The sequence below is a fragment of the Methylomarinum sp. Ch1-1 genome (assembly GCF_030717995.2).
In the GTDB taxonomy this organism is placed as follows: domain Bacteria; phylum Pseudomonadota; class Gammaproteobacteria; order Methylococcales; family Methylomonadaceae; genus Methylomarinum; species Methylomarinum roseum.
Genome location: NZ_CP157743.1, coordinates 3,975,660 through 4,091,002, shown reverse-complemented (window position 1 = coordinate 4,091,002; position 115,343 = coordinate 3,975,660). Strand labels below are relative to the sequence as shown.

Below are 115,343 nucleotides of genomic sequence, written 5' to 3'. Positions count from 1 at the left end.
AGTTCGGATCTGGCGATCATGGTGGGGGTCGTGTCTAGTCTGAAAGACAGGGTGATTCCTTATGATGCGGTTTTTTTCGGTGAAGTCGGGCTGAATGGTGAAATCAGACCGGTGGCGAACGGTCATGCGAGGTTGAACGAAGCGGCGAAGCATGGCTTTAAGCGGGCGGTGATTCCTAAGGCCAATAAACCGAAACACGCCGTCTCCGGTCTTGACATCAGCGCGGTGGCCAACATCCAGGATGCATTGGACGTACTGGCCGATCTTTATCAGTGAGTGTTGACTTCGGACAGAGACAATAAATCTCTCTCCAGCAGGGCGCTGTCACCGATATTGAGCTCAAGTAGTCGACGCAGTTCGGTGATGCTGTCCACGTCGATATGCTCACATTTAAAGCCGACTTCGTTGCCGATGACATGACTGACGCTGAGTTCCATGCTGATGCTGATGCTATCGGACAATTGCAGCGTCAACGTATGTAGTTGACCCAGTTCTTCGCTCCAGGGTCGATCAAAACTCAACAGACAGCCTTTTAGCGAAAGGTCCAGGGTCTTGCAGTGATAACTGCCTTGACTGCCGCTCAAGTTTGCGTCTGCGTCATATAAAATACGGTGAAAGCGGCGTTTATCTTCGTTTTTATCGAGATTCATCGTTACGTTTCGTTGGTAAAGAACTGCATTGAGATTTTATCGATGGTGATGACATCGTTATCATTGAGGCGGACCGAGTTGTCCGCGAGTGGCTGATTGTTGACTGCCAGGTTCTTGCTGCTTTCCAGTGCCGCGATGAAGTAACCTTCCTTGCGCCTAGAAATGACGACGACTCCCGATTCGTTGTTGCCGATCCGGGTCATGGTTTTTTTTAATGACAAAATTCTGCCGATATGCGGGCCGTTCATGACCTGTAAGTTTGCTTCCGCCGTTTTGATGTTATCCTCGAGCTTCTCATTCAGATAGTTGATATCCTTATCGCTGGCCTTGGTCGGCATGGTGATCGATTCGGTGTCGCTATAGACAATGGAATGCTTGCCGATATTGATGCGGTCATTATGTTGTAGAACGGCCTCTTTGGTCGGCGCGTTGTTGATGATTAACGGAAAATCGTCATTCAGCTGTTTAATGATGCAGCCATGGTCTTTAATGATGACAGCGGCATGAGCAGGGGCAACGGCGAGGCTATCAACGGTCACATCGTTGGTTTCATCGCGGCCTATATGTACAACCCCAGAATCAAAGATATCCGAGTTTATTGCTTTATCTTTAAAATAAACGGTAAATTTTGCCATTGTATTGGTGAAGTTATTCCTACTCAGGCTTTTAGTATAGACGTAAATTTTAAGCTTGCTAAGGAAATAGCGATCGAATCAGAATTTCCGAAAGCATAGTCTATGCGAGCGCAAGCAATCATAATCATGGATTGATTTTTAACGCAAATTGGTAATTACTCAGCAGTAATTCCCATATATGGAGTATTTTTGCGGTGTTTAGGGCATGGGGAGCGCCTGTCGAGGAGCGGCGTTCACCCAGCACCTAAATTATCCTGGAGTGTAAAATGTACTCCAAAAGCCGTGGAATTTAGGTGCTGGGGGCTAGACGGCGGACTCCCTGCCGCCGACATCCCGGCCAAACACACCCCAAATTCTCTTTGTTATCCATATATGGGAATTGCGGTGTAGAGATGCGCCCGGCTTTGTCGAGTCATTCTGAGGTTGGCGGCTCGGCGCAGCGATAACAGCAATTACAACGATTAAAAGCAGTAAAACCGGCGCGTGGCGACTTATTCAAACGGATGGAACTTAACCAGTTTGATCGTGTTTTCATCACGTTTGATAATTTCCAAGCGATAGCCATACAGGTTCACGCTGGTTCCGGGTTCCGGTATCGTTTCCATGAAGTCGATGATCAAGCCGTTCAGTGTCTTGGGACCTTCAATAGGCAGGTCCCAATGAGTGATGCGGTTCAATTCGCGCACCGTCACACTGGCGTCGACCAGGTAACTGCCATCCTTCTGAGGAGTCACATCGGCCTCTTCAATAATCAGTTCGCCGATCACCTCCTGTAATAAGTCGTCCAGCGTCACCAGTCCTTGCACATCGCCATATTCATCCACCACCAGGCCGATGCGCAATTTTTCCGCCTTAAAACACTGTATCTGCTTATGAAGCGGGGTGTTGACGGGGATGAAGAACGGTTTGCTCATCCGATCGGTGATGCATTGCTTGTCGAAGTCCTCGTGACTGGTTAACGATAACACATTGCGCAGATGTAAAAAACCGATGACACGGTCGATACTCTTCTTATAAACCGGTAACCGGGTATGGGGGCTGTTTTGCAACTGCTCGATAATTTTCTCAATCGATTCTTCCAAGTCGATGCCGACAATTTCATTTCTCGGCGTCATAATGTCTTCCACCGAGGCGGTTTCCATGTCGAGTATGCCCAGCAGCATGTTGCGGTATCGGGCCGGCATCAAATCTTCCGCATCGGAGACGATGCTTTTTAGTTCTTCTTTGTTCAGCGACTCCTCTTTGCTCTTGGCGACATTGATGCCGACGATTCTCAGCAACAGATTGGCGACCAGGTTGACCAACCAGACGACTGGATAAAAAATTTTCAGCAGCGGGGTATAAATCCATGCGGCCGGAAAGGCCATGATTTCGGGTTTGATGGCCGCCAGCGTCTTCGGCGTTACCTCGGAAAATATAAGCACCGCCAGGGTCAGCAGCGCCGCGGCGGCGGCAATCGCTTGTTCGCCGCCAATCCGGATAGCGATCAACGTCGCCAATGATGACGCGAGGATATTGACAAAGTTATTGCCTAAAAGAATTAGCCCGATCAAACGATCGGGCCTTTTCAATAAGCGACTTGCTTTCATTGCACCGCGATGCCTTTGCTTAACAAGGTGTTGTAAGCGGTAACGGTTGAGAGTCATCAAAGCGGTTTCAGAACCGGAAAAGAAAGCTGAAAGTATTAACAGGGCTGCCAAGATACCAAATAGTACGCCCAGGGATATGTCGTTCAAAGAAATGAAGCTCTAATTTTGTTAAACAGGTCTCTAGTTTCTATGCTAAGAAAAATTTGTCAAGTGCTCTAGGCTATAATGATTGAGGTCAAATCGAGGCTCTTTCTTTAAACGACATGAGCTAATTTTCGCAAGAGTTTAAATAAATTGGTGTTTTGACAATATCGGGTTTCGGTGCTTAACTTAATTGGCTGTACCAGTTCGTTGTATGGGAACGAAAATGCATGGGGTCGAACGCAGGGATTAAGGGGCAATCTTGACTTTGCGGTAAAGCGAGTCGGTTAGTATCGATACATGAACGGGTTTAATGATTAATGAGTGAAAACGGATGGCTTTGCCTAGTATTTTGTTAATTGATGATAATCAGCTGAGAAAACAGCAGTTTGAAGTCATTCTAAATTTTTTGCAGTATGACGTGGCAACGGTTGCGGCGATCGAATGCGAAGCATCTTTGAGCAATTTGCCGGGGGTGAGAGCGATTTTCATCGGCGGAGGCGACAAGCAGGGGGCGCTGGTTAAGTCGGTGACCGACCGTGTGACCGATATCCCGGTTTTTTTGCTGGTAGAAAGAGGCGCCTTGTTGCAGGTTTCCAGCGCCATTCATAAGCGGGTCGGTCAGGTATTGGAATGGCCGTCGACGTATCCGCTATTAAGTGAATTGTTGGCGACGTTGCCGCCGCCGAAAAAGCTTGCCGGAAGTTCAACTAAAAAAAGAGCCGATAAGGGTCTGGCGGGTAATAGCCGGGCGGTTCGACAGACCCGTGATTTGATTGATCAGGTCGCCGGCTCGGAAGCGACGGTATTGATTCTGGGGGAATCGGGAACCGGTAAGGAAGTGGTGGCTCAGGCCCTGCATCGACATTCTCATCGTAAAGATAAACCCTTTGTGCCAGTCAATTGCGGCGCGATCCCCGGCGAACTGCTGGAAAGCGAATTATTCGGTCATGAAAAAGGCGCATTTACCGGGGCTTTAACTTCCAGGCAAGGGCGCTTTGAAATGGCCGAAGGCGGCACGCTGTTTCTCGATGAAATCGGCGATATGCCTATGCCGATGCAGGTCAAATTGTTGAGAGTGTTGCAGGAAAGAACCTTCGAGCGTGTGGGTAGTAATAAAACCATGCATTGCGATGTCCGCGTGATTGCCGCGACGCATCGCCAATTAGAAGAGGAAATTAAAGAAAAACGCTTTCGTGAGGATCTGTTTTACCGTCTTAATGTCTTTCCGATTGAAGTGCCTTCTTTACGCGAGCGGGCGGAAGACATTCCTTTGCTGGTCCATGATTTAATTAACCGCATGGAGGCAGCCAATCGAGGAGGAGTGCAGTTGACCAATGCTGCGTTGGCGATGTTGATGCAGCACAATTGGCCCGGTAATGTTCGGGAGTTGTCCAATCTGATCGAAAGATTGGCGATCATTTATCCGAATAATCTGGTCGACGTCGCCGATCTGCCGGAAAAATTTCAAGGTTATCGGGTGCCGGAAGGCTGCGAGATCGAAAACTTGGTGCCGGAGCAGTCGCAAGCGACTGAGCAGGTGAAGGACGATGGCGGCGTTGAAGCATTGCTATCGGTATCTTCTCAGTTGCCGGAGCAGGGCATGGATTTGAAAGAATATTTAAGCGACTTGGAAAGCGGCCTGATTAAACAGGCCTTGCAAGAATGCAATGGCGTGGTCGCTCATGCCGCCAAATTATTGAATATGCGTCGTACCACGCTGGTGGAAAAGTTACGTAAATACGACCTGTCATGATCGCGTCGAAAAATTGACTCTTCCCGGTTTGAGCGTTTTTGCGGTGTTTAGGGCATGGGGTGTGTCTGTCGAGGAGCGCCGTTCACCCAGCACCTAAATTATCCTGGAATGTAAAATATAGTCCTGTAGCCATGGAATTTAGGTGCTGGGTAAACCCATCCATGGGGGCTTGACGGCAGCATCCTTGCTGCCGACATCCTCGCCAAACACACCCCATACCCTTTTTGAACGCCAAAGTGGGAATTGCTGCGATGAGCGCCGTAAATCACCTGGAATGGTAACTACTTATCCACCCTACATGCTGACCGCCATGGATGGCGGAAATGCCGATTTTGCCATAATGCCAAGGATGGCATGTAGTAGAGCAATGCAGGAGCAATTGCCGATAACGCCATGGAGGGCGTGTAGTAGAGCAATGCAGGAGCAATTGCCGAGGAGCAAAAATCGGCCCTGCCGCGTTCGATAAGTGGGCGAGCAGTTACCTGGAATGTAAAATATAGTCCAGTAGCCATGGAATTTAGGTGCTGGGAGAATATATCCCTATAGGCTTGGATGCGACATCCCTGTCGCATACACTTCTTCCGCAAGCAATTGAGAGTAAAAGAAATATTTTCTCAGTATCAAGCTGAATAGCTAGCTGTTTTGTAACTATTCAGTATCTTTCAGGGTTTAGGGAGTAGACCATTGATTTCTCGGGACGCGTTCACCCAGCACCTAAATAAACGACGATTATAAATCATTGCCAATAGTCTATGGTATTTAGGTGCTGGGTGAATACATCCATGGCAGCTAACAGCATCCTGCTTCGCGCGGCACTTGCACTTCCCTGTGCGGCGTAAGCTCTGACTGCAACGTCCTGTTGCAGACAGCCCGATAAATCAATAGCCTACTCCCTCTGATAAAAATACGCTGAATAATTACGCTGTTTTTTAGGTCATTAAATAATTGGTTTGATTTTTGCTTGACTGTTTTTGTCAGCTAAAAACTATGAGCGGAAATGACTACAGCCAATAAGCAACAAGCACAAAAAGCGGAGCGTCTGACCGATGCTTTCCGGCTCTTCAATCAGCTTTCCCAGAACCTGAGCGATTCCTACCAGGGTTTGGAAACTCAGGTGGCCAAATTGACTCAGGAATTGGCCGCGGCGCGCAGTGAACGTCTTAAGACATTGGTTGAAAAAGAGAAAATCGCGGCGCGACTGCAACAGATTCTGGCGGCTCTGCCGGCTGCCGTCGTCGTGCTCGATGCTGCCGAGCAGGTGATTGACTGTAACATGCTTGCCATCGATCTCCTTGGTGAACCGCTGTTGGGACAGGGTTGGGGAGGTGTCGTTCAGCGCAGATTGCTGCCGGTATTCGATACTCCGCATGAGCGTCAGTTATCTGACGGCAGGCGCGTCAATATCACCCGTAATGCTCTCGATAATGACAACGGACAGATCGTCTTGCTGTCCGATGTCAGCGAACTGCGTTCCCTGCAAGATATGCTGGCTCAGCAAAAACAGCTGTCGGCGATGGGGGAGATGGTCGCCAGCATGGCGCATCAGGTCAGGACGCCTTTGGCGACGGCGATACTCTATGCGTCGCAAATGAATAAGCCTGCCGTAACCGATGACAAGCGGCAGCGCTTCTCGCAAAAAATTCTGGAAAGACTGCATCATCTAGAGAGGCAGGTCAACGACATGTTGATTTTCGCTAAACAGGGCAGATTGACGATGGAGGTTTTTTCATTGCGTCATCTATTGGCGCGAATCGCCGAAAACATGGCTGAAATGGACATTGTATTTGATCTCGAAAATCGCTTGCCGGTGGATGACATGCTGGGTAATGAAGACGCCTTGCGCGGGGCATTGATGAATGTTCTCAATAATGCGGTCGAAGCTTGCGATCCTCGCGGTCGAGTCGAGATGACGGTTTCTCGACAGGATGAAGGCAGTTTGCAAATCAAGATTACCGATAACGGCGAAGGCATGTCGGCGCAACAGCAGCAACGTCTTTTTGAGCCATTTTTCACTACTAAGCTGAATGGCACCGGTTTGGGGTTGGCCGTTGTCGACAGCGTCGTTAAGGCGCATAGCGGCGCCATTCGCTGTTCTTCCACTCCTGGGCAGGGGACGACCTTTACCTTGGTCTTGCCTTGCATCAATCAATATTCATTCGCTTTGTCTAGCGCGACAGCTGTTGTTGAAAGAGAGGTAACAAATGATGAAACAGTATGATGTGCTGATCGTCGAGGATGATTCGGCTTTATCCGAGGCGTTATGCGACACCCTGGAAATCGAGGGTTATCGGGTGATGGCCGCGAACAATGGCACCGAAGCTTTAAGCAAGTTGGCAAAACACCGATTCAAACTGGTGGTCAGCGACGTGCAGATGCCGGTGATGGACGGTTTCCAATTGTTGCACAATATTCAAAGCCAGTATTCGGATGTTCCGGTATTGTTGATGACCGCCTTCGGCACGATACCGAAAGCGGTCGAAGCGATGCGTTCAGGCGCTGTCGATTATCTGATCAAGCCCTTTGAGGCGGCAACGCTGGTCGATAGGGTTGCCGGTTTCATGGCCCGGACGACTGAGTCGGTCAATGATGCTGTTATCGCCGACAACAAGATGAAGCAGTTATATGGGGTCACTGCCAAGGTGGCCAGAACCGATGTGACGGTCTTACTGCAAGGGGAAAGCGGCACCGGCAAGGAGGTTTTGGCCAGGTATATACATCAGCATTCGCCGCAGAGCGAGGGGCCGTTTGTCGCAATAAATTGTGCTGCAATTCCGGAAAACATGTTGGAGGCGATGTTGTTCGGCTATGAAAAAGGCGCTTTTACCGGCGCGGTGCAGTCGGCTGCCGGTAAGTTTGAACAGGCCCAGGGTGGCACCTTGCTGTTGGACGAGATTTCGGAAATGGAGTTGTCGTTGCAGGCTAAGCTGCTCAGGGTATTACAGGAAAAAGAAGTCGAGCGACTCGGTAGTCAAAAAAAGATCGCGCTGAATGTCAGGATTTTGGCGACGACTAACCGGAAATTAAAGGATTATGTCGAACAAGGGCGTTTCCGCGAGGATTTATATTATCGCCTTAGCGTTTTTCCACTTAAAATTCCACCGTTACGGGAGCGAGTTGGCGATATCCTGCCGCTGGCCATGGCGCTGTTGCATAAGCATGGCGGAGCCGGCAAGACTTTACCGGTGTTCACGCAGGAGGCCGTCGATAAAATGCAGCGTTATCGCTGGCCGGGCAATGTTCGGGAGTTGGAGAATGTCGTGCAGCGGGCCTTGATATTACAACAGCTGGGGCAAATCGGCGAAAATGAGCTGATCTTCGAGGAGCCGCACAACATGGACGAGCTCGTTGTGGTCGAATCCGTCGACGAGACTGAGCAAGACGATGAAACAAAAGAGGCGTATGCGCTGAACAGCTTGGGAGACGGGATCAGGTCGGCCGAGGAAAAGATTATTCTGAAAACGCTGAGCGAGGTGAACGGCAGTCGAAAGATGACCGCGGAAAAACTAGGCATCAGTCCTCGGACACTTCGCTATAAGCTCGCTCGAATGAAGGAATCGGGGGTTGCGGTTCCATGCTAAACTATTGGCACTGAAAAGTGCTTCGCCAATTGGCAGTAAAAGCTTTAATGAGTAAATGACATGACTGATATGAATGTTAATGAAGTATTGGCGCAGATGCGCGCCATGTCGATTGAAGCGGGCAGTAAGCCTCAACAAAACGATTCCGATTTTGCGGCGATATTGAAGCAGTCGATCGATACGGTCAATGAGACGCAAAAGGCTTCGGGGGAGTTGTCCAAGGCTTTTGAAACGGGAGATTCCGATGTCAGTTTAGCGGAAGTGATGATCGCATCGCAAAAGGCCAGCGTCTCGTTTCAGGCCATGGTGCAGGTGCGCAACAAGTTGGTCGAGGCCTATCAAGACGTCATGAATATGCCTATGTAAGGTGTAACTATTCAGCTTGATACTGAGAAAATATTTCTTTTCCTATCAATTGCTTGTGGAAGAAGTGTATGCGACAGGGTTGTCGCACCTGTCAATCGAGCCACCGATTCCTCTTCCGACATTTGGAGAAGTTATTTCATACTCGTTCCTTAGATTTTCTGCAAATAACGCTGAATGTGTCAGGGTCGCCGAGACGTGTCGTCGGTTTTCCGTTTAGCCAAAAATTGATTAGCCCATGAGTGAGCAAAATAATAACAGCACAGCCGATATTGAACCGGCTAACCAGTTGACGACGACGGAGGACAAGCTGCACCCGGCGATTAAGGGGATGGCCGATCTTTCTGTTGTCAGGCAGGTGGGCTTGATGCTGGGGCTGGCGCTCAGTGTAGCGATAGGCGTAGCGGTCGTGTTGTGGTCTCAAGAGCCTTCCTATGATTTACTTTTTTCCAATATTGCCGAACAGGATAGTGCTGAAATTATCGATGCGTTGGACAAGCTGGGTAGTGAATATCATGTCGACTCCGGTACCGGGGCGATTATGGTCCCGGCCGGCGATGTGCGTGAGTTAAAACTGAAATTGGCGGCGCAAGGCTTGCCGCGCAGCACCAGTATCGGTTACGAGCTGCTGGATAAGGAAACCAGCTTCGGCACCAGCAAAAATGTTGAATTAATGCGTTTTAAGCGCGCACTGGAAGGCGAAATCGCGCGCACGGTCATGACCATACAGAATGTCAAGTCGGCGAGGGTGTTGTTGGCCCTGCCCAAGCAGTCGGTATTTGTCCGCAAACAGAAAAAACCCAGCGCCTCCGTGGTCGTCAGTTTGTATCAAGGCAGGACACTGGAAAAAGAACAGATCGAAGCGATTGTGCATCTGGTGTCCTCCAGCGTACCGATGCTGGAGTCGAGTCAGGTGACGGTGGTCGACCAGAAAGGCCGTTTGTTGAACAGCCAGGATCGTTCGGCGGATATTTATCTGACATCGAAGCAATTCGACTACAAGAAAAACATCGAAGAACATCTGATGGCGCGGATTGAGAATATACTGACGCCACTGGTCGGCAGCGATGGATTACGCACCCAGCTTTCCGCCGATGTCGATTTCACCGTGACCGAACGCACCCAAGAGATGTTCAATCCGGATCTGCCGGCTCTGCGCAGCGAGCAGACCGTGGAAGAAGAAAATTCGTTGGCGGCGGTGCAGGGGGTTCCGGGCGCCTTATCCAATCAACCTCCTCCCACCGGGGTGGCGCCGGAACTGGCAAGTGGCGCCGAAGCCTCTGCAGGCGAGGCGTCTTCTCCATCATCGGTCAGCAAGAGCGCGACACGAAATTTCGAACTGGATAAAACCATTACTCATACACGGCTGGCTACCGGCGTATTGCGACGTTTGTCGGTAGCGGTCGTGGTGGACAACAAGAAAGTCGTTCAGGCCGATGGTTCCATGATTAGTCAACCGTATTCCCGGGAGGATGTGAATCAGCTGCGGGAATTGGTTAAGCAGGCCGTCGGTTTTGATAGTGGCCGCGGGGATCAGGTTACCGTCACCAATGTCGCCTTCAAGGCCGTCGATGAGATGGAGCCTTTGCCCGAACTGCCGTTGTGGGATCAAAGCTGGTTTCACGATGCGATGAAGCAGTTGGCGGCCTTGGCGGTAGTGTTGTTTCTGGTGTTTGGCGTGTTGCGGCCTACGATGAGAGGGCTGGTTTCCAGGCAGGAAGACGAGGCATTGGCCGACGAGTTAGCTAGGGTGCAGGCCGAAGCCGAAGCGATGGGCGGGGTGGTTAAGATCGACGCCAACGGCAAGCCCGTGGCGGTGCCGGTTGACGGGGGCGATGAGGCCGATCAATTGGGTCTCACTTCCGGCGCGGAAGATTTGCTGTTGCTTGATGCGCCGCAAAATTATGAAAAGCGGCTGGAATACGTGCGCAAGCTGATCGATGAGGATCCTAAGCTGGTTTCTCAAGTATTGAAAGGGTGGCTGAAAGACGATGGCTGAGGAAAATATTAAATTAACCCGGGCCGAGCGGGCGTCATTGTTGTTGTTGGCGATTGGTCAGGATAGGGCGGCTACGGTATTGAAAAACATGGGGCCTAAGGAAGTGCAGCTGGTAGGTTCGACGATGGCCAGGATAGGTCCTATTAGTTCGGACATGGTGGACAACGTGCTGGAAGAGTTTATTTCAGAAGTAAAAAACGAAACCGGCCTGGGTATGGATTCCGACGAATATATACGCAGCATGCTGACCAATGCCCTGGGCGCGGATAAAGCCGGCAGCATCATCGATCGAATTTTGTTGGGCGCGAATAGTAAAGGCATAGAGCAACTGAAATGGATGGATACACGATCGATTGCCGATTTGATCCGCCTGGAACATCCGCAGATTATCGCGATCATTCTTTCGTTGTTGGACGCCGATCAGTCTGCAGAAATTTTGGCGTTATTGCCACAAAACATGCGTTCCGATATTCTGATGCGGATCGCGACGATGGAAGGGGTGCAGCCTGCGGCCCTGCGGGAACTCGATGATATCATGGAAAAACAGCTGACCGGCAGCGACAGCGTCAAGTCCTCCGCGGTCGGGGGCGTCGATGCGGCGGCCAATATCCTGAACTTCAGCGATGGCTCGATCAGCGAAATGATGATGGAGGATATTAATGAAAGCAATCCGGATCTGGGGCAACAGATTCAGGATAAAATGTTCATTTTTGATGACTTGATCGTCATCGATGATCGCGGCATACAAACCTTGTTGAGGGAGATCTCCACCGATCAGTTGCTGGTGGCGTTGCGCGGAGTCGATGATGAGCTCAAGAATAAAATTTTCGGAAACATGTCAAAAAGGGCTGCGGAAATGTTGCGTGATGATTTGGAAGCCTCGCCGCCGACTAAACTGAGCGAAGTCGAAGCGGCTCAGAAAGATATACTGGCCATAGCCAAAAAACTGGCAGACTCCGGCGAAATTTCTCTAGGCGGCGGTGGTGATGAACTGGTCTAAACATGCCAATTTCTCTGAGGACGAGCTAGATGCGCTCGATACCTGGACCGATCTGGAAACTTTCGGTGAAGGTCGGTCGGAGCCGGTGGCCGACGAGGAAACTCGGATCCTGACAGTCGATGAAATCGAGGCGATGCAAAAGCAGGCCTATGATGAAGCCTTCGAGCAAGGCCGACAGGAAGGGGTCGAGCAAGGTCGCAAAGAGGGAATACAGGAAGGTAAGGAGTCTGGGTTCAAACAAGGATTTGATGAAGGCGCCAAAAAAGGCTATCAAGACAATGTGCACCTATTGCGTAAACAAACGGCGGAATTTGTCAGTCTGTTGGAATCTCTGGCCGAGCCTTTCAAGTATTTGGATGATCGAGTCGAGCAGGAGTTGGTCGAACTTTCCATCGGCATCGCCAGTCAATTGGTGAGGCGGGAAATCAAGGTCGATCCCGGCCAGATTGTCGCCGTTGTCAAGGAAGCGGTGGGAGCACTGCCGCTGGCCAATCAGAAAATCACGCTGACCTTGCATCCCGAAGATGCGGAGTTGGTTCGTTCCGCGCTGGTCCTGGATGAGATGTCGCCGCCGTGGGGAATCCAGGAAGATCCGTTGCTGACGCGTGGCGGCTGCCGCGTCGAAACCGGCGCCTCCCATGTCGATGCGACGGTGGAGAATCGATTGGCGGCCATCGTCGCCAAGGTATTGGGCGGGGAAAGACGAGAGGATAGGACAGCATGATTCCGGCCGCCAATCGAACCGAACAATGGCTGCAGCGCTTGAAACCTTATAGGGCCAGATTAGATGAGACGCCGGAGATGATTGTTGAAGGCCGTTTATCGCGTATGGTTGGATTGACGCTAGAGGCGGAAGGTTGCCGGGCGGCCATCGGCTCCTTATGTTGGGTGGAAAACAAAAACGGCAAAAAAATTTCCGCGGAAGTGGTCGGTTTTGCCGGCAGTCGGATTTTTTTAATGCCGACCGGCGATACCCATGGCTTGGAGCCGGGTTGCCGAGTGATACCCTTAGGCACTAACAGCCTGGCCAAGGTGGGTTTCGGCTTGTTGGGGCGGGTGCTGAGTGGATCCGGTGAGGCGCTGGACAACAAAGGGCCCTTGCAGACCGATGCCAAGGTAATGCTGTCCGGCGTGGCGATCAATCCGTTGGCTAGAAAGCCGATACGAGAGCCGCTCGATGTGGGTGTTAGGTCCATCAATGCGCTGTTCAGCGTAGGGCGTGGGCAACGCATGGGCTTGTTTGCCGGGACCGGGGTCGGTAAAAGCGTGCTGCTCGGCATGATGACTCGGTTTACCACCGCCGACGTCGTTGTCGTCGGCTTGATTGGGGAAAGAGGGCGCGAGGTTAATGAGTTCGTGTTGAAGATACTCGGCGAAGAGGGCATGAAGCGGGCCGTGGTGGTGGCTTCCCCGGCCGACGATTCACCGTTGATGCGGGTGCATGGCGCGATGCTTGCGACCTGTTTAGCGGAATATTTTCGTGACCAGGGCCTCGATGTGTTGCTGTTGATGGATTCGCTCACCCGCTATGCGCAAGCTTACCGGGAGATTGCGCTGGCCATCGATGAGCCGCCGGCGACCAAGGGCTATCCGCCGTCGGTATTCGCCAAATTACCGGCGCTGGTGGAAAGAGCCGGCAACGGCGATGTCGACGGCGGTTCGATTACCGCCTTTTATACCGTGTTGGCTGAGGGGGATGATACCAACGACCCGATAGCCGATGCCGCGCGAGGGGTGTTGGACGGACATGTCGTGTTGTCCAGGAATCTCGCCGAGGCAGGACATTTTCCGGCGATCGATATCGAGGCATCGATCAGCCGGGTGATGCCCGATATCGTTGAGAGCGAACATTTGCAAATGGCCAGGGAATTGCGGCGATTATATTCGACTTATCAGCAGAACAAGGACTTGATCAGCGTCGGCGCTTATCAGTCGGGTTCGGATCCGCGCATCGACCAGGCTATCGCCAAGAATCAATCGATCATGGAGTTTTTGCAGCAGGATATGAATGAGGCGGTTGATATCAGCAGAAGTCTCAGCGAGTTGGGGGCGGTATTGGGGGTGCGCCCGAATATTAATACGGCGGCAAACGGAGAACGGACATGAAGAAATCACAGCGGCTAAACATTATCATTGATCTCCAATCTCAACAGGAAAGTCAGGCTTTGCAGATGCTGGGCGCCTGTCAGCGGCAGCGCCAAGAAATGGAAGCTCAGTTACAGAATCTTAAGAATTATCGACAAGAGTACAGGGAAAAATACGACGCCTTAAAGAACCGAGGCCTTTCCATCTCTCAATTGCTGGAATTTCGTGCGTTTATCGATAAGCTCGATAAGGCGATTGAAGCGCAAGGGCAGACGGTCGAGGCAAAAGGCAGAGAGCTCGTTCAGTTCCGTAAAAATTGGGAACAGAAGCACCAAAAAACCAAGAGCATGCAGAAAATGAGTGCACAGGCTGCTAGCGATGAAGCGAAACTGGTCAATAAGCGCGAGCAGGCGGAGCAGGATGAAAGAGCCAGCCGGTTTCCTAGAAAAAATGGCATGAGATCTGCTTGAGCATGAGGGGGATTTTCGGAGAACGAGCATGAGTATCGAGGCTTCTGGTTTATTACAATTATTTTCCGGTCTGCAGGGGCTGGAATATCTGCAGCGAACAGGGCTGCAGGACGGCGTCTCGCCGGAACAGTTTTCGGCGGCGCTGGCCGAGCAGATCGAATTACTGAGGCAGGCTCAGGACCGGCCGGCGCCGGCCGAACAAGCGAGCCAGGTCGCTGTGTTGCAAGGGCTTGCCGCATTCGACGGCAAACAATTGCCGCCCGCGATCAAGAAGGAGGTCGATATTGATCTGGATGCGACGTTGCAGGCGCTGGCTGAGGTGCTGAAAAACCTCGAGGATGTACAGTCGATCGCCGAGCCGTTAGCGAACTCAGAATTGACCGCCGATGCGCAGAGTGAAGCGGCTGTGACTACGGATTTCTTGGTGTCGACGCTCGCTCAGGGTGGGGAGAGCCTTCCAATCAGTCCGGCGCTTTCCGCCGCAGCGGAAGTGGCGCAACAACAGTCATCCGATCGACGGGTTCCTGAATGGCTCAATGAGAAGACGACGAATTTATCGGTATCGTTGCTACATAAAACTCAGCCGATGCCCGATGAGACGGTGGCTAGCGGGGTGCTGGCGTCGCCTAAAGACGGCGTCGATGAGACCGTTACGGCGAGCCGTGCGGAAAAAAACGATATTTTATCGATGCCGAAAAACGAGGCCTTCGAGACCGAACGACAGGATTTCGGTGACGGCGCGGAAAAGCGTTCGGCACGAGAGCCGATTGAGACTGAAGCGATCGATGACGGACAAGAAAAAAACTTGCCGAAGATGAGCGCTGAACTGGCGATGCTCAATCGTGGTCTCGGCAGGGAAATCGCGACCGAGGTCGCGCCGATGAACCGTCATTTCGCGCATCCGCAATGGGGGCAGGAGTTATCCGAAAAGCTGGTTTGGATGCATAAACAGGCGGTGCCGGCAGCCGAGTTGAATTTGAATCCCAGGCATCTAGGACCGATATCGATTCGGGTCGATGTTAATCAAGATCAAACTTCCATCGTCTTCACCACTCAACATGCGGTCGTTAAGGATGCGATAGAGGCGGCGATTCCCAAATTAAGGGAGATGTTAGGAGCCCAGCAATTGAACTTGGTCAATGTCGACGTTTCCCAGCAACAGTCGGAACAAAAGCAGTCGAACGGTTTTTGGCAAACGTCCGCCGACCAACGCGGCGGGGATGGTCATGAGCGCGGTCAGGAGTCGGAAGCAAGTCCGGAGCCGGTCTCGGCGGTTGCCGACGAGATAGAGGCGGGTCGCGCTGTCGCCAGCAAGGGTATACTCAGCATCTTTGCCTGATTAGGCTGGCGAGGCGCCGTGACCCCCTCTTCCTGCGGCCACAGACTCGCTTGCTCCCTCCTTCATTAGCGCGGGTCTGCCAGAATAGCTGGGAATCGGAGAAAGAGAGTTGTCTCTTTGCAAAATATCCGGGTTAAGCTCGTAAAATTAAAAACGTTTTTGCATGATTGCCGATATGTTTCTATAATAGTCGGTTTTATCGAGCATTACGCTCAATCCTTGCTTCATCACTAGCTAAAGACCTGGTGGGAGGCATCACCGAAAGGAGAAAACATGCGACATTATGAAATTGTCTTTTTAGTACACCCTGATCAAAGTTCTCAGGTCCCAGCGATGGTAGATCGTTATAAGGCGACCATCGAGGAGGCTTCCGGCACTATCCACCGTCTGGAAGATTGGGGGCGTAGACAGCTGGCGTATCCAATTAAAAAAATTCATAAGGCCCATTATGTGCTGATGAATATTGAATGTGATCAACCCACCCTGGATGAATTGGAAAGCGGTTTTCGCTTCAACGATGCTATTTTGCGTAGCATGACCTTGGTGAAAAATGAAGCCGTCACAGAACCTTCAGCGATCGTTTCTGCAGAAAGTGGGGCTACTGAGGTCAAATCTAAGGAAGCGGATTCAGCTAATGAACCTAAACCAGATTCGAATCAGGAAAAAGCAGCGGAAAAATCTGCGGACGCTGAATAACTAATTAATTGGATTACGAGGATAATTATGGCACGTAACATGAGACGCAAAAAATTCTGTCGCTTCAGTGGTGAAGAGGCAGTGGCGATTGATTACAAAGACTTGGATCTGTTGAGTGAATATGTCACCGAAACAGGTAAAATTGTTCCAAGTCGTATTACCGGAACCAGTGCGAAGTATCAAAGGCAATTAGCTAAGGCAATCAAGCAGGCTCGCTATATCGCCTTACTGCCTTATTGCGACGCACATAAATAAACTTTAGCGGAGTTAAAGGTGAAGTTTCTGGCGGGCTATATCATGAAGGGGCGGATTCAAGCGATGACGGTCGCTTCCACTCTGGCCTTGCTGTCTTTGCTTTTTCCTCCGGTCAGTATCGTAAGTTCGGCCACCGTTGCCTTGGTCACGTTGAGACGTGGCGCCAATGAGGGTTTGTATGTACTGATTATTTCCTGCCTGGCAACCGCCGCGCTGGGGATGTTGCTATTAGGCAGTTATCAGTTTGCCTTGCTATACGGCTTGGTATTGTGGTTGCCCATCTGGCTGATTTCCATCGTTCTGCGAGAAGGACGTTATTTGTCGGTGACGATCGAGGTTGCCGTGATCCTGGGGATAGTCGGAATCGTCGGTTTCTACCTTTATCATCCTGACCCCGCGGCGTTGTGGAATAGTCTGCTGACTCAGATGTTTCAGCCGGTCATGGACGGTTCGGTCGATGTGCCTAGCGAGGAAATCAGTCTCTCGCTAGCCAGATTTTCCCGAATCATGACCGGCGCCATCGCCGCCGGAATCGTTTACGGCTTGATTTTCGGGCTGTTCTTAGCTAGATGGTGGCAGTCGGCGCTTTATAATCCGGGCGGCTTCAGGGCCGAGTTTCTGGGGCTTAGAATTCATCCTCAGTTAGCCTACCTGACGCTGGTGGTGTTGGTGATGGCGCTGACCTTGTCTGGTGCGGTCGCCGAAGTATGCAGAAACATCATCGTGCTGCTGTTCGTGCTTTACACGTTGACCGGCACCGCGGCATTGCACGCTTCTTTCGCCGAGATGAAAAGCGGCCGTTTTATGGTGCCTTTTTTGTACATCACATTGGTGATGATTCCCCATGTCGCTATTGCGGTCGCCCTCTTCGGTTTAGGGGATACATGGTTGAACTTGCGTAATAAAATTTCAAATCAATCGGATGAGTAAATGCATCCGGAAAATTCGACACACTGTCGATTAAATGAGGTATTGAACGATGGAAGTCATTCTTCTGGAAAAGATAGCAAACCTGGGTGGTCTGGGTGATAAAGTAACGATTAAGCCGGGGTATGGTCGAAATTACCTGGTTCCGCAAGGTAAAGCGGTAGCCGCGACGCCGGAAAAAATCAAGGAATTTGAGGCGCGTCGCGCGGAATTGGAGAAAATCGCCGCCGAAAAACTAGCCTCCGCTCAGGCGCGCGCCGAGGCGATCGGCCAATTGAAGGTGGTCATTACCCATAAAGCCGGCGATGAAGGCAAACTGTTCGGTTCTGTCGGTACGCAAACGATCGCCGAGGCCATTACCGCGGCCGGCGCTAAGGTTGAAAAACAAGAAGTTCGTCTGCCTGAAGGCGTGATTCGTCAAATCGGCGATTATGATATCGATATCAACCTGCATAGCGATGTCGTCGTGACGGTTCCTGTCACGGTCGCAGCCGAGTAAGCAGCATGATCATCGTAACCGGCGGAGCGGGCTTCATAGGTAGTAACCTGGTGTTGGGCCTGAATCAGCGCGGTTACGATGATATTTTAGTCGTCGATCACCTGGCTAACGGTGTCAAGTATAAAAACTTGGTGGATTGCCGGATCGCCGATTACTTGGATCGCGACACGTTTTTACAGAAACTGCAACAAGGTTTTTTTCAACCAGAAACGATAGAGGCCATTTTTCATCAAGGCGCCTGTTCGACGACCACCGAGTGGGATGGTCGTTATATGATGGAAAATAATTATGAATACAGCAAGGTGCTGTTTCATTATTGTCAGCAGCATAAGATTCCCTTCATCTACGCCTCCAGCGCCGCCGTCTATGGTGACGACAATCATTTCAAGGAAGAATTGGCCTATGAAGGGCCGTTGAATGTCTACGGTTATTCAAAATTTCAGTTTGATCAATATGTGCGTCGGTTCGAAAGCAAGCTGACGGCGCAGGTGGTCGGTTTGAGATATTTCAATGTTTACGGACCTCGTGAAGAGCACAAAGGCAGCATGGCCAGCGTCGCTTTTCATTTGAACAATCAGATCAAGGAATCCGATTACATACGCTTGTTTGAAGGCTGTGACGGTTATGCCGACGGCGAACAACGTCGGGATTTTATCTATGTCGGCGATGTCGTCGATATCAACTTATGGTTTCTGGACAACCCGCAGGTTTCCGGCGTCTTTAATACCGGCACGGGACGCAGTCAGACCTTCAATGACGTCGCCAATGCGGTGATCGCTTATCACCAGCGCGGCAGTATCGAATACATTCCCTTCCCGGAGCACCTGAAGGGCTGTTATCAGAGTTTCACCGAGGCCAATCTGGATAAGTTACGCGCCGCCGGTTGTCATCATCAGTTCAAAACGGTCGAGCAGGGCGTCCGTTTATATATGGAGTGGTTAAATCGGTAAAGACAATCCAGTAGAATAGTTTCGCCTGTTCAAGGAGGTTTTGTTTTTATGCGTTTCATTTACACCGCCCTTTTCCATCTGTTATTGCCGTTCGTGTTAGTGCGCCTGTATTGGCGCGGCATGAAGGCGCCCGAGTATCGAAAACGCTGGTTGGAACGCCTAGCCGTTTACAACAAGCCCTATCCGCAACAGGTCATCTGGTTTCATGCTGTTTCCGTCGGCGAGGCGGAAGCCGTCTTTCCATTGGTCAGGCTGATGCAGCAGCGACATCGACAAGCGCATTTTCTGGTCACGACCACGACCCCGACCGGCTCGTCCCGCGTCAAAGCGGTGTTAGGAGACAGGGTCGAACATGTCTATCTGCCCTATGATCTGCCGTCTGTCGTCAGGCGATTTCTCGACACGTTTCAACCGAAGCTGGCCGTGATCATGGAAAAAGAAATTTGGCCCAATCTGTTTGCTCAATGCGGTGAAAATAACATTCCTTTGTTCATCATCAATGCCCGCCTCTCGGCTAATTCCGCCAAAGGATACCGAAAAATTCCGTCGCTGGTGATCCCGGCTTTGGGCAATGTGACTTCGATTGCCACGCAAACCGAGGAGGATAGGCGGCGGTTTGTCGAGATCGGCGCGCCGGAAGATAGGACTTTGGCGCTCGGCAATATCAAATTCGATGTGGTGGTCGATGAGAAGCTGGTCGGTGAGGGCAGGGAGCTAAAAAGACGATTATTTGCAGGGCGTTTTGTCTGGATCATCGCCAGCACCCATAAGGGGGAGGATGAAATCTTCATGATGCTTTATCGGCAATTGAAAGTCGATATTCCGGAATTGTTGTTGTTGATCGTCCCCCGACACCCAGAGCGCTTTCAGGAGGTCAAACGTCTGGCCGAAGAAAGAGAACTCAACACGGTGATGCGCAGTGTCAATGACGCTTGCAGCAGCGATACCGATGTCTATATTGCCGATACGATGGGCGAGCTGAAAATGCTTTATGCCGCCGCCGATATCGCTTTCGTCGGCGGCAGCATGGTGCCGGTGGGCGGGCACAACATCTTGGAGCCGTTAGCGGTGGGTCTGCCGGTCATGTTCGGTCCACACATGATTAATTTTAAGGAAATTGCCGACAAAGTCCTGGCGATGCAGGCGGCGCTGCAATGCCTGGACGAGCAGCACATCATCGGCACGGCGAAACGTTTGCATGCCGATGCCGCGTTTAGAGAGCGTTTGACTGAAAAGGGTGGGGAGTTTCTGCGTCGCAACCAGGGAGCGACCGGGCGAGTCTGCTCTATATTGGAGCAATCTTTGTAAATGTGTTTCTATGCAGGAAGATAGGAAACAATAAGGGTTAAGACGGTATCAGGTCGCTCTGGAAAGCAGTGTGCGCGGCATTTCCACCTTCCCTGGCGGTCAGATTCCGCGTTCAAGCCTACATGCACATATTCTGGAGGAGCTATCTGATACAGGCTGGTTTCTTGATCCGAACACAGGTTAAACACAGCAAAAATGCGCAAACTGGGAATTGCTGTCAGCTAACAGCTCCTACTCCCTAAACCCTGAAAGATACTGAATAGTTACGTGTCCGTTAGCTTAAAGTCGGCAAACAGGCCGGGAGTTCGGTAATTGAGGGCAGGGTTAGGTCGGGAATGATCGGGCTGCTGTCGGCATAGTCTTGGCGATATTTGCCGGTTTTCACGAGAATGCCGGTTAAACCGGCGTCTTGCCCTCCGCCGATATCGGTGTCGATATCGTCGCCGATGATGGCGACTTGTTGCGGCGACAATTCCAGGTCGGTCAATGCCGACTGAAAAAATTCCCGCGAAGGCTTGCCGATGATCGTCGCTTGTTTTTGACTGGCGTATTCGAGTGCGCCGACAAAGCCGCCGATATCCATTTGCAGTCCGTCTTCGGTTTGCCAGAAGCGGTTCTTGTGGATGGCGATCAGCTGCGCGCCGTTAATCAATTCCTTGAATACTGTGTTCAATAGCTTATATGACCAGGCATCGCCTATGTCGCCAACGATGACGAAGTCGGCTTTTTTGCTCGATTGCCTGAACTGACGGAAATCTTGTTTAACGTCATCGGACAGCAATAGGTGGCAGGATGGGTCGACAAATTGTTGCAGATAAATTAGTGCGGCGCGGGTGGCGCTGATGATTTCGTGCTCGTCGATGTCAAATCCCAGGTTAAGCAGTTTTTTATGTAGCGAAGCGCTGGATAGGGTGCTGGTGTTGGTGATGAAGCGTCGACTGTAGCCTTTTTGTTTTATTTCGGCGAGGGCGTCGATGGCGCCTTCGATGATGGAGGGGCCGACATACAATACGCCGTCGAGATCAAACAGTATGCCACGGATGGCCGATAAATCTTTCATGCTAGAACCTCTTCATCCCGGTGTGCCGGTTAAAGATATGCTTGTCGTGAATCAAAATTCGGGCAGCGGGGTGGCTGACAAAGGACGCAGTGCTCCGTCTGGCGGACTTGACGCCAGTATATCATTGCGGCCAACACCTTTCCCAAATATCTGGCCGATCCCAACAATTCATCAGTTTGAGCATTCTTGCTGTGTTTAGGGCATGGGGTGTGTCTGTCGAGGAGCAAAGTTCACCCAGCACCTAAATAAACGAAAATGATTTATCGCGGCCATTAGCCTATGGAATTTAGGTGCTGGGTGGCGGCTAACAGCTCCTGCTTACCGCTGCACTTGCACATCCTTGTGCGGCGGCCGCTTCCAATTTCCTATCTCACGCGGCACTTGCACATCCTTGTGCGGCGGCCGCTTCCGATTTCCTATCTCACGCGGCACTTGCACATCCTTGTGCGGCGTAGGATTGACGGCGGCAATCGATCGCCAAGGGATGGCGTGAATGCAGATTTTTCAGGCAGAAAATTGCTCCTGCATTTTCTGCATACATTTGCGGTAGCTATAGTCCGCAATAGATGTCGCAATACTTCATCGGCACGGAAGTTGTTACCAACAATTTAATGAAAGCGCTAAGTTTCCGCAAGCAATTGTTCGATCATCGTTTCCGCCTGATGCCGATAAGCGCTTCCGAACAGATTCAAATGATTGAGGATATGATAAAGATTATAGAGGATTTTGCGGGTTTTATAACCGGAATCCAATGGGTAGCTTTCCTGATAGGCCCGATAGAAATCGGCGCCGAAGCCGCCAAATAATTCGGTCATCGCGATGTCGGCCTCGCGGTCGCCGTAATAGCAGGCAGGGTCGTAAATGACCGGGCGTCCTTGACGGTCGGCGGCGGCATTGCCCCCCCAAAGATCGCCATGCAATAAGGCCGGTTGCGGTTGATAAGTTTCGAAAAATACATCGAGTTTTTCGGCCAGCTTTTCCCCCTGGCTCAGCAGTTTGCCGGCGTGGCCGTTGTCGGCGGCGAATTGCAACTGTTTTAATAAGCGCTGCGCACGCCAGAATTCCACCCAGTCTTTATGGCGTTCGTTATGCTGAGCGGTGCTGCCGATCGTGTTGTCGCAATGCCAGCCGAAAAAAGCCTGGCGGTGCTTATGCAATGCGGCCAATTGTTCACCTAAGAGCGCAGCTGAGTCACTGCGGAGTCCGCCCAGTTCGATATGTTCCAACACCAGGAAACTGTATTGTTCGCTTTGGCCGTAAGTTATGACCGTTGGGACCCTAATGCTCTTTAGCTTGGCCAGTTCGTTAAGGCCTTGCGCTTCGGCCTCGAACATGAAGGCGAGTGTCGGACGGTTGACCTTGATGAACCAGGAAACCTCGGTGCTTTGGAGATGATAGGCCGAGTTGATGTCGCCCCCTCCCAGCGGCGAGAGTCGGCAGTCATTTAGCGTTCGGCCGGTTGTTTCTTCGAGTAAGGGGATTAAGGGGTCGATACTCATGTTATGTTCCCGCTATTCAAGTCAGAGTAACAAGATCTCGTGGGGCCAGTCCCGCCCGTTAGGGTAGGGACTGGTCGGCGTAGCCTGACTATCTCGCCCAGGTATCTCGCAGCGTCACGGTGCGGTTGAATACCGGTTTTCCGGGCTTGCTGTCGATCGAATCGACGCAAAAATAACCGGTCCGCTCGAACTGAAAGCGGCTTTGCGGTTCGGCATCGGCCAGGCTGGCTTCGATGCGGCAGTCGGTCAAGACTTCCAGTGAATCCGGGTTCAAGGCGTCGAGAAAATGGGCTTCCGCATCCGGATTCGGCGCCTTGAACAAGCGGTCATAGAGCCGTACTTCGGCCGGGACCGAATGTTCCGCCGAAACCCAATGGATGACGCCCTTGACCTTGCGGCCTTCCGGATTCTTGCCCAAGGTGTCGGGGTCATAGCTGCATCGTAATTCGATGATATTGCCGGATTCGTCCTTGATCATGCGTTCGCATTTGATCACATAGGAGCCGCGCAGCCTGACTTCACCGCCTTCAACTAGGCGTTTGAATTTTTTCGGCGGCACTTCGGCAAAATCGTCCTGTTCGATATAGAGAACCTTGCCGAAAGAAACCTTGCGCGCGCCCATTTCCGGTTTTTGCGGATGATTGGCAATCTGATAATCTTCCGTCGCTCCATCGGCATAGTTTTCGATCACGACGCGCAACGGATTCAACACCGCCATTCGGCGCGGGGCATTTTCGTTCAGGTCTTCACGGATACAGCTTTCCAGCACCCCCATCTTGATCCAGGAATCTTTCTTGGTGACGCCGATGCGCTCACAGAAGTCACGGATCGATGCCGGCGTGTAGCCGGCCCTACGCAGGCCGGCGATGGTCGGCATGCGCGGATCATCCCAGCCGCTGACATGTTTTTCGATCACCAATTGATTCAATTTGCGCTTGCTCATCACCGCATATTCGAGTTGCAGCCTGGCGAATTCGATTTGTTGAGGATGGCAGGGCGTCTGCAACTTGTCCAGTACCCAGTCATACAAGGGTCTGTGATCTTCGAACTCCAACGTGCACAAAGAATGAGTAATGCCTTCGATGGCATCGGAAATGCAGTGCGTGTAGTCGTACATCGGATAGATACACCAGTCATCGCCGGTGCGTTGGTGATGGACGCGGCGGATACGGTAAATCGTTGGATCTCGCATGTTGATGTTGGGCGAGGCCATATCGATCTTGGCGCGCAATACATAGTGACCATCGGCGAATTCACCGTCGCGCATGCGTTGGAACAGGTCCAGGTTTTCTTCAATCGAGCGTTTTCTGTCCGGACTTTCCCGACCTGGCTCGGTCAGCGTGCCACGGTCTAGTCGGATTTGTTCGGCGCTGGAACTGTCGACATAGGCATCGCCGGATTTAATCAGCTGTATCGCGTATTGATAAAGCTGTTCGAAATAATCGGAGGCATGGTATTTTCCGGCCCATTGAAATCCCAGCCAGTGCACATCTCGTTCGATCGCTTCCATAAACTCTACGCTTTCTTTTTCCGGATTGGTGTCGTCGAAGCGCAGGTTGCAAGTGCCGTTATTTTCCTCGGCAATGGTGAAGTTCAGGCAAATCGATTTGGCGTGACCGATATGGAGAAAACCATTGGGTTCCGGAGGGAAACGCGTGGCGACTTTGCCGTTATGTTTGTTGCTTGCTAGGTCGGCGGCAACGATCTGTCTGATAAAGTTTGATTGAACGGGGTTTTCAGTTGTCGACATTGAGTTATATGCGTGGAAGGGTTAATGATCAAAGAGGTTTTGACCGCTGCGGTGTCGGTCCCATAAAAGCCGTTATTTTACTTGATTGATCGATGTCCGCAAAGCGACCGCCATTTTAGCAGCAATTCACTGTTTGAGCATTTTCGCCGTGTTAGACCAGTAATCAGGTTGAGTATTTTTGCGGTGTTTAGGGCCTGTTGGGGGCTTAGCGGCAGCATCCTCGCCAAAACACCCCCAAACCCTCTTTATTATCCAAATGGGAATTGCTGCTGATTTAGCCTATTGCCGGCAGCGGAGGCTGACGGGCGCCGGTGCTGATGATTTGCATGGAATCGCCGACAGTCAACTCGCCTGGGCCGTCATGGAGTGCGTTTTGACCGAAGTAGATCTGATTGTTCCATCGACGCAGATGCTTCAGTGTTAACAAGGGTTCCTTGCCGGTTTCGGCCGTGTCCTGGTCTATCGCAGGCACATTGCAGCGGGAGCAGGGTTTCGGTAATCTGAAATGGATGCCGTTGATGGCGATTTCACGCCAGCAGTCTTCGGCGTATGCCGAACAGCCGCCGATCACCAGGTTGGGACGAAAACGCGTCATCGGCAACTCATGCTCCATGGCCTCGTTCAATGAGTGCAAGGAAGCTGACGACGTAATCAGGAAGGGAAAGCCATCGGCAAAGCGGGTCTGATCGCTAGGTTCGGCATACTTAGGGTCTACCCGGCGGACGCCGTCTTCAGGTTGGTAGACCAGTCGACAGGGCGCGTCAAGAAAGTCGGTGAGCCAGCGGTCCGCCTCGCGGCTGACGGCTCTGGCAAGGCAGCGATCGTGCCAAATGTCGACTTCCAGTGGGTCGCCGGCGTCCGGTTGCAGCGGCAGTGCGAACTGTTGTTGCTCAGGCGTCGATAAGATCAACTCATCGGCGCTGATTCGAGTTTTGATCAGCGCCATATTCGGCAGACGGCGCTGACTCAGAAAGCGGTTGTTTTCATCGACCAGCATCCATTTTCTGTCATAGAGCAATCCTTTGCCGTCGACAGGCCAATGTTGGACGCTGATACCGCCTAGCGATTTGACGGGATAGAGATAAATCTGGGTTAAGCTCAACGCTGCCATGATTCGAGTTAGCCCAACAGCGATCTGACCGCGTCCGACGTGATATTCGCTTGACTCTGCGCCAGATCTGCCGGGCTGCTTGTGGCGCTTTGTCGAACCGCTTGCACAGCTTGCTTGGCCTGGTCTCGCGTGGCGATGTCGTTATTGTCGTTTTCATTGGCGGCGGCCAGGGCGGTTGCCGTGCCGGAGAATTCAACCGAATCACGACCAGGCGAATCGAGGTCATCGCGTAAAGCATCGGTGCGAAGGCTTTGTGGTTCCAGATTGCTTGTTTGGGAACCAGGGGGAAGCGTTGTGATGTGGTGGTTGATTTCCATAACTTGTCCCTTGATCAAGGTTTTAGATTAACATTTACGGCAAGGCCTTTATTTAAAAGGGCTGTGTAACTATTCAGTATAAAAATGCTTTTACTATCAGTTGCTTGCTCCAGGAGACGCCGTTCACCCAGCACCTAAATAAACGAAGATGATTTATCGCAGCCATTAGCCTATGGAATTTAGGTGCTGGGTGAATACCTCCGTGGCAGCTAACAGCTCCTGCTTACCGCTGCACTTACACGTCCTTGTTGCGGCGTAGGCTTGACGGCGGCATCCCTGCTGTCGATAATCTCGAAAACCCTGGGCGGGGCGGGTTATTTAATCCGCCCCAAACGTTTAACTTACTCCAGTCACGGTTGAATCGTTCAGGACCTCGTTGACCTGCATTTTGCATAGCGGCATGCGGCTACTTGCGCCGCGGCTCCGCCGTCTGCCCGTAGGAGGCCCGCCCTCGGGGCCGAATGGCTCTTTTCGCGCCGAGAGCGGCGCTCCTACGCAAAGCACCGTCTTGCCTTCGGATGTTGAACAGCGTGAAGCGCATCAAAAACCGGTGCGCTTCCTATCGTCAGCACACCCTACCGCATCGTAGGGCGGCTTCGCGAAGCAAGCCGCCAAAAAACCGCCACCGGAGGCAAAATTGGTCATTGTGGTATCCAGGCGGATTGCCTGGCGGCGAATCCACCCTACGGTTGCATGCCAATGTAGCCTTGCCTTCGGATGTGTCGAACAGCGTGAAGCGCATCGAAACAAGGTGCGCTTGCTCCGCCAAAGTCTGCCCGTAGGAGGCCCGCCCTCGGGCCGAATGGCTCTTTTCGCGCCGAGAGCGGCGCTCCTACGCAAAGCATCGTGTTGCCTTCGGATGTTGAACAGCGTGAAGCGCATCAAAAAACGGTGCGCTTCCTATCGTCAGCACACCCTACCCACATCCGTGAGATGGATCACGGCGCAGAGGATCGGCGAAAAACATTCAATGCACGCGGGGCGGGTTATTTAACACACCCTAAAAGTTTAACTTACTTTAGGCGTATTTGTTGTTAATTTTCTGTTTTGCCCAGCAATTCCCACTTTGGCGTTCAAAAAGGGCATGGGGTGTGTTTGGCGAGGATGTCGGCAGCAAGGATGCTGCCGTCAAGCCCCCATGGATGGGTTTACCCAGCACCTAAATTCCATGGCTACTGGACTATATTTTACATTCCAGCATAATTTAGGTGCTGGGTGAACGGCGCTCCTCGACAGACACACCCCATGCCCTAAACCCCGCAAAAATACTCAAATTGGGAATTGCTGCTGTTTTGCCACTCATTCATTTAATGTGGTAACCCTGTGAATACCTCCCTGTAGCCTTATCGAAAACATCCCGGCTGTCGGCAATCTCGAAAACTTAACAGGAGCAGCCTCTGTTTCAGGCAACCTGGGATTTATAATAGCCATTTTATTTAAAGATCAAATCACTTTGTGAGGACAGTAAATGTTCGCCGAGTTCGTTATTGTAACGGGAAAATTTCAGGCCGTATTGTTTTTCTGGAGCATTCCTCGCATGGATGACCGATGCCGCGATGACAAATTCCTTGCCGTCATTGAAGCTTAGGCGCAGTGTCACTTTTTTGTTGATCGCCAGCTTTTGGGGGCAGGCGACCAACGCTCCTTTGCTGCTGATGTCGATCAATTGGACGCTGAACTCGCTAGTCTTGAGCATGCTTTTTTTCGCTAACGCGGCCGCAATATCATCCCGGACATAACGAACGGCGGTGCGCTTGTTGTTTTCTATGGAAGCGGACATATCGACGGCAAATAAGTCGTTGTCCGTCGCCAAGTCGTCTATCTCTTCGGACATCATGGTCATTATCGAATGGGCGGCATGTTAAGTATTGTGCCTAAAACGCAAAAATGCAATAGATCGGAGCCGTTTGTCTGAAATCTCATCTTGAGCATTTTAGGATCGTATCGAGCGCCGCTGTTCCGCAGTTACTGTGTGCCTACATTGGCAGCTTTGTAGTCGAACCGCTGTCAGCATATAATGACCCGCTATTCCGATAATCAGACATAAGAGCGAGTAAAGTATTGACCGTACAGACTAGAGCGGTTTTGTCTGGGGTGCCGGCGGATTTCTTTGAGGCTCCATTCCATTGATGAAATAGCCGGGTTAGCTTTGTCCCGCATCGAGCAGTGTCACCGAGAAAATTGAAGAGCCTATTTAAAATTATCGCCTTATCGTCGCTAGGTTGCGCCTTTGCTCAAGCGGCTGAGTCATTATCGTGTCAGCAAGTGGCGGCGCCCAATATCGTCAAATTGGACTTATCCGATCTCGCCAAGGTGCCTGTCGTGTTATCGGCGAACCAAAAAGCGACTTGCGCCAAACAGGCGGCCGGAATCGTCACGGTGATTACCGGCGAACAGATACAGAACATGGGGGCGCGGGACCTGATCGATGTATTGCAACTGGTGCCCGGTTTCAGTTTCGGTGTCGACGTGTCCAATGTCGTCGGACTCGGCATTCGCGGCATCCAGGCCCATGAAGGGAAGGTGGCGGTTTTCGTCGACGGCATTAGTTTAAACGAGCATCGTTTCGGCACCACCCAGTTCGGCAACCATTTTCCGCTTGAGCAAATCGATCGTATCGAGATTGTTCGCGGTCCGGGCTCCATCGTGCACGGCAACTTTGCCGAAATGGGAGTCATCAATATCATCAGCAAAACGGCGAAACAAATGGACGGCGTCAAACTGAGCGGAAATTACGGTCGTTTTTCCCGAGGGGAGGCGCGCAAGAATCTGGAGTGGACGGCCGGCAAGCAATGGGGTGACCTGGAAGTCAGTTTTTCCGGCAAACGCGGCGAGGCCCATCGCAGCGATCAGATCTATCAGGACGCCGTGGGCCGCAGTTTCGATATGACCGGCAACAATGAGCTCGATGCGACGATGGTCAACCTAGGCGTCAAGTATCAAGGATTGAATCTGCGTCTGCTGGTTGATCAGTACAACGTTAATAGTCGTGACGGTTTTGGCGAAGAGATGAGCAAGCCGGGCCGTTATCTGGTCAACAAATTCAATACCTATGCCGCCGACCTCGGTTTTCAGCATCATTTCAGTCCTTCGGTGAAACTGGAAACCAATGCCTCCTTCTCCCATCAGAATCCCTGGGAGCGCACCCGTAAATACCTAGATGGCAGAGCCGCGCTGTTACGGGAGAAAGTTTATGTCGATTATTATAAATTCAACGCCAAGGCCACTTTCGCCTCCGAGCAAGGCAATTATCTGGTCGTCGGCAACAGTTTTTCGTCGAATAAATTTGATATTCGGGAAGGGGGGCTAGGGGAAACTCTGCCGACTTTCAGTAACTACACGGCCTATACCGAGGCCCGCTACGCGTTCCCTTGGATCAATGTGTTGGCCGGACTGCGTTTCGATGCCTATAACGAGTACGGCACCAATTTTGCGCCCCGGGTGGCATTGACCAAAGATTTCGGTCGATTTCATGTCAAGGCCTTATACAGCCACGCTTTCCGGATTCCGACCGGGGGCAATTATCAGAAAAACGCCGAATACAACATCGGTAAGGCGCCGGATGAGCAAATCGACCAGGTCGGTCCGGAGCGGACTCGGACGGTCGAGCTGGAATTCGGCTTTCAGCCTTTCAACAATCTGGATCTGACCGTCAATTTATTCCATATCCAAAGCGACGATATCATTCTTTACCAGGTTGACGATCAGCTTGACGATTTTTATATCAATGCCAGCGGACAAAACACTCAGGGCGTCGAGTGGGGGCTGGAGTATCGTGTTCCACGTTTGGGTTACCTGGCGATGGATTATTCTTTTTACGAATCGACGCGAAACACCGCCGACAAATACAAGATTCTCGGTTCCGATGGACAAATCCATCAAGGTCTGAATGTCGGCTTTCCCACGCACAAGGTGTCGTTGAACGGTCATATCGATTTGACCCCCTCGTTATCGTTGAATCAGACTCTGATTTTCATTAGCGATCGTTACGGCTATGAAGGCGACAGCCTGGTAAGACATGGCTCTTCCTGGGTTTACAATTTTTATTGGCGCTATAAGAACCTGTTCACTAAAGGACTGAACGTCGGTCTAGGCGTTTACGATCTATTCAACGAGAAACAAGAATATGTCCAGCCTTATCATGGCGGACACCCTGCCTTACCCGGCCGCACTCGGGAAGTCATGTTCAAGCTCTCTTATCAGTTTTGATTCATGTCCTTTTTTTCCCCTTATGTATGGATTAAGGCGATCGCGGAGGTGAAGAGATTGACGTTGCTGCCGTTTCTGATGTGGCCGCTGGTCGCAGGTGGCAGTCTCGCCGTGGATACTCGCGAGCTGACCATCAAGGCTGCTTATCTTTTTCGTTTATCGCTATTCGTCGATTGGCCCGCTGACAAGCTGACGCCGAGCGGCAAGGACAGCGTCCGTTTTTGTATCGCCGGCGATAGGCGGATTCATGAAGCGATAAAGAATGTTTTAACCGATAAGTCTATTAATCGACACCAGATAAGAATAGATAGCGTCGAGACACAGTCTGATTTGACGACTTGTCATTTGCTGTTCATCGCCGCAAAATCAACCGCCGAGAGTTCGATGCTTAAAGCCGTCGCAAATTATCCGGTGCTGACAATCGGGGAAAGCGCGGAGTTTTATCGGCGCGGCGGCATGATTTTGTTGTTTAACAAAGACAATAGAATGCGCTTTGCGATTAATCAGCGGGCGGCTGATCGCGCCGGCGTCAAACTCGGCGCGCAATTGTTGAATTTAGCCGAGCAGTACCGATGAACAAGCGTTCCATCAAAAATAAACTGTTTACCATTATCCTTTCGACTAGCTTGATTGCCTTGGTGGTCGCAGGAGGTCTGTTTATCGCCTTTCAGGCGTTGACATTGAAGCATGAAATGCGCGCCAGCCTGGCGCTACAATGCGATGTGCTTGCCGATAACGCCAAGGCCATCATTTTGTTTGAAGACAAGCGTGAAGCGGCGCAGTTATTAGATTCGTTGAAACATGATCCGCAAATTATCGGCGCATTGTTGTTGAACGGTGAAAAACGAGAGATCGGTCGTTATCAACGTTCCAACATTGCCAGTTTAGACGATATCGCTGCGCTAAAGAAGCTGGAAATTGACCAGATTGTTTATCATGAGACCGAAGCATACGCGTTCTACGCCAAGCCAGTTTATTCGCGCGGCAATAAAATCGGCTATGTCATGTTATATGCCGGCTATTCTCGTTACTGGAGCATGTTGACTCACTTTGCAGGACTAGTCGGCATCGTCATGTTTATTGCCTTGTTGGTCGCGCTGTTATTATCCTGGCTGTTGCAGCGGGTAATTTCCAGGCCCATCGAGTCGTTGGCATTGTTTGTAAGCAAAGTCGCGAGGGATGAAGACTATTCGTTACGCATAGCCGATAAGAGTTATGTGGAAATCGAACAGCTCGGTTCTGCCTTCAACAGCTTGTTGAATCAGATCGGTCATGCGATTTCGGCGCGTGATCAGGCGCAACGGGATTTGCAGCGGCATAGCCTGAATTTACAGGATTTAGTCCATGAACGCACCCGTGAATTGGAGTGGGCCAAAGAAGCCGCAGAGGCGTCTTCGAAGGCGAAATCGGCGTTCTTGGCCAATATGAGCCATGAAATCCGTACGCCGATGAACGCCATCGTTTGTTTTACCGAATTGGCCGTCGCCAATTCCGCATCGGCGCATCAGAAACAACAGTTGGAACGAGTGCTCGAGGCCGCCGATTTGCTGCTTTCCTTGATCAACGACCTGTTGGATATCTCGAGAATCGATGCGGGAAAAATGAATCTGGATGTTATGGACTGCGACCTGTTTGTATTGGTCGAAGAAATCAGTCAAATGCTGATGCCTAGAATCGAGGAAAAAGGCCTGGAATTTATTATCGATATCGCCGAAACGGTCCCTCGTAGCGTAGTTGCCGATCCGTTGCGTCTGAAACAAATCCTGATCAATTTATTGACCAATGCCATCAAATTCACCCCATCAGGGCAGATCAGGCTCGTCATTGCCGCGCCTGCGGCGAGTGGCGACGGTCTCGTCGACGTCACCTTCAGCGTCCAGGATACCGGCATCGGCATGGACGGCGATACGATGACGAAAGTCTTTGAGGTCTTTACCCAAGGCGACGTGTCGACGACACGCCAATACGGCGGCACCGGCCTTGGCCTCAGTATCAGCAAAAAACTGTTATCGTTGATGAACAGTCGATTGACGGTTGACAGTGCGCCGGGAAAAGGCAGCACCTTTAGTTTTTCATTATCGTTAGATCGTCCGCCTCAGACCGACATCCAGGCCGCTGTTCCGCTCAGCTCGATTTCAGTGTTGCTGGTCGAGCCAAGACCGCAGTCCTGCGAGCATTTACGCGCGCTGTTGCGATCGTTGGGCTGCAAGGTAACGGCCTGCGCCAGCGCTCAGGCTGCGTTGCAATTGCTTGAGCAGGATCACTTCGGGATCGCATTGATCAGTCTTGAGCTGAGCGATATCGACGGCTTTAAATTGGTCGAGACGATCAGACGCGATAGTCGCCAGGCCGAGATTACGATCATCGTCATGGCCAGTGTGTTGGCCGAACAGCGCGTCCAGGCTTTTGCCAGCAAACAAGCGGTGAGATTTCTCGCCAGGCCCGTTTACGATCGTCAGCGGCTGCGTCGGTTATTGATGACGGGGCAGCATGCTCGTGAACTCGACCGATCATCGACAGAGCCGGCTCTGGCGAAAAAGGTTAAATTTTCCACGGTGTTGGTTGTCGATGATTTCGATATCAATCGCATACTGATTAAGGAAATACTCGGCAATGAGGTCGGGCGCTTTCTGGAGGCGGCCAATGGCCGAGAAGCGATAGAATGCTTAGAGCAAGAGCGTGTCGATTTGATTTTAATGGATATTCAGATGCCGGTCATGGATGGTTATCAGGCCAGCGAGACAATCCGGCACAGGCTTAAATTAACGGATATCCCGATTATCGGCATGACCGCCTTCGCTGCGGAGAGCGAATGTCGGCGCTGTTTTGAGGCGGGCATGGACGACGTATTGACAAAGCCGATCGACATCGACAGGTTTAAAACCGTTCTAGGCGGCATCAGCGAACGACCTCGCCGTCTTGAAGCGCCTTCGGAAAACGAGCCAGCCGGATTATGCGGCTATACTCTACCCGGTGTCGAGGTCGCTAAGGCCCTGCAAAATTTGCACGATGACGTCGACAAATATCGGGAGTTGCTGTTGTTGTTTCATAAGACCTATAAGGATGCATTTGCAGAACTTGCAGGCCATATAGAATCAGGGCGCTGGGAAGAGGCCGAACAATGGATACATGCCTTTAAGGGGGTCTGTGCGAATCTGTATATCAGCGATCTGGCCGAAACATGCGGTAGGGTCGAACAGTTAATCAAAAATCGAGCCATCGATGAAGACAATCTGCGTTGCTTCAAACGCCAGTTTGATCAACTGATCGCCAATTTGGCGCGATTAATGGCTTGACGCGGGATGAGTATTTTGCCGCGTTATACGCTAAAATGTCCTATCGCCATTGAACGAGTAGAAAGTTGCCGATGAAATTGATGAGTTATTGTTTCGCTTTGTTATTGTTTCTGCTGCAGCTCGCTTACCCTGCAGGTGGCATGGCCGCCGGCAAACAGCAGATTAAAATTTTCTATTTGACCCAAGAACAAAAAGTCCCGCCGGCCTTGTCTAATCTAGATCCCTTTATTCAAGGCAAGGGCATGGCTGGCGCCGAGTTGGGCATTGCCGACAATAATACCACCGGTCAATTTACCGGACAGAACTATCAATTGACTAAAGTCATGCTGCCGCTAGGGGCCGATGTCGTTAAAGCCTTCACCGAACAGGTCGGCGATGATTATGCCTTTGTCGTGCTCAATCTGCAGGCGGATTTATTACTGCAATTGGTCGATTCGCCAGCGGCGCAACAAAAGCTGTTATTCGATGCCACGACCCGCGCCGATGCCTTGCGTAACGAACAATGCCGCCCTAATTTGTTTCATTTGTTGCCCAGCCGAGCGATGCGGGCCGACGCGCTGGCGCAATATATGATGAAGAAGCGTTGGCGGGAATGGTTTCTCGTCATCGGGCCCAGCCCGGAAGATCGCCTCTATGCTGACGCGATCAAGCGGGCGGCGAAACGTTATCGTATGAAATTGGTTGCGGAAAAGACTTGGGAGCATACCTATGATGCGCGGCGCACGGCGCAGTCGGATGTGCCGGTGTTCACCCAGGGCGAGGACTATGATGTATTGGTCGTCGCCGATGAGCAGGGCCTGTTCGGCGAATATTTGGATTACCGGACCTGGATTCCGCGGCCGGTGATCGGCACCCAGGGTTTGGTCGCGACTTCATGGCACCGTACCCATGAACAATGGGGCGCGGTGCAAATGCAGAATCGTTTCAAGGACTACACCGGGCGCTGGATGGAGGAACAGGATTACGGCGCCTATTTGGCGGTCAGGGCGATCGGCGAGGCGACCGTGCGGACCAAATCCAATCAACTGCAGCCGGTCAAGGACTATCTGATGAGCGATCAATTCGCCTTGCAGGGCTATAAAGGCAAGCCTTTGTCGTTTAGATCCTGGAACGGTCAGCTAAGACAGCCGGTATTATTGGCGGCTCCCCGTTCACTGGTGTCGGTGGCGCCGCTGGAAGGTTTTCTGCATCCCCGCAGCGAATTGGATACGCTGGGTTACGACCAGCCGGAAACGAAATGTCAACGAGGAAAATAACATGAAACGATGGCAAACGCTGGCCTTGTTGTCGGCTCTGATCTGTGCTTCCGTTTCGGCCGAAACGGTGTTTGCGACGCTGGAAAAGGATGATGCGATCGCCGTAGCCGATTCCGAAGTCCAAGGCGCCGATCAAGAACAGCTTTATGTCGCGACCAGCAGTGGAGACACGATCAAGGTCGTTGATGACGATAGTTTTGTCGTGGTCGGCCGTTATCCTTGGGAGGGGGTAGCCAGACCATGACAGCAAAAAATGCATTGGACGTCAACGAACTCAGTTTCGCCTATGGCAGCAAGAAGGCGTTGGATGAGGTCAGCTTCGCCGTCAATGCCGGCGAATGTACGATGCTGCTGGGGCCGAACGGGGCCGGTAAGAGCACGTTGTTTGCGTTGATTACCCGGCTCTATGACAGTCGTCAAGGCAGCATCAAATTATGCGGTTTCGATATCAGAAAAAACAGCCGCAAGGCGCTGGCCCAGCTAGGCGTCGTGTTCCAACAGACTACGTTGGACCCGGATTTGACGGTGATGCAGAATCTGCGCTATCACACCGCGCTGCACGGTATCGGCCGTAAACAGGCCAATCGCCGCATCCAGGAGGAGTTGGAGCGCTTTGAAATGTATGATAGGCGACGTGAAAAAGTGCGGCAGCTGAACGGCGGCCACAAACGCCGAGTCGAAATCGCCCGCGCCTTGCTGCATGAGCCCAAGTTATTGTTGCTGGACGAGCCGACCGTCGGCCTGGATGTGCCCAGCCGGCAAGGCATCGTCGAGCATGTGCATGAGCTTGTCAAGGAGACCGACCTGGCCGTGCTGTGGGCGACCCATCTAATCGATGAAATTTATCCCGAGGATCAGTTGATCATCTTGCATAAAGGCCGGGTTATGGCGAAGAGCAATGTCGATCAGTTATTGAAGAAAACCGGCGCCAGCATCCACGATGTGTTCAGTAAGTTGACCAGGGGGCAGGCATGAGGGTATTACATTACTGGCGCGCGATGTGGGGGATTATCGGGCGTGAATTACTGCGTTTCCTCAAGCAGCGCGAACGTTTCATTTCGGCGCTGGTCAGACCGCTGGTCTGGCTGTTCGTGTTCGCCGCCGGCTTTCGTGCGGCGTTGGGATTGGCGATCACCCCGCCCTATGAAACCTATATCTTGTACGAGGTCTATATCACGCCGGGTCTGATCGGCATGATACAGCTGTTCAACGGCATGCAGAGTTCGCTGTCGATGGTCTATGATCGAGAAATGGGCAGCATGCGCATATTGCTGGTGTCGCCATTGCCGCGCTGGTTTTTATTGATGAGTAAATTGATCGCCGGCACCGCCGTGTCTATCGTCCAGGTGTATGTGTTTCTCGCTATCGCCTGGTTTTATGAGATTCAGGCGCCGCTGCACGGTTATCTATGGGTGTTGCCGGCCCTGGTGTTGTCCGGCTTGATGCTGGGGGCGCTGGGCTTGTTGCTTTCGTCGTTCATTAAACAGCTGGAAAATTTCGCCGGGGTGATGAATTTCGTTATTTTTCCGATGTTTTTCATGTCGACGGCCCTGTATCCGCTGTGGAAAATCAAGGAATCCAGCGAGTTGCTGCATGATCTGGCCAAGTACAATCCGTTTTCCCAGGCGGTCGAATTGATTCGCTTCGCGCTATACGAACAATATAACGAGCATGCCCTGATCTATACCGCCTCGGCATTCATGATCTTCATGCTGATCGCGGTGATCGGTTACAATCCGACCAAAGGCATGATGGTGCGCAAAGGTCGAGGTTGATTCTTGTCTCCAAGTGCTCTATACGACGCGTAAGGTAAACGTGACCGGCCCGTCGTTGATCAAGGACACCTTCATATCGGCGCCGAAGCGACCGAAACGTGAAGCCGGATAAATTGTTTCGGCTCGTTGGCGAAAATAGTCGAACAGTTGTCGGCCTTTTTCCGGGGTCGCGGCCGAGGCGAAGCTGGGGCGGTTGCCTTTTTGCGTGTCGGCCGCCAGCGTGAATTGCGGAACGATCAGTAAGCCGCCTTCGATATCTCGAAGACTCAGGTTCATCTTGTCGTCGGCATCGGCGAAGATGCGGTAATTGAGAATTCTCTCCAACAAACGGTCGGCTTGTTTTTCGCTGTCTTCCTTTTCGACCGCGACTAAAGCCATGATGCCTTGGTCGATGGCGCCGATCGTGATACCGTCTACGGAGACATTGGCTTCGCTGACGCGTTGAATGATGCTGATCATGTTGTCAATCCGGTTATTGTGCGGGGTGGTCTTCCACAGAGGGTATCCTCATACATATTTCATTAATCTAGTACTCAGTCACATTATATATGACGGGTACTCGGCTATTCCCGGTTTGAGCACCGTAGGGCGGCTTCGCGAAGCAAGCCGCCAAAAACCGCCACCGGGGCAAAATTGGCCGTGCACGCGGGGCGGGTTATTTAACACGCCCTAAACGTTTAACTTTAGGCGTATTTGTTGTTAATTTTATGTTTTGCCACTCATTCATTTAATGAGGTAGCCCTGAAGCTATGGTTAATGAAGCTAGCGCTTGTATATTTACATAAAGTCTTTATTGTACTGACTTAACGCTCATCGTTATACACAAATAACGGGATGTCTTAAATTTGTGTAGGTTGGGCTGAATAAAATGAAGCCCAACAAATTCAAGCCCTCTTTGATAGCCAAATTGGTAATGGCAGCAATAATTTATTGTTGAGTAATGTTATGTCGATGAAGAAGCGATGGTGCTGTGTCTTGGGCCTATTGATGCAGTCTGTTACGGTATCGGCCGATATCTATCTGTGGGTTGATGATCAAGGCCGAAGGCATTATTCGGACCGGCCTCGGCAGGGCGCCGAAGTCGTTGATCTGCGGCCCGGTTACAGCTATTATCGGGTGAAGCATGTCTTTGACGGCGATACCGTGCAGTTAATGAACGGACAGAAGGTTCGACTGTTAGGCATCAATACCCCGGAAGTGGATGGCAGATATAAAAGCGCCGAGCCAGGAGGGAATGAGGCTAAGCGTTGGTTATCCGCTAGACTGGCTAACAAAAAAATACGTCTGGAAACGGATGTGGAGAAAAGGGACAAATACCGGCGGTGGCTCGCGCATTTATTTACCGAACAGGGACAGCATCTTAATCTTGAATTGGTGCGGCGGGGATTGGCGACGGTCAATATACACCCGCCGAATTTGCGCTATAGTCGCCAGTTGCTGGCGGCCGAAGCGCAGGCGGAAAAAGCCGGTGTTGGACTCTGGGCAGACCCTCATTACGCACGCCGCTCTTACCAGGCAGCGCGGGACACGAGAGGCTGGCAGCGGGTGGCCGGCACGGTAAAAGAAATCAAACGGACCCGGAAGAATATTTATCTGCTTTTCTCTGCTGATTTTGCCATCAAAATTGCAAGGCAAAATAATGACTTGTTTCCGGAGTCTGGCGTTTATTTGGGCAGAAGGCTCGAGGTCAGGGGCTGGATTCATCACTCAGGAAAGCGTTATACGATGCCTGTACGCCACCCGGGCAGTATTAAATTGCTAGATTAACCCTCAGTTCGGGATAAAAGAATCATCCATGGCAGCTAACGGCATCCTGCCTCACGCGGCACTTGCACTTCCCTGTGCGGCGTAAGCTCTGACTGCAACGTCTGACCGTCAGGGACGATGGAAATGCAGATTTTGCAGGTAGAAAATTGCTCCTGCATTTTCTACATTTCCGCCTTCCTTGGCGGTCAGAGCAAAAAATCTGCCTGTTGCAGACAGCCCGATAAATCAATAACCTACTCCCTCTTAGTAAAACTACGCTGAATAATTACAAAATATCTAAGAATTCATTCACTTGTTTAAGGAGATAACTCGTCAGAGGAAAATGGACGCTGCACTAGCTTACCCGATAGACGAAGAGGGTGAGCGTCATTTCTTGCTGGGATGCTCAGCATAAAAAAGGGAGGCCGCAGCCTCCCTTTAGTCAATGCCGGTGAAGGTTAACGGAGCTTATCGGTCCGTTCTTCTGTAAACGACGCGACGGTTTTGTGCGCGTCCTTCGGCGGTGTGATTGCTGGCAACCGGTCTGCTTTCTCCAAAGCCGACCGTGGTCAGCCGTGAACCGTCAACCCCTTGATTGACCAGTTCCTGTTTGACCGCCTTGGCGCGACGTTCGGATAATTTCTGATTGTAAGCCTCGGAACCGATGCTGTCGGTATGACCCTGGATTTCAACGGTCAATCCGGGATTCAGTTTCAGGACTTTGAGCGCATTGCTAAACAATGGGTCGTATTTCGATTTTATTTTGGAGCTGTCATGGTCGAATAATACGCCAGTGAATGCCCAGCAGCCGTCTTTGTTGACGATCGCGCCTTTAGGCGTGTTGGGGCATTTATCCTTGGAATCGATGACGCCATCGCCGTCGCTGTCTTGCACGGTCGGGATCGGAGTGCCGCCTTTGAAGAAGACATTTTCAACGAAGCTGGCCATACCGTTGCTCGAAGCAATCGCATCGGCGCTGGTTGCAAAACCGCATTGGCCGATATTGGCCAATTGATGTAGAACATTTAGGCCTTGTCGATCCTTGTCATTCCCTACCCAGATCGTGTAAACACAGAGTTTATCGCCGTGTCGCGCCTTTAAGTCCTGCAATGCGGGCACCGGGGAAGAGTCGTAGTTGTGGCCGTCACTGAACAGGATTAGGGCGATACGGTCGGAAACGTTAGCCAGGTCGGTTTTTGCGGCCCGAAAGGCGCTGGCCACGGGGGTGCCGCCGCTGGAGCATTCCAAAGAATTGATTGCGCTGTCAAATGAGGCGGAAGAATAGCTTTGCACCGGCTGGTTCAGTTCGGTGAAACTCCAGGATGTGCAGGGGCCAAAACCGAAACTGCGTAGACCGGAGGCCAGGGTGACGTCGGGTAGTGTTTGGTTCATCCTATCCAATAGCGCTTTCGATACCGAAAACTTTGTCGCATCGGCTTGATTGGCGAAGCCTTTGCCCTGATAGATATCGCTCATCGAGGAAGATGAATCGTTGATGACGAAGAACGTGTCGGTCTTTTGCACTAACAGGCCCGAATTCACCTTGTCGTTCAGGTCCTTGGCCTGAAAAAATTGGGTGTCGTTGACGGCTTGAGTGGCGCAGCCCGATAAAACTGCGCTAGCCAGTGTTGCTGTAAGGATGGTGGTTTTATTCATTATTATTCCCCCTGATGAGTTTATAATGCCGGTCTTGTTGACTAACCGATGGAATGATTCTAACGCAGTTAATTATTTTTTTATAGTTCTTTCACCTTTATTCGATAGCATGAAATAATAATGGCCGTTTTATTAACCTAAATTGAAGAAAGAGGTGAATAATGTACGAAATTGTAAAGAGATTGCTGTTGCCTATTTTGCTGTTTTTCTCCCTGACTGTCGCGGCGCAAAGCCAGGAAGAAATAACGCAGTTAGCCGAGCAAGGCGATGCCCAGGCGCAAGCTAAATTGGCGTCGATGTATTTACTGGGATGGCAGGGGTTTGAGCAAAATAACGAACTGGCGGCGGAATGGATGCAAAAAGCGGCCGATCAAGGAATCGTCGAAGCCCAGGTGGTGATGGGCGCCTTATATGATAGAGGGCTAGGCGTTCCGGGCGATAGAAACGCCGCGACAAAATGGTATGAAAAAGCGGCGTCTCAAGGTCATGGCACTTCGCTGGCCATTCTAGGTAGGAATGAAACCGCGAAGGGCAGCGTGAAGTTCAGCTATCAGGCTATGCGTCTGAATGCGGCGCGCTCCATTCCAAGAGAATATGCGAAAAGATTTTTAATGAGGAAATAATCAGATTGATGACTATCAAAACACGTTTTGCCCCGAGTCCTACGGGTTATTTGCATGTTGGCGGCGCAAGAACCGCTTTGTTTTCATGGTTGTATGCGCGCAAGCATGGCGGAAAGTTTGTATTAAGAATTGAAGACACCGACCTTGAGCGCTCTACTCAGGAATCGGTCAATGCGATACTGGAAGGCATGACTTGGCTGGGACTGGAATATGATGAAGGACCCTTCTACCAGACTCATCGCTTTGAGCGCTACAAAGAAATCATCCAACAATTGCTCGATCAGGGCGACGCCTATTATTGTTACTGCAGCAAGGAAGAGCTAGACGCCTTGCGTGTGCAACAGATGGCTAACAAGGAAAAACCACGTTACAACGGTAAATGTCGTGATGCGGGCCATCGAGGCGACGATACAGAGGCTGTAATACGTTTTAAAAACCCGACCGAAGGCGAGGTGGTGATCGAGGATCTGGTCAAAGGCCGGATTGTCGTCGGTAATAAGGAGCTCGACGACCTGATCATTGCTCGTTCCGACGGCACGCCGACCTATAACTTAACCGTGTTGGTCGATGATATGGATATGCAGGTGAATTATGTGATCAGAGGAGACGATCACATCAATAACACGCCCAGACAAATCAATATTCTCAAGGCCTTGGGTGCGGAGTTGCCGAAATACGCCCATGTGCCGATGATACTCGGGCCGGATGGCGCGCGGCTGTCGAAACGCCATGGCGCCGTCAGCGTCATGCAATATCGCAATGATGGTTATTTGCCGGAAGCCCTGTTAAATTATCTGGTCAGGTTGGGGTGGTCGTCTGGCGATCAGGAGATATTCTCGGTTGACGAGATGATCGAGCTGTTCGATTTGAACGATGTCAATGTTTCGGCTTCGACGTTCAACAGCGAAAAACTGTTGTGGCTGAATCATCAATACATCATGAATAGCGATCCAGCGCATGTGGCGCATCATTTAAGCTGGCACATGGGGGAATTAGGCATAGACCCGACCCAGGGGCCGGATTTGCTCGAAGTGGTGACAGCCCTGCGTGAGCGCAGCAAGACTTTGGTGGAAATGGCGGCCGCCAGCCGCTATTTTTATCAAGAGTTCGCCGATTACGATGAAAAAGCGGCCAAGAAGAATTTCAAGCAAGGCAGCGATGATGTTCTGCAGCAGTTATTGGATAAATTTTCCGCGGAGCCGGAATGGCAGGGGGAGAAACTGCATCAGATTGTGTTGGACACTGCGGAGCAATTGGAGCTCGGACTCGGTAAGGTTGCGCAGCCATTGCGCGTTGCAGTAACCGGCGCCGGCGTTTCGCCAGGCATCGATGTGACATTGGCGTTGTTGGGGCGAGAGAAAACTCTGGCGAGAATAGAAAAAGCCATTGAGTTTATACGAAACAAAAAAAAATAATTAGACAAAACGAAAATTCTCTGTATAATAGCGGAACTCAACTGAGGGGCCATAGCTCAATTGGGAGAGCGCAACACTGGCAGTGTTGAGGTCGGCGGTTCGATCCCGCCTGGCTCCACCAGCTTTGATTTACAAGTCTTAGTCCCCATCGTCTAGAGGCCTAGGACACCGCCCTTTCACGGCGGTAACGGGGGTTCGAACCCCCCTGGGGACGCCATTTTTTGGCATACATGTAAAAGCGGGTTGTTAATCATGCCGAGCAGGCATGAAGTTTTGGGTCGGCAGTTATTTGACTCTTCATAGTCTTAGTCCCCATCGTCTAGAGGCCTAGGACACCGCCCTTTCACGGCGGTAACGGGGGTTCGAACCCCCCTGGGGACGCCATACATAAGCCGTATTCACGATTAGCCGTGAATACGGCTTTTTTTTGCCAGACTTGGCGAATCTTTAGGGTTGCAAGGCCGCTTATCTTTGCTGTTAATCTGATGGCGGTCAATCGTTTTACCTAACAATCGCAAAAAATCGCTGGGATGTGTGTTCAGAACCCAATCACGCTCACCCGGGTATTTCACAAAGGCGACCTGGGTCTTTGAAATAAGTATTCAGATCCAGCCTAGTACTCAGTCATTTTATGTATGACGGGTGCTCGGCAGGTGCGAATTTATTCGCATTGCGCGGCTAAATCTGCACCTACTTTCACAATTGCCGATAGAATAATATTGACTATGTATTAGACACCAGGCTCCGCCTTTAGATTGTCGTCGCTGTTGGTTTATACTAAGGAATATGCACAAAATAACTTCCCGAAACAGTAGGATTTGTGGTGGTTCGGTAACTCGCTTGACAGGACGCCGTTCACCCAGCACCTAAATAAACGAAGATGATTTATCGCAGCCATTGGCCTATGGAATTTAGGTGCTGGGTGGCAGCTAACAGCTCCTGCTTACCGCTGCACTTACACATCCTTGTGGGGCGTAGGTTTGAGCGCGGAATCTGACCGCCAGGGAGGGTGTAAATGCCGCGCACACTTCCTCCAGAGCGACCTGATGCGGTCTTAACCCTTTGCAAGATAATACTCTTTTCGAAAAATAGGACTTAAGGGAAACGTAACTATTCAGTATAAAAATACTTTTACTATCAGTTACTTGCTCCAGAAGACGCCGTAAATATGTCCCTATAGGCTTGGATGCGACATCCCTGTCGCATACACTTCTTCCACAAGCAATTGATAGTAAAAGAAATATTTTCTCAGTATCAAGCTGAATAGTTACGGGAAAACAACAACAATAACAACAGCAAAGTCCAGGAATGAATAAACATCATGAAAATTCGGCAAGGCTCGAGCAATTGACCGTAACCCCGTCATCTCCGAACTTAGCGATAGTGTGTAGAGTTATTTTGAGACGGGGGCGTCGATGAATTTTGCACAAGATTGGCTGAACATCCAATGCTCATCTATTGAAGGACTCCACTGCGCTTTATTTCTACTTGCTGAGCGGCAAGCCAGCGGCTTGAAGCCGGTTGCCCAATGGCCACAAGACAGTCGGGAGCCGTTGACGTTACTGGCTATTGCCAAATTGGCGCTAAAAAAACAGGATCGGGTCGTCAACGCCAACATCATCAATGCGAGTGATGGAAAACAAGCATTCGATTATATTGCCCTGCCCATCTATGCCGATCAGCAGTTGTTAGGCGTGATCGCCGTTAAGACCGGGCACCACGACGACCACAAGCGGCAATTAACGATACAAGCGCTAAAGACCGGCGCTAACTGGCTGGCGATGCCCAATGCAGTTGCAGACCGCCACTATCAAACTGTCGTCAAAATGGCGGTCAATGCCCTGCAGCAGAAGGACTCGCTTAATGAGGCGTACACCGCCTTGCTTTCCTCGTTCAGTGATGAATTTGCCTGCGAAAGGGTGGTTATCGCCGAGGTCGAAAATGACCGTGCTAGGGTGGTCGCCTTATCCAATAGCGCCAGGTTCGATGATAAAACCGGTCTGCTGCAAACGCTGGCGGCCGCCATGGATGAAGCGATAGCCCAGGATAGGGTGATCGTCTATCCGCCATTAGCGGAAGAAGAGTTAATGGTCACGATGGCTCACGCCGACTTGGCCGCTAAATTCTCTGGCGGCGCTCTATGCACGATCCCGCTGCTTTACGATGATAAGATTTTTGCGGTCCTGATGATGGGGCGCGATGAAAATAAGCCGTTTGACCGGCAAGACGTCAATATTTGTCAACAAACGCTGTCTTTGCTTACTCCTTTTTTAAAATTGAAGCGGGATGAAGAGCGTTTATTAATACAAAAATTCGCAGCATCTGCTAAAAAGATGTTTGCCGAATGTTTCGGTCTGCGCTATCTCGGTTTGAAATTATCGGTGTTGGGATTTTTCCTGATACTGGGGCTTACGCTGTGGCTGGAAGGGGATTTTCATATCCATGCCGATGCAGTTATAGAAGGAAAGGTGCAGCGGACTCTGTCGGCGCCGATGGAGGGGTTTATTCGCTCGGCAACGGTCAGGGCCGGGGACGCGGTTGCCAAAGGAGAGGTCGTGGCGGTCATCGAAGACCGCGATTTGAAGCTTGAAAAATTCAAATTAGCGGGGCAGCGTCGGCAATTGCAGAGAAAATATCGGGAGGCGATGGCAAACAGGGAGCTGGTGAAGGTTCGTGTCTATAACGCTCAGCTCGCGCAAATTGAAGCGCAAATTAAATTGAAACAGGAGCAGTTGCAAAGAACTCGGATTCGAGCGCCGTTCGATGGCATTATCATAGAAGGTGATTTGAGCCAATCTCTCGGCGCCCCGGTGACCCGTGGCCAGGCGTTATTCAAGATTGCGCCTTTGAGCGGTTATCGAGTGATGTTAAAAGTCAGTGAACAAGATATCTCCTATATTCGTCATGCCCAAACCGGGACACTGGGTTTATCCAGCCTAGCCGACAGAAGTTTTCCGTTGACGATAGAAAGAATTATCGAAGTGGCGCGGGTTGATGAAGGCGCTAATATCTTTAGGGTAGAAGCCTCGCTCCCTGGCGCGCCAAAGCTCTTACGTCCCGGCATGGAAGGTGTCGGCAAGATCGACATCGGCCGGAAAAAGCTGTTTTGGATCTGGACGCATCAATGGGCCGATTGGCTCAAATTGCGGTTATGGTCCTGGTGGTAGTGATAACATGAGTGAAATGCTATTCAGTCCTCTCTGGTATCGAGTGAGTCGGTTAAAGCCTCGATTACGCCAGCATGTGGACATGCGGCGGCATGATTATCGCGGCATGACCTGGTATATTCTGCACGACAAAGCCAGCGGGCGCTCTCACCGCTTTAATGCCAGCGCCTATCAGGTGATCGGATTATTAGACGGCAATACCTCGATGGAGCAGATCTGGAATAGCGTCGATGACCGCTTGGGCGATGCGGCGCCGACCCAAGAGCAGATCATCCAGCTGCTGGGAAAATTGCATGCCGCCGATTTATTGCAGTCTGGCTTGCCGCTAGATAGCGAAGAACTGTTGCAGCGTCGTCAACGGTTCAAGAACTATCAACTTAGGCAGCGCCTGGGCAATCCGCTGGCGATCAAGATTCCATTATGGGATCCCGACGATTTTCTGCGTCGAAACTTGCCGAAAATAAGCGGATTATTTCATCGCTATATAGGGGGGATATGGCTGTTATTGATCGCTGTTGCCGGAGTGGGCGTCGCCGTTCATTGGCAAACAATCAGCGGCTATGCGCTCGATCGCACGCTGAATCCCGATAATCTGCTCATCATCGTCTTGCTGTACCCGATGATCAAGTTTCTGCACGAATTGGCGCATGCCTTCAGCGCCCGTTACTATGGTGGCGAGGTGCATGAAATGGGCATTTCTTTTCTGATGTTCATGCCGATACCTTATGTCGATGTCTCCAGCGTCAATGTACTGCACGATAAGCGCCGACGGATAGCGGTCAGTGCGGCCGGAATAATCGTTGAATTATTCGTCGCAGCGTTGGGTGTACTGTTGTGGTTAGTCAGTGAGAGCGGACTGTTAAAAGATATCGCCTTCAATATGATGCTGATAGGCGGAGCGTCATCCTTTTTTTTCAATGCCAATCCGTTATTGAAATATGACGGCTATTACATGCTGGCGGATGCCGTGTCGATTCCCAATTTGTTTCGCCGCTCAGGCCTGTATTTCGGCTATCTGTATAAAAAGCATTTGTTGGGCCTGCAAGAGCTGAATTCCCCGGCCACGACGCCGGGAGAAGCGGGCTGGTTGTTCGGTTACGGTCTCGCTTCCTTTAGTTATCGTCTCATTATTTGCTGGCTGATCATCGTTTACGTCCTCGACAAATTTTATCTTGCCGGCCTAGTGTTGGCGCTTTGGCTGGTTTCGTGGCAAATCTTGAGACCTGTTGGCAGAGGCCTATGGTTCGTTTTCACCAGCCCGGCGTTGCAGCGCAAGCGCGTGCGGGTAATCGGTAAGGTAGCGGGGATAGTCTCGCTGATCATGGCGCTGATCTTTTATGTGCCGATGCCGTCCTACAGTCGTTCGGAAGGTGTCGTGTGGATGCCGGATGATGCTCAGCTCAGGGTTGAGTGCGATGGTTTTGTCGATGAGTTGCCGCCGAATTTGCCGGCGATCGTTGAGGCAGGTACCGCCATCGTGACCATCATCAATCCTTTGATGCGCACCGAAGTAGACGTGCTGAAGGCGAGATTGATAGAGCTGGACACTCAATTTAGGGCGGAATGGGAAAGCCATCGTGTCAAAGCGGACACGATCAGGGACGAGATGAAAGTCGTGGTGGAACAATTGCAACGAGCGCGACAAAAACAAAAGGCAATGGCTATCGTCAGCAAAAAAACCGGCAAATTGCTGATTCCTGACGCAGAAGACTTGCCAGGCCGCTATGTGCATCAAGGGGATGTCATCGGTTATGTGCTTGACGACTCTTTGCCGACGGTACGTGTCGTTGTCACCCAGGCGGTTCTGGGGCGAATACAGGAAAATTTGGCCGGAATACAGATACGCTTGGTCAATCAACCGGCTCGAGCGTTGCCGGCAAAAATCATCCGACGTGGGCCGGAGGCGACCAATGCTTTGCCCAGTCCGGCGTTGGCGACTATTAACGGCGGCAACATTGTTATAGATTCCCGATCTGAACAAGCATTACGAACGCGGGAAAAAATCTTCCAACTCGACCTGGCGTATAGTCCGGTCGGCGTCGGCAGCGAAATCATAGGGCAGCGGGTTTACGTGCGCTTCGATCATGGCGCCGAACCTTTGGCGCGACAATGGTATAGAAGCCTGCGGCAAGTATTTCTGAGACATTTCAATGGTTGACAGCCCGTTAAGACCGGGATTAATGCTCGGCGCTTATCCTCAGCAGGCGGAATCTAACTCGCCTTGGCTGGAGGCTTGGGCGCGGCGGAGCGGCGCCGCGATTAAACATCGTTTACGGCGGCATCGATACACACTGCGCTATATTGTCGGCAAGGTAAATCAATATCAGCATGCGTTTGGTGGACTTTCCGATGCCGAACTGCAGGCCCAAGTACGCCAGTTGCAGCAACGATTGCATGTCTATGGTCTGAGCGACGAGCTGATTCAGCAGGCCTTCGCAGCGATACGGGAAGCGGCCGACCGTGTGTTGGGAAAGAGACATTTTGATGTGCAGTTGCTGGGCGGCTGGGTCATGATCAATGGCATGGTGGCGGAAATGGAAACCGGAGAAGGTAAGACGTTGACCACGGCATTGCCTGCCTGTACCGCAGCGCTGGCCGGCGTTCCGGTGCATGTCATGACCGCCAATGATTATTTGGCGACCAGGGATGAACAACAGCTGCGGCCGCTTTTTCGCTGGTTGGGGATCGATTCGGCCGTCGTGACCGAGGCGATGAATAACGAAAGCCGAAGACGGGCTTATCGTCGCGGCATTGTTTATGCCGCCGGCCAACAGATCGCCTTTGATTATTTACGGGACCGCATGGCGATGGGGAATCAGCAAGGCAAGATGCAGTTGCAATTCAAGCACGTCGAGTCTCTGCGGCAAGGGCAGCCGGCGCCGTTTCTGTTACGTGGACTGTGTTTTGCCATCGTCGATGAAGCGGACAGTTTGTTAATCGATGAAGCCAAGACCCCATTGATTATTTCCAGAAGTCGACAACACGAACAACAAGCCCGGACTTGTTTCGATGCCTTGTCGTTGGCGGCATCACTACATAAAGGCAGCGATTTCCATCTCGACGCACAGCGCCAGCAGGTGACTCTGACGTCGCTCGGACAGGATAAATTGACCATACTGGCCGAATCCATGGCGCCATGCTGGCGGCCGCGCAGGCAGCGGGAACATAGGGTGACATTGGCGTTAAAAGCAAAATACCTGTTTCTTCGCGATGAACATTATTTGCTGCGCAATGGCAAGGTGGAAATCATCGATGCCTTAACGGGCAGGGTCATGCCTGGTCGCAACTGGGAGCAGGGCTTGCAGCAATTGATCGAAGCCAAGGAAGGATGTGAAATGAGTGCCGAGCGGGAGCCTTTAGCCAAAATGAGTTATCAACGGTTTTTTAGCCGTTATCTGCGTTTAGCGGGCACATCGGGGACGGTTAAGGAAGTCGCCGGTGAATTGAATCATGTTTATGGCCTGCGCGTCATCACGGTGCCGACGCATCGTCCCTCGCGCAGAGAAACGCAAGCGGAACGGCTATATAAAAACAGCGAACAACGATGGCGAGCGTTTGTACAAAGAGTCGAGAGCCTACAGCGGCAAGGTCGCCCAGTCTTGATTGGCGCGCGGACGGTGGCGCAGTCCGAAAACATCAGCGCCTTGCTAGCGGATCATGGGTTGCAACACCAGGTGTTAAACGCCCATCAGGATAAACGAGAAGCGGAATTGATCGCCAAGGCGGGGCAAAGGGGCTGCATCACCGTGGCCACCAACATGGCAGGCCGGGGCACCGATATTGCCTTGGGCGACGGAGTGGCGGAATTGGGCGGTCTTCAGGTGATCAGCACGGGGCGAAACGACGCCCGGCGGATAGATCGGCAATTGCATGGACGTTGCGCCAGGCAAGGTGACCCCGGTAGTGTCGTCGGCTATCTTTCGTTAGAGGATGATAAGCTGATAAGCTTCTATCCTCAGGTTATACTGAAATTGGCAGCCTGTCTTTGTCCGGAAAACAAACCGTTAGCGCATTTCTTGGCCGCTATTCTGCTGTCATGGCCACAAAAATGGACCGAATATCAGCATTATCGTCTCCGCTGTCAGCTGATGAAACGTGACAAACAACAAGCCAAAATTATGGCTTTTAGCGGACCGATGGAATAGCGGCGCTGGATCGATGGATTTTACGATAGAACAGTCAATGTTTATGAAAAAAATGATGTAACTATTCAGTATCTTTCGGGTTTTAGGCAGTAGGTCATTGATTTCTCGGGACGCGTGAATACATCCATGTAAGCTCTGACTGCAACGTCCTGTTGCAGACAGCCCGATAAATCAATAACCTACTCCCTCTTAGTAAAGCTACGCTGAATAATTACAAAATGATTAAAACAATAATGTTGTCGACATACGCGTCGTTGGTTTTATTTTCCATACCTTTGTGGGCGCAGGACTATACCGAGCTGGACTGCCTGGTAAAGCCGGAAATGTACATAGACATCAGCAGCCCTGTCGACGGCGTGTTGGAATCCGTTCTGGTTAACAAAAGCGATCGGGTAACGAAAGGTCAGGAACTGGCCAAACTGGAAGCCTCGGTGGAAGCGGCCAATGTCGAGGTTGCCGCGCAGGAAGCGCGGATGGGTAACTTGATCCATGCCAAAAAACTGCATTTTCAATATGCTCAACGAAAAATGGAGCGTATCGCCGATCTATTCAGAGGCAAAGTGTCTTCGACGCAGGAATACGATGAAGCGGCCACCGAAGTCGCATTGGCGAAATCGCAGTGGTTGCAGTCGCAACTAGACAAAAGAAAAAATGAACTGAAACTGGCGCTGGCGAAAGCCCAGCTCGAGCAGAAAACCATCAAGAGTCCGATAAACGGTATTGTCGTTGAACGTTACCTGATGCCGGGAGAGTCGGTCGAAAACCAACCCATACTACAATTAGCTAAAATAGACCCGCTCATGGTCGAAGTCGTGGCGCCCGCCGAGTTGTTCGGTAAAATCCAACAGAATATGGCGGTCGAAGTATATCCGGATATTCCGGTCAACAGTAACTATCAGGCAACGGTTAGCGTGATAGATCGAATGATCGATGCGGCCAGCGGCAGTTTTAGCATACGCCTGTCATTACCCAACCCGGATGACAAATTGATCGGCGGTAGTAAATGTATCGCGAGGTTCGCCGTCAAACTGCCTGCCTCACTTCCCGCGTCATTAACGGGTTCCGCCGAGGATGAATTGCCCGAAGATATCCAGGCATTATTGACCCCTAAAAATTAATTTGATTAAGAAAAAATAGCGTTATCTGAATTAAAGAGGGCATTTTTGCGGTATTAATCACAAAAAGAAATATCGCTGTTGAATAGGCGCGCCAATAAAACGAATAATGTATCGACCAGCAACATAACAATAATTAATGCTGGCTGTCATTAAGGGGGGGCTAGCCTATGACACAGAGGTTGCAGGGTAACGCTTATTCCGAACCAATCCTAGAGGAATTGGAAGCAAGGCAACTATTTTCCGGCGGGGGGGCTGACGGATTATTGACCGATGCGGCCATCATCGAGCCGGTCATTCTGCAGGAAGTGGATAATGTGATCATCGATAGCGATGGTAACACTGCAGACGTTGTCGAGTCGGTGACGGCGTTACCTAGGGAACTGGTTTTCATCGATGCCGATGTTGAAAATTATCAGCAATTGCTGAACGATATTGTCGGTCAGGATGGCGTGGAGCGGAATCTTGAAGTCATCTTGTTGGATAATCAACGTAACGGCATTGAGCAAATCTCTGAAGCTTTGGCTTCATATTCCGAGCTTGATGCGGTGCATTTGATTTCTCATGGGGATGATGGCACGGTCGATATCGGTAATTCACGATTGGATTTACAGGCTCTGAACCAGAATTTGGCGGAAATCGCCGCTTGGGGCGAGGCCTTCAGCACAGACGGTGATTTTCTGATCTATGGCTGTAATCTGGCGCAAACCGAAGCCGGCAAGAGCTTGCTCAATGACCTTAGTCAGTTAACCGACACCGATGTCGCCGCCTCCGAAGACTTGACCGGTCATGCCAGCCTGGGGGGTGACTGGGAGCTGGAGTTCAGCACCGGCCAGATAGACACCGATATCGCCGTCAGCGCCAGCGGCCAACAAGATTGGCAAGCACTGCTGGCGACTTATCCTTCTTCCTATGGCTTGCTGAGTCCGCTGGAATGGATCACCAATGTCAGCTTTGCCGGCATCGATAACGCCAGCGGACCTGAAGGATTGTTATCCATAGGCGCCTATGGCGACTATACCGATCAATTCGCCAATGTTGAAGTTGGGAAGACTTATACGCTGTCGGTGACCATCCAGCCTAATACTTTGTTAGCAAATGAGTTTGTCAACGCCTGGATCGATTGGAATCAGGACGGTGATTTCACAGATGCCGGTGAAGCTTATAGCGTCGCTGCTGGCGTCAACACTAGTGGTCCCCACAGCATCGATATCACGGCGCCGGACACGGCATTATCAGGCGCCACTCGATTGCGGGTCAGCCTGAATAATGGCGGTTCGCCGGCTTCCGATGGCATTGATCTTTTGGGAGAGGTGGAAGATTACTCGGTGACGATCAACAACGCGCCGCAAGCGGCCGACAGCACCGTCACAACCGACGAAGATACGACTTATGTCTTTAACGCAGCCGATTTTAATTTCAGCGATATCGACGGCGATAGCCTCGCCAGCGTTCAGATCACCAGTCTTGAGACGGCCGGTAGCTTGCAACTCAGCGGTGTCGATGTCGCACTGAATCAGGTGATCGGTTTGGCCGATATCGATGCAGCCAATCTCACCTACATGCCGGCCGCTGATGCGAACGGCAGCGCTTACGCCAGCTTCGGTTTCACCGTCAATGATGGCATCGCGAACAGCATTGCTAGCTACACGATGACGATAGACGTTAGCGCGGTCAACGACGCCCCGACCGGAGCCGTGACCATCGGCGGTGTCGCGGAAGAAAACCAAACCCTGACCGCGGCGAACACCCTCAGCGACGCCGACGGCCTCAGCGGCCCGATCGGCTACCAATGGCTACGCGACGGCGTTGCCATTAGTGGCGCGACGGCGAACAGCTATACGCTGGGCGACGCCGACGTCGGTTCACAGATCAGCGTGCAGGCCGCTTATACCGACGATCAGGGCAGCGCCGAAAGCGTCACCAGCGCCGCGGTCGGACCGGTGGGCAACGTCAACGACGCGCCTATTGCGGTTTCCGATGCCTATGTCGGTGATGAAGACGAGGTTATTAGCGGCAATGTGCTCGATAATGACAGCGATATCGATGGCGATGTCTTGAATGCGCTACAAGTCATAGCGCCCGCCAACGGCAGTCTGGTTTTGAATGCCGACGGCTCGTTCATTTACAGCCCGCATGCCGATTTCAATGGCATCGATAGTTTTAGCTACCAAGCTTACGATGGCTCGGTGGCTTCAAATCCCGTCATGGTGGATATCACGATCAATCCTGTCAACGATGCGCCGCTGGCGTCAGATATGACGATTTCCGCTTCTGACACCAGCGTCTATAGCGGCAGCCTGCCGAGCGCCAGCGACGCCGAATCCGACAGCGTCTATTATGCACTGGCGGCCGATGCCAGTAACGGTAGCGTAGTCGTTAATGCCAATGGCGGCTTCAGTTACACTCCTATGTCTGGTTTTCTCGGAACGGACAGTTTTAGCTACACCGTCAATGACGGTGGCGGCGGAAGCTCCTATACGGTGACCGTTAACGTGATTGATGGCTTCAGTGAAACCCTAGCGACCAGTTCCGCCGAGGCCATGCTCATTACCGATGACATCTTCTTCAGCGGCCTGATGATGCAGCAGAATATCGCCGTTGCCGACAGCGATGACAGCCTCTTGCGCGTTGACAAGGCGAGCTCCTTTACGGCAACCGAAACAGCCGGCATTGAAGCGCATGTCATCGATCATTCGAACTTGAATCAACAGGGGGTAGGGGGGATTGTTAACCCAAAAGATGCGGCCATTAAGCAAGGTTTTTTAGGCAAAGCTTTATCGAGTTCAACCGATCAAAATGGCGGGATCGGTTCCGCCAATGCCGAACAGTCCGGCTTCCTGCTTGAGCGGCGCTTCGGCGACGATGGTCAATTTATCAAATCCGAATCGGTTTACGACCGCTGGCTGCGTGAACAAACCCGGCAGTTGATAGAGCTTGATCTGCGGGAAACGGCTGCAAGCGAATCTGATATCGACATAGGTTCAGAGGCATTATGGCGTAATATTGAACTGATGAGGGCACAGATGGAGGCAAGCGAGCAACTCGATGGAGACGATTTTGAAATTGAATTTGTTTTTGGCGCCTCGGTCAGCTTGACCGCCGGCTTTGTCAGCTGGCTCTTAAGGGGCGGCGCGCTACTGTCCAGCCTGTTATCGTCGCTGTCTTTGTTTAAGCGATTCGATCCGTTAGCCGTCGTTTTTCGCGATTCGACAGATAAGGAGGAGAACAACGAGGACCCCGCCTCTCAGGACGAGGTTGAATCGATGTTCAGCGTCAGACAATGAACGTGGTTAAGGGATCATTCACATCGCTGTGGCCGTCTATAGCCATCAGTATCGCATTAGTATTGATGACTGCCAGCATCATTCTTTTTGCCGATATCTTAGGCATTGCTCCGGATCAGCCGAAATATGAGTTGAAGAGTCGCAAGCAAATCAGTGAATCGATGGCGATACTTTTTTCGACGATGGCTTATGATCAGGATATCGAAACAATCAGGACTTTAATGTCCAAAATCGTCGTTCGCGAACAGGATATCTTGTCGGCCGGTTTTCGCCTACAATCCGGCCGTTTGTTATTTGCAGCGGGTCCTCATGCTCAGTATTGGGGCGATTACAGCGGGTCCAAATCGACGTCCAGTCATGTCTTGGTGCCTATTTATCGGGGCAAGAGCCAGATAGGCACGATAGAGCTCAGCTTTAAGCCGCTTGCCGGCGCCGATGGCTGGGCTATCTTTGATAATGATATTTACAAGCTGATTTTATTCGTCATTATTTTCGGTTTTTTTTCGTTTCTGTTTTTTGTTTTACGGACACTGCGTCAGATTGATCCGTCCGCGGTGATTCCTGAAAGGGTCAATGCGGCTTTCGATACTTTGGCCGAAGGGGTCGTCATTTTGGATGATAAAGAGCAAATTGTATTGGCGAATACGGCCTTTTCGGAAATCGTCAAGCACAATGCCGCCAGCTTACTCGGATTTAAACTCTCCGATTTGGCATGGCAAGCGCCGGATGAAGACGGTGGAGATATCCTATACCCTTGGTTGATCGCCATGAACTCAGGTGAAAGCAGTATCGGCGATAAGTTAACCTTGGAAGTTGAAGCGGGGGAAACGCGGACGATGGTGATTAATAGCGCGCCGATACACGATCATCAAGGCAAACAGCAGGGCATGTTATTAACTTTCGATGATGTGACGGAATTGGAATTGCAAAAAAGACAACTGCAAGCCACCGTTTCGGATCTTGAAAGTTCGAGAAAAGAAATTCAGCAACAAAATAAAGAATTACATTTTTTGGCGACCCGCGACCCTTTGACCGGTTGTTTAAACAGACGTTCTTTTTATCAGCAATTCGCGGCCATGTTTAAAATGGCGCGGACTCAACGGGAAAAATTGTGCTGTATCATGGCCGATATAGACCATTTTAAACGGGTCAATGACAATTTTGGTCATGCCGTTGGTGATGAGGTGATCAAACTATTGGCCGATGTCTTGCAGTCCAGCACCCGTGAACAGGATATCATCGGGCGTTATGGAGGGGAGGAATTTTGTATCGTATTACCGGGGATTGATTGTGATGAAGCGGTTTCAGTCGCAGAAAGAATCAGGCTAAAAGTTAAGCAGCAATCGGCCGAGCGATTTATAGCCGGGCCGACCGTTAGCGTCAGTCTGGGCGTTTCTTCGATGCAGAATCAGGCTCAGGATCTCGCCGAATTGAATGAGCAGGCCGATCAGGCTCTTTATGTCGCCAAGGAAGCCGGTCGTGACCGAGTCGTCAATTGGACCGCAAACGATGAAAACGTGCCTCATGGCCAGCCTAAAACAACTAAGGACAAGCAATCCCATCAACGTATTTCGATTTCCGACCCTTCCCAACAGCACGAAGACGTCAATCGTCTCCTAGCTCAAGTGAAGCAATTGGAGGAAGCCGCCGAACAGCTGCAACATGAACGCTATTACGACAAGCTGACCGGTTTACCCAGTCAAATATTTTTTTATGATCGCATCAAACAAGCGGTGGAGCGATGTGAGCGACAAGGACGGTTAACCGCGATTCTCATCGTCACTTGCGATTTGTTTTCGCAAGTCAATAGCAGTTTTGGCCGGGCAATTGCGGATCAAATGTTTATCTCGCTAGCCAAGCGCATGGACGGTATCTTTCGTAAAGATGACAGCATCGCCTTGTTTAATGCCGTTGCCGAGGATTTGATCATTTCGCGTTTCGAGGGCGATGAATTCGCCATCTTGCTGGCCGACTTTGACGATCGCATGATCGTACCAGCGGTGGTGAAACGCATTGCCGATGCGATGAAAACGCCCGTTTGCATAGACGATAAACAAGTGTCGGTCTCTTGTAAGATAGGCATCAGTCTTTTTCCAGAAGATGCCGGATCGGCGGAGGAATTGCTTGCACATGCCAATACCGCGAAATGTTTCGCCAAAAAAACGCCTGAAACCAACGCCTATCGTTTTTTTGATCCTGAAATGCAGAACAGCTCAGTTAAGCGCTTAGCGCTAGAAGCGGAAATCAGAAGGGCGATAGAAAACGAAGAATGGTTGTTGTACTACCAGCCTAAAATGCATATGGCCAGCAAGGAGATTAGAGGGGTCGAGGCTTTGATTCGTTGGAAACATCCGCAATTAGGCATCTTAGGGCCTCTTGAGTTTATCGAATTAGCGGAAGAAAGAGGACTGATTTATCAGATCGGCGAGTGGGTCATCCGAACAGCCTGTCGGCAAGCTAAACTTTGGGCCGATAAGGGGTTGGATCTCAAGGTCGCGGTTAATTTATCCGCGTTGCAGTTGGGTCAGGAACATTTCGCCGACCTGGTCTGGACGATTATTCAGGAAACCCAAATCAGGCCGCAAAATTTGGAATTGGAAGTGACCGAAACCGTTTTGATGCATAATCTCGATACCGCGGTGGCGACGTTGAACAAACTGCATGACAAAGGCATAGGGATTGCGATAGATGATTTCGGGACCGGTTATTCGTCATTGAGTTATTTGAAGCAATTTCCCATCGATACCTTAAAAATCGATCGCGCCTTCATAAAAGATATCGTCAATGACGATTACGATAAGAATATCGTCAAGACGGTCATCACGATGGCGCATGGTCTTAACTTGAGGGTGACCGCGGAAGGGGTGGAAACGCAAGCCCAATATGATCTGCTCGAAAGCAAGTGTTGCGATGAAATTCAAGGTTATCTGCTAAGTAAACCGGTCGATGCCGATGAAGTGACAGAATTATTATTAGGAAGCCAAAGCGTTTGCCTAGAAGTTTGAGGAAAAAGGGGACAGGAAAAAGGGGACAGGCTACTTTTACTGAAATTTCAGTGTAATTATTCAGCGTATTTTTATCAGAGGGAGTCGATTATTGATTTATCGGGTTGTCTGCAACAGGCAGATTTTTGCTCTGACCGCCAAGGAAGGCGGAAATGTAGAAAATGCAGGAGCAATTTTCTACCTACAAAATCTGCATTTCCATCGTCCCTGACGGTCAGACGTTGCAGTCAGAGCTATAGGCTTGGATGCGATATTCTTGTCGCATACACTTGTTCCGCAAGCAATGGATAGTAAAAGAAATATTTTCTCGGTATCAAGTTGAGTAGTTACGATTCTTGTATCCCGAACTGAGGTTAAAGCAGGGTTTGTAGATTGGATTTAACCAATGCCGCCGTTTTTTTCAACGCAGCGATCTCCCTCGGGTTCAGGTCGGGGTGTAAATGCCGAATAATACCGACACGACCGACTACGACAGGAATGCTGAAACAATTATCCTGAATGCCTTGCCATTCATCGAAATAGGTGCTCAAGGGCATGGTGCGATGGTCGTCATAGACTATCGACTGAATCACTTCACAGGTGGCGGCGGCAATCGCGTAATTGGTATAGCCTTTTAATTTGTAGACGTCAAAACCGGCGTCGCTGACTTCGTTAAAAATCTCACGATGCGTCGGATTGTCGATGATTTGTTCGCCGCCGGCCGACGCATGGCTGAACACTGGAAACTGGTTGGGACCATGTTCACCCAATATGTAGGCGCGTAAATCGTCGGGATGAATTTGTTCTTTAACGGACAGGAGAGCTCTAAAACGCGCTGAATCGATGAGGGTTCCGATGCCGAGAACTCTGGTGGCGGGAAACCCACTCAATTGCGTCGTCAAATACGTCAGTATATCGACCGGGTTGGTGACGATGATGAAAATTGCCCGCGGATTTTGCTGGCTTAGCGTCGGAATCAGTTGACGAAATAAATTGACATTGGCCGGCCCCAGTTCCAGACGGGTCGACATTTCATTGGATAACGGCACGGAGGCGGTGACGACAACGATGTCGCTATCATGCACTTGGTCAATGGCGTTGCTTTCAATCTGCATGGGGCGTTGGCAAAACGCCAAGGTATGCTGAAGATCCAGAGCATCGCCTTGCGCTTTAGTGATGTTGCGGTTGGCGAGAACCAGATGATTGCCCACTCCCTTAAGCACCAATGCGTAGGCCAGCGTCGAGCCGACGTTTCCGGTTCCGATGATAGCGATTTTCATAGCGCAGTCCTGTTAAGCCCAATAAAATGGCATGGGTGTCGACAATGATGACGCAAAAGACGACGTATTGCCAATTCATTTTTCGGCGCAAGTGACCTGTTTATGGCGCCAGCAATTTCAGGCATCCAATGTGTAGCCTTTTTCCCTGAAAAGCCTCAAACAGGCATCGACGACATCGGCATCATAAGTCAGACCTCGCTTGCTTTCGATTTCATCCAGCGCCGTGTTTATGCCGAGGCCGGGACGATAGGGGCGGTGTGCGGTGATCGCTTCCACCGCGTCGGCGGCCGCTAAGATGCGCGCCTCCAGGATGATCTCGTCGCCTTTCAGACCATTAGGGTAGCCGGAACCGTCGAGACGCTCGTGGTGCTGCAGGACCATGTCCGCGACCGGCCAGGGAAATTGCACATCCTTGATGATGTCATAGCCGACCTCGGCATGGGACTTGATCATGCCGAATTCGTGTTCCGACAGTCGGCCCGGACGATTGAGAATTTCCGCCGGGATATAGATCTTGCCGATATCATGTATGGTCGCCCCCAGTCTCAGTCCCTCGATACGTTCTTGATCCAAGCCCAGCTCCTCTGCTATGGCCGCGGCCAAGTCGGCCACCCGGCTCTGATGGCCAGCTGTGTAAGGGTCGCGTTTTTCCACCGTCAGCGCGATCGCCCGTATCGTACCGATCAAAGCCTCCTTGAGTTGATTGGCGCTTTTCAGGTGCTCCTGTTGGTAGTGGTCGCGCTCGCGTCGCGTCCTCAGCGTATGCACCCCGAAAGCGAGGTCGCTTGCCAACTCCTGCAACAGCTCGATTTCATCCTCGTCGAAGGCCTGAGGCTCGGCGGCGTAAATGTTGATCACGGCGAACACATCGCCAACCTCGTTTTTTAGCGGCAGGGTGATGCAGGAGGCATAGCCGCGCGCCAGCGCCTGGTCGCGCCATGGCATGAATTGCGGATCGGTATCGATATTGGCTGCCAGCTGCGGTGTTCCAAAGCGCACTGCGCGGCCGGCGGGACCTTGGCCGCGTTCGGAGTCGGCCCAGGTCAGATGCAGAGCATTCAGATAACCGTCTTCATAACCGGCGTTGGCGATCGGGCGTATGCTTTTCGCCGGGTCATGTTCGACCAGACCGATCCAGGCCAACCGGTAACCCCCTAGTACTCGCCTTCTGAAATACCTTCGATAATTTAGACAAGTAGAGGCTTACCAATATAGGTCCATCGAAACGGTTTTGCCAATGTTTCATTAAAAAATGCAATGAACGCCTGAATTCTTTGATTCAGAGCCTTAATCGAAGGGAAACTTCCGCGTTTGAGTAAGCGACGGCTTAAAATGCCGAACCAAATCTCGACTTGGTTCAGCCATGAACAATGTTTTGGTGTATAAACAAAACGGATACGGTGCTCGGTGCATTGTAAAAAGTCCGCGCGCGACGCCATGTTCTCTAAAATGCCGGATTGTCCTTTCTCGCCCAGCGGGGCTTCGATGCCGCAGAGTTCTGCCACACATTTCACCAATGAAGCGGATTTATGCGTATTCAGTTGGTCGGCAATAAATACCCATTTTGCCGTGGGGTCAGTAGCGACGGTCGCCTGGATATGGGCCACAAAATCGTTTTCTGTTCGGGTGTCGCCCAACGTTGGACACAGGATTTTTCCGGTCGCTACTTCAAAATTGGCTATCAGGGTTTGTGTGCCATGCCGTTTGTACTCAAATTCGTGTAATTCCAGTTTTCCTTTGGACATCGGGTGATCCGGATGAATCCGTTCCAGCGCCTGAATACCGGTTTTCTCGTCCACACTGATCACATGTACACCGGATTCGTGTAGCTCTTGAGCTTGATGGTAGAGCTTGCAAACGTCTCTCACTTCTTGTCGAAAGGTCGCTTCATCTTCGGCTTTGTGGTTGAGCCAATATTTAGTGCGATGCGGTTTCAAATCCCCCTGATTTTAAAAAACGCCCGATACTGCTGAGCGAAATGGTGTCTACAATCCCCCTATCAATAGCGGTTCGGACGAGTGCCGGTTGCGTCCAATGACTGAGATGCTCGGGAGGCGTTTCACAAGCGAGCGCCAATAACTGGCAAATCTGCTCCGCAGTAAAGACGCCGGGGCAGCCAGCGCGTGGTTTGTCGGCCAACACGTGACTGATCGCCTCGCGCAACTTTTTTGATTGGTCGGCATATTTTTCCAACTCAATACTGTCGCCTAACCAACGCTTTCGCCAAAACCCGACCGTTTCTTCACAGAGCCCCAGGTTTTGAGCGATCGATTTATTGGTGTTGCCGACGTGGGCCAATAACACGATTTGAGCACGTTGCACCAGACTGTGTGGCGCTTCGCGACTTCGAACAATGGTTTCCAAAATGCTCTGCTGTTCAGAGCTCAATGTCAGTGGGAGGAGTGGACGTGCCAAGGGATTATTTTATTGGTTTCAAATCGTTGTATTATCCAATATATTTCAAGTTTATTGTACTAGTTCGACGATGGCTCGACACATATCGCTCATCAGTTTCTGCTCCCCGCTGCTGTGCACCAGCAGCGTATTGCAGGCGCTCAGCGTACGATGGGCGCGCAGCACGTTCCGCAGTTTTCTTTCGGCCAGCTTTCGCTCGCTAATATCACGGAGGATGCCGACCGCATGCCAACGCTGTTTGATTTGCACCGGCGCGACCGACAATTCGATGTTGATGGTGTGACCGCTTTTGTGCAAGGCTTCCAGTTCCAGCACCTGACCGATCGCTGCGCCGCGGCCGTTCTTGGCGAAATCCGGCCAGCCGGCACGATAAGCCGCATGGTAGTGTTCGGGAGCCAGCAACAGATGCACATTTTGTCCGATCACCTCGTCGCCCTGATAGCCGAAGATACGCGTCGCCGCCTCATTCCAGAAAACGATCAGGCTGTCGTCATCGAGCATCAGCATGGCGTCCTGGGCCGCAGAGCTCATTGCGCGAAACTGTTCCTCGCTCTCGCGTAACGACGATTCGGCCTGTTTGATCTGGCGCAAATCGAGATAGAGATTGATGAAACCGGTGATTTCGTCTCGATGGTTACGGATCGCGCTGGCGTTGAGCAGTACCGGAATCACGGCGCCATCTTTCGCGCGCCTGAGTACTTCACCCTGCCAAAGCCCGTGTTTGCGCAACTGCTCAAGCACGGCGGGCGGTTGTATCGTCGCCTCCCGTTCGGGGGCTGTCAGCAAGGAGATCGATTGGCTGCTGATTTCTATTTCGTCATAGCCGAATAAACGCTGGAAGGCCGGGTTGATGTGGCGCACTTTTCCTTCGTCATCAAGCACCAGCATCGCCTCGGAGGCCTGTCGAAAGGCCTCGCTTAAGGTGCGCTGTTCCTGTTCGGCGCGGCGACGTTCACTGACATTCTGCATCATATGCAGTGAATAGAGATAGTGATTGTGATGATCGAGGATCGGATAATAACGAGTCAGGAAGGTTTCACCGTTAAGCAGGTTCAACTCTTCCTCGTGCATCTGTTTTTGTTCGATGGTCTCGATACAGCACAAAGGCGGGGCATCGAGTTTGGGAAACAATTGCCAGTAAGGTTTGCCTATGATCTGCTGCACATCCAGGCCGGTGCGTTCCGCATAGGCGCGATTGGCGCGCATGATACGGTAATCACGATCATGCATGAAGATCGGATCCTGAACCGCATCCATCGCGCTCTGTAATTCATGTCTGGCTTGTTCGACCTCAACCTGGGTCTCTTCCAAGTCTTCCAGCATCGCCAGCAAGGCTCTCCGGGTTTTTTGCGAGGCGCGTTCGCGTTCCTGCGCCGCTTCCAGCTCGGCTTGCAGGCGAGCGGTCAATTCCGACTTGGATAGGAGGGAGTCGGTTTTATCCATGATCATCCTCTCGTTCTGTTAGGTCGGCATTGACCAATGTCTTCAATCTGCGATTTTCCTGCTTGAGTGTCTGGATGCGCAGTTCGCGGTGGACCGTCAGGCGTTCGAAGCGCTCCAAATCATTGATGCGTTCCGTTAATTCCTCGATATGGCGGCGTTGATCGGCCTCACGCTCATTAACGCCTTCGAGGATTTGTTTATGCGCCTGTCGCAACTGATATTCGGTTTTTCTTAGGTGATAATATAAAACGAGGCTTAATAGCAGGCCGCCGGCGAGTACGCTGATGACGAACCCGAAAAAGTTGTCATCGATATGCTGATTGAGCGCGCTGACATCGCGCAATATGAGCATTTGCCCGATTTGGCGATCTCCGGCGTCGAACAAAGGGATGGCGCCGACATTGAGCGTTCGCGCCCCAGCGTTGATGATTTGACTGTGAGGCGCAGTGGATTGACCCCATTTTTTCAACAGCGAATCTAAAAATTCGGGGACTTGCGCTTGTGTTTGCGCCGCCAAAACCCGGTCTGGATAGCGTTCCCAATCCGGTGTCCTGTTTAAGCTCAGCATGAATTGTTCCCAGTCTTGACGGTCGAGAAAGTCTTTATAGAGCAGCACATAACCCTCAACATTGAAATCGTGGGCCAAATCGAGCAGGCTGTCCAACGTTTCCTCGCCCAGTTCCAGATAACCGATCAAGCGTCCATCCATCTTGACCGGCGCCACCGCGCGCTGGGTATAGGTGCCGGTTTTGCCTAGTCCGACGCCGACCGCGGTTTGACCGGTTCGTTCCGCCTGCTGGGCGCTGACGCGATCGTTGCGGTCGCCATAGACGCTCGGATTGTGCAGCCGTAACAAGGTTTGACGCCGGGCATCATGGAAATAAAAATGACTAATATTGTAAGCTTTTTTGAATCGTTCGAATTGGGGGAGGGCCAGTGTCATCAAGGCATCGCGGTCGCCGGCGGCCAGCGCCTTAACCAAGCGTGGCTCCCGGCTTAATGTTTCGGCGAGGGCGCTCAGTTTTTCGCCGCGCAAGGTCATCGAAATGCGATGATTGGTCGCAATCATCGTCAATTCGCGGGTCATGTTTTCTTTGAATTGCGAGCGCAGATCGACGAAATGGATCACGGTGGAGAGGATTATCATTAGCGTGAAGATCATCAGCAGCGGAATCAGCAGCCGCCAGCGGATATGATGTTGTGAGGTAATAATCGCTTTAGTCATTCCTTTTATTTAAGGGCGTTTAGGTAGTTCCGTATAAGTCTGGATTATTTTAGGGTTATTTCAAGCGGATAACAGCAGATTACCGGTATAGATGGGCTAATTTTTTTGGAGGGCAATTCATTGCGCTTGCAGTAAGCATCGCATTTACAGGGTTAGATTATAGCCTGTTTCGCCGTCGAATAGGTGAATATCGCCAACATCAAGCATGAGCTGCAGCGATTCGCCTGCTCGCAGCTCAAGCGATGGGGGGAGTCGGAACACCAGCGTGGCGCGGCTTTTGTCGTCCGCCATTCGGCTTTGATTGGGCAACTCGAGATCGGAATAGGCGAACAGTTCGGCGCCGAGCCATTCGACGACATCGATGGCGGCCCGAAAGACCAATGCTTGTCGATCGTCTTTCGCGTTGTCCGCACAGTGGACGTCCTCCGGACGGAAACCAGCGATCAATGGCCGGGTTGAAAATTCGTGGTAGCGCTCGGGAAGTCGGGCGGCGGCGAACGGCAACTGCAGTTTGCCTTCCTTGATTTTGGCCGGCAAGAAATTCATCCCCGGCGAGCCGATGAAGCCGGCGACGAATAGGCTGGCAGGTTTCCGGTATAGTTGCTGGGGCGTGCCGATTTGTTGCACTTCGCCTTCGTTCAGCACGGCGACGCGATCGCCCAGCGTCATCGCTTCGGTCTGGTCATGGGTGACATAAATCATCGTCGTTCCAAGGCGTTTTTGCAGCCGGCCGATTTCGCTGCGCATTTGCACTCGCAGCCGGGCGTCGAGGTTGGACAGCGGCTCGTCCAGCAAGAACACGGACGGCTCGCGCACCAGCGCCCGTCCCATCGCGACGCGTTGACGCTGACCGCCGGACAAGGCGGCCGGTTTGCGTTCCAACAGTTCGCTCAATTCCAGCAGTTCGGCTGCTTCCTCGACCTTGCGTCGAATTTCAGTCTTGGGCAGTCCGGCCAGTTTCAGCGGAAAGGCGATGTTGTCGCGCACGCTCATATGCGGATAGATCGCATAACTCTGAAACACCATCGCGATGTTGCGGTCCTTGGGATCCAAGTCGTTGATGATATGGCCGTCGACCCGAATTTCGCCGGCGCTGACGTCCTCGAGGCCGGCGATCATGTTCAGCAACGTCGACTTGCCGCAGCCCGACGGGCCGACCAGGATGAAAAATTCGCCGTCGTGTATCGTGAAGCCGATGTCATGCAAGACTTGCGTGCCATCGGGAAACTGTTTGCCGATCCCTTCCAGTACGATTTCCGCCATATCGTCTCCCTAGCCTTTGACCGCGCCGGCGGTCAGGCCGGCGACGATACGTTTTTGAAACAGCAGCACGATGACGATGACCGGCAGCGTCACGACCACCGAAGCCGCGGCGATCGATCCGGTCGGCTGCTCGAACTGCGAACTGCCGGTGAAGAAGGCGATCGCGGCCGGTACCGTGCGGGCGGCGTTGGTCGAGGTCAACGAGGTCGCGAACAGGAAGTCGTTCCAGGCGAAGATGAATACCAGGATTGCGGCGGTGAAGACGCCGGGCGCCGCCAGCGGGGCGATGATGTGAAAGAAGGCTTGAAAAGGCGTTGCGCCGTCGATGCGGGCGGACTTGTCCAGGTCCCAGGGCAGCTCGCGGAAAAAAGCCGACAAGGTCCAGATCGCCAACGGCAGGGTGAAGGTCATATAGGGAATGACCAGACCGGCCCAGGTGTCGAACAAGCCGATGATGCGCCACAGATTGAACAACGGGCCGATGATCGAAACCGGCGGAAACATCGAAATCGCCAGCACGCCGGCCAGCACCCATTGCTTGCCGGAAAATTCCAGCCTGACGATGGCATAGGCGGCGAACATCGCCAGCAGTATCGACAGCGTCGTGGCGATCAAGGCGATGCCGAAAGAATTCCACAGCGCCGCCGGAAACTGGGCGTCTTCAAATATGGCCCGGTAGTTGTCGAAGCTGATCGCGCTCGGAATGAAGCGTTGATCGTTCAGGTCGCCCGACCGCTTCAGCGACAGCGAGATGATCCAGGCCACCGGGACCAGCGCATAAATCATCACGATGATGCCGAAACCGCTCCAAAATACCGTCTCCAGCCGTTTTTGCATGATCATTTCCTCCTAGCCTGGCTCAGCGGTGCGCCGAATCCCTTGATGAACAATAGCGAGATGATCAGCACGCTGATGAATATCAGCACCGAAACCGCCGATCCCAAACCCAGGTTCAGGCGGGCGATCAACACATTGTAGCCGACCACGGACACCGTTTCGGTATTGGCGGCGCCGCGGGTTTGTACGTAGACGGTGTCGAAGATGCGAAAGGCGTCCAGCGTTCGGAACAGCAACGCGACCAGTATCGTCGGCTTCATCAGCGGCAGCGTGATCTTGATCAAGCGTTGCCAGGCCGAGGCGCCGTCGACGCGCGCCGCCCGGTTCAAGTCCTGGGGGATCAAGGTCAGTCCGGCCAGCAGCAGCAGCGCCATGAACGGCGTCGTCTTCCATATTTCGCTGAAGACGATGACGAAAAAGGCCGACCAACGTTCGCTCAGCCAAGCCTGATCCAGGTCCAGTAAGGCGTTGACGAAGCCGGTAGTCGGGTCGAAGGCGAATTTCCATGCCAGCGCCGACACCACGGTAATCATCGCGTAAGGAATCAGTATCACGGTGCGGACCGTGCGGCGGCCCAGCGTGGCCTTGAACATCAACAGCGCCAGCGCAAATCCCAACACCAGTTCTACCGTCACCGAGGCGACCGTTATGATGAGGGTGTTGATCAAGGCTTGCCACCAGACCTCGGAGCCGAGCACACTGATATAATTGGCCAGACCGACGAATTGGCTTTGTTGCGGAAAACGCAGGTCGTAGCGGTGCAACGACAGCCACAAGGCATAGCCTATCGGATAGGCGGTGACCAGCAGCATTGCGGCCAGCGCCGGTGCGCACAGCAGCCAGGCCAGACGGCGTTCGGCGCTGGCCCGGCTTGTCAAAACAAGCCCTCGGAGTTTAAGGCCCGCCGAACGGCTGCGCGCAGTTTGAGCGTATCGGTCTCCGGGTCGATATGCGATAGCGGATGCAGGGTGTGACTGATGGCCAGCGACAGGTCGTTATATACCGGTGTTTGCGGCCGCTGTACCGCGTCTTGCAGCGTCGCCAGCAAGGTGTCGGCCATCGGAAAACGTTTTCGCACGTCAGGGTGCTGATAGAGCGTTTGCCGTGTCGGCGGCAGGCCACCTTTTTGGGCGGCAATCATTTGATTGCTTGCCGAGGTCAGACAGGTTATCGCCTCGAAAGCCGATGCGGGATGTCGGCTATAGGCGCCGACGGCAAGATTGATGCCGCCGATCGTTACCCGGCTCGGTCGCCCCGGCGTCACCGACGGCCAGCGCGCCCAAGCCATGTGTTCGGCGACCTGCGGCGCATTCTGTAAGGCGCTGGGCCAGACATAGGAATAATTGACCATGAATGCGGGTTTTCCGGTTTCGAAGGCCAGTCGGCCCTGGTCCTCGCGCGACACGGCCAGCCCCGGATCGGCGGCCGGTGAGGTCGCCAGGCGCTGCAGCAGCTTCAGCACCTTGCGGGTGGGTTCTGTCTGCAGGGAAACCTCGGTCGCATCGGGGGTCAAAACGGCGCCGCCGGCCGATGCCAGTAAAGATATGAAGAATACCGTCAGGCCTTCATAACGCTGGCCCTGGACTTGGAAGGCGCCCGCTATGTTCAAGGCTTCGGCCATCTCTATCAGCTGGTTCCAGCTTGTCGGCGGCGCCTCGATCAAGTCTTTTCGGTACCACAGCAGTTGGGCGTTGCTGGTGTACGGCAGGGCCCAGAGCCGTTGACGATAACTCGCACTGGCGACGGCGGCCGGCAACATGCCGGCTGTCGCGCTGGCGGATTGATTTTCGGGCCAGGGTAGAATCCAGCCTGCCTGGGCGAATTCGGCGGTCCAGATCACATCCATGCCGATGATGTCGATGTCCCGGTCCTCTGCGGCCAGGCGTCTGACCAGTTGTTCCCGTTGCTGGTCGGCATCGGAAGGCAGCGGCGTCAGGCGAATCCGATAACGGCCGCCCGATTGTTCGCCGCAGTTTTGCGCAGCGTCCTGAAAGGCGCCGGAGCGTTCGTCGAAGACATACCAGTTCAAAACCGACGCGCCGGTTTGTTCTTCGGTGTCGCAGGCGCCGGCGACCAGGACTAGGAGTAGGATCTGAAACCTGCTGCAAATGGAATAGCTCATGTTTAAGGTTCGCTCATTCCCGTAAATCCTATAACAACGGATCGGTTCAGCTAAACAGAATCTCGGCGTGGAGTCAAGTTGCGCCGATTGTCGGTCAGCAATTCCAGCAATTTGTATTTTTGGCAAAAAACTAAAAAATGGAGTCGACAATTCGAGTCATTTCTCCGACCGATGGTGATCGCTTAAAAAGTGCATGCCGGGCGGGGCGGGTTATTTGACCCGCCCTCGGGCCGAATGGCTCTTTTCGCGCCGAGGGCGGCGCTCCTACGCAAAGCACCGTCTTGCCTTCGGATGTACTGAATTTTAGAGGCGACAACTAGTCTGGCACAGGGGGGGTAAGCCTGAAGGGCGCATCCACCAAAGATGCCGAACCGGTGGATGCGCTCCGCTTATCCACCCTACAAATGGGGGGGTAGTTACAAAAGCCCATAAGTTATTGTCACGGTAATGCTGTCGCTGTAGCTGCCCACGCTGGCGCCCCGCTGAGTCGATAGCGGTATTCTGCCATAGACCGTATGGTTTCTGGAGCCGAGAAGAGCCGAGCCGCCGTCTACTGAGACACTGCCGCCGGTGCCGTCGCCCCAAATCTGACTGTATCCGGCATCGGTGTAAAGGTTGTATTCCAGCGTGTTGCCGCCGCTGGTCATGCTGCGTGGGTTATAGGTTCCGCTGCCGCCGGGCGAGAGCGCAATAGTGTAAGACGACAGTTGCAAGATGCAGGTAACGGTGATGGTGCCGGTGCTGTCGACGGTATTACCGGTCAGCGGGCTGAAACTGCCGAATGCCAAACTCGGGTTGTTGACCGAGCAGACGGCGGACGCTTTTGGCAGCCAGAGCATATTCATCAGCAGCGAGGCGGCTAAAAATATTAATTTATTCATCTTGGATTTCCACAAGTAAGGGGACCGATGCGCGGCTCGGGTTGGCCGTCGGCGGGCAGTGTAATGGCCAGGTCACAATGGCCGTCCGGCCATTGTACGGCAATGCGGTTGTCGGATTCCAGATCGGTCAGATACACTTGACCGCGTTTGGCGACGATAAATGTCATGCCGTTGGGAGTCACGGTAACGCGCGCGCCGCCCGGAACCGGCTTGCCATTGGGCTGGTGCAGTACGACCAGGGCATTGTGCGAGCGACGCACCGGAAATTCCACGAGTATGCCGCTGCGCGCATAAGGCAGAGCCATTTCCTTGACGCCCTTGATTTCGGTATCGAAAGGCAGTTCGCCGGGGTCGATGGTAATTTTGTTTTGTTGGTACGGCAGCAGGTTGGGCACCAGCGCCATGCCGCTGCTGTTGGTCGAGGCGGATATCTGATTGCTGCGGTACACAGGCACGTCTTCAATTTCTCCCACCTTGACCACGGCAAAACTGCCCTGGCCGATATTTCGGGTGGCGAATGGTAAGCCCCGCAGCCAGCCGACCGAGCCGTTCGCGCCCAGGCGCAGCGAAGTGCCTTCTTTGCCCTGATTGGCGTCGACATTTAACTGCCCGTAGTTGGTGTTGAGCGTGCCTCCCGCTTGCAATTGCTGGCTTGAATCGTCGCTGACGCGCAGGCGCCAGCCCAACCCGGGGCCTTGAGACACCGACTGGCTGGCTTGCAACGCGTTAATGATGCGGCCGTCGGAATCGCGGTTGCTGCTGGCCGAAACCGTGCGCTGCGAACCTAGAGGGAGGCTCAGGTTTAGACCGCCGCTCCAGCCTTTATCTTCATCGAGCTGCTTGCTGGCGTAAGCGTTGAGGTACATGTTCCAGGGCAGCGAAACTCCCAGATTGGCGCTTGCCAGTTCAAAACGGTCGCCGTTCCAGCTCGACTGGCTAAGGTAGCTGACGCCGACAGATGCTCCCAGAAACAGCGACATGCCGTAGCCCGCCGTAAAACGGTCGCGTGGGCGGGTTTCGTTGGAGGACGCTCCAAACTGAGTATATCCGCGGTCAAAATATTCCCACTGCAGTGAGCCGGCGCTGACAATAGAACGGCGCTCCAGTCCCAGTATATAATGACCGCCCTGCTCATCACCGGCTCCGGAATAGGCGGCCGCCGCGCGCGCTACGGCAAAGTGGCCGAGCAGGCCGGCTATTTCGATGCCGGCTGCCTGACGGTGCTGCTGCAGTTCCAGTCGCGCCTCGCCGGTGAGAGCGTCATTCAAACCCTGACGCCAGGTTCCGGCAGCAAAAACCGAGCTGTAGTCGAAGCTTTGACTACCGTAGTTTTCACGCAGTAAACCGGCTTCGAAGGAAAAATCGGACAGCCCCGCCGCCAGCAGGCGCGGCGACGTGTAATAGCTCTGGGTCACCAGCGTTTCGACGCCGAGCAGGTCGCGCAGCACCAGATTGACTTCGCCGGCGCCGGTCGCCACCGGTATATTGTTTAGAGCGAACGGGCCGGTATTAACCGATTGGCTTTGCTGGCGCTGATTATTGATCAGCACATCGATGGTTGAAGGTAGCGCCGCCGAGCCTGAGATCGACGGTAACGGAAAACTGAAATAGCCGGGCCGCAATGCAAAATTGCGCGCCCAGCGGATTCCGCCGAAGCGCACCGGTCGGCTCCAGGCGCCGCCGCTACCGATGGTGTCGCCCAGCACCAAGGTTTCCATTGAGCTGGGCAGGTCTGTCTGCCAGTAAGTATCGGTGCGAATTAATTCGTGCTGATTATCGTCGCCGCGCATCACCCCTTTAGCTACCAACGAGCCCATGCTGTTGAAGACCACGCCTTCCAGAATGGCGCCATAGCTAAGACTGCTATCGGCCGATCGGATGCCGGTGAGGTTGTAGTTGAAGTAAAAGCCCGGTGGCGCCTTGTTAGGCGGGGCCTCACCGCCGCGCCCGTCGTCGAATCCGCTGGCTTCAAAGGCCTCTGCGGGGGCGTTAATATCCAATGCAAGCTTGCCGGTGTCGAGTTTGTACTGTAGTCCCGGCACCGCATCTAGCGTATAGCCTTGCTTGCTGTCAGGCAACGCCAATTTTTCTCCGGCCGGGCGCAGGCGCGCCTCATGCCATGCATCGACCGGCAGCACCAGGCGGCCGTCTGCCAGTATTTCGACCCGAATGATATCCGCTAGCTTCCGGGTGTTGATCGTGACTTCCAGTAACAGGGTCTGTTGATCCTGTCCGGGCTTTGTGCGATCAATTTTGCTGCTTGTAAGGCTATTGGCCTGATTGTGCTTGTCGCCTGGAGGAACCTTATCCGACGATGCCGACCGCACGGGGAAAGCGCAGACAAAGTGAGACACTGTCAGCAGCAAACACAGTGTACGCTTGAAGCGTAGTACGCCGCTGTTTGTCTGGCAGGTTGTAGTTGGCACCGGATAAGGTGTCGTTATAATGGGCATCCATTCGCGACTTATTTCAAATTAGTGTTCAAGATTACAATTCATGGCTTAGGCACCGACAAGTTGGCTGATATCTCCCCTTGTTCGGTCTTTGCCGTTACGCTGGTCGGCTGACCTCGGCCGGGCGGCAGATCGAAGATCCATTGCTTCCAGGCGCCTGCCAGCACCGCCCCGCCAGGAATTTTCTGCTGCCAACCTTGTCCTGCCACCATCAATTCTGAAATACGGAGCCGACGGCTGCCGTCATTGTCCAACCGCACGCAACCCTTGCCCGCGGTCGCTGCACACAGGCTCCAATGCGGCGCGGCTTTCGTCTCGCTCGCAGGAATGACATACACCGGCAGATTGTGTTTAAAACGGATGGCGACTACGCCCGGTTCAGGTGTCAACGCTTCGCTCACGTCTTCCAATACCAGTCGGTAGGTTTGCTCAACTGTGTCGGACAATGGCTTTCGTAGCGTAATGCGGAATATTTGGCTGGATTGCGGCGGGATCTCGGCGATCGGCGGTGCGACCAACAGATCTTCGGTGGGTTCGTAATGATTGGCGCCATCGGGCTGGCTCCAGGCCAAGGTTTCGGTCTGGAAGCTCATCGCCTGATCCGACGGGTTGCTGATTGTCACCGATACGACCCGCTGGGCAGGGGATAACTCGATTAGTACCGGCGAGATGGTAATGGCCTGTACGCTGCCGGCAAGCATCGCGCCGGCGAGTAAAAGCCAGCGCGCGAAGGTGAATCGGCTTGACATTATAAATAATCGACGCTGATGGTGATGGTTGCAGTGTAGGAGCCAACGGGCTGTCCAGCAAAGCTGGAAGTCGGAATTCTGCCGTAAATCGTCACTGCTTGCGCGGCGCCGTTTGCCGTCCAGGTACCACCTATAGCTTCGCCAGTAGAGGTATTGGGCAGGTCATCAGCAGCAGCCCCAGACGTTTGGCTAAGAAAAAAAGCTAAGCTTCCTAAGCCCCCATCGGTCATAGTTCGGGTAGAGGTTGAATAAATTACCGGAGTTGTTGTTCCGGTAGTGCAGGCGATTTCCAGCGTGCTTCCCGTATCTCCGGTAACGTCTGCAGTGACATTCAGCGCAGCGATGCTGCCGAAGTCCAATGTCGAAGCTGAAACGGAGCAGGCGCTAGTCAACGTTGCAGAGACAGTCATGTCGCCTGTTGCTGTCAAAGCAGAAACACCGGTACTACCCATCACCATCCCGGCCGCCAGCAGAGCGCTTAACAGTGCTTTTTTGTCGAACCCTGATAGGGTCATTTGTGTGTACGATTTCATTGTATTCTCCCAATAGAGAAGCGGATAGACTAGACCCGACTTCATCATGCGGTTAATTAAATATCCTAGAAATAGATTGTTCAAAAATTTATGGACAACCTAAATTAGGATTATAGGTTTATGTTTTTTTCGCCTTTAGCTAAATGACGCGTAAAAACATAAGTGACCTGAAAAAAAGTTTACTTGTCTTTGACTTCGTCGTTCCGGCATGGATTGCCGAAACCCAGTTATTATGGATGATAGTTTATGCCAATAAACTTATTTCAAAGGACTTAGTTAAACTATAATTGAAGAATATAAAAATTACTGCTGAATATAGCACATTTATCGGTTTTGGGGTTAATTTGATGGGTTAGGTAGATGCTTTCCGTTGCCCACAGGCTGTGTAGATCAATTATATAGCGCTATTTTGGGCATAGTATAAACTCCAGAGCTTCAGGGCAAAACTAATCATATCGCGCTTCCGATGTTTATTTGCAACTCAGCGGGCTTTTGCTGAGTTTCAGAAACTAAGAGCTGCGTAACACCAGTAAGTTATATTATTATTGCAACTTAACAGGTAAGTGATAGTATTAAAATATTTTGAATATTAATTAAACTTGGTTTTTTAATAAACTTCGACGCACAATTTTTGCCTTTATCTTCTTTGGGCATTCTGAAAATTTAAGTAAGTTATTTCAATGGTTATTAATCAATATTCCTTACTGGTTTTAGACCTCGGCCTTCAGGCCGAAAGGTGCACCCCGCAACAAGCGAAGCGAAGTTGCTTTCTCGCGTGCGGATTGGGAGGGGAATGCACCATAAGCGCCAACTTAAGCATCTAAGTAATTGATTAAAAAGGCTAACACCTAAATCCCGACATTCAGTAATGAGCTCCAAAACTCGATCCGGCAAACCCTGAAGCTTTCTCTTGCGCGGACGTTCACAGAGGCTTTTTATGCAGTCGTCAATAAAGCGCTCATTTTTTGGAAAACAAGCCGTAAGTCCTGCCTTGATCTCATTGGCGATCGTGCGCCATAAGCGCCAATGGGTAATTGAACGATCGCCGTCCATTGTGGTGGCCGCTCGGCCGAATCGGCGTTGCGCTATTTTTTGAGTCACTGCAGCAAACAGTAACTTGCCGTGCAAATACAAATCCGCCAGCTTGCTGTCTTTTCGGGCGCGTAGCCGGTCGATATCGAGCAAGCTCTTTAGCCGCTTTATGACCAGCTCCACTTGCCAACGAACCCGGTAGAGCTCAGCGATTGATTTCGTGTCGAGCAGCGACTCGGGGAGCGAAGTAAAAATCAACACCCAGCCGCTCAGCATCAAGGTCTTTTGGCTCGCCGTGCGACCTTTATCACGCGCGCGTTGTTTCGCTTTGCGGCGTGCTTGCGCCGCCTGTTCCGGCGGTAACGGCATGGCATGCACCACGCCTTCAATACGTTTGTCTTGATGACACAGATAAACCGGTATCGCACCCGGCTGACCATTCAAATCGCGTATGCGCTGTTCCCAATCGATTTTGACATTTTTCGGTTCGTTGCGCCTTTCGTAAAGGGTCATGCTGTGTGGATTGTAGCGCAGCACAACGTGGCCGCCGCGATCAATGACCGGGACTAAAGACTTCGGTTGGTTGTAGCCTCGATCAACCACCGCGACATCACCTGCGGCTAACTGATAGTGATCCAAGCTCTCGCCGACTTTATCGGTCGTGACGTTGACCTCGCGGAGTGTCAAGCTCAACAGGTCGATGGCCACATGCAAGCGATACGTTGTTTCTTTCGCACCGGGTTCTTGCACGGTCGAACCGTCAATCACAATGAAATTCAAGGAGCCATTGTTGATCTGTTTATCCAATCCGAACACACGCTTCAGTAACGACTTGATCCACACCACGCAGGCCACCAGTCGCTTGGTCACCGCCGTGTCGCTCAAACAGCCTTGAAGCTTGGCAACTTCGCCGGCACAGCTGCGCAACGACAAGTCCAGTCCGCAATACAACAGGACTAGCTGCAATAATTGCAACGGTGATCGGATTTTCCGTGCCCGTGCAAACGCCTGTAATTCATAGGCCTGCTCCTGGAAATCTGCTGGGAGCTCTTGCAAAAAGTCATCAAAAAGGGTATCTGTTAGCTGTGGCTGCTTCATAGAGATTTTCACTTTCGTCGGTAAAAATACTCTATGTTGTGGTCACACCTTGATTTTTCAACTGTGAATCAAAGTCTTGCGTCTTAAGTTGGCGCTTATGGGGGAATGCACTCCTCATTGGCGTCATTCGGCAGGGATGTTTCCTTATTGCTCTTCGTTGAGAGTTAAACAAATCTAAGTCCTACTGGCAATTATTTTTCTAACATGAAAGACAATTCTTACCTGATTTATTATTACCGGAGTTCAGTCCTACGAAATAGGATTGCCAAATAGGGAAAATAGGTTTTCAATGATCTAAAAGATAGTAAAAAACACTGATTTGACAGACATATTCCAGTGTCAGGGGAGAACCGACATGAATGATTGCAAGCAATTGAAGAAATGTTTTTGGCTATGTTTATCCGGATTTTTGACGGCATCGCTATTGTTGGGTTGCCAGTCGCTTCAGACCGACGTCGATCCGTTATATGATAATTTAGGCAAATATCATTATCCGGTCTCGACTTCACAGCGCGCCGCGCAACGTTATTTCGATCAAGGGCTGATTCTGGCCTTCGGATTCAACCATGGCGAAGCGGCGCGATCGTTCCGCCAAGCTTATCGAATCGACCCGTCCTGCGCGCTATGTTACTGGGGAGAAGCCTTGGTTTTGGGGCCTAATATCAATGCGCCTATGGACCCGGCGGCCGTGTCTTTGGCCTATGAATCGGCGCAACAGGCCTTGACGTTGGCAGATACGGTGACGGACAAGGAAAAAGCGTTAATTTGGGCGTTATCTAAACGTTATGCGCAACAAGCCCCGTCGGATCGCGCTGGACTGGACAAAGCTTATGCCGAGGCGATGGGCGAGGTGGCCGAAGTTTTTGCCAATGATGCGACGATGACGGCCTTGTATGCCGAAGCGTTGATGGACCTGCATCCGTGGGATTTCTGGAGCAAGCAGGGGAAAGCGCGGCCATGGACGGCGGAAATCGTCTCGATGTTGGAACGGGCGCTGCATCTGGATGCCAACCATCCGCTGGCCAATCATCTTTATATTCATGCGCTGGAAGCCTCGCCTTACCCGGAAAAAGCCATTGCCAGTGCGCAGAGATTGCCGGCATTGGCGCCGGGTTTGGGGCATTTAGTGCATATGCCTGCGCATATTTATATCCGGGTCGGCCGTTATCACGACGCGATCCTGGCCAATCAGCAAGCGGTCAAGGCCGATCACGGCTATTTGAGTCATCACCCTGCCGAGAGTCTTTATACTCTCGCCTATGTGCCACACAACCACCATTTTCTCTGGGCCGCGGCGATCAGAACGGGACGTAAAACCATGTCGGAACAAGCGGCGGCCGAAACCGCCGCGCAGGTCAATCAAGATTTATTACGTGAACCCGGTTTCGCCGGGACCTTGCAACATTTTCTATTGATTCCGCTCTATACCAAGGCCTTGTTTGGCGAATGGGACGCGATATTAAATGAGCCGGCGCCGGCTGCCGATCTGATTTATCCGACCGCGATTTGGCATTATGCCAGGGCGTTGGCCCTGCTTAGGAAGGGGCGGCGTGACCAGGCGCGGAGCGAACTGGAGCGGTTGGAACAAAGCATTGCCGATCCGGCGATCGTCGAGTTAACCATCTTCGACCTGAATTCAGTCAAGCGGTTGTTGCAAATAGGCGCATCTATATTGCGCGGCGAACTGGCGGCAGAGAATGAAGATTTCGATCGCGCCGTTTCCCATCTGCGCCAAGCAGTCGAACTGGAAGCCGAACTTAACTACACCGAACCGAAGGACTGGTATCTGCCGCCGCGTCAGGTTCTAGGCGCGGTGCTATTGCAAGCGGGGAAAGCTCAGCAGGCGGAAACGGTTTATCGCCAGGACTTGCATGAGCATCCGCAAAACGGTTGGTCATTATTCGGCTTGATGCAAAGTCTCAATGCCCAAGGCAAAACCGAACAGGCCGACCAAGTACGGCAACAATTCGATCAGGTTTGGGCCGAGGCCGACGTTAAATTGACTGCATCGCGGTTTTAGCCTGGGTAATTCTTTAATCTCGGGTAACTGCTCGCTCCACTTATCGAACGCGGCAGGGCATGTAGGGTGGATGCGCCCCGCTTATCCACCCTACGAATGGGGGTGAGTAGTTAGTGCCTCTACGTTGCTCAATTAAGCGCATGAGTCGTGTCTGTAGAGGCGCGCCGTTCATCCAGCAGCGAACGTAAATGTAGTGCAAAAGCCATTGAATTTAGGTGCTGGGCTGCCGCCGACACCCTCGCCAAACACGCCCCAAGTCCTCTTTGTTATCCATATATAGATATTGCAGGCTTGACAATGCTTTGTGTTACAGTCTAGGCTCAGTTGACTCGTTCAGCAGCCAGAGTAAGATCATGCGATTTATCCAACTTGCTTTTTTAGGCGCCGTATTATCGGTTTCTTCGATCCAGAACGTTCAAGCGGTCAGCATCACAGAGCGGGCGGGAAATAACTTTCGCACGGCGGCGAACAACCGTGAATTCAACCTTAACAAGAGCAACGTCAATCCATCTCAGTTCGGTCTGTTGCGGACCTATAATTTCGACGCCAAAGTCGAAACCCAGCCGTTGATACTGGAAAATGGCGCTGGCTCCGATGATCTGGTCATCATTACGACGATGAAAAACGAGGTCATCGGCATCAATGCGCGCACCAATGCAACTATCTATAAGGTCAAGCTCGGCCCCGAAGTCAGTTCTGCCGATATGGATCTGTGGAAACACACGCCGACCTGGGGGATTTCGGCCACGCCGATTATCGATGCGTCGACGAATACGCTTTATGTCGCGGCATGGTTGCGCAAAAAACCTAACGACAACCGTTTTCGCGACTATTGGGTGTTTGCGCTGGAACCGACCAGCGGCGCGCTGAAATCCTCGCCGGTCAGGATCTTTGGTCAGTCTCAGGAAGGCAACGGTTGTTGGTTTAATGATGCCGACGCCGTTTTTTTTGATCATAACGGCAAGCATCAATATGTCTATCCGAAGCTGCGGGCGGGTCTGGCGCTAACCGGCAATCACGGCTTGGTGCTCGCCTTCGCGGCGAACGGGGAAAGTTTCCGCGGCGGCCGCAAGAATCCGCACGGCATGGTCGTCGCCTACGACACGCGGGCTTTGCTGGGACGATCCGGTTTTTCCCGGGAGCCGGGCATTTTCTGCGCAACCTCGTTTAATGCATGGGGAGCCGGCATCTGGCATGCCGGCGGGGCGCCGGTGACCGAAGGCGACATGATTTATGTCGCGACCTCGAACGGAACTTCCAATAACGGTTCCGTCGACTTGGCGGAAAGCATGATCAAACTGCGCTTCGTGCCCAGCATCGGCGGGGCGCGGCCGGTGCTGGAAAAAGTCGACTACTACAAGGCTTTCTTGGACGAGCGCACCTCCGGCAGTGGCTGCCTCTGGGACGACAATCAGTCCGAGGTGTCCTGCGGCAGGGCGGATTTTGGCAAGGCCGGCGCGGATTGGGATTTCGGCTCTGCCGGACCGTTGCTGGTGCCGGGCTCCAGTCTGCTATTGCAGGGCACCAAGGACGGCATTATTTATTCGCTGGATAAATTCAATCTCGGCAGAAACGAACGCTTCAAATGGCTGATGTCGAAGCCGCCGCTGGTAGCTTCTTATCACGGCGGCGACGTAAATGAGAATTGGGACCGGGTGCAACATCTGAACCGTAGCTTGCCATGTCCGCCGCCGAGCTCCAGCGATCATCATTGGTTCATGCCTTGCGGCGATCCGCAATTCAACAGAATGCATCATATCCATGCCCTGGCTTTTGCCCAGCGCGATCAGTTAGGCGGCATCGTGTATGTTTGGGGTGAGAATGCTAACTTGAAGACCTATAACTTTTCGACCTTGGGCGGCGCGTTGCCGAGCTTTCGCGCCGAGGGCTCGGAGTTGGCCTCCTCGAATATGGGCTCTCCGGGCGGCATGCCCGGCGGATTGATGATGGTTTCCAGCAAACCATCGACGAAGTCGAGTTTTCCCCATGCCATCGATTTCGGTTCCGCGATTTTGTGGGCGGTCTATCCGAAATACGGTGATGTCAATAAGGGCTTCGCCGAGGGCCAGCTAGTCGCCTATGACGCCACCACGATACTTTCAGGCAAGAAAATGAAGCGTTTATATCGGACCGGAGACGATGTTCGCGGCGGCCTCGGTACGATGTCCAAGATGATACCGCCGGTGGTCGCCAACGGCCGGGTCTATGTGATGATTTACCGGGTCGGCAACGTCGATCATTGCAGCGCTCCCGACAATCAGCTAAAGGTCTGCAGCCAGCTAAAAATCTATGGTTTGAAATGAAGGCGCTAATGTCAGCAATTCCCACTTTGGCGTTCAAAAAGGGCATGGGGTGTGTTTGGCGAGGATGTCGGCAGCAAGGATGCTGCCGTCAAGCCCCCAGGGATGGGTTTACCCAGCACCTAAATTCCATGACTACTGGACTATATTTTACATTCCAGGATAATTTAGGTGCTGGGTGAACGGCGCTCCTCGACAGACACACCCCATGCCCTAAACACAGCAAAAATGCTCAAACTGGGAATTGCTGCGCTAATGTTCGAATAGCGGAATGGTCACGATATGCTGTTGCTTTCCGACCGTGACGCCGAGGCGTAAAACACTTACCGATTCCGCTTCGTCCCGACCGGGAAAGAACAGATAGCCATAGGCCAGTTCGCCGGGTTTGACCCGCTCGTTGCGCAGAGAATTGCGCATCAGGTCTTGGCGGATTTCATCGTCATATTCCCGATGTCTTGCCGCGCCGCCGTATAACGCCCCGACGCTGGCGCCGACAGCGGCGCCTTTAGCGATTGTTTCGCCGAGACTTTCACCGCTCAATACGCCGATCGCAAAACCGACGACGGCGCCCGCAGCGCCCAGCATTAGCGAGGGTCTCGCCGCTCCCATCAGCGTTTCACCGATTTCCACCTCGTCTTCGACCCGGCTATAGGCTTGTTGCTGGGTCAGCAAGGGCCAGGCTTGTTGCTCCCGGTCGATCAAAAAAGTTTGCCGGGGCTCTATGCGCAACCCCATGCCGCTTTGATTGTCGATGACCAGGCGCACAGGCAACAAGCCGGCCGAGCGAATGTCGAAGCCGAACACGGCCTCCGCCTTGTCTTTATCGACATAAGGGGTGGCTGCCAGCAGGGCGCCTTGCACATCGATATGATCGGAAAATGCGGTGGGCAAAGGCACGGGCGCGACTTTGTCATCGTAGGTGGCGCAACCGGCGAGATTAAATCCTAGGCTTATCAGCAGACAGCCGAAAAACGCCTGTTTTGCATACTGTTTCATCGTCACTGCTCCCGTCGCCCATCGCAAGCCGCTGGCGGCAAATGTTAAAAAATAACGAAACTACTCACCCCATTCGTAGGGTGGATAAGCGGAGCGCATCCACCGGGTCGGCATCTTTGGTGGATGCGCCCTTCGGGCTTATCCACCCTACATGCTATGTTGCGCAAACTTCTTCCAGGTTAGCCAAACGCGGGTTTGATGTCAAAAGCCACGCAGACTCGTTCATGATCGGAATGGAAGGGCAGGGTGCGATGAAACAGCGAAGAAGGAAACAGCACCAGGTCGCCTACCCGTATGTCGACGATTTCGCTGGGAAAGTCGTCATGCAGTCTGGGATAATCGTCGCCATCGGTGCTATAGGCGAAACAGCCTTCGTGATCGTTGTTAGGTTCCGGCAGTTTGAGATAAACGCAGCCGCTGATCCAGCCTTCTTCATGGATGTGCGAAGTCAGATATCCTCCTTGCTTCATGCGCAAATACCAAGAGCTATTGAATTCGATGTCGCGCGGGAAATCGACGATTAGTCGTTCTCGGCTGCCGGCGTAATATTTTCGATAGTCGAGAACTTGGCTACGAATCAGTTCGGCAAGCTGCTGAAAAGAACGCTCGGGGCGCAGCAGCAGGTTGCCGGCGGATTGCATGCCGTAATATAAACGCCCCTGTTTTCTTTCGGCCATGGCGACGTGCTGAATGTCGTGCAGCAGTTTTTGCAGCAGCGGGCTTTCCGAAGTCGTCAATTCCTCGATGCGGGTATGGCGCACATAGTCCATCGGCGTCGAGCAGAATCGGTAGCTGTTGGGCTGATGGAAATTGTTGGCGTAATGGGTCGATAGGGTTCCCAGTAAGACGGAGGTATGGCGCTGATTGGCGGTCAGGGAGTCGAAGCGTCGCTTGAACAGTTCGAATTGCCCGGTTTTGTAGAGGCATTGCAAGGCTCGTTCCTTGCTGTCGGCGAAGTCGGAGGCCTCGAAATAAGGGAGGGCGTCTTTGAGACGGTCGCTCAGGCAAAGGTATTCCCCCAAATTGTATTGGGCGCGGCCATGGTCGGGTTGAATCGTCAGCGTTTGTTCATAGCAGCGGATGGCTTCATCCATTTCGCCGCGGTCGCGCAAGGTCTCGCCTAGCGAATTCCAGGCATCGGCAAAGCGCGGATCATGATCGATGGCTTGCCGAAATTGCTGAACGGCCTGATCATGCTGACCCAGCCCATATAACACCGTTCCCAGGTTAAAGTGTCCGCGCGCATCGGCCTTGATCGCCAATGCCGTGCGATAACATTGCTCGGCCTCCTCGAGTCGACCTTGTTGTTGCAGCACTGTGCCGAGGTTGCCTTGTGCTTCAAAAAAGCCGGGTTCAAGCGCGACCGCTTTTTGATAATGCTGCGCGGCTTCTTTGAATAGCCCTTGTCCCTGCAACAAGGCGCCGAGGTTGAAATGCGCCGCGGTCAGGTCCGGCTTCAGTCGCAGCGCCTTGCGGTAACTGATGCTGGCTTCTTTGATTTTACCGAGTTCGCTCAGCAGCAATGCCAGATTAAAATGCGCTTCGGCGATGCCTGGATCTATCGCCAGTAATTTTCGGAAGCTGGAGGCCGCTTCCTTGCCTTTACCCTGGCGTTGCTGGCAGAGTCCGAGTATGTTGTAGAGGATGGGCGCCTTTCGATATTTCGCGAGCAGAGATCGCGCCATCTCTTCGGCCTGTTGTAATCGCCCACCCTGGAAGAGTTGATGCAAGGTCTGTAATTCGGCGTCGGACGGCTGCCGTATTCGTTTTGTTTTCGTTTTCATCAATCTAATAAACCGGTCGTTGTAACGACAAAATGATTCTAACGCAATACGACTTGAGCTGTCAGTATAGCGTTAAGTTTTAAATGAGGAGGAAACGGTTGAAAAAATAGACAAGGCAACCGTTATCGGTCAATATTGACCGACAATGATGCACAAGCATTGAGGTAGCGAAGATGTTAAAAATCAATGGTTTTTTAATGTTGCTGATGGTTACGGCTTTATCATGCAGTCGTGTGGCTGAGGCAGACCCTCACTATAGGGGAGGCCGCTATCTTGGTCATCGTCATAGTCATCCCCGCTTCAGTTTTTATCTGGGGACGCCTTATCCGAGACCTTACTATCCTTATTATCCTTACTATTATCCCTATTATCCGCCGGCCATAGTCACGGTACCGAGCGAGCCGCCGGTCTACATCGAACGGCAAACGCCGCAATCGTCCCAGCAGCTTCCGGCCGGATACTGGTATTACTGCACCGACCCGGAAGGCTATTATCCCTATGTCAAAGAATGTTCTTCCGGTTGGCGGCAGGTCGACCCTGCGCCGCCATCGTCCAAATAACGGGAGGGGTCTATGATCAATGTCAAGACAGTGTTAGCGAGCAGCGTGCTGATATCGCTAAGCGGCTGCGCCTATATGCCGACCGCACCGAGTGTCATGGTGTTGCCTGGCACGGCGATGTCGTTCGAGCAATTTCGTCAGGATGATTATTTTTGCCGGCAATATGCTTATGCCCAGGTCGGCGGCGTCAGCGCCAACCAGGCTGCCGTGGATAGTCAAGTCGGCAGCGCCATTGCCGGCACAGCACTCGGCGCGGCCGCCGGGGCTGCGCTGGGCGGCGGCAGAGGTGCGGCGATAGGGGCCGGCAGCGGTTTGGTCGCCGGCAGCATGGTGGGGAGCGGAGAGGGCAGGAGAGCGGCTTATGCCACGCAACGGGATTACGATAACGCCTATATCCAATGCATGTACGCCCAGGGGCATCGGGTTCCGGTATCGGGGCATTTCTATTATGAAAACCAGATCCCTGAGGAGTCATCGAGACAGATTCCTCCGCCTCCGCCCGGGTCGCCACCTCCGCCGCCTTATAGGTGAAATCGATCAGGCGATATCGAAACCGTTATTGATCTTCGTGCGGTATCAAAGCGTCTGCCGTCTCCCAGCCGCCGCCCAATGACTTGTATAGGGCTATCAATGCCGTCGCTATTTGGGTGTTGCTTTGCGCTAAACGATCCTGATCCTCGAGCAGACGAGCCTCTGTATCCAATACCGTCAGGAAATCTGCGATGCCTTCATCGAAGCGTATATGGGCCAGTTCATGGGCCTTTTGACTGGCGGCTGCGGCCGCGGCCAATGAATTTTGTCGGATTCGTTCTTGGCTGTAGTTAATCAACGCATTTTCGGTTTCTTCCAGTGCATTCAATACCGTTTGCTGGTAGTTGGCCAGCTCGGCTTCGGCATGGGCGTCGGCGGCCTTGATGCGGGCATAGACGCGCCCCAGGTCCAATGCCGCCCAACTGATTCTAGGCCCCGCCGAATAGGTGTCGGAGCCGGCCGCGCCCAAGCCGGAAAAGGTGCTGGCCTCCAGCGCGATGGTGCCGACGAAGGTGACGCGGGGAAATAAGTCGGCCGTTGCGACGCCGATTTGCGCCGTCGATGCCGCCAGGCTGCGCTCGGCAATGCGGATATCGGGCCGTCGGCGCAGCAGTTCGGCGGGGTTGCCGATCTGTATCGTCTCGGGCAGTTTGGGAAGCGGTGCGGGGGGCGACAATTCCTCGCTGAGGGCATCAGGCACTTGCCCGGTCAGCACGCTCAATCGATGGATCGAACGCTGTATCGAGCTTTGTAGCGGCGGAATGCCGGCTTTGGTCGATTCGAGCTGGGCTAAGGCCCTGGACGTGTCGAGTTCGGTGCCGCGACCGTTGGCGACTCGCGCGCGGGTGATCGTCAGCGTTTCGCTCTGATTAGCGACATTGTTTTCGGCGACGGCCAGCTGTTCCTGTAATCCACGCAATTCGAAATAGTTGCGCGCCACCTCGGCGACCAGGCTGACGCCCAGGTCGCGCAGCGAGGCTTCCTGCGCTTCGACCCCGTCGTTGCTGGCTTCGACATTGCGGCGCACCCGGCCGAACAGGTCGAGTTCCCAGAACGCGTCGAATCCGACATTATAGAGTTTCAGCTCACGCGGCGCGTAGGAGAGGTTGTTCAAGGATCCTCGACTGCGCTTCTGCTCGTTGTAACTGCCTGTTGCGGTGATGATCGGCGCCAGATTCAAGCCGGCTTCCAGATAAAGTGCGCGGGCTTCCTTGAGATTGGCGCGGCCCCGTTGCAGATCGTAATTATGGCGCACGGCGCGGTCGACCAGGGAAATCAATTCGCTATCATCGAATAAGGTCCACCACTTGCGCGCTATGCTTTGCTCGGAAAATTCGCTATGGGGTGCCTGAGCGAAGCTGGCCGGCAGTGCGCTTTTTGGCTTCTGGTAATCGGGGCCGACGGCGCAACCGACCAGTGCCAGCAGGGTTGAGAACGTCATGCCAGCTTTGCGTGAAAGCGCGATAGTAGGCTTAGGTTTTGTCATCGTTTGGTTCATGAATCGGCACCGGAAGAAGGAAGAGTCGAAGGCTGCTCGTCGTTTTTGCGTTTCGAGGGGAGCCAACGCTGGGCCAGACCTTGCACGGTGACATAGAACACCGGCGTCAGTAACAGCCCGAACAGCGTCACACCCAGCATGCCGCTGAATACCGCGGTGCCCAATACCCTGCGCGCCTCGGCGCCGGCGCCCTGGGCCAACACCAGCGGCAGCACGCCCATGATGAACGCAAACGAGGTCATCAGGATCGGACGCAGGCGGATGCGCGAAGCTTCCCGCGCAGCAGAGAAACGGTCGAGGCCGCTTTCCTGACGCCGCTTGGCGAATTCGACGATTAGGATCGCGTTCTTGCTGGCCAGCGCCACCAGGACGATGAAACCGATCTGGGTGAAGATGTCGTTGTCTAACCCGCTGAACCAAATGCCGGTCATCGACGACAGGATGCACATCGGCACAATCAGGATCACCGCCAGCGGCAGCGACCAGCTTTCATATTGGGCCGCGAGCACCAAAAACACGAACAGCACGCTCAACGGAAACACCAGCATCGCGACGTTGCCGGCCAACACCTGCTGCAGGCTCAGTTCGGTCCATTCGTAACCGAAACCGGGCGGCAGTTCCCTGTCCAATAGTCGGCCCATGATATTGATGGCGTCGCCGGAGCTGGCGCCGGGCAATGTGGCGCCGTTGATTTCCGCGGCCGGATACATGTTATAGCGGGTTATCTTGTCCGGTCCGTCGATCTCCTTGGCCTCGAGCAATGAACCTAGCGGCACCATATCACCGGCTTTGTTGCGGGTCTTCAATTCGGCGATGTCGTTTGGATACATGCGAAACTCGGCATCGGCCTGAGCGATGACCTGATAGGTGCGGCCGAAGTTATTGAAGTCATTGACGTACAGCGAGCCCAGATAAATCTGCAGCGTATCGAATATATCGGTTAGCGGCACATGCATCGATTTGGCTTTTTCCCGGTCGACATCGAGATAAAGCTGGGGCACATCGGCGCGGAAGGTCGTGAACAAATGGGTCAGTCCCGGTTGCTGGTTGCCTTTGGCGATCAGCTCGGCGTTGACTTGTTGTAATTGCTTGAGGCCGGCGTTGGCGCGGTCCTGGATTTGTACCTTGAAACCGCCGACCGAACTCATGCCGCGCACCGGCGGCGGGGCGAACACGGCGATATGAGCTTGGGGGATCTGCGCCAGGCGCTGCTGCAGCTGTTTGATTACTGCATCGGCCTGCATTTCGGGATGACCGGCGCGATTGTCGAAGCTGTCCAGACGGGCGAACATCGTCGCGACATTGGATTGATTGGAACCGCTCAACAGCGACCAACCGGCGTAGGCGACGACATTGGCGACGCCCGGTGTGTCGGTGATGATGTCCGTGGCTTGCTGCACCACTTCCTTGCTGCGGCTCAACGACGCGGCATCGGGCAGTTGCGCGTAGAGGATCAGATAGCCCTGGTCCTGTTGCGGAATGAATCCGGTCGGCACCTTGTTGAAGACTAACCAATTAAAGCCGTTCAAGGCGACATACAATATCAGCACAATGGCCGTCATGCGGGTCAGACGACCGACCAGTTTGCCGTAACCACTGCTGAAACGATCGAAGAAGCGATTGAAAATGTTGAAGAACCAGCCGAACGCACCATCAAGAAAACGCGAGAAGAGGTCCTTGTCGCCATGCGCTCGGTCCAGCAATAATGCGCACAAGGCCGGACTCAGAGTCAACGAGTTGAGCATCGAGATCAACGTCGAAACGGCGATGGTCAATGCGAACTGTTTGTAGAAGGCGCCGGAAACGCCGGTGATGAAGGCCGTCGGGATGAACACCGCGATCAACACCAGGGTCGAGGCGATGATCGGGCCGATGACCTCGGTCATCGCTTGGCGGGTGGCCTCGCGCGCCTTCATGCCTTCGGCTATGTGGCGCTCGACGTTTTCGACGACGACGATGGCGTCATCGACGACGATGCCGATCGCCAGCACCAAACCGAACAGCGATAAGGTGTTCAACGACACGCCCAAGCCTTGCATCACCGCAAAGGTGCCGATCAGCGACACCGGCACCGCCAGCAGCGGGATGATCGCCGCACGCCAGTTCTGCAGGAAGATCACGACGACCAGCACGACCAGCAACAAGGCTTCGAACAGTGTCTTGACGACAGCTTCGATGGATTGTTCGACGAACACGACGGTGTCATAGACCAGCAGATAGTCCAAGCCTTCGGGAAAATGGGTTTTCAGCTTGTCCATTGCAGCCATCACCGCCTCCTTGGTTTCCAGCGCATTGGAGCCGGGCAGTTGGAAGATGGCCAGGCCGATCATCGACTCGCCGTTCAGGAACAATTCGGAATTGTAATCCTTGGCGCCCAGTTCGATGCGGGCGACGTCCTTCAGCCGCGTGATCTGACCGTCTACGCCTTGTTTGATGACGATGTCGGCGAATTGGTCGGCGCTCATCAACCGGCCCAGCGTACTGACCGTATATTGAAAATCGGCCGGTTGCGGCGCCGGTTCCTGGCCGATCACGCCGGCTGCGACCTGAATGTTTTGCTCGCGGATCGCCTCGACGACATCGGTTGCGGTCATGTTTCGCGCCGCCAGTTTGTCCGGATTCAGCCACAGGCGCATGCTGTAATCGCGCGCACCGAATACGACGATTTCGCCGACGCCGGGCAGGCGCGCCAGCGTATCCTTGATCTGCAACAGCGCGTAATTGCTTAAATAGAGGCTGTCGTAACGTTTATCCGGAGACACCAGGCCGACGACGAGGCTCAAATCGGGGCTGCGTTTCTTGACGCTGATGCCTTGTCGGCTGACTTCCTCGGGCAGTTTTGGCTCGGCCAGGGCGACGCGGTTTTGCACCAACACCTGAGCCTTATCCAAATCGGTGCCGGGTTTGAAGGTGATGGTCAGGGCCATGTTGCCGCTGTTGGTCGATTGCGACGACATATACAGCATGTCCTCGACGCCGTTGACCTCCTGCTCGATCGGCGTCGCCACCGTTTCGGCGACGACCTGAGCGTTGGCGCCGGGGTAGGAGGTGCTGACGACGACGGTCGGCGGCGCGATTTCAGGGTATTGGGTGATCGGCAGCGCGAACAGCGCCAGGCTGCCGACCAGCACGATCAATATGGACAGGACCGTGGCGAAGATCGGCCGGTCGATGAAAAAATGTGTGAATCGGCCCATGGCTTATTGTTCTCCGATTAAGCTGATTTGCTCGGGAGCAACCTTGGCGCCAGGTCTGACTTTTTGCAGACCTTCGACCAGGACCCGGTCTTGTTCGGTCAGACCTTTCTTGATCACGCGCAAGCTGCCTACATGCGCGCCCGGAACGACCCTTCGGTACTCCGCTTGATTATCCTGATTCAACACCCAGACGAAACGTTCCGCCTGATCGGTGCCCAACGCCCGGTCGGGCACCAGCAGAGCGGTATAAGGTGCGGAGGCGCGGATGCGCATGCGGGCGAAAAATCCGGGACTCAGCAATTCGTCCGGGTTGGCGAAGACGCCGCGCAGCTTGACCGTGCCGGTCTCGGGATCGGCGCTGGGGGAGATATAATCGAGTTGGCCATGATGCGGAAAATGATCCTCGTCGGCGACGCCTAACTGCGCCTCCAGGCCATTGACGGAGATCCCTTGCTGGCGTTTGTATTTCAGAATCGAGCGTTCGTCGGCATCGACATAAACATAGACCGGATCGGTCGATACGATCGTTGTCAACAAGCTCGCCTCGCTGCCGCCATTGACTAGGTTGCCTTCGGTGATCAGCTCATGACCGACGCGGCCATCTATCGGCGCATGAATCTCACTGTATTGCAGATTCAGCCTGGCCGCATAGACGCTGGCTTCGGCCGATCGCACGGCCGCCACAGCTTCGCGATAGCCTTTGTTACGGGTGTCGTATTCTTCGCCGGAAATCGCCTTCGCCTTCAGCAGGTTTCTGGCTCGGTCCAGGTCGTTTTTCGCCAATTCCCGTTTGGATTTGGCGCGCTCCAATTCGGCCCGGGCCAGGTTTAATTGCGCCTGGAACGGTTTCGGGTCGATCACGAATAGTAGCTCGCCTTTTTTCACCTTTTGACCGGCGACGAAATTGATTTTCTCCAGATAACCGGTGACCCGCGCCCTGACTTCAACCGAGTCGATCGCATCGATATGGCCGGTGAATTCGTCCCATTCATTGACTTCCTGAGTCAACGGATAGGCCACTTTCACCTGTGGCGGCGGACCTTGCTGAGTCTGAGCCCCCGAGTCGTCTCCGTTATCGCAGCCGGTCAATAACAATGATAAAGCAAGTATGGGCAGCAGATGGATCGGCATCGTCGGTAAGAAAGAGATGAAAATTCCGTTGTCGTCGGAACGGCCGAGGCTCAGTGGCTTCGCGTTCGGGATGTATTGAACGGTCATTGGGGTAGGGGGGTGGTTTTTCATCCTTTATGCGCCTCAGTCGCGGAAAAACTTTAAATGGTAATATAGATTACCTTTTTAATTTAAGGTATCATCATGGCCATGTCAATCGATTTCATCAGTATTTATTATGGTTAAATGCGGGCGCCCCCCGAAGGGGCAGGAATTACTGAGCCGCGACCGGGTGCTGGACAGCGCCTTAAAACTTTTTCTGGAAAATGGCTACGGCAATCTCAGCATGGAAAAGGTCGCTCGCGATGCGCATGTGTCGATGCGGACTATTTACCGCTATTTCGGCAACAAGGCCGGACTGTTCGGCGCCGTGATTCGGCGTTGCAGCGATCAATTTGCCGATAGTCTGCCTGAGTTCGGTGAACCTCAGCAGGCTTTGCAGGAGTTTGCACGACATTTCATTACCCGAATTACTCGATCGGACGTGGTGCGTATTCGCACGATATTGATCGGCGAGTCGTTGCGTTTCCCGGAGCTGGCGGCGCAATTTTATGAGCAGGGGCCTCAACGCACCTTGGATCAATTGACCGATTTTTTCGCGAGGCAGCAGCGGACAGGGCATTTTTCCGGTTTCGATCCACAACGGCTGGCCGACCATTTTTTGAGTTGTCTGCGTAATGAACGCTTTCATAAATTGCAGCTCGGCTTGGCGCCGATACCGGACGACGCCGAAATTGAGACTTGGGTGCGGCAGGCGGTTGAGGTGTTTTTACATGGCTGTCTTTCCGGCAAGCGCTGAACTGCTTAGCGGCGATGCTGGAGGCGGAATAATGGGATTGGAACCGATCAGTGGTAAATGCCGCCGATAGATGGCATTGATCCGTATTTAACTCGAGATTGACAAAAAGCTAGGGGGGCATAATGGATACATTCATGAAGGCGGCTATTGAAGAGGCTAAACAGGGGCTGCAGGAAGGCGGCATACCAATCGGTTCCGTGCTGGTTTATCGTGACCGAATCATCGGTACGGGACATAACCGGCGTGTACAGGCGGGCAGCGTGGTGCTGCACGGAGAAATAGATGCGTTGGAAAACGCAGGACGTCAACCGGCAGCCGTTTACAGGGAATGCATCTTATACACGACGTTGTCACCCTGTTCAATGTGCGCTGGCGCGGTCCTGCTCTACGGCATCCCTAAGGTGGTCATTGGAGAAAACAAGACTTTTGTCGGGGAAGAAGAGCTGCTGCGAGCAAGAGGGGTAAAGGTAGAGGTGCTGGATGAGCCCTTATGCATCGACTTGATGTCACGCTTTATCAAGGCGTCTCCGGAGTTATGGAATGAAGACATCGGCGTATGAATTTTCTGTATGAACCATAGACTCAAGCGGCAAGTACCCGAGCCCGATAGCCAGGCAATGCGCCTGGATACCATAATGACCAATTTTGCCTCCGGTGGCGGTTTTTGGCGGCTTGCTTCGCGAAGCCGCCCTACGTTGGCGGATCCGCTGCGCTTGATCCGCCCTACCGGTGCGGGTAGGGTGTGCTGACGATAGGAAGCGCACCGGTTTTTGATGCACTTCACGCAGTTCAACACATCCGAAGGCAAGACGGTGCTTTGCGTAGGAGCGCTGCTTTCGGCGCGAAAAGCAAGTTAGTCCGCATCGCTATGCGAAATGGAGGTCAACGAGGTCCTGAACGATTCAACCGTGACTAGAGTAAGTCAAACGTTCGGGGCGGGTTAAACAACCCGCCCCGCCCAGAAGGTATTTTTTAATGAGGGAGCCCTGACCTAAATACCATATACTATTGGCTATGATTCATAATTTTCGTTGATTCAGGTGCTGGGTGAACGCGTCCCGAGAAATTAATGATGTTCTGCTTACATCCTGCAAGACGTTGAATCATTACAATCAAATTAATCACTTAGAGTGAATCTGGATTTTTCATTTGTGTTAACGTGAAAGCGTTCGATCATGACTGATAATTAATGAGTTTACTTATGACCGATCCGAGTGCGCCTAAACAAAACCGTCTTCTCAACTCCCTACCTGCCGCCGTTTACGAACGTCTTCTCCCTTATATGGAAGAAGTCGTATTGCCGCAAGGCCAAGTCATTTACGAATCTGGCGCCGATTTGAATCACGCCTATTTCCCCACAACTTGCATCGTTACATTGCTATCCATCATGGAAAATGGCGCTTCGGCCGGAAGCGCCGTCGTCGGCAACGAGGGCGTGGTCGGTGTCGCCCTGTTCATGGGCGGTGGAACCATGCCAAACCAGGCCGTTGTACAAAGCGCTGGTTACGCCTATCGGTTAAAAAAACATTTACTGGTGCAAGAATTTAACCGTTCGGGAGGACGCCGTAGCGGCGCCTTGAATAATTTGTTGCTGCGCTATACTCAGTCCCTGCTTACCCAGATGGCTCAGATAGCGGCCTGCAATCGTCATCATTCGGTGGATCAACAACTATGCAGGCTGTTACTGTTAAGCTTGGACCGGCTTCCTTCGAACCATATAGCCATGACTCAGGCATTGATCGCCACTATGCTGGGCGTACGCCGAGAAGGCGTCGCCGAGGCTGCGGGGAAATTGCAAAAAGCGGGATTGATCTATTATTGCCGAGGCCAGATCAAAGTGCTGGACCGGACTGGACTGGAAGCGCGGGCCTGCGAATGCTACCAGGTGGTTAAAACAGAATTCGATCGACTGTTCCTGCGCTAATAAATCGCGCTCGGTTGCGTCGCCTGACCGGAAGCTGGAACTTCAACGACCTGAAAACGCGTCCCCCCGGCGGTTTTTAAACGATCAATGTCATCAGCGCATGCAGCCTGGATTAAAAGAAATAATGCGCCCCCAGACCGACATATTCCACTTTGTTATTATAAAACTGCCCGCTCGGCGAATAGCCGTTATAGTATTCCACCTCTGGGAACACCTCAGAAGGAACAGCCGCTTGTGTTATTTTTACCCCTTTGACCCCCGGGATTTCGGCTAACAGCCGCACCGCTTTATCTCGCTCGACCGCCATCATACTGCCTGCCTGCAAAGTAATAATGCCATTTCGAACATCTACAGATTGCACATCCAGCTTTAAGGCATGCTTCAATACGCCGGCCGCATAACCGGCGATATAGTTATCATCGGTAGTTGCGGCATTGACAAAAGCGGCCATCAACATAGCGGCCAACATGGCTATTAACCGACAATAAACCATTAGTCACTGCTTGGTGCTAGATTCACGATCAGGTCGGTTTCCACCGATTTGACATTTTCTTGGCTACTAGCCAGTTCTACGGCTTTGCCGATGCTTGCCTCTGAATCGACCGTACCGCTTAATGTGACGACCCCATTTACCGTAGTCACTTCAATATTTAATGCGTTAAGCAAAGGATCATCTAAAAAAGCCGCCTTAACCTTGGCGGTTATCAGCGCATCATCGACATACTCACCTGCTGTTTCGGCCTTGTCGGCAACCGACTCCTGGGCGGCTTCAATATCTTCTGCTACCGATTCTAACTTTTCTTTAGAAGAGTCTATCGATCGATTGAGGTATTCTTCGGATTCACTGGTCTTCTGTTTCAATGACTCCTTAGCCGACTCAATTTTTTGACTAGCCTCCTCAGCCGCACGATCGATTTTTTTTCCTGCTTTTTCCGCTGTTCCTTCATCTTGTTGTTGACAACCGGTCGCTCCAAGTACAGTCGCCAAACAGCCAATCAAGAGTACTGAAACAGCCAATTTATTTTGTTTATAGTCATGCATCATGTTCATCGTTATTCCTCAGCGTTATGTTTAAAGGCGTCAACCGACAAATTGGCAATCATGTGGCAAACAGATCAGAAATAATAAGTGCCCGATTCAAGCAATTTACTGAGAACCTTAACAACAGGAAGCGGTGCAGTCTGTACGATAGCGCACACAGGGCCCGGTACTCAGTCATGTTATACATGACGGGGCTCGGAAGTCATTGTGATTATATTTCTTCACAGGCGCATTGTGCATCAGAGTTTATAATGAGGCGACAAGCTCGAATATCTTTTATCTTTACCTTGTGTCTTTGCTATGAAAAAAATTGTTGTCATTACTGTTAGTGCTCTGCTTGTCCTCGGTGTTTTGTGGAGGGTCGGCAGAATGGGGTTCGGAATCAATATTCCGTTGATCGGCAAAGACACGCCGACTCAAGAACTCTTGAACCGGCGTTTACAGATGCCGGCCGGTTTGTCTTTGTCGGTATTTGCGTCTGACTTGAACGGCGCCCGCGATCTAGTCGTCACCGACAGCGGCGATGTGCTCGTCAGTTTGCCGCGTGAAGGCCAGGTCATGCTGCTGAAGCGGGACGGTGATGATGACGGCGGCTCGGATGGCCGCAAAGCACTGCTGAGCGGCCTTAATTTGCCGCATGGCCTCGCGCTGTATAAGAATTGGCTCTACGTCGCGGAAACCGATGCCGTGGGCCGTATTCGCTTTGACGCCGACAGCCGGCAAACGCTTGGAGATTATCGTCGCATCGTCAGCGGACTGCCGAAAGGCGGAAGTCATTGGAGTCGTTCGTTAAGGTTTGGGCCCGATGGCAAACTGTATGTGTCGATCGGTTCCAGCTGTAATGTCTGCGAGGAAAATGATCCGCGCCGAGCAGCGATTATGCGTTTTACGCCCGAGGGCGAGCAGGGTGAAATTTTTGCCAGCGGTCTGCGTAACACGGTCGGCTTTGCCTGGCGGCCTTCCACAGGAGAGCTTTATGGCGTCGATAATGGCCGCGATTTTCTCGGCGATGACTTTCCGCCCTGCGAGCTGAATTTAATAGAGCGGGGTCAATTTTACGGTTGGCCATATGTGAACGGCAATCAGGCGCCTGATCCCGATTACGGCGATAAGAACCCGGAAAAAGCGAGCCGCAGTGTTCCTCCGGTGCATGAATTCGGCGCCCATACCGCGCCGTTAAGCATCGTTTTCATCGACGACGACAAGCTGCGCTCGCTGATGCAAGGTTCGGCATTGGTTGCCATGCATGGTTCCTGGAATCGCTCGGTGAAAACAGGCTATAAGCTAGTTGCGCTGCAATTTGACGCCGAGCAAGGGATAATCGAACGAGATTTCATTACCGGCTTTGAAATGCATGATGATGTCATTGGCCGACCGGTGGCGATTGCCGAAGCGGCTGACGGAAGCCTTTATATTTCTGATGATTTCACCGGCAGCATCTATCGAATCAGCGATAGCGGCGAATGATGCTTGAAGCTTAGTCCGGATATTTCAGAAAACCATTCAAGTGCAAACTGCGTCAGGAAAATATCAGTTTGAGCATTTTTGAGGTGTTTAGGGCATGGGGCATGTCTGTCGAGGAGCGCCGTAAACCCATCCCTGGGGGCTTGACGGCCGCATCCTTGCTGCCGACATCCTCGCCAAACACACCCCATGCCCTTTTTGAATTCCATATATGGGAATTGCTGGGAAAATATGCCCGATTTCAATCCTCATGCATGGGTTTTTTAAGGCTTATGGCAAAGACCAAGGGCCGCCATGGTGAAATATCCGGGCTAAGTTTCTGTTTGCTGATCAAGCCCAGGTGAGGTCAATACCGCAACCGGGAAGTCTTGGAATAGTTGCTCAGCCGATAGGCGGAGCTTTCCTTGCCATGCTTCAGCCTGCAGTTCCTTCCGGCAGAACAGTTCTTGGTAATGAACCGGCGCCTCGGGCGGCAACAGCAGCCAGGTATCACGCCAGACGGCGGCCGGCAAACGCAAGCTGTCTGGGGCCAGCAATGACAGCGTCAGTCGGGGGACGACGATCAGGCAATAGCAATCCCCGTTTTTCCTGGCAAAAGCGAGCAGATGGTCGGCAAGGCTGCCCTGACTCTCGATTTTCAGGTAGTCTCCATCCCGGAATAGCGCCGCCTGTCGATTTCTGTAAGCTAGCGTTTGCATCACGACAAAAAGCTTGATTCGCCCGTCCTCGATCGTATCCAGCAATTCCGTCAACAGCGCTTGGCGATTGTTCAACATTTGCTTTTCCAGTTCGTTCAATAGCTGCGCGTGGCAGGCGAAATCGACCGGCTTGCGGTTATCGGGGTCGACCAGGGCAAATTGCCAAAGCTCATTGCCTTGATAAATATCGGGCACGCCGGGTGAGGTTAAGTGCAGCAAGGTCTGCGCAAGGGCGTTATACAATCCGGCCGGTCGTATTCGTCGCTCGAATTCGCTGAAATCCTGGAAAAAAGACGTATTGCCGGGCGCTTCCAAACAACGGTCGGTAAAACGCCTTATCGCCTGTTCATAGTCTTCGTTGGGATTCAACCAGGAAGAATATTGCTTGGCCTCTCGTACCGCCTTGATCATGTAGTTTGCGATGCGTTCCCGGTAATCGTTTAATGCCGTCTCGTTCGGTGTTCGCAAGGGCCAGGTACCGATCAGCGTCTGATAAAACAGGTATTCGTCGTTGCGCGAGATGATCATTTGCGCGCTGTTTTTTTTGCGCTCCCGGTTCAGGTCGCGCCAGCGGTACACGGCCGCTCGCCATTGTTGCGGCATTTCGCTCAGCACATTGATTCTGGCGCGGACATCGGCGCTGCGCTTGCTGTCATGGCTGGATAGGCACAACAAGCTGTGCGGCCATTTTTTGACCCGTTCCTGGTTGAAGTGATGAAAAGCATTGACGGAGTAGCCGAAATGCCGCGGATCGGCGCCGACCTCGTTCAGCGAAATCAGACGGTGATATTCGTACAGCGCGGTGTCCTCGCTACCCTTGGCCATCACCGGTGCGGTATATTGCTGGAATTTCATGACGAACTTCAGCAAAGCGTCTCTCGGCACATTAGAGCTCGCGGCCTGGAGCATCAGCACCGCTCGAATAAAATCAAAAACCGTTTTATCGGCGGCCCGACTGCGTTGTTTGGCCTGTTCTATCGACCACGCTATATATTGCGCATCCTCTTTGCGCACCGTGTAACTATTGATATAGGTGCGATAGACCGGAAAACAGGCGACCGTCTCCGACAGCGCGTCTCTTAAGGCATTGAGGGTGTAGTCGCGGGTCTTGGAGCTGGTTTCGGCGATACGGCTGAGTTGGTTGGCCAACACCGTCAATTCGCCGGCCAGCAGGGTAGTGATGACATATTTTTTGGCCTGGTAGACGATCTCGTCGAAATCCTGGTGACGGCCGATGAAATCCGAATAAATGCGAGTCATCGCTTTTTCGGCGGCGCCGTCGAGCATGACGCCGGTAACGATCGCGGCGAACTCATAACCGGTGGTGCCATGGATCGGCCAATCGCTGTCCAGATACTCGTAATTGGCGACAATTTTTTCGGCGATGACATAGAGCGGCGACGCAGTCAGGCCGCTTGTGGTATTGATGTCATTGAGGCGCCGATAATAGGCGACCGGATCGTATAATCCGTCGGCATGATCGATGCGCAGCCCTTGAATTTTACGTTCGGCGATCAAACGCAGGATAAGCCGATGGCTAGCCTCAAATACCGCATCATCTTCGATCCGAAGGCCGGCCAGGTCGTTGATGTCGAAAAAACGTCGATAATTGATTTCGTCGCCGGCGACATGCCAATAGGCCAAGCGGTAAGCCTGCTGCTCCAATAGGGCATGCAGTTGACCACGGTCGGAGATTTCCCGATTGATGTCCGCCATCCTGAGTTTGATAAATTGGATCAGGCTTGGGTGGTCGGCACACAGTCTAGCCAGTTGGTTTTTAAACACCTCTTTATCTCGGTTGCGTTCATCGGTAGCTTCCATCGATACTTCGCTGTGCGGCGATAATTTGCTGAAGCTGTTGTCTAGGGTTTGATATTCCAGCAACACCGGATCATCGGTATCGAAGAAATTCAGCAATTGCTGATGTTGCGAACTGAGGATGAAGGAATAGGTTTGCGGGTCGAGCGGAAAACGATGCTGGAAGTAATAGACGCTGAATTCGCCTCGCTCGGCCGAGAAAACCAATTTTAGTTGCCGTTTCTCGAGAATATTGCCGTATTGATCGCCCAATATCGGGATCAGTATTTTATTGTTCAGCTGTTTTTTGACTGGATGCCAGTCGATATCGAAAAACGGCGCATAACAAGAGGCAGGGCCGTTCTCCAGCACATCCAGCCACCACGCGTTGTCGGCTCCCATTACTCCCATATGATTAGGGACGATATCGCAGATCAAGCCCATGCCGAATCGCCGCAGCCTTGAAATAAAATGGTTGAAATCGGCATCGTCGCCTATTTCCGGATTGAGGGCGTTATGATCGACGATGTCATAGCCGTGGGTGCTGCCCGGCCTCGCTTTCAGATAGGGCGAGGCGTAACAATGGCTGATACCGAGCCGGTGCAAATAATCCGTGTAATCGGCCGCTCGACTGAATCGGCAATGTTTGTTTAATTGCAGCCGATAAGTCGAAACGGGGATCGCCATGGGCGGCGGGTCGCCAGGATGATTCATAGCCGGCAACCGCTAATGATGGGAACCAGCGTGGACCTTCTGAGATTACTCATCGTTTTCCGCCCATAAGACGACAACGGTCCAGGGATTGAGTCGGGCGGGTTGCTGCGCCTCATCCTCGCTGGCGAACAATATTTGGCCTTGATAGGCATGCTCCAGCGGAACGGCATCGCCTCCCAGGTTGGCCAGCATGGTCAGCGTCGGGCCGCTGACTGAGGGCCATTGCACGATCAGCGCCGTGTCAGTCAATATATGATAACTGGCTTTTCCGCCTTCGAGCTCGGCCAGTCTAGGACGTATGTGCCATTGCCGAATGCTAAGCAATTCACGATGATAGCTCAGCCATCGCGCATGCGACGGCGCGTTCAGTTCACGCCAGTCCAGCAGGGCCGCTTCGAAGGTTTCGACGGCGTTCGGCGGCGGGATTTTCGTTTGCAGCTCCGGCTCTTGATAAGGTGGAAACTTGGCGAATTCGTTGAGCCGGCCTTCGGCGACCTGTTCGCCCAAGTTCTCCGGAAAATCGACGAAATAGGTAAAGGGGCTGCTGCAGGCCCATTCCTGGCCCATGAACAGCAACGGCGGCGACGGCTGCAAGATCAACAGTGCGGTCGCCGCGCGCAGTGCCCTGGGGGGGCACAATTCGGCGATGCGTTCGCCGAAGGCCCGGTTGCCGATTTGATCGTGATTCTGTAAAAACGGCACGAAGGCGGTCGGTGGCAGATCTCGGCTCGGCTCGCCCCGTTTGCGGCCATCGCGGTAGGGCGACGACTCGCCCTGATAGGCGAAGCCTTCGGTCAGACAGCGGCCCAGATGTCGGATCGGTTGTTCCCGGTAATCTTGATAATAACCGTCGTTTTCTCCGGTCAGCAGGACGTGCAAGGCGTGATGGAAATCATCGTTCCACTGCGCGTCGAAGTGGCTGTTGGGCCGCTTGGGATCGGGTCTTAGATAATGAGCGGCATTATGGTCATTTTCCAAAACCAGATGGATATGACGATGTTGGCCCAGTCTGTGTCGAACCGCCTTCGCTAACGATTGCAGGAAATCCGGTTCGGATTCATCGAAGATCGCGTGCACCGCGTCGATGCGCAGACCGTCGAAATGATACTCCTCCAACCAGAACAAGGCATTGTCGATGAAGAACCGACGCACCCAGTGACTGTCCTTGCCGTCATAATTGATCGCATTGCCCCATGGGGTATGGAAACGGTCGGTAAAAAAAGCGGGGGCGTAATGATGCAGATAATTGCCCTCCGGGCCGAAATGATTATAGACGACGTCATTGAATACCATCAGGCCTTTTTCGTGGGCGCTGGCGATCAAGTCCTTCAAATCATCCGGCGTACCATAGCGGCAGTCCGGGGCAAAAGGCAGAACGCCGTCGTAGCCCCAATTACGCTGCCCCGGAAACTCGGCGATCGGCATTAACTGCAGCGCGGTGACGCCGAGCTCGACCAGATAGTCCAGCTTGTTTTTTACCCCGGAGAAAGTGCCTTCCTCGCTGAACGTGCCGACGTGCAGTTGATAAAACACCGCGTCTTCCCAGGGCAGCCCTCGCCAATCGCTGTCCTTCCAGCGCCAGGCCTTGGCATCGATCACTTGGCTGGAACCGTTGACGTCCTGAGGCTGATAGCGGGAGGCCGGATCAGGAATATACAGGCGCCCATCGATCAGGTATTGATAATAAAAACCGCTGCCGGCGAACTCGGTGATAATGCCGTACCAGCCATCGTCTTCCGCGGCCATCAACAGGCGGGCTTCCGGCGCCAAGCCTTGCAGGCACAGCTCGACCTTATCGGCGCCGGGCGCCCATAAACGGAATTTAACTCTGCCGTCATCGAGCAATTGGGAGCCGAACGGCATCGGGTGGAAACGTTGTGTCATGGTGACTACCCTAAGTCGATGCGATTCTCGGCGCCGTGATGCAAACCCACCATCAGCGTCAGGTATTCGCGCAATTGCCTGGTTAACAGGAAATTATCGCGGACGAATTGTTTAGATTTAGTGCCCATTTCCTGCATTCTTTGCCGTTGATTAAACAGATAACGTATGCGTAGGGCCGCGCCTTGCGGAGTATTGACCAGGAAGCCGGTATGGAAATTGACCACTTGCAGGCGTATGCCGCCGGTATCGCCGCCGATTACCGGCTTGCCTTTCCATAAGGCTTCGGTCACGGTCAAGCCGAAGCCTTCCTTGATCGATTTTTGCAGCACGATATCGCTCAAGCGTTGCAAGGCGTTAATGGTGCGATGGGAATCGGGCGGCAATACCAGAACTTTGATGTTGGGGTCGTCTCCGGCTGCTAACCTGACTTCGGCCAGCACTGCTTCGCCTTCCGGGTCGTCGCTGGCGCCGCCGCCGGCCAGCACCAGTTGCAGGTTGGGGAGATATTGACGGGCCAATTTATAAGCCTCAATGACGCCTACCGGGTCCTTGAAACGATCAAAACGGGAAATCTGCGCGATCAGCGGCGCTTCCGGATTTAGATCGAAGCGCGAGCGCACCGACGCCAGCTCTTCCGTATCCAGAGCGATATTTTTATCGCTTAACGGGTCGATGCTGGGGGGAATGATGTATGCCGGGTGCGGCAATCTACGCGCAAACTGCGGCAAGGAGAAAATGCTGGCGTCATAGCCGCGCACGAATTTTTCGATAAATCGCCAGGTGTAGCGGTGCGGATGGCTGGCGTCGATGTGACAGCGCCAGATCCATTGGCCTCGACGGCGGGGGCAAAATTTGAGCAGCGCCGCCGGCTGCGGATCGTGAATGAAGACGAAGTCGGCCTGTTCCAGCACCGCTTGCAGTTGTTTGGCATTTTGTGCGTTGACTTCCTCGAAATGCTGCAACAGGGCATCGGAAATCGCGATGCGATTGCCTTGTATCGCGTTGTGCATGCTTTTGGTGCATTGATAGAAATCGCGGTCTCCGCTGATGACCTCCCAATGCGCATCGATGCCGAGCTCGCGCGTCAAGGGGACTAGTTGGTCTAGTATTTCTGCAACGCCGCCGCCGACCCGGGTGGAATTGACATGAACGACCGATTTTCCTTGCAGAGGCGCCGCCAGTTGACGTAAATGTCTGATCACATCTTCACCGGTGACCGCGGCATACTGTTCCAGCATCGTCGTCATCGAGACTTCTCCGCAAAATGGTGTTGAAAGACTACCGCGATGGCCTGACGCAATTCGGTCAACGAACTAAAATAGGGGTCGATCTTGGCTAGGCATTCGATTAGCGGTTGATAGGTTTCTCCAAAAAAAGTCAGCCAATGGCGAAAGTCGTCGACATTATCTTCGGTCCGACGTCGGGCGTCGATGAAATGATAAAAAATGCTGCTGATCGACATATTTGGAATATAAGCGGCCATCTCGACCGGGGATTCGAAGCTGATATGGGTATCGAATACGACGATCTTCGATTGCATGAACTCGAACTGTTGTGTTGCCCGGAACCATTGTAGGGATTCACTTTCTTCCAAGCGGTCATCGATGTATTCCAGCATATGCAGGCGCAGTTCTTCGATGTCAGTGACCGATGTGGGGTCTAGCACCGCCAGTTGTTCCGCGAGTATTGCGTCGTGTAGGCTGTGACGCGCCCAGCTGGCGAAATCGTTGTTATATTCGCGCTCCTCAAAACGGGGCAACAGCAAATTGCCCCAGAAATGGTAATAAAGGCTTTCCTGATTCAACTCGGTGATATGATCGCGAAATTCCTTCAAAGTGATCGCCCGATGGGTGGTCGCGACCGCGATCAAGGCGCAGTCCTTCAGGGCAAAAAAGGGACGGCTCTGGGTTACGGCTAAATTATTTTGCGAGTTCATCGGGTAACCTCTGTCGTTGATTCGCATAAAGCGAGTCGATGCGTCGAGCTCGGGTTTTCTGTTTATATGGCGGCAGCGACTACTGCCAGGGTGCTAACACTGAAGGAGAAGGTCGACGCGACATTCGATCCGCAACCGTTTCTTTATTAATAACACGGCTTTATAGTGTTTATACGCCGGTGACTTTGCCTATGCAAGCCTTGTTTCGGTATTATTTTGTCTCCGAGTGAACAGCGGCTAGTACTCAGTCATGTTATATATGTCGGATGCTCGGTAGGCGCCAACAATTCCTGGTTTGAGCATTTTTGCGGTGCCGAAGGCAAGGCTATATTGGCATGCAACCGTAGGGTGATTCGCCGCCAGACAATGCGCCTGGATACCACAATGACCAATTTTGCCTCCGGTGGCGGTTTTTGGCGGCTTGCTTCGCGAAGCCGCCCTACGTTGGCGGATCCGCTGCGCTTGATCCGCCCTACCGGTGAGGGTAGGGTGTGCTGACGATAGGAAGCGCACCGGTTTTGATGCGCTTCACGGTGTTCGACACATCCGAAGGCAAGACGGTGCTTTGCGTAGGAGCGCCGCCCTCGGCGCGAAAAGCAAGTAGTTCGCATCGCTATGCGAAATGCAGGTCAACGAGGTTCTGAACGATTCAACCGTGACTTAGAGTCAGTTAAACGTTCGGGGCGGGTTAAATAACCCGCCCCGCCCAGAAGGTATTTTTTAATGAGGTAGCCCTGGGGGGATGCTGAGTTAGGTGCGAATTTATTCGCATTGAGCGGCTAAATCCGCACCTACATGCACAATTGGCGACAGCATATATTGACTATGTGTTAGGCCGTTGTAAGGGTTTTATAGCAGCCTGCTAATTGCCTGTCTCAAGGGCGGCAATAGCTCCGCTTCGAACCAGGGATTTTGTTTCAGCCAGCGGTTGTTGCGCGGACTGGGGTGAGGCAGGGGTATCGCCCCAGGCCAGTATTCCCGCCAAGCCTTGACGGTTTCGGTCAATGTGGCTTTTCTTCGCTCTGCGAGATGCCAGCGTTGCGCATAGCGACCGATCACCAAGGTCAATTCGATATTGGGCAAGTGTGCGAGTAGTTGATGACGCCAGTGGACGGCGCATTCGGGGCGGGGCGGCAAATCACCTGAATTCCCGCTGCCGGGATAGCAGAAAGCCATCGGCACAATGGCGATTTTTTCAGGATCATAGAAGCATTTGGCATCGACCCCGAGCCAGTTTCTGAGCCGCTGACCGCTGGCGTCATCGAATGGTATCCCGGAATTGTGAGCTTTTTTGCCCGGCGCTTGGCCGGAAATCAAGATTCGAGCGGCCGGGAGGCATTGGAAAACAGGCTTGGGCGGCTGCGGTAGCTGAGAGGCGCACAGCATGCACCCTCTCAGTTCATCGACAAGACGTAGGTGGTCTTTATCCAACGTCATGAAACAAACGGATTAACGGTAAATCACTGCGGAGTCTTCGTTGGCGACGATTTCACCAATCGTATAGACGGTTTCACCCTGCAGTTCCAGCATCGTGAAGGCTTTGTCCACATCTTCGGCGGCGACGCAGACTATCATGCCGATGCCGCAATTGAAGGTGGTTAGCATATCGGCTTGTGAGACATTGCCGTGTTCTTGCAGCCATTTAAAGGTTTCCGGCAGTTTCCAGCTGGACAAATCGATTTCCGCACCGAGTCCGGTCGGTAAGACGCGCGGCAGGTTTTCGGTAATGCCGCCGCCGGTGATATGCGCCAGTGCATGCACCGGAACCGTCTTGAACAGCTCCAGCAGCGATTTGACATAAATTCGCGTAGGCTCCAGTAAGGCCTCGCCTAGAGGCTTGCCGGCCAGATTGTCGCTTAGCGAGGCGTTACTTTTTTCGAGGATCTTGCGGATCAGCGAGTAGCCGTTGGAGTGCGGGCCGGAGGAGGCCAAGCCGATCAGCTTGTCGCCGGCCTGGATTCGACTGCCGTCCAATATCGCCGATTTTTCGACGATGCCGACGCAGAAGCCAGCCAGGTCGTAATCGCCTTCGGCATACATGCCCGGCATTTCCGCAGTCTCTCCACCGACCAGGGCCGCACCGGCTTGTTCGCAGCCCTTGCCGATGCCTTCAACGACGGCGGCGGCGGTCTCGACATCGAGTTTGCCGGTGGCGAAATAGTCCAGAAAAAAAAGGGGTTCGGCGCCTTGCACGATGATGTCGTTGACGCACATCGCGACCAGATCGATGCCGACGGTATTATGGACGCCCAACTCCAAGGCCAACTTTAATTTAGTGCCGACCCCGTCGGTCCCTGAAACAAGAACCGGCTCTTTATAACGATCCAGCGGCAACTCAAACATTGAACCGAATCCACCTAGTCCGGCCATGACGCCGGCTGTACGGGTTTTTGCGGCAATCGGTTTGATGCGCTCGACCAGGGCGTTACCGGCTTCTATATCGACGCCGGCGCTTTTGTAATTCAGGCTTTCTTGATTTTGTTCGCTCAATGTCAAGTACTCTTGCTAAAGTTAACGTTAAAATATCAGCTATTGTACTATAGATTGGGGTAAAGGAAGATGGATTCACGGGCTTAACAGCAATTCCCAGTTTGAGTATTTTTGCGGTGTTTAGGGCATGGGGTGTGTCTGTCGAGGAGCGCCGTTCACCCAGCACCTAAATAAACGACGATAATAAATCATAGCCAATAGTCTATGGTATTTAGGTGCTGGGTAAACCCATCCCTGGGGGCTTGACGGCAGCATCCTTGCTGTCGACATCCTCGCCAAACACACCCCATGCCCTTTTTGAACGCCAAAGTGGGAATTGCTGCGGGCTTAATCAAGAGTTGAATTTGCCCATAAATTTAAGACGAAAGACGCAAATATTTAATCGGTTAGGCGGAGTATGGAATTGAAATTATTAGCTAGATTATTTGTTTTACTGGCTCTGCTGTGCTCGCAGCAGGGCTGGACGGCGGAGGTGAAAGGCTTATACGAAATTGAAGTATGGGCTAAGAGCCGTTCCGATGAAGACAGAAACAAAGCGATACAGGAAGCGTTGAGCACCGTATTGGGACGAGTAGTGGCTGCAGATAACGTACAGGAAACCCCGGTGGTGAAAACGGCCATTGCCGGCGCCTCGCATTATGTGCGTCAGTTTCAATATTCGATGAGCGCCGATGACCGACGCGATGACGGGCAGGCTCGCCTGATGCGAGTGCTGTTTGATGAAGCTCAATTGCTGAATCTATTGCGTTCCGGCAATATTGGTATCTGGAGCGAGATCCGACCGGAAACGCTAGTCTGGCTGGTGGTGGACGAGCAAGGCGACAGACGTTTTTATCATGCCGACGACATGCCCGAATTGACCAGCGCCTTGTCTCGCGCCGCCCGCCTCAAAGGCTTGCCGATTATTTTTCCGTTGCTGGATCTTCAGGAACAGCAGCAAATATCGGTCAACGAAGTGTTAAGCGCCGATTCCCGGCAGCTGTTATCCGTATCGGAGCGCTATGATGTCGTGTCGGTGATGGCCGGAAGGGTAGTCGACAAGGGGCGTTGTTGGCGGGCCGAGTGGGCCTTGTATTTCGATGAAAAGATCAAGCAATGGGTCAGCCCCTGTGGGCCGATTAAGGAGGTGATGTTGGCTGGCATGCAAGGCGCTTATGATGTCTTGTCGAAATATTATGGTGTTAAACCGGATATTACCGAAATCGGTTATACCGTCTTGAAAATCAAGGGCGTCAATAGCATGACCGATATGATACGGGTCACCGATTTTTTGGAATCGCTGCCCATCATCAAGGCGGTTAACTGGGTGAGTGTCGAAGGCGGTTATAATGTCTACAAAATCAAATACGAAGGCAATGAACACTTATTGGCGGAGGCATTGACGAACGCTAATGTGTTGACTCCGCTGCCAGGAGCCGCATTCAGTGAACAGGCATTAAAATATCAATTGGTCACGCACTAACTGATAATGTCTGCGTCTGGCCTAAGTCCGGTTGATCAATCGAGGTCGCTGGTGGAAAAAAATTAATCCGTAATTATTCAGTGACTGAAGTTTCCTAAAAACGCCTCAAGCCACCATGCGTAACAACACCGCGACCAGCGAATTTTTCATGGGATTGGTGGGTTTATGGCAAAGCCTATCAAAATCTTCACTCAGTGAGGCTTCGGCGATGAGGCGCCGGACATCGGAAAAGGCGAAACTCGTCCGCCCCTTGACCTTGTGCCGACGTTGCGGATCCGCTTTGATGCGATCGGCGTACATCCAGGTGACCGTGGTGGCCATCATACAGAAATGCAGGTGGTTTATCACGGCCTGGGCATTCCGGCTCTGGCATTTTTGACTGCCAATGTCTTGCTTGAGTTCTTTAAAGCCGGACTCGATCTTCCAGCGAGCGCCATAATATTCGATGACCTGGGTGACCGACAAGTCGAGATCGGTCGTAAACAAGGCGACCCACTGGGTTTTACGAAACACCCACACGACCTTGATGGGGCATTTTAAGGTCTTCAGCATGACGGTTTTCTCAACCGCCAGTACTTCGCGTACTTTGCCATACAGGTTAACCTGATAGGCAGCAGTTTGCTGCCGGAGCGCGTGCGCTCGGTCGGTCACGGTCCCCAGACGCTGGCCGTATTTACGGGGGCGTCCGCGTGTCTTGGCATCGGCGGACCGGGCGTCGGGGAGCGCATAGAGCACCTGGTTGCTGCGCAATCGGGATAACAGGTGAAAACGTTCGCCTACCGTTTGGCGCACCGGCTTCCATAACCCCTGATTCCCAAACCAGCTGTCGGTGACCGCCAGCATTGGTGTCGAAGCAAAGTGACCGGCGACGGCGATTAGCAATTCCGCCGCTTGCGTGAGTTTGCTTTGAAACGGCGCGACTTGGCCTTTGATTTTGGCGGTTTCCTTTTGTTCGGCGATCATGTGACGGGGTAAGTAAAACGAAAGCCCAAAACAAACAGGCCCAACGACCTTTGACCTGCTTCAGTAAGCCGATCGACACCACATTTTGCGCCCAGGGTAACGGCTTTGATTCGCTTTGGCGGCATGATCGAAAATCGACGCGCAGCCGAAAATGTGTTGACCCACTTTGAGGTTGATAAAATCGTCCAAGCCAATCAATAAGCGGCCATCGGTCGTGGGGGACGGAATCAATCCCCACAGCGTCGTCCAAAGCCTTTCCCAGGGCAGTGTCGACGAAGCCATGAAGGTATAGAACCGCTTTTGCTTAATCTCGATCCCGAACAAAGTCTCCAAGGCCCGCCATAAATTAGACGACATCGATGAGGTAAACGGAACAATCACGGCGAGCAGCGTGTAGACAAACAAAGAAGCTCGCTCCCGTCCCAGATCAGTCTCGGAAAAATGGGCTTGGAGAGGGCGGAGAAGATCGCGTAAAATGAACATGAATGAGGCCCTTTTGTTTGTGTAATCAATGATTTAGAAACCAATATTATACTACAAAAGGCGACCTCATTCACCCATAAGCTATTGTTTTTAATGAGATTCGGCATAGCCTAACAATCAATATTAGAGCCGGCTAATGTTTAAGCTGAATATTAGCATTATCTGATATTCCTTGCCCTCAAAAAATTGGGAAACTTCAGTTCAGTGACTTTTGATGTTAAGCAGTAGTACTCAGTCATGTTATATAAGGCAGGTGCTCGGTAAGCGCCAGCCATTCCCAGTTCGGGTGTTTTTGCTGTTTTATATATAATTTCGCTGAATAGACATTAATCCTATGGTCACGATACAACCGCACAGTTCGGAAAGAGTTCGTCATCAGGTCAGCAAAAATGATCTGCTGGCCGCATTAAGGCATTTTCTGCCGGATTCGGCGATTCTGGCGCAAGAGGAGCAAGTCAGGGCATATGAATGTGACGGTTTGTCAGCCTATCGCTGCCTGCCTTGGCTGGTGGTGTTGCCGGAAACTATCGAGCAGGTGCAGCATGTCTTGCGATTATGCCATCGCCTCGGTGTGCCGGTGGTCGCTAGAGGCGCCGGCACCGGCCTGGCCGGCGGCGCCATTCCGCTCGATAATGGCGTGTTGTTGAGTTTATCCCGCTTCAACCGCATTCTCGACATCGATGTCAATAACCGTCAGGCGCGGGTGCAGCCGGGCGTTAGAAACCTGGCGATTTCTCATGCCGTCGCGCCATATGGACTGTATTATGCGCCAGATCCTTCGTCGCAAATTGCCTGTTCCATCGGCGGCAATGTCGCGGAAAACTCGGGCGGGGTGCATTGTCTCAAATACGGCTTGACCACACACAATATCCAGCAGTTGCAGGTGATCACAATGGATGGCGAATGGGTCACGATAGGCGGGCAAGGTCTCGATGGCCCGGGCTACGATTTATTGGCATTGATGACCGGTTCCGAGGGCATGCTCGGCGTGATAGTCGAAATCACCGTCAAATTGTTACCGATTCCGGAACAAGCGCAGGTGATTTTAGCGGCCTTCGATGATGTCGAGAAGGCCGGCAACGCGGTGGCCGCCATCATTGCCGCCGGTTTGATTCCGGCCGGCCTGGAGATGATGGATAATGCCGCGATCAAGGCGGCGGAAGACTTCGTCCACGCCGGTTATCCATGCGATGCGGAAGCTATCTTGTTATGCGAGATGGATGGTAGCGCAGAACAAGTAACATCCGATTTGGAGCAAGCGCTGCGAGTTTTGCGGCGACAGGGCGCCAGCGAGGTCAGAGTGGCCGAGTCCGAGCAGCAGCGGCAGCAAATGTGGGCGGGGCGCAAAGCCGCGTTTCCGGCGGTCGGTAGAATATCCGCGGATTATTACTGCATGGACGGCACGATACCGCGCCGCCATCTGGCGAAGGTGCTGATGAAAATCAAGACGTTTTCGGCGCATTACGGCTTGGCGGTGGCCAATGTTTTTCATGCCGGCGATGGCAATCTGCATCCGTTGATTCTTTATGACGCCGATCGGGAAGGGGAAATGCAGAAAGCCGAGCAGCTGGGAGGAGATATCTTGCGCTTGAGCGTCGAAGTCGGCGGCACGATTAGCGGAGAACATGGGGTCGGCGTCGAAAAGATCAATCATATGTGTTTTCAATTTCAGCCCCATGAATTAGCGTTGTTTCATGCGTTGAAGCGGGCTTTTGATGACAAAGGCCTGCTGAATCCGGGTAAGGCGGTGCCCACTCTGCATCGTTGTGCGGAATTCGGCGCGATGCATGTCCACGACGGCGAGCTGCCTCATCCCGAGATCGAGCGTTTCTAGTCCGGAGATAAAGGGGACAGGAAAAAGGGGACAGGCTACTTTTACTGCGGAGATAAAGGGGACAGGCTACTTTTGCTGAGAGATAAAGGGGACAGGCTACTTTTAAAAATACTTTTACTCAGGCTACTTTTACTGCGTGCATTGAATGCTTTTAGCCGATTTGCTGCGCGTGATCCATCTCACGGATGTGGGTGTGCTGACGATAGGAAGCGCACCGGTTTTTGATGCGCTTCACGCAGTTCAGCACATCAAACAAAGGCAAGGCTACATTTGGCATCGCAACCGGATGGATTCGCCGTCAGAGGCAATCCGCCTTTGATACGAACAATGGTCAATTTTGCCCCGGCGTGGGTTTTGGCGGCTTGCTTTGCGAAGCCGCCCTACGTTGGCGGATCCGCGAAGCTTGATCCGCCCTACCGGTGCGGGTAGGGTAGGGTGTGCTGACGATAGGAAGCGCACCTTGTTTCGATGCGCTTCACGCTGTTCGACACATCCCCGAAGGCAAGGCTACATTGGCATGCAACCGTAGGGTGATTCGCCGCCAGGCAATGCGCCTGGATACCACAATGACCAATTTTGCCACCGGTGGTGGTGTTTTTGGCGGCTTGCTTCGCGAAGCCGCCCTACGATGCGGTAGGGGGTGCTGACGATAGGAAGCGCACCGGTTTTTGATGCGCTTCACGCTGTTCAGCACATCCGAAGGCAAGACGGTGCTTTGCGTAGGAGCGCCGTCCTCGGGCGCGAAAAGAGCCATTCGGCCTGAGGGCGGGCCTCCTCCTGCGGGCAGACTTTGGCGGAGCCGTGGCGCATGTCTCTATACGAAATGCAGGTCAACGAGGTCCTGAACGATGCAACCGTGACTAGAGTAAGTTAAACGTTTGGGGCGGGTTAAAGAACCCGCCCCGCCCAGAGTTTAGGGAATAGGGCGTGTCTATCGAGGAGCGCCTCGCCAAACACGCCCGCCCTTTTTGAACGCCAAACTAGCAATTGCTGCGGTAGGTGCGAATTTATTCGCATTGCGCGGCTAAATCTGCGCCCACATTCACGATTGCCGACAGAAAAATATTGACTATGTCCTGGTCTAACAAAACGCTGAATAAATCCACCGATGCACAGCTGAAAGCGCCGATTTAAGCGTGCACTTCCTTACCCGATAATCAACGACGTGATTCCGTAAGCGAAACCATAGGTGCAGGTAAAATAAAACAGCGAAACGACGGCGCCGGCGGCGGTATTGATGCCTAGCGTTTTTTTATAGACATAGGCGACGAGGGAAAAGTCCCATAGCATCAAAAAAGCCATCGTCACGTAACTGAGTTCGTCTTCGGTGATCGTCAGCCAGATCATCGTCGGCACCACCACGACGGCGACGACATTCTCGCAAAACAGAATGGCGGATGAAACCTGTATGAAGGAATGGCCGGATTTGTTCAACAACACAACCAGGCCGACAAACACCAAGGTCAGGCCCGTTTCCAGCGTGACCTCAAAAATAGCCTCGAAGTATTCGATCATGTTGATCTGAATGAACAGTTCAACAATGAAATAAAACAACAGGTTAAGTCTGAAAAAACGGACCGACCGGGGTAGGTCCAGCGGATTGGCCGTAAACCAGCATAGCGGCAAATACTGTTTCAAAGTATCCATATTAGCTAAAACTTAGTGGTCCAAGCGTCATTGAATGCTGTCGTTGCTGTTTGCAGGGCTAGTATAGGAGCTTAAATCGTCAGTCTGATAATGACTGAATTGATCATTTAATGTCTGTACCAGATCCTTGCTTTGCTCGATCAGCTGAGTTAAGTGATTCCTGGTCTTTTTGTTTTTGCCTACCGGGTCCTTGATCGGCAGCAAAATGCGCCAGAAGGTCAGGCTTTTTTCAAAGAGGCCGGCCAGGTTTTCCGTCAGGTTGAGCCTTTTCTGTCGTTCGTGCAGTTTGTTGACAATCAGTTTTGCATGGATTCGACTGATGATTAAATGCAACGGGGTCAGTATCGCGATCAGTATCAGTAAAATGATGGGGCCAATAATAGGGTCGAAGAATAGATCGAGCACGCCGATGGAAATTTCCGCAAATAACACCAGCGAGACCAAGAAACCCAATACGATCAGGATAGAGGTATTGGCTCTGTCTTTCCATAGCGTCAGGGCGTTTTCGACCTCGGGAATGATTACATCGTCTATATGGCGTATGCTTTTTTCCAACGTGCTCAAAACCCGGTAGGAGCGATCATTGTCCAGGTTCTCGATGCGTAGGTCTATCATCGACGTGTCTCCGCTGTCGGTCAACACCACGAATTGACCGGTATTAATGCCTAATTCGGTCAGTCTGCGTTGCCAGGAAATGATGATTTCATTGATCTTACGCGGTTCCAGACTGATCTCGGAATGGTCTATGATAAAGAGGAATTTATTGGAGTCCTGGTATTCGATGATGGTTTTGATCGTGTCATCGATCAGTTCGGACTCGGCGTCGAACAAGTCGCAAAAAACCAAGACCAGGTCAGACATGTCTATCACGTGTCGATTGAGTAAGGCGTTGACCTTGTTTGCGCTACTGCCGCTCAATACCGGCGTATCGATCAGTAATTTACCCCGCAATTTCTCGCTGTTGACGGTGAGCAATTCAAGATAGGCGTTGATTTTATCACCTTCGCCTTTGGCAATTTGTTCAATGCTTCGACTGATCTGATAAAAAGGCAGGCGATGATCGGCGTCCAGTGCGGTGCCGGGCAAGGTGGCACTCGTGCTTTGGTGGGTATATTGATGAACGGTAAATTTATGGCTGGTGGAATGTAACTGCGTCCCCAGGTAACGATTGATAAAGTCATTTTTAGCCGATGAATGGCCGCCCAACGTGCTGATGATCGGCCACCAGGAGCTTTTTCGGGCCGTGGTCTCCTCTTGCTCAATCAGCCCCATATCGTATTCCAGCTGGTCTAGTTCATGAAACACCTTGGCCGCCTTTTGCAGAACCGGATTGCTCGGCGCAAATTGCTTTTCAAGATTAATCAGGTGTTTACTTACTGTTTTTTCAGCCATCGGGTTAAAGCCTTCTTATTGTTATTTGGTTAAACAAACAGTCCTAGAGTATACACCGACAAGCTTGAAAGGTAGAAACTATCTCGCTATTTTTTCTCCACCCCATTGCGTTAAGCTGATACGGGCCGTGAACACGATACAGCTTGCAAAGAAACATTGGTATGATTAAACCATCGTGAGTGACGGAGCCATAGGAGCGCAGTTGGAGAGATGAAGACAAGAAAGATGAACATTAAGCGGTTGCTAATGTGATTAAAAACGGCGCCTTTTTTGGCTTTTTGGTCGTGTTGGCCATTGGCTTCTGGCTGAGCGCCGATTTCAAAACCATCGCGGCCGGCATTGCGATTTTTTTGTTTGGCATGCTCGCCCTACAGCAAGGCTTTCGTTTTTTTTCCGGCGGCATTCTGGAGCAAGTGCTGCGCTCGATGACCGACAGCCTGGTCAAGCGTCTAAGCTTTGGGATTGTGGCGACGATGATGATGCAATCCAGTTCCTTGTTAACGGTGCTGGTTATTTCTTTCATCAGCGCAGGCCTGCTGGATCTTGCCGCCGGCATAGGCATCATTTTCGGAGCTAATCTCGGCACCACCACCGGCGCGTGGTTGGTGGCCGGATTTGGCATTAAGGTTAATATTTCCGCATACGCCATGCCGCTGCTGGTATTCGGTATCATGTTGATCCTGAATAAATCGAAAAACATAAAGGGGGGCGGTTATATCCTTGCCGGGATCGGATTCTTGTTCCTCGGCATTCATTACATGAAGGAAGGTTTCGATACCTTCAAAGACACCCTGGATTTAAGCGAATACGCGATGACAGGCTGGCAGGGTTTGCTGGTGTTTGTCGCCTTGGGCATCGTCGCTACCGTGATTATACAGGCCAGCGGAGCAACCATGGTGCTGATCATCACCGCCTTAGCTAGCCAGCAAATTACTTACGAGAATGCATTGGCATTGGCGATAGGTTCAAATATCGGTACCACGGTGACCGCGATCTTGGGAGCCCTGGGCGCAAATATTGAAGGCAAACGCCTGGCAGGCGCTCACTTGTTGTTTAATGTTTTTACCGCTGTGGTGGCCCTGCTGATGCTGAACCAGTTTGTTTGGCTGGTCGATCGTTTTTGCGAATTTGTCGGGATCGCGGCGGATGACTATACTTTGAAACTGGCTGCTTTCCATACTTTGTTCAACCTGGTCGGTGTCGTTGTGATGCTGCCGCTGGCCACTTCTATGGCCTCGCTGCTGGAAAAGGTGATGACCGAAAAGATAGCGGCCATCGATAAACCCCGTTATCTGACCCAATCGGCGATACAGTTTCCGGATGCCGCGGTTGAGTCGGTCGTGCGGGAAACCATTCATCTCTATGAAAATGCCGTCCATATTATTTTGAAAACCCTTGGATTGCACCGACGCGATGTCTATTCGGATCGCGATCTCAATCAAGTGATTGCTAGATTTCATAAGATTTCTGATTACGATATCGATGAGGCTTATGAGCGTAGCGTAAAAGGTATTTATAGCGCCATCATTGAATTTATCAGTCAAGCACGGTTTGCCGCGAATATTTCACAGTCGGAAAGATTGCTCAGTTTGCGAGAGTCTAATGTAAAACTGGTGGAAGCGGTAAAAGGCATGAAGCACCTGCAAAAAAACCTGATTAAACACAATCGTTCCTATAATCACTTTCTGGTTAGTGAATATGACCGGATTCGCTATCAGATCGCCTTGCTGATTCGCGAGCTGGAGACCGTCAAAAAGAATGCCCTATCCGATGAATTGCCATTGCTTTCCTTGGACAAATACAAAGGCAGTATCAAGGAGCAGCGGCTGGAGGCGATAGAAACCATCGAAAACCTGATCAGGGAACGGAAAATCAGTTCCCTTGCCGGTACGTCGTTATTGAATGATCATGCTTATCTCTATGATATTCTGGTCAATCTGATTGCCATGGCGGAAGCCGTATTCATCAATTATTCCGATAAATCAATCGAGGCGGAGCAGGAACTTGCCTTGACCGATCACGAATTACTCGATGTTATTAACCCTAAGCCGGCGAACAATCATGAATAAAGTAAAATTGTTAACGCGTTTACAGGAATTTTTTAATGCCGATGAAAAGCAGAAAAGAGAGAAGGCCGAAGAAATCAAGGATGTGATCGAAAAACTGAAAACGAAGCAGCTCAAAATAACGAGAATGTTGTCCGAATGTCAGGATGAACAAATGAAGAAAGCGTTACAGATGGAGGTCGATATCATTAAGGCGCAAATCGAAAAGGGGAACGACGTTTTAAAGGAGCTTTACAGCAATTCCTAATTTGGATAACAAAGAAGAGGATTGGGGGCGAGGACGGCGGCTATCCATGCCACCAACACCTGTCAATCGAGATACCGAACCCTCTTCGCACATTTGAAAGTTATTTCATGCTCGTTCCTTAGCGTTGCTCAATCGTCCTGCGTTCAACATGAAATCGACACAAAGCTATGCCAGAAGACATGCATTTGTTCGAGATTAAATCGGGCGCGCCAGAAACGGTTTTTTCGTAATCTGGACAACTCAAATGCTGCCAAATCTATCAGTTCATCAGGCTTCCGTTTATCATCGCGATTATACGATCAAAAATCATTACCTATGCATGACATTGTCGTGTTCTAATCTCTGCTTAGGTCCAAAAAAACGTAATTATTCAGCGTATTTTTATCAGAGGGGGTAGGTTATTGATTTATCGGGCTGTCTGCAACAGGACGTTGCAGCCAGAGCTATTCACGCGTCCCGAGAAATCAATGGCCTACTCCCTAAACCCTGAAAGATACTGAATAGTTACCAAAACTTGCAATAGGAGCACTCCGATGAAATCACTGACTCGCCTTTCCCTATGCCTAAGCTTGCTTTTAGCCAGCTATCAAGCGTTGGCCACCGATGACATCGAGGTGGTCACGTTAAATCAATATTTGGGCGCGGATTTGACCCCGGTTCTCAATGCCGACCCTCAGTCTTTCAACGAGGCGCTGGTCAACGTGCTGCAACAAATCGCGGCCAATGATTTTCGCGCCCGGGCCGTCGAGCAGGCGCAAATGCTCGCCAAGCGATCGCCGCACATGATAGGTCTCCAGGAAGTCTGGGCTTTTGGCTGTGTCGATCTGGATGCTCCTGAACCCGGACGGGGCTGCGATGATTCTTCGATCGCCAACGCCTTTGTCGACCATTTGCAGCTAACATTGGCTGAATTGCATAACAACGGTGCAAATTATCAGGCTGCCGCCGTCGTCAACAATCTTGATCTGGGCAAAGTCGCGGTGCCGGGTTTGCCGCTGTCCGGCATTCCCTTCAATGTCAACGGTGCGAATGCGCTGCTGATCGCAGTCGATCGCGATGTGATTCTGGCCCGTCAGGATGTGCAAGCCAGCGCCGTTGATTGGTCGGCGTATCAAGCTTATGGCTTATGCGCCAAGCCTTCGGCAGACGGCTGCAATTATCAAGTCGTCGCCTCCGCCGAAACGCCGGCCGGAACGCTGGCGGTAGAACGAGGTTTTGTGGCGGTGGACGCCGTTATCGGCAACAAAGACTATCGAATCTTCAACACTCATTTGGAAGTCAAAGGGGAGGACGTCGGTGAGCCTGCCTTCACGTTTTATCAAGCGGCCCAGGCCCATGAGCTGCTGGAAACCATCGAGTTGCTCGGTATCATCGATGATATGTCTTCTGAACGATCGCTGCTCGTGCTGGGAGACATGAATTCCTCGCCGCAGCAGCAAGATGTCTTAGGTCCTTTTCCGGCGCCTTTCGACAGCGGCATCGTCACGACGCCTTACCATCAATTCATCGATAGCGCCTTCCACGACATCTGGGAACTGCGCCCCGGCGCCATTCCGGGGTATAGCTGTTGCCAAGTTCAGGACTTAGACAGTCAGCAAGCCTTATTGAACGAACGCATCGATATGATCTTTGTCTGGGATAGGCCCGACCGGGTCAAGCAGGTGCGCGTGTTGGGCGATAAGGTGTCGGCGAAAACCAATCCGCCGGGTTTGGGGTTGTGGCCCAGCGACCACGGCGGCGTCGCCGCCTTATTGCAATACGATTGATATGGCTTGATATGGCGGCGAAGGAGTCGGGCAGCGAAACTCGACCAAAATCAATCGAAACTCAAGCCGCCAATTCCCGCTCAATATAGCGTTGTCTTTTTTTTGCGGTGATTTTGTCCAATTCGACGATGATTAGGCTGTCGATGCAGTTGTTGAAATCGGAGTCGATGTTGAAATCGATGAAATGGCATCCCTTGTCGGTGCAGAGTTCGACATATTGCTTGTAGAGGGGCGGGACCTTGACGCCCAGCTTTTTCAATTCGCTGGTCAAAATCCTGAAACTGGTTTTGTAATCGCCGGTGAATTCGGTCTCGGCGAATTGCCGGGTTTGCTCGGAAACGATGAAAGGTGTCCGGGCTTTGGCCAATTGCAAATCGGAGCCGAATTGCTGTTTGTAAAAGCTGATGATGACTTCCTTGGCCAATTGCGGGTAGGCGTTGCTGATGCTGACCGGGCCGAACAGGTATTTGACCTGCGGTTGTTCGCGCAGATAGGCGCCGATGCCATACCACAAGTAATCCAGGCTGCGCTGTCCCCAGTAGCGTGGCTGTACGAAGCTGCGGCCCAGTTCGATGCTATGGGGCAGGTAGCGCTGAAATTGGGCGTTGAGGTTGAATAGGGTGTGGGTGTAAAAACCCTCCATGCCCTGGGTCGCCATGATCTTATCGCCCTCGCCGATGCGATAGGAGCCGACGATT

The 115,343-nt window shown here is 52.5% G+C and carries 89 protein-coding genes, 3 tRNA genes and 2 pseudogenes (2 of these 94 cut by a window edge); 49 read left to right on the top strand and 45 right to left on the bottom strand.

Annotated features, from left to right (window positions below; all coding sequences use genetic code 11):
- Positions 1-276: the final stretch of a DNA repair protein RadA gene (gene radA, locus Q9L42_RS18575; RefSeq protein WP_349431585.1), read on the top strand. The gene continues 1,101 nt to the left of window position 1, outside the view; only the last 276 of its 1,377 coding nucleotides appear in the window; its start codon lies beyond the left edge, outside the window; the stop codon is at positions 274-276.
- Here radA and Q9L42_RS18570 read toward each other — a convergent pair.
- From Q9L42_RS18570 to Q9L42_RS18560, 3 genes are all read right to left on the bottom strand, one after another.
- The gene (locus Q9L42_RS18570) at positions 270-650 is read right to left on the bottom strand and encodes a PilZ domain-containing protein (RefSeq protein ID WP_305906906.1); all 381 of its coding nucleotides are present in this window, start codon (positions 648-650) and stop codon (positions 270-272) included. The two genes, radA and Q9L42_RS18570, sit on opposite strands and share 7 nt — an antisense overlap.
- A gap of 2 nt (positions 651-652) precedes the next feature.
- Positions 653-1,285, bottom strand: coding sequence for an FHA domain-containing protein (locus tag Q9L42_RS18565; RefSeq protein ID WP_349431584.1), 633 nt, complete (start codon positions 1,283-1,285; stop codon positions 653-655).
- 491 nt (positions 1,286-1,776) lie between these two features.
- Complete coding sequence (locus Q9L42_RS18560; RefSeq protein ID WP_305906907.1) at positions 1,777-3,021, bottom strand: HlyC/CorC family transporter; 1,245 nt, start codon at positions 3,019-3,021, stop codon at positions 1,777-1,779.
- A 328-nt stretch (positions 3,022-3,349) separates the two neighbouring features.
- On the opposite strand from Q9L42_RS18560, the gene Q9L42_RS18555 reads away from it, so the two are divergent.
- From Q9L42_RS18555 to waaA, 16 genes are all read left to right on the top strand, one after another.
- Positions 3,350-4,771 (top strand): sigma-54 dependent transcriptional regulator, encoded by a 1,422-nt coding sequence (locus tag Q9L42_RS18555; RefSeq protein ID WP_349431583.1) that lies wholly within the window; start codon positions 3,350-3,352, stop codon positions 4,769-4,771.
- A 997-nt stretch (positions 4,772-5,768) separates the two neighbouring features.
- Positions 5,769-6,989: a sensor histidine kinase gene (locus Q9L42_RS18550; protein WP_305906908.1), complete on the top strand. Its 1,221-nt coding sequence runs from the start codon at positions 5,769-5,771 to the stop codon at positions 6,987-6,989.
- Complete coding sequence (locus tag Q9L42_RS18545) at positions 6,976-8,349, top strand: sigma-54-dependent transcriptional regulator (protein ID WP_432648907.1); 1,374 nt, start codon at positions 6,976-6,978, stop codon at positions 8,347-8,349. The genes Q9L42_RS18550 and Q9L42_RS18545 overlap by 14 nt, the downstream gene beginning before the upstream one ends.
- Before the next feature lie 60 nt (positions 8,350-8,409).
- On the top strand, positions 8,410-8,715 hold the full coding sequence (gene fliE / locus Q9L42_RS18540; RefSeq protein WP_305906910.1) for a flagellar hook-basal body complex protein FliE: 306 nt from the start codon (positions 8,410-8,412) through the stop codon (positions 8,713-8,715).
- A 235-nt stretch (positions 8,716-8,950) separates the two neighbouring features.
- Positions 8,951-10,711 (top strand): flagellar basal-body MS-ring/collar protein FliF, encoded by a 1,761-nt coding sequence (gene fliF, locus Q9L42_RS18535; protein ID WP_305906911.1) that lies wholly within the window; start codon positions 8,951-8,953, stop codon positions 10,709-10,711.
- Complete coding sequence (gene fliG / locus Q9L42_RS18530; RefSeq protein WP_305906912.1) at positions 10,704-11,711, top strand: flagellar motor switch protein FliG; 1,008 nt, start codon at positions 10,704-10,706, stop codon at positions 11,709-11,711. Before fliF ends, fliG begins: the two co-directional genes overlap by 8 nt.
- Positions 11,698-12,435 (top strand): flagellar assembly protein FliH, encoded by a 738-nt coding sequence (locus Q9L42_RS18525; RefSeq protein WP_305906913.1) that lies wholly within the window; start codon positions 11,698-11,700, stop codon positions 12,433-12,435. Before fliG ends, Q9L42_RS18525 begins: the two co-directional genes overlap by 14 nt.
- Positions 12,432-13,817, top strand: coding sequence for a flagellar protein export ATPase FliI (fliI, locus tag Q9L42_RS18520; RefSeq protein WP_349431582.1), 1,386 nt, complete (start codon positions 12,432-12,434; stop codon positions 13,815-13,817). Before Q9L42_RS18525 ends, fliI begins: the two co-directional genes overlap by 4 nt.
- The gene (gene fliJ / locus Q9L42_RS18515) at positions 13,814-14,266 is read left to right on the top strand and encodes a flagellar export protein FliJ (RefSeq protein ID WP_305906914.1); all 453 of its coding nucleotides are present in this window, start codon (positions 13,814-13,816) and stop codon (positions 14,264-14,266) included. The genes fliI and fliJ overlap by 4 nt, the downstream gene beginning before the upstream one ends.
- Before the next feature lie 28 nt (positions 14,267-14,294).
- Positions 14,295-15,605 (top strand): flagellar hook-length control protein FliK, encoded by a 1,311-nt coding sequence (locus Q9L42_RS18510; RefSeq protein ID WP_349431581.1) that lies wholly within the window; start codon positions 14,295-14,297, stop codon positions 15,603-15,605.
- Between the two features lie 273 nt (positions 15,606-15,878).
- Positions 15,879-16,301, top strand: a complete 423-nt coding sequence (gene rpsF, locus Q9L42_RS18505; RefSeq protein ID WP_305906917.1) for a 30S ribosomal protein S6 — start codon at positions 15,879-15,881, stop codon at positions 16,299-16,301.
- Between the two features lie 27 nt (positions 16,302-16,328).
- Positions 16,329-16,556 carry a 30S ribosomal protein S18 gene (gene rpsR / locus Q9L42_RS18500; RefSeq protein ID WP_305906918.1) on the top strand — a complete coding sequence of 76 codons (228 nt, stop codon included), beginning with the start codon at positions 16,329-16,331 and terminating at the stop codon, positions 16,554-16,556.
- 18 nt (positions 16,557-16,574) lie between these two features.
- Positions 16,575-17,486, top strand: a complete 912-nt coding sequence (locus tag Q9L42_RS18495) for a hypothetical protein (protein ID WP_305906919.1) — start codon at positions 16,575-16,577, stop codon at positions 17,484-17,486.
- A 49-nt stretch (positions 17,487-17,535) separates the two neighbouring features.
- Positions 17,536-17,982, top strand: a complete 447-nt coding sequence (rplI, locus tag Q9L42_RS18490; RefSeq protein WP_305906920.1) for a 50S ribosomal protein L9 — start codon at positions 17,536-17,538, stop codon at positions 17,980-17,982.
- Positions 17,983-17,987: 5 nt separating this feature from the next.
- Positions 17,988-18,932 carry an ADP-glyceromanno-heptose 6-epimerase gene (gene rfaD, locus Q9L42_RS18485; protein WP_349431580.1) on the top strand — a complete coding sequence of 315 codons (945 nt, stop codon included), beginning with the start codon at positions 17,988-17,990 and terminating at the stop codon, positions 18,930-18,932.
- A 48-nt stretch (positions 18,933-18,980) separates the two neighbouring features.
- Positions 18,981-20,240, top strand: coding sequence for a lipid IV(A) 3-deoxy-D-manno-octulosonic acid transferase (gene waaA / locus Q9L42_RS18480; protein WP_305906921.1), 1,260 nt, complete (start codon positions 18,981-18,983; stop codon positions 20,238-20,240).
- A 274-nt stretch (positions 20,241-20,514) separates the two neighbouring features.
- Here waaA and Q9L42_RS18475 read toward each other — a convergent pair whose 3' ends face one another.
- The 6 genes from Q9L42_RS18475 to Q9L42_RS18450 form a co-directional block, all read right to left on the bottom strand.
- Entirely contained in the window at positions 20,515-21,300 is a 786-nt protein-coding gene (locus tag Q9L42_RS18475; RefSeq protein WP_305906922.1) for a TIGR01458 family HAD-type hydrolase, read from the bottom strand.
- Between the two features lie 620 nt (positions 21,301-21,920).
- Positions 21,921-22,799, bottom strand: a complete 879-nt coding sequence (locus tag Q9L42_RS18470) for a fructosamine kinase family protein (protein WP_349431579.1) — start codon at positions 22,797-22,799, stop codon at positions 21,921-21,923.
- 88 nt (positions 22,800-22,887) lie between these two features.
- Positions 22,888-24,549, bottom strand: coding sequence for a glutamine--tRNA ligase/YqeY domain fusion protein (locus tag Q9L42_RS18465; RefSeq protein WP_305906925.1), 1,662 nt, complete (start codon positions 24,547-24,549; stop codon positions 22,888-22,890).
- Positions 24,550-24,823: 274 nt separating this feature from the next.
- Positions 24,824-25,660, bottom strand: a complete 837-nt coding sequence (locus Q9L42_RS18460) for an MOSC domain-containing protein (RefSeq protein ID WP_305906926.1) — start codon at positions 25,658-25,660, stop codon at positions 24,824-24,826.
- Between the two features lie 8 nt (positions 25,661-25,668).
- A complete protein-coding gene (locus Q9L42_RS18455) occupies positions 25,669-25,977 on the bottom strand; it encodes a hypothetical protein (RefSeq protein ID WP_305906927.1) in 309 nt (102 codons plus the stop codon).
- Positions 25,978-27,409: 1,432 nt separating this feature from the next.
- Positions 27,410-27,820, bottom strand: coding sequence for a PilZ domain-containing protein (locus Q9L42_RS18450; RefSeq protein ID WP_349431578.1), 411 nt, complete (start codon positions 27,818-27,820; stop codon positions 27,410-27,412).
- 338 nt (positions 27,821-28,158) lie between these two features.
- On the opposite strand from Q9L42_RS18450, the gene Q9L42_RS18445 reads away from it, so the two are divergent.
- From Q9L42_RS18445 to Q9L42_RS18415, 7 genes are all read left to right on the top strand, one after another.
- A complete protein-coding gene (locus Q9L42_RS18445; protein WP_349431577.1) occupies positions 28,159-30,186 on the top strand; it encodes a TonB-dependent receptor plug domain-containing protein in 2,028 nt (675 codons plus the stop codon).
- A gap of 3 nt (positions 30,187-30,189) precedes the next feature.
- Positions 30,190-30,762, top strand: a complete 573-nt coding sequence (locus tag Q9L42_RS18440; protein WP_349431576.1) for a YfiR family protein — start codon at positions 30,190-30,192, stop codon at positions 30,760-30,762.
- Positions 30,759-33,482 (top strand): response regulator, encoded by a 2,724-nt coding sequence (locus tag Q9L42_RS18435; protein WP_305906934.1) that lies wholly within the window; start codon positions 30,759-30,761, stop codon positions 33,480-33,482. Before Q9L42_RS18440 ends, Q9L42_RS18435 begins: the two co-directional genes overlap by 4 nt.
- 140 nt (positions 33,483-33,622) lie before the next feature.
- Positions 33,623-34,738 carry an ABC transporter substrate-binding protein gene (locus Q9L42_RS18430; RefSeq protein ID WP_305910147.1) on the top strand — a complete coding sequence of 372 codons (1,116 nt, stop codon included), beginning with the start codon at positions 33,623-33,625 and terminating at the stop codon, positions 34,736-34,738.
- A 1-nt stretch (position 34,739) separates the two neighbouring features.
- A complete protein-coding gene (locus Q9L42_RS18425; protein ID WP_305906935.1) occupies positions 34,740-34,982 on the top strand; it encodes a hypothetical protein in 243 nt (80 codons plus the stop codon).
- Positions 34,979-35,713, top strand: a complete 735-nt coding sequence (locus tag Q9L42_RS18420; RefSeq protein WP_305906936.1) for an ABC transporter ATP-binding protein — start codon at positions 34,979-34,981, stop codon at positions 35,711-35,713. The genes Q9L42_RS18425 and Q9L42_RS18420 overlap by 4 nt, the downstream gene beginning before the upstream one ends.
- Positions 35,710-36,513, top strand: coding sequence for an ABC transporter permease (locus Q9L42_RS18415; RefSeq protein WP_349431575.1), 804 nt, complete (start codon positions 35,710-35,712; stop codon positions 36,511-36,513). The genes Q9L42_RS18420 and Q9L42_RS18415 overlap by 4 nt, the downstream gene beginning before the upstream one ends.
- An 18-nt stretch (positions 36,514-36,531) precedes the next feature.
- On the opposite strand, the gene dtd is transcribed toward Q9L42_RS18415, so the two are convergent.
- Complete coding sequence (gene dtd / locus Q9L42_RS18410) at positions 36,532-36,972, bottom strand: D-aminoacyl-tRNA deacylase (RefSeq protein ID WP_305906937.1); 441 nt, start codon at positions 36,970-36,972, stop codon at positions 36,532-36,534.
- A 492-nt stretch (positions 36,973-37,464) separates the two neighbouring features.
- Between dtd and Q9L42_RS18405 the strand changes: the two genes are divergently transcribed.
- Complete coding sequence (locus Q9L42_RS18405) at positions 37,465-38,280, top strand: thermonuclease family protein (protein WP_349431574.1); 816 nt, start codon at positions 37,465-37,467, stop codon at positions 38,278-38,280.
- Between the two features lie 447 nt (positions 38,281-38,727).
- Here Q9L42_RS18405 and Q9L42_RS18400 read toward each other — a convergent pair whose 3' ends face one another.
- Positions 38,728-39,915: an OmpA family protein gene (locus Q9L42_RS18400; RefSeq protein WP_305906939.1), complete on the bottom strand. Its 1,188-nt coding sequence runs from the start codon at positions 39,913-39,915 to the stop codon at positions 38,728-38,730.
- Between the two features lie 161 nt (positions 39,916-40,076).
- Here Q9L42_RS18400 and Q9L42_RS18395 point away from each other — a divergent pair, with 161 nt between their 5' ends.
- The 11 genes from Q9L42_RS18395 to Q9L42_RS18345 all read left to right on the top strand — a co-directional run bounded on the left by Q9L42_RS18395 (position 40,077) and on the right by Q9L42_RS18345 (position 56,672).
- Entirely contained in the window at positions 40,077-40,538 is a 462-nt protein-coding gene (locus Q9L42_RS18395; RefSeq protein ID WP_305906940.1) for a tetratricopeptide repeat protein, read from the top strand.
- Between the two features lie 8 nt (positions 40,539-40,546).
- Complete coding sequence (gene gltX / locus Q9L42_RS18390) at positions 40,547-41,953, top strand: glutamate--tRNA ligase (RefSeq protein WP_349431573.1); 1,407 nt, start codon at positions 40,547-40,549, stop codon at positions 41,951-41,953.
- 45 nt (positions 41,954-41,998) lie between these two features.
- Positions 41,999-42,074 (top strand) — tRNA-Ala (locus Q9L42_RS18385).
- Between the two features lie 20 nt (positions 42,075-42,094).
- A tRNA-Glu gene (locus tag Q9L42_RS18380) sits at positions 42,095-42,170 on the top strand.
- A gap of 91 nt (positions 42,171-42,261) precedes the next feature.
- Positions 42,262-42,337, top strand: a tRNA-Glu gene (locus Q9L42_RS18375).
- Between the two features lie 1,031 nt (positions 42,338-43,368).
- Positions 43,369-45,120, top strand: a complete 1,752-nt coding sequence (locus tag Q9L42_RS18370) for an HlyD family efflux transporter periplasmic adaptor subunit (RefSeq protein WP_305906942.1) — start codon at positions 43,369-43,371, stop codon at positions 45,118-45,120.
- 7 nt (positions 45,121-45,127) lie between these two features.
- Entirely contained in the window at positions 45,128-47,278 is a 2,151-nt protein-coding gene (locus Q9L42_RS18365; RefSeq protein WP_349431572.1) for a M50 family metallopeptidase, read from the top strand.
- Positions 47,271-49,265: a hypothetical protein gene (locus Q9L42_RS18360; protein WP_305906945.1), complete on the top strand. Its 1,995-nt coding sequence runs from the start codon at positions 47,271-47,273 to the stop codon at positions 49,263-49,265. The genes Q9L42_RS18365 and Q9L42_RS18360 overlap by 8 nt, the downstream gene beginning before the upstream one ends.
- Before the next feature lie 218 nt (positions 49,266-49,483).
- The gene (locus Q9L42_RS18355) at positions 49,484-50,383 is read left to right on the top strand and encodes an efflux RND transporter periplasmic adaptor subunit (RefSeq protein WP_305906946.1); all 900 of its coding nucleotides are present in this window, start codon (positions 49,484-49,486) and stop codon (positions 50,381-50,383) included.
- A gap of 167 nt (positions 50,384-50,550) precedes the next feature.
- Complete coding sequence (locus Q9L42_RS18350) at positions 50,551-53,667, top strand: DUF4347 domain-containing protein (protein ID WP_349431571.1); 3,117 nt, start codon at positions 50,551-50,553, stop codon at positions 53,665-53,667.
- A 65-nt stretch (positions 53,668-53,732) separates the two neighbouring features.
- Positions 53,733-56,672, top strand: a complete 2,940-nt coding sequence (locus Q9L42_RS18345) for a bifunctional diguanylate cyclase/phosphodiesterase (RefSeq protein ID WP_349431570.1) — start codon at positions 53,733-53,735, stop codon at positions 56,670-56,672.
- Between the two features lie 353 nt (positions 56,673-57,025).
- On the opposite strand, the gene Q9L42_RS18340 is transcribed toward Q9L42_RS18345, so the two are convergent.
- The 15 genes and pseudogenes from Q9L42_RS18340 to Q9L42_RS18270 form a co-directional block, all read right to left on the bottom strand.
- Positions 57,026-57,931, bottom strand: coding sequence for a malate dehydrogenase (locus Q9L42_RS18340; protein WP_305906954.1), 906 nt, complete (start codon positions 57,929-57,931; stop codon positions 57,026-57,028).
- Between the two features lie 117 nt (positions 57,932-58,048).
- Positions 58,049-59,083 (bottom strand): annotated as a pseudogene (locus Q9L42_RS18335) (HD-GYP domain-containing protein); the annotation flags it as partial.
- 35 nt (positions 59,084-59,118) lie between these two features.
- Positions 59,119-59,868 carry a transposase gene (locus Q9L42_RS18330; RefSeq protein WP_305906955.1) on the bottom strand — a complete coding sequence of 250 codons (750 nt, stop codon included), beginning with the start codon at positions 59,866-59,868 and terminating at the stop codon, positions 59,119-59,121.
- Positions 59,849-60,346: a helix-turn-helix domain-containing protein gene (locus Q9L42_RS18325; protein ID WP_349431252.1), complete on the bottom strand. Its 498-nt coding sequence runs from the start codon at positions 60,344-60,346 to the stop codon at positions 59,849-59,851. Before Q9L42_RS18325 ends, Q9L42_RS18330 begins: the two co-directional genes overlap by 20 nt.
- A gap of 51 nt (positions 60,347-60,397) precedes the next feature.
- Positions 60,398-61,789, bottom strand: a complete 1,392-nt coding sequence (locus tag Q9L42_RS18320) for a PAS domain S-box protein (RefSeq protein ID WP_305906957.1) — start codon at positions 61,787-61,789, stop codon at positions 60,398-60,400.
- Entirely contained in the window at positions 61,782-63,014 is a 1,233-nt protein-coding gene (locus tag Q9L42_RS18315) for a cache domain-containing protein (protein ID WP_305906958.1), read from the bottom strand. The genes Q9L42_RS18320 and Q9L42_RS18315 overlap by 8 nt, the downstream gene beginning before the upstream one ends.
- A 144-nt stretch (positions 63,015-63,158) precedes the next feature.
- Positions 63,159-64,277, bottom strand: coding sequence for an ABC transporter ATP-binding protein (locus Q9L42_RS18310; RefSeq protein WP_349431569.1), 1,119 nt, complete (start codon positions 64,275-64,277; stop codon positions 63,159-63,161).
- A 9-nt stretch (positions 64,278-64,286) separates the two neighbouring features.
- A complete protein-coding gene (locus Q9L42_RS18305; protein ID WP_305906960.1) occupies positions 64,287-65,114 on the bottom strand; it encodes a carbohydrate ABC transporter permease in 828 nt (275 codons plus the stop codon).
- A 2-nt stretch (positions 65,115-65,116) separates the two neighbouring features.
- Entirely contained in the window at positions 65,117-65,992 is an 876-nt protein-coding gene (locus tag Q9L42_RS18300; protein ID WP_305906961.1) for a carbohydrate ABC transporter permease, read from the bottom strand.
- Positions 65,989-67,236, bottom strand: a complete 1,248-nt coding sequence (locus Q9L42_RS18295) for an ABC transporter substrate-binding protein (RefSeq protein WP_305906962.1) — start codon at positions 67,234-67,236, stop codon at positions 65,989-65,991. Before Q9L42_RS18295 ends, Q9L42_RS18300 begins: the two co-directional genes overlap by 4 nt.
- 416 nt (positions 67,237-67,652) lie before the next feature.
- Positions 67,653-68,117 carry a Csu type fimbrial protein gene (locus tag Q9L42_RS18290; protein WP_305906963.1) on the bottom strand — a complete coding sequence of 155 codons (465 nt, stop codon included), beginning with the start codon at positions 68,115-68,117 and terminating at the stop codon, positions 67,653-67,655.
- The gene (locus tag Q9L42_RS18285; protein WP_349431567.1) at positions 68,114-70,543 is read right to left on the bottom strand and encodes a fimbria/pilus outer membrane usher protein; all 2,430 of its coding nucleotides are present in this window, start codon (positions 70,541-70,543) and stop codon (positions 68,114-68,116) included. Before Q9L42_RS18285 ends, Q9L42_RS18290 begins: the two co-directional genes overlap by 4 nt.
- Before the next feature lie 68 nt (positions 70,544-70,611).
- A complete protein-coding gene (locus tag Q9L42_RS18280; RefSeq protein WP_305906965.1) occupies positions 70,612-71,319 on the bottom strand; it encodes a fimbrial biogenesis chaperone in 708 nt (235 codons plus the stop codon).
- Positions 71,319-71,852 (bottom strand): spore coat protein U domain-containing protein, encoded by a 534-nt coding sequence (locus tag Q9L42_RS18275; protein WP_349431566.1) that lies wholly within the window; start codon positions 71,850-71,852, stop codon positions 71,319-71,321. The genes Q9L42_RS18280 and Q9L42_RS18275 overlap by 1 nt, the downstream gene beginning before the upstream one ends.
- Positions 71,853-72,539: 687 nt before the next feature.
- A complete protein-coding gene (locus Q9L42_RS18270; protein WP_305906967.1) occupies positions 72,540-73,982 on the bottom strand; it encodes a transposase in 1,443 nt (480 codons plus the stop codon).
- A gap of 355 nt (positions 73,983-74,337) precedes the next feature.
- Between Q9L42_RS18270 and Q9L42_RS18265 the strand changes: the two genes are divergently transcribed.
- Positions 74,338-76,002, top strand: a complete 1,665-nt coding sequence (locus Q9L42_RS18265) for a tetratricopeptide repeat protein (RefSeq protein WP_305906968.1) — start codon at positions 74,338-74,340, stop codon at positions 76,000-76,002.
- Between the two features lie 353 nt (positions 76,003-76,355).
- On the top strand, positions 76,356-78,305 hold the full coding sequence (locus tag Q9L42_RS18260) for a hypothetical protein (RefSeq protein ID WP_349431565.1): 1,950 nt from the start codon (positions 76,356-76,358) through the stop codon (positions 78,303-78,305).
- Between the two features lie 249 nt (positions 78,306-78,554).
- Here Q9L42_RS18260 and Q9L42_RS18255 read toward each other — a convergent pair whose 3' ends face one another.
- On the bottom strand, positions 78,555-79,298 hold the full coding sequence (locus Q9L42_RS18255) for a glycine zipper family protein (RefSeq protein ID WP_349431564.1): 744 nt from the start codon (positions 79,296-79,298) through the stop codon (positions 78,555-78,557).
- 179 nt (positions 79,299-79,477) lie between these two features.
- Positions 79,478-81,082, bottom strand: coding sequence for a tetratricopeptide repeat protein (locus Q9L42_RS18250; RefSeq protein WP_349431563.1), 1,605 nt, complete (start codon positions 81,080-81,082; stop codon positions 79,478-79,480).
- Between the two features lie 173 nt (positions 81,083-81,255).
- Between Q9L42_RS18250 and Q9L42_RS18245 the strand changes: the two genes are divergently transcribed.
- Together Q9L42_RS18245 and Q9L42_RS18240 are read left to right on the top strand one after the other, a co-directional pair.
- Complete coding sequence (locus tag Q9L42_RS18245; RefSeq protein ID WP_305906976.1) at positions 81,256-81,642, top strand: hypothetical protein; 387 nt, start codon at positions 81,256-81,258, stop codon at positions 81,640-81,642.
- A gap of 12 nt (positions 81,643-81,654) precedes the next feature.
- Complete coding sequence (locus Q9L42_RS18240) at positions 81,655-82,173, top strand: YMGG-like glycine zipper-containing protein (protein WP_305906977.1); 519 nt, start codon at positions 81,655-81,657, stop codon at positions 82,171-82,173.
- A 25-nt stretch (positions 82,174-82,198) separates the two neighbouring features.
- Here Q9L42_RS18240 and Q9L42_RS18235 read toward each other — a convergent pair whose 3' ends face one another.
- Genes Q9L42_RS18235 through Q9L42_RS18225 form a run of 3 tightly spaced genes read right to left on the bottom strand, consistent with a single transcriptional unit; the run spans position 82,199 to position 88,110 of the window.
- Positions 82,199-83,614 (bottom strand): efflux transporter outer membrane subunit, encoded by a 1,416-nt coding sequence (locus tag Q9L42_RS18235; protein ID WP_305906978.1) that lies wholly within the window; start codon positions 83,612-83,614, stop codon positions 82,199-82,201.
- A gap of 53 nt (positions 83,615-83,667) precedes the next feature.
- Entirely contained in the window at positions 83,668-86,868 is a 3,201-nt protein-coding gene (locus Q9L42_RS18230) for an efflux RND transporter permease subunit (RefSeq protein WP_305906979.1), read from the bottom strand.
- Positions 86,869-86,871: 3 nt separating this feature from the next.
- On the bottom strand, positions 86,872-88,110 hold the full coding sequence (locus Q9L42_RS18225) for an efflux RND transporter periplasmic adaptor subunit (protein ID WP_349431562.1): 1,239 nt from the start codon (positions 88,108-88,110) through the stop codon (positions 86,872-86,874).
- A gap of 106 nt (positions 88,111-88,216) precedes the next feature.
- Between Q9L42_RS18225 and Q9L42_RS18220 the strand changes: the two genes are divergently transcribed.
- The 3 genes from Q9L42_RS18220 to Q9L42_RS18210 all read left to right on the top strand — a co-directional run bounded on the left by Q9L42_RS18220 (position 88,217) and on the right by Q9L42_RS18210 (position 90,761).
- Entirely contained in the window at positions 88,217-88,837 is a 621-nt protein-coding gene (locus Q9L42_RS18220) for a TetR/AcrR family transcriptional regulator (protein ID WP_349431561.1), read from the top strand.
- Positions 88,838-88,959: 122 nt separating this feature from the next.
- Complete coding sequence (locus tag Q9L42_RS18215; protein ID WP_305906982.1) at positions 88,960-89,397, top strand: nucleoside deaminase; 438 nt, start codon at positions 88,960-88,962, stop codon at positions 89,395-89,397.
- Between the two features lie 641 nt (positions 89,398-90,038).
- The gene (locus Q9L42_RS18210) at positions 90,039-90,761 is read left to right on the top strand and encodes a Crp/Fnr family transcriptional regulator (RefSeq protein ID WP_305910149.1); all 723 of its coding nucleotides are present in this window, start codon (positions 90,039-90,041) and stop codon (positions 90,759-90,761) included.
- 112 nt (positions 90,762-90,873) lie between these two features.
- Here Q9L42_RS18210 and Q9L42_RS18205 read toward each other — a convergent pair whose 3' ends face one another.
- Both Q9L42_RS18205 and Q9L42_RS18200 read right to left on the bottom strand, forming a co-directional pair.
- Entirely contained in the window at positions 90,874-91,212 is a 339-nt protein-coding gene (locus Q9L42_RS18205; RefSeq protein WP_305906984.1) for a DUF1207 domain-containing protein, read from the bottom strand.
- Positions 91,213-91,253: 41 nt separating this feature from the next.
- A complete protein-coding gene (locus tag Q9L42_RS18200) occupies positions 91,254-91,811 on the bottom strand; it encodes a BON domain-containing protein (protein WP_349431560.1) in 558 nt (185 codons plus the stop codon).
- A gap of 360 nt (positions 91,812-92,171) precedes the next feature.
- Here Q9L42_RS18200 and Q9L42_RS18195 point away from each other — a divergent pair, with 360 nt between their 5' ends.
- Positions 92,172-93,269 carry a PQQ-dependent sugar dehydrogenase gene (locus Q9L42_RS18195; protein ID WP_305906987.1) on the top strand — a complete coding sequence of 366 codons (1,098 nt, stop codon included), beginning with the start codon at positions 92,172-92,174 and terminating at the stop codon, positions 93,267-93,269.
- Positions 93,270-93,577: 308 nt separating this feature from the next.
- Here Q9L42_RS18195 and treY read toward each other — a convergent pair whose 3' ends face one another.
- From treY to purM, 6 genes are all read right to left on the bottom strand, one after another.
- Positions 93,578-96,475 carry a malto-oligosyltrehalose synthase gene (gene treY, locus Q9L42_RS18190; RefSeq protein ID WP_349431559.1) on the bottom strand — a complete coding sequence of 966 codons (2,898 nt, stop codon included), beginning with the start codon at positions 96,473-96,475 and terminating at the stop codon, positions 93,578-93,580.
- A gap of 45 nt (positions 96,476-96,520) precedes the next feature.
- The gene (gene treZ / locus Q9L42_RS18185) at positions 96,521-98,359 is read right to left on the bottom strand and encodes a malto-oligosyltrehalose trehalohydrolase (RefSeq protein ID WP_349431558.1); all 1,839 of its coding nucleotides are present in this window, start codon (positions 98,357-98,359) and stop codon (positions 96,521-96,523) included.
- A 5-nt stretch (positions 98,360-98,364) separates the two neighbouring features.
- Positions 98,365-99,606, bottom strand: coding sequence for a glycosyltransferase (locus tag Q9L42_RS18180; RefSeq protein ID WP_305906993.1), 1,242 nt, complete (start codon positions 99,604-99,606; stop codon positions 98,365-98,367).
- Positions 99,603-100,295, bottom strand: coding sequence for a DUF5752 family protein (locus Q9L42_RS18175; RefSeq protein WP_349431557.1), 693 nt, complete (start codon positions 100,293-100,295; stop codon positions 99,603-99,605). Before Q9L42_RS18175 ends, Q9L42_RS18180 begins: the two co-directional genes overlap by 4 nt.
- Positions 100,296-101,144: 849 nt before the next feature.
- The gene (locus tag Q9L42_RS18170; protein WP_305906997.1) at positions 101,145-101,732 is read right to left on the bottom strand and encodes a uracil-DNA glycosylase family protein; all 588 of its coding nucleotides are present in this window, start codon (positions 101,730-101,732) and stop codon (positions 101,145-101,147) included.
- Between the two features lie 12 nt (positions 101,733-101,744).
- On the bottom strand, positions 101,745-102,785 hold the full coding sequence (purM, locus tag Q9L42_RS18165) for a phosphoribosylformylglycinamidine cyclo-ligase (protein WP_349431556.1): 1,041 nt from the start codon (positions 102,783-102,785) through the stop codon (positions 101,745-101,747).
- 397 nt (positions 102,786-103,182) lie between these two features.
- On the opposite strand from purM, the gene Q9L42_RS18160 reads away from it, so the two are divergent.
- The gene (locus tag Q9L42_RS18160) at positions 103,183-104,247 is read left to right on the top strand and encodes a DUF2066 domain-containing protein (RefSeq protein ID WP_305906998.1); all 1,065 of its coding nucleotides are present in this window, start codon (positions 103,183-103,185) and stop codon (positions 104,245-104,247) included.
- A 105-nt stretch (positions 104,248-104,352) separates the two neighbouring features.
- Here the strand turns inward: Q9L42_RS18160 and Q9L42_RS18155 are convergent.
- Together Q9L42_RS18155 and Q9L42_RS18150 are read right to left on the bottom strand one after the other, a co-directional pair.
- Positions 104,353-105,213: pseudogene (locus tag Q9L42_RS18155) on the bottom strand (IS701 family transposase); the annotation flags it as partial.
- Between the two features lie 57 nt (positions 105,214-105,270).
- The gene (locus tag Q9L42_RS18150; protein WP_349431555.1) at positions 105,271-105,693 is read right to left on the bottom strand and encodes a hypothetical protein; all 423 of its coding nucleotides are present in this window, start codon (positions 105,691-105,693) and stop codon (positions 105,271-105,273) included.
- 334 nt (positions 105,694-106,027) lie between these two features.
- Here Q9L42_RS18150 and Q9L42_RS18145 point away from each other — a divergent pair, with 334 nt between their 5' ends.
- Positions 106,028-107,527 (top strand): FAD-linked oxidase C-terminal domain-containing protein, encoded by a 1,500-nt coding sequence (locus tag Q9L42_RS18145; protein WP_305906999.1) that lies wholly within the window; start codon positions 106,028-106,030, stop codon positions 107,525-107,527.
- Positions 107,528-108,002: 475 nt separating this feature from the next.
- On the opposite strand, the gene Q9L42_RS18140 is transcribed toward Q9L42_RS18145, so the two are convergent.
- The 3 genes from Q9L42_RS18140 to Q9L42_RS18130 all read right to left on the bottom strand — a co-directional run bounded on the left by Q9L42_RS18140 (position 108,003) and on the right by Q9L42_RS18130 (position 110,566).
- The gene (locus Q9L42_RS18140) at positions 108,003-108,281 is read right to left on the bottom strand and encodes a hypothetical protein (RefSeq protein WP_349431554.1); all 279 of its coding nucleotides are present in this window, start codon (positions 108,279-108,281) and stop codon (positions 108,003-108,005) included.
- A 392-nt stretch (positions 108,282-108,673) separates the two neighbouring features.
- Complete coding sequence (locus tag Q9L42_RS18135) at positions 108,674-109,174, bottom strand: hypothetical protein (protein ID WP_305907002.1); 501 nt, start codon at positions 109,172-109,174, stop codon at positions 108,674-108,676.
- Positions 109,175-109,201: 27 nt separating this feature from the next.
- Entirely contained in the window at positions 109,202-110,566 is a 1,365-nt protein-coding gene (locus Q9L42_RS18130) for a hypothetical protein (protein WP_305907003.1), read from the bottom strand.
- 248 nt (positions 110,567-110,814) lie between these two features.
- Between Q9L42_RS18130 and Q9L42_RS18125 the strand changes: the two genes are divergently transcribed.
- The 3 genes from Q9L42_RS18125 (at position 110,815) to Q9L42_RS18115 (ending at position 114,645) form a co-directional block, all read left to right on the top strand.
- A complete protein-coding gene (locus tag Q9L42_RS18125; protein ID WP_349431553.1) occupies positions 110,815-112,635 on the top strand; it encodes a Na/Pi cotransporter family protein in 1,821 nt (606 codons plus the stop codon).
- Positions 112,628-112,879: a hypothetical protein gene (locus tag Q9L42_RS18120; protein ID WP_305907005.1), complete on the top strand. Its 252-nt coding sequence runs from the start codon at positions 112,628-112,630 to the stop codon at positions 112,877-112,879. The genes Q9L42_RS18125 and Q9L42_RS18120 overlap by 8 nt, the downstream gene beginning before the upstream one ends.
- Before the next feature lie 533 nt (positions 112,880-113,412).
- Entirely contained in the window at positions 113,413-114,645 is a 1,233-nt protein-coding gene (locus Q9L42_RS18115) for a hypothetical protein (RefSeq protein WP_305907006.1), read from the top strand.
- 61 nt (positions 114,646-114,706) lie between these two features.
- Here the strand turns inward: Q9L42_RS18115 and Q9L42_RS18110 are convergent, their stop codons facing one another.
- On the bottom strand, positions 114,707-115,343 hold the end of the coding sequence (locus tag Q9L42_RS18110) for a lysophospholipid acyltransferase family protein (protein WP_349431552.1). It continues 1,085 nt past the right edge of the window; 637 of the gene's 1,722 nt are visible here — the last part of the coding sequence; the start codon falls outside the window, past its right edge — the gene reads right to left on this strand; it ends in the stop codon at positions 114,707-114,709.

Coding starts and splice junctions, on each gene's coding strand:
- Q9L42_RS18205 (WP_305906984.1), bottom strand. CDS start 91,212: ATGGCCGCTTTTGTCAATGCCGCAACTACCGATGATAACTATATCGCC.
- Q9L42_RS18180 (WP_305906993.1), bottom strand. CDS start 99,606: ATGACGACGATGCTGGAACAGTATGCCGCGGTCACCGGTGAAGATGTG.
- Q9L42_RS18260 (WP_349431565.1), top strand. CDS start 76,356: ATGCGATTTATCCAACTTGCTTTTTTAGGCGCCGTATTATCGGTTTCT.
- Q9L42_RS18135 (WP_305907002.1), bottom strand. CDS start 109,174: ATGGATACTTTGAAACAGTATTTGCCGCTATGCTGGTTTACGGCCAAT.
- Q9L42_RS18230 (WP_305906979.1), bottom strand. CDS start 86,868: ATGGGCCGATTCACACATTTTTTCATCGACCGGCCGATCTTCGCCACG.
- Q9L42_RS18440 (WP_349431576.1), top strand. CDS start 30,190: ATGTCCTTTTTTTCCCCTTATGTATGGATTAAGGCGATCGCGGAGGTG.
- fliI (WP_349431582.1), top strand. CDS start 12,432: ATGATTCCGGCCGCCAATCGAACCGAACAATGGCTGCAGCGCTTGAAA.
- Q9L42_RS18255 (WP_349431564.1), bottom strand. CDS start 79,298: ATGAAACAGTATGCAAAACAGGCGTTTTTCGGCTGTCTGCTGATAAGC.
- Q9L42_RS18435 (WP_305906934.1), top strand. CDS start 30,759: ATGAACAAGCGTTCCATCAAAAATAAACTGTTTACCATTATCCTTTCG.
- rfaD (WP_349431580.1), top strand. CDS start 17,988: ATGATCATCGTAACCGGCGGAGCGGGCTTCATAGGTAGTAACCTGGTG.
- Q9L42_RS18225 (WP_349431562.1), bottom strand. CDS start 88,110: ATGAAAAACCACCCCCCTACCCCAATGACCGTTCAATACATCCCGAAC.
- Q9L42_RS18425 (WP_305906935.1), top strand. CDS start 34,740: ATGAAACGATGGCAAACGCTGGCCTTGTTGTCGGCTCTGATCTGTGCT.
- rplI (WP_305906920.1), top strand. CDS start 17,536: ATGGAAGTCATTCTTCTGGAAAAGATAGCAAACCTGGGTGGTCTGGGT.
- Q9L42_RS18265 (WP_305906968.1), top strand. CDS start 74,338: ATGAATGATTGCAAGCAATTGAAGAAATGTTTTTGGCTATGTTTATCC.
- Q9L42_RS18210 (WP_305910149.1), top strand. CDS start 90,039: ATGACCGATCCGAGTGCGCCTAAACAAAACCGTCTTCTCAACTCCCTA.
- Q9L42_RS18405 (WP_349431574.1), top strand. CDS start 37,465: ATGAAGAAGCGATGGTGCTGTGTCTTGGGCCTATTGATGCAGTCTGTT.
- Q9L42_RS18350 (WP_349431571.1), top strand. CDS start 50,551: ATGACACAGAGGTTGCAGGGTAACGCTTATTCCGAACCAATCCTAGAG.
- Q9L42_RS18545 (WP_432648907.1), top strand. CDS start 6,976: ATGAAACAGTATGATGTGCTGATCGTCGAGGATGATTCGGCTTTATCC.
- Q9L42_RS18295 (WP_305906962.1), bottom strand. CDS start 67,236: ATGAGCTATTCCATTTGCAGCAGGTTTCAGATCCTACTCCTAGTCCTG.
- Q9L42_RS18355 (WP_305906946.1), top strand. CDS start 49,484: ATGATTAAAACAATAATGTTGTCGACATACGCGTCGTTGGTTTTATTT.
- Q9L42_RS18570 (WP_305906906.1), bottom strand. CDS start 650: ATGAATCTCGATAAAAACGAAGATAAACGCCGCTTTCACCGTATTTTA.
- Q9L42_RS18140 (WP_349431554.1), bottom strand. CDS start 108,281: ATGGCTCTTTTCGCGCCCGAGGACGGCGCTCCTACGCAAAGCACCGTC.
- Q9L42_RS18550 (WP_305906908.1), top strand. CDS start 5,769: ATGACTACAGCCAATAAGCAACAAGCACAAAAAGCGGAGCGTCTGACC.
- Q9L42_RS18160 (WP_305906998.1), top strand. CDS start 103,183: ATGGAATTGAAATTATTAGCTAGATTATTTGTTTTACTGGCTCTGCTG.
- Q9L42_RS18215 (WP_305906982.1), top strand. CDS start 88,960: ATGGATACATTCATGAAGGCGGCTATTGAAGAGGCTAAACAGGGGCTG.
- Q9L42_RS18340 (WP_305906954.1), bottom strand. CDS start 57,931: ATGAAAATCGCTATCATCGGAACCGGAAACGTCGGCTCGACGCTGGCC.
- Q9L42_RS18130 (WP_305907003.1), bottom strand. CDS start 110,566: ATGGCTGAAAAAACAGTAAGTAAACACCTGATTAATCTTGAAAAGCAA.
- Q9L42_RS18450 (WP_349431578.1), bottom strand. CDS start 27,820: ATGACCATGATGTCCGAAGAGATAGACGACTTGGCGACGGACAACGAC.
- Q9L42_RS18475 (WP_305906922.1), bottom strand. CDS start 21,300: ATGAAAGATTTATCGGCCATCCGTGGCATACTGTTTGATCTCGACGGC.
- Q9L42_RS18370 (WP_305906942.1), top strand. CDS start 43,369: ATGAATTTTGCACAAGATTGGCTGAACATCCAATGCTCATCTATTGAA.
- Q9L42_RS18310 (WP_349431569.1), bottom strand. CDS start 64,277: ATGGCGGAAATCGTACTGGAAGGGATCGGCAAACAGTTTCCCGATGGC.
- Q9L42_RS18275 (WP_349431566.1), bottom strand. CDS start 71,852: ATGAAATCGTACACACAAATGACCCTATCAGGGTTCGACAAAAAAGCA.
- Q9L42_RS18400 (WP_305906939.1), bottom strand. CDS start 39,915: ATGAATAAAACCACCATCCTTACAGCAACACTGGCTAGCGCAGTTTTA.
- fliJ (WP_305906914.1), top strand. CDS start 13,814: ATGAAGAAATCACAGCGGCTAAACATTATCATTGATCTCCAATCTCAA.
- Q9L42_RS18320 (WP_305906957.1), bottom strand. CDS start 61,789: ATGGATAAAACCGACTCCCTCCTATCCAAGTCGGAATTGACCGCTCGC.
- treZ (WP_349431558.1), bottom strand. CDS start 98,359: ATGACACAACGTTTCCACCCGATGCCGTTCGGCTCCCAATTGCTCGAT.
- treY (WP_349431559.1), bottom strand. CDS start 96,475: ATGAATCATCCTGGCGACCCGCCGCCCATGGCGATCCCCGTTTCGACT.
- fliF (WP_305906911.1), top strand. CDS start 8,951: ATGAGTGAGCAAAATAATAACAGCACAGCCGATATTGAACCGGCTAAC.
- Q9L42_RS18240 (WP_305906977.1), top strand. CDS start 81,655: ATGATCAATGTCAAGACAGTGTTAGCGAGCAGCGTGCTGATATCGCTA.
- Q9L42_RS18150 (WP_349431555.1), bottom strand. CDS start 105,693: ATGTTCATTTTACGCGATCTTCTCCGCCCTCTCCAAGCCCATTTTTCC.
- Q9L42_RS18280 (WP_305906965.1), bottom strand. CDS start 71,319: ATGTCAAGCCGATTCACCTTCGCGCGCTGGCTTTTACTCGCCGGCGCG.
- Q9L42_RS18170 (WP_305906997.1), bottom strand. CDS start 101,732: ATGACGTTGGATAAAGACCACCTACGTCTTGTCGATGAACTGAGAGGG.
- Q9L42_RS18305 (WP_305906960.1), bottom strand. CDS start 65,114: ATGCAAAAACGGCTGGAGACGGTATTTTGGAGCGGTTTCGGCATCATC.
- Q9L42_RS18525 (WP_305906913.1), top strand. CDS start 11,698: ATGAACTGGTCTAAACATGCCAATTTCTCTGAGGACGAGCTAGATGCG.
- Q9L42_RS18235 (WP_305906978.1), bottom strand. CDS start 83,614: ATGACGTTCTCAACCCTGCTGGCACTGGTCGGTTGCGCCGTCGGCCCC.
- Q9L42_RS18175 (WP_349431557.1), bottom strand. CDS start 100,295: ATGAACTCGCAAAATAATTTAGCCGTAACCCAGAGCCGTCCCTTTTTT.
- gltX (WP_349431573.1), top strand. CDS start 40,547: ATGACTATCAAAACACGTTTTGCCCCGAGTCCTACGGGTTATTTGCAT.
- rpsR (WP_305906918.1), top strand. CDS start 16,329: ATGGCACGTAACATGAGACGCAAAAAATTCTGTCGCTTCAGTGGTGAA.
- fliE (WP_305906910.1), top strand. CDS start 8,410: ATGACTGATATGAATGTTAATGAAGTATTGGCGCAGATGCGCGCCATG.
- Q9L42_RS18270 (WP_305906967.1), bottom strand. CDS start 73,982: ATGAAGCAGCCACAGCTAACAGATACCCTTTTTGATGACTTTTTGCAA.
- Q9L42_RS18145 (WP_305906999.1), top strand. CDS start 106,028: ATGGTCACGATACAACCGCACAGTTCGGAAAGAGTTCGTCATCAGGTC.
- Q9L42_RS18420 (WP_305906936.1), top strand. CDS start 34,979: ATGACAGCAAAAAATGCATTGGACGTCAACGAACTCAGTTTCGCCTAT.
- Q9L42_RS18120 (WP_305907005.1), top strand. CDS start 112,628: ATGAATAAAGTAAAATTGTTAACGCGTTTACAGGAATTTTTTAATGCC.
- Q9L42_RS18290 (WP_305906963.1), bottom strand. CDS start 68,117: ATGAATAAATTAATATTTTTAGCCGCCTCGCTGCTGATGAATATGCTC.
- waaA (WP_305906921.1), top strand. CDS start 18,981: ATGCGTTTCATTTACACCGCCCTTTTCCATCTGTTATTGCCGTTCGTG.
- Q9L42_RS18195 (WP_305906987.1), top strand. CDS start 92,172: ATGGGGTTCGGAATCAATATTCCGTTGATCGGCAAAGACACGCCGACT.
- Q9L42_RS18245 (WP_305906976.1), top strand. CDS start 81,256: ATGTTAAAAATCAATGGTTTTTTAATGTTGCTGATGGTTACGGCTTTA.
- Q9L42_RS18455 (WP_305906927.1), bottom strand. CDS start 25,977: ATGGAAATCAACCACCACATCACAACGCTTCCCCCTGGTTCCCAAACA.
- Q9L42_RS18470 (WP_349431579.1), bottom strand. CDS start 22,799: ATGAGTATCGACCCCTTAATCCCCTTACTCGAAGAAACAACCGGCCGA.
- Q9L42_RS18115 (WP_305907006.1), top strand. CDS start 113,413: ATGAAATCACTGACTCGCCTTTCCCTATGCCTAAGCTTGCTTTTAGCC.
- Q9L42_RS18220 (WP_349431561.1), top strand. CDS start 88,217: ATGGTTAAATGCGGGCGCCCCCCGAAGGGGCAGGAATTACTGAGCCGC.
- Q9L42_RS18365 (WP_349431572.1), top strand. CDS start 45,128: ATGAGTGAAATGCTATTCAGTCCTCTCTGGTATCGAGTGAGTCGGTTA.
- Q9L42_RS18200 (WP_349431560.1), bottom strand. CDS start 91,811: ATGAACATGATGCATGACTATAAACAAAATAAATTGGCTGTTTCAGTA.
- Q9L42_RS18555 (WP_349431583.1), top strand. CDS start 3,350: ATGGCTTTGCCTAGTATTTTGTTAATTGATGATAATCAGCTGAGAAAA.
- Q9L42_RS18395 (WP_305906940.1), top strand. CDS start 40,077: ATGTACGAAATTGTAAAGAGATTGCTGTTGCCTATTTTGCTGTTTTTC.
- Q9L42_RS18430 (WP_305910147.1), top strand. CDS start 33,623: ATGGCCGCCGGCAAACAGCAGATTAAAATTTTCTATTTGACCCAAGAA.
- Q9L42_RS18360 (WP_305906945.1), top strand. CDS start 47,271: ATGGTTGACAGCCCGTTAAGACCGGGATTAATGCTCGGCGCTTATCCT.
- rpsF (WP_305906917.1), top strand. CDS start 15,879: ATGCGACATTATGAAATTGTCTTTTTAGTACACCCTGATCAAAGTTCT.
- Q9L42_RS18250 (WP_349431563.1), bottom strand. CDS start 81,082: ATGAAAACGAAAACAAAACGAATACGGCAGCCGTCCGACGCCGAATTA.
- Q9L42_RS18565 (WP_349431584.1), bottom strand. CDS start 1,285: ATGGCAAAATTTACCGTTTATTTTAAAGATAAAGCAATAAACTCGGAT.
- fliG (WP_305906912.1), top strand. CDS start 10,704: ATGGCTGAGGAAAATATTAAATTAACCCGGGCCGAGCGGGCGTCATTG.
- dtd (WP_305906937.1), bottom strand. CDS start 36,972: ATGATCAGCATCATTCAACGCGTCAGCGAAGCCAATGTCTCCGTAGAC.
- Q9L42_RS18465 (WP_305906925.1), bottom strand. CDS start 24,549: ATGTCGACAACTGAAAACCCCGTTCAATCAAACTTTATCAGACAGATC.
- Q9L42_RS18510 (WP_349431581.1), top strand. CDS start 14,295: ATGAGTATCGAGGCTTCTGGTTTATTACAATTATTTTCCGGTCTGCAG.
- Q9L42_RS18345 (WP_349431570.1), top strand. CDS start 53,733: ATGACTGCCAGCATCATTCTTTTTGCCGATATCTTAGGCATTGCTCCG.
- Q9L42_RS18415 (WP_349431575.1), top strand. CDS start 35,710: ATGAGGGTATTACATTACTGGCGCGCGATGTGGGGGATTATCGGGCGT.
- Q9L42_RS18315 (WP_305906958.1), bottom strand. CDS start 63,014: ATGACTAAAGCGATTATTACCTCACAACATCATATCCGCTGGCGGCTG.
- Q9L42_RS18460 (WP_305906926.1), bottom strand. CDS start 25,660: ATGGCAGCGTTGAGCTTAACCCAGATTTATCTCTATCCCGTCAAATCG.